At 69.2% G+C, this 103,441-nt stretch carries 100 protein-coding genes and 15 pseudogenes; 52 read left to right on the top strand and 63 right to left on the bottom strand.

Annotated elements, in window-relative coordinates:
* Positions 1–630: 630 nt before the first annotated feature.
* A pseudogene (locus ACZ7L1_RS29615) lies at positions 631–1,071 on the top strand (zinc-binding dehydrogenase); the annotation flags it as partial.
* A gap of 497 nt (positions 1,072–1,568) precedes the next feature.
* A complete protein-coding gene (locus tag ACZ7L1_RS29610; protein ID WP_471441306.1) occupies positions 1,569–1,769 on the top strand; it encodes a hypothetical protein in 201 nt (66 codons plus the stop codon).
* Between the two features lie 42 nt (positions 1,770–1,811).
* On the opposite strand, the gene ACZ7L1_RS29605 is transcribed toward ACZ7L1_RS29610, so the two are convergent.
* From ACZ7L1_RS29605 to ACZ7L1_RS29575, 7 genes are all read right to left on the bottom strand, one after another.
* On the bottom strand, positions 1,812–2,321 hold the full coding sequence (locus tag ACZ7L1_RS29605; RefSeq protein ID WP_471441305.1) for a hypothetical protein: 510 nt from the start codon (positions 2,319–2,321) through the stop codon (positions 1,812–1,814).
* Between the two features lie 35 nt (positions 2,322–2,356).
* Entirely contained in the window at positions 2,357–2,953 is a 597-nt protein-coding gene (locus tag ACZ7L1_RS29600) for a DUF6262 family protein (protein WP_471441303.1), read from the bottom strand.
* Positions 2,943–4,916: a tyrosine-type recombinase/integrase gene (locus tag ACZ7L1_RS29595; protein ID WP_471441301.1), complete on the bottom strand. Its 1,974-nt coding sequence runs from the start codon at positions 4,914–4,916 to the stop codon at positions 2,943–2,945. The genes ACZ7L1_RS29600 and ACZ7L1_RS29595 overlap by 11 nt, the downstream gene beginning before the upstream one ends.
* Before the next feature lie 530 nt (positions 4,917–5,446).
* Positions 5,447–6,472: a tyrosine-type recombinase/integrase gene (locus tag ACZ7L1_RS29590; RefSeq protein WP_471441299.1), complete on the bottom strand. Its 1,026-nt coding sequence runs from the start codon at positions 6,470–6,472 to the stop codon at positions 5,447–5,449.
* A 201-nt stretch (positions 6,473–6,673) separates the two neighbouring features.
* Complete coding sequence (locus ACZ7L1_RS29585) at positions 6,674–6,955, bottom strand: hypothetical protein (protein ID WP_471441297.1); 282 nt, start codon at positions 6,953–6,955, stop codon at positions 6,674–6,676.
* Positions 6,955–7,188, bottom strand: coding sequence for a hypothetical protein (locus tag ACZ7L1_RS29580; RefSeq protein WP_471441295.1), 234 nt, complete (start codon positions 7,186–7,188; stop codon positions 6,955–6,957). Before ACZ7L1_RS29580 ends, ACZ7L1_RS29585 begins: the two co-directional genes overlap by 1 nt.
* Positions 7,189–7,858: 670 nt before the next feature.
* On the bottom strand, positions 7,859–8,602 hold the full coding sequence (locus tag ACZ7L1_RS29575; RefSeq protein ID WP_471441293.1) for an SDR family oxidoreductase: 744 nt from the start codon (positions 8,600–8,602) through the stop codon (positions 7,859–7,861).
* 104 nt (positions 8,603–8,706) lie between these two features.
* On the opposite strand from ACZ7L1_RS29575, the gene ACZ7L1_RS29570 reads away from it, so the two are divergent.
* On the top strand, positions 8,707–9,555 hold the full coding sequence (locus tag ACZ7L1_RS29570; protein ID WP_471441291.1) for a LysR family transcriptional regulator: 849 nt from the start codon (positions 8,707–8,709) through the stop codon (positions 9,553–9,555).
* A gap of 253 nt (positions 9,556–9,808) precedes the next feature.
* On the opposite strand, the gene ACZ7L1_RS29565 is transcribed toward ACZ7L1_RS29570, so the two are convergent.
* From ACZ7L1_RS29565 to ACZ7L1_RS29535, 7 genes are all read right to left on the bottom strand, one after another.
* Entirely contained in the window at positions 9,809–10,762 is a 954-nt protein-coding gene (locus ACZ7L1_RS29565; protein ID WP_471441289.1) for an anti-sigma factor RsbA family regulatory protein, read from the bottom strand.
* Positions 10,759–11,103, bottom strand: coding sequence for an STAS domain-containing protein (locus tag ACZ7L1_RS29560; protein WP_079102860.1), 345 nt, complete (start codon positions 11,101–11,103; stop codon positions 10,759–10,761). Before ACZ7L1_RS29560 ends, ACZ7L1_RS29565 begins: the two co-directional genes overlap by 4 nt.
* Before the next feature lie 143 nt (positions 11,104–11,246).
* The gene (locus ACZ7L1_RS29555) at positions 11,247–14,027 is read right to left on the bottom strand and encodes an AfsR/SARP family transcriptional regulator (protein ID WP_471441287.1); all 2,781 of its coding nucleotides are present in this window, start codon (positions 14,025–14,027) and stop codon (positions 11,247–11,249) included.
* 286 nt (positions 14,028–14,313) lie between these two features.
* On the bottom strand, positions 14,314–15,657 hold the full coding sequence (locus ACZ7L1_RS29550) for an FAD-dependent oxidoreductase (RefSeq protein ID WP_471441285.1): 1,344 nt from the start codon (positions 15,655–15,657) through the stop codon (positions 14,314–14,316).
* 286 nt (positions 15,658–15,943) lie between these two features.
* Positions 15,944–16,336 carry a DUF397 domain-containing protein gene (locus ACZ7L1_RS29545; RefSeq protein ID WP_471441283.1) on the bottom strand — a complete coding sequence of 131 codons (393 nt, stop codon included), beginning with the start codon at positions 16,334–16,336 and terminating at the stop codon, positions 15,944–15,946.
* Positions 16,320–17,498 (bottom strand): helix-turn-helix domain-containing protein, encoded by a 1,179-nt coding sequence (locus ACZ7L1_RS29540; protein WP_471441281.1) that lies wholly within the window; start codon positions 17,496–17,498, stop codon positions 16,320–16,322. The genes ACZ7L1_RS29545 and ACZ7L1_RS29540 overlap by 17 nt, the downstream gene beginning before the upstream one ends.
* Before the next feature lie 205 nt (positions 17,499–17,703).
* A complete protein-coding gene (locus ACZ7L1_RS29535) occupies positions 17,704–18,312 on the bottom strand; it encodes an ATP-binding protein (protein WP_471441279.1) in 609 nt (202 codons plus the stop codon).
* A 1,159-nt stretch (positions 18,313–19,471) separates the two neighbouring features.
* Here ACZ7L1_RS29535 and ACZ7L1_RS29530 point away from each other — a divergent pair.
* Genes ACZ7L1_RS29530 through ACZ7L1_RS29520 form a run of 3 tightly spaced genes read left to right on the top strand, consistent with a single transcriptional unit; the run spans position 19,472 to position 21,769 of the window.
* Positions 19,472–19,915: a group I truncated hemoglobin gene (locus tag ACZ7L1_RS29530; protein ID WP_471441277.1), complete on the top strand. Its 444-nt coding sequence runs from the start codon at positions 19,472–19,474 to the stop codon at positions 19,913–19,915.
* 22 nt (positions 19,916–19,937) lie between these two features.
* Positions 19,938–21,095 carry a globin domain-containing protein gene (locus ACZ7L1_RS29525; RefSeq protein WP_471441275.1) on the top strand — a complete coding sequence of 386 codons (1,158 nt, stop codon included), beginning with the start codon at positions 19,938–19,940 and terminating at the stop codon, positions 21,093–21,095.
* Positions 21,092–21,769, top strand: a complete 678-nt coding sequence (locus ACZ7L1_RS29520; RefSeq protein ID WP_471441273.1) for a DivIVA domain-containing protein — start codon at positions 21,092–21,094, stop codon at positions 21,767–21,769. The genes ACZ7L1_RS29525 and ACZ7L1_RS29520 overlap by 4 nt, the downstream gene beginning before the upstream one ends.
* A 316-nt stretch (positions 21,770–22,085) precedes the next feature.
* Here ACZ7L1_RS29520 and ACZ7L1_RS29515 read toward each other — a convergent pair whose 3' ends face one another.
* The 4 genes and pseudogenes from ACZ7L1_RS29515 to ACZ7L1_RS29500 all read right to left on the bottom strand — a co-directional run bounded on the left by ACZ7L1_RS29515 (position 22,086) and on the right by ACZ7L1_RS29500 (position 25,409).
* Positions 22,086–22,571, bottom strand: coding sequence for a site-specific integrase (locus ACZ7L1_RS29515; RefSeq protein WP_471441271.1), 486 nt, complete (start codon positions 22,569–22,571; stop codon positions 22,086–22,088).
* On the bottom strand, positions 22,561–23,682 hold the full coding sequence (locus ACZ7L1_RS29510) for a cytochrome P450 (RefSeq protein WP_471441316.1): 1,122 nt from the start codon (positions 23,680–23,682) through the stop codon (positions 22,561–22,563). The genes ACZ7L1_RS29515 and ACZ7L1_RS29510 overlap by 11 nt, the downstream gene beginning before the upstream one ends.
* A gap of 132 nt (positions 23,683–23,814) precedes the next feature.
* A pseudogene (locus ACZ7L1_RS29505) lies at positions 23,815–25,185 on the bottom strand (NAD(P)/FAD-dependent oxidoreductase); the annotation flags it as partial.
* A complete protein-coding gene (locus tag ACZ7L1_RS29500) occupies positions 25,182–25,409 on the bottom strand; it encodes a ferredoxin (RefSeq protein WP_471441270.1) in 228 nt (75 codons plus the stop codon). The pseudogene ACZ7L1_RS29505 and the gene ACZ7L1_RS29500, both read right to left, overlap by 4 nt.
* Positions 25,410–25,989: 580 nt before the next feature.
* Between ACZ7L1_RS29500 and ACZ7L1_RS29495 the strand changes: the two genes are divergently transcribed.
* Positions 25,990–26,547 carry a GNAT family N-acetyltransferase gene (locus ACZ7L1_RS29495; RefSeq protein WP_471441268.1) on the top strand — a complete coding sequence of 186 codons (558 nt, stop codon included), beginning with the start codon at positions 25,990–25,992 and terminating at the stop codon, positions 26,545–26,547.
* A 96-nt stretch (positions 26,548–26,643) separates the two neighbouring features.
* On the opposite strand, the gene ACZ7L1_RS29490 is transcribed toward ACZ7L1_RS29495, so the two are convergent.
* The 5 genes and pseudogenes from ACZ7L1_RS29490 to ACZ7L1_RS29470 form a co-directional block, all read right to left on the bottom strand.
* Positions 26,644–27,945, bottom strand: coding sequence for a cytochrome P450 (locus ACZ7L1_RS29490; protein ID WP_471441266.1), 1,302 nt, complete (start codon positions 27,943–27,945; stop codon positions 26,644–26,646).
* A gap of 509 nt (positions 27,946–28,454) precedes the next feature.
* The gene (locus ACZ7L1_RS29485) at positions 28,455–28,586 is read right to left on the bottom strand and encodes a DUF6529 family protein (RefSeq protein ID WP_471441264.1); all 132 of its coding nucleotides are present in this window, start codon (positions 28,584–28,586) and stop codon (positions 28,455–28,457) included.
* 164 nt (positions 28,587–28,750) lie between these two features.
* A pseudogene (locus ACZ7L1_RS29480) lies at positions 28,751–28,810 on the bottom strand (DUF6529 family protein); the annotation flags it as partial.
* Between the two features lie 129 nt (positions 28,811–28,939).
* Positions 28,940–29,428, bottom strand: coding sequence for a hypothetical protein (locus ACZ7L1_RS29475; protein ID WP_471441262.1), 489 nt, complete (start codon positions 29,426–29,428; stop codon positions 28,940–28,942).
* Between the two features lie 2 nt (positions 29,429–29,430).
* The gene (locus tag ACZ7L1_RS29470) at positions 29,431–29,649 is read right to left on the bottom strand and encodes a hypothetical protein (protein WP_471441260.1); all 219 of its coding nucleotides are present in this window, start codon (positions 29,647–29,649) and stop codon (positions 29,431–29,433) included.
* Between the two features lie 373 nt (positions 29,650–30,022).
* Here ACZ7L1_RS29470 and ACZ7L1_RS29465 point away from each other — a divergent pair, with 373 nt between their 5' ends.
* Positions 30,023–30,658 carry a transposase gene (locus ACZ7L1_RS29465; RefSeq protein WP_471441258.1) on the top strand — a complete coding sequence of 212 codons (636 nt, stop codon included), beginning with the start codon at positions 30,023–30,025 and terminating at the stop codon, positions 30,656–30,658.
* Positions 30,659–30,744: 86 nt separating this feature from the next.
* Positions 30,745–30,840, top strand: a pseudogene (locus ACZ7L1_RS29460) (IS3 family transposase); the annotation flags it as partial.
* Positions 30,841–30,913: 73 nt separating this feature from the next.
* Here the strand turns inward: ACZ7L1_RS29460 and ACZ7L1_RS29455 are convergent.
* Complete coding sequence (locus tag ACZ7L1_RS29455; RefSeq protein WP_471441256.1) at positions 30,914–31,579, bottom strand: nitroreductase; 666 nt, start codon at positions 31,577–31,579, stop codon at positions 30,914–30,916.
* A gap of 250 nt (positions 31,580–31,829) precedes the next feature.
* Between ACZ7L1_RS29455 and ACZ7L1_RS29450 the strand changes: the two genes are divergently transcribed.
* The 4 genes from ACZ7L1_RS29450 to ACZ7L1_RS29435 all read left to right on the top strand — a co-directional run bounded on the left by ACZ7L1_RS29450 (position 31,830) and on the right by ACZ7L1_RS29435 (position 36,067).
* Positions 31,830–32,618: an IS5 family transposase gene (locus ACZ7L1_RS29450; protein ID WP_471441254.1), complete on the top strand. Its 789-nt coding sequence runs from the start codon at positions 31,830–31,832 to the stop codon at positions 32,616–32,618.
* 286 nt (positions 32,619–32,904) lie between these two features.
* On the top strand, positions 32,905–34,584 hold the full coding sequence (locus ACZ7L1_RS29445; protein ID WP_471441252.1) for a chloride channel protein: 1,680 nt from the start codon (positions 32,905–32,907) through the stop codon (positions 34,582–34,584).
* Positions 34,585–34,749: 165 nt separating this feature from the next.
* Entirely contained in the window at positions 34,750–35,091 is a 342-nt protein-coding gene (locus ACZ7L1_RS29440; RefSeq protein ID WP_471441250.1) for an SPW repeat protein, read from the top strand.
* 214 nt (positions 35,092–35,305) lie between these two features.
* Positions 35,306–36,067, top strand: a complete 762-nt coding sequence (locus ACZ7L1_RS29435) for a DUF4142 domain-containing protein (RefSeq protein ID WP_471441248.1) — start codon at positions 35,306–35,308, stop codon at positions 36,065–36,067.
* Positions 36,068–36,533: 466 nt separating this feature from the next.
* On the opposite strand, the gene ACZ7L1_RS29430 is transcribed toward ACZ7L1_RS29435, so the two are convergent.
* Both ACZ7L1_RS29430 and ACZ7L1_RS29425 read right to left on the bottom strand, forming a co-directional pair.
* On the bottom strand, positions 36,534–37,070 hold the full coding sequence (locus ACZ7L1_RS29430; RefSeq protein ID WP_471441246.1) for a MarR family winged helix-turn-helix transcriptional regulator: 537 nt from the start codon (positions 37,068–37,070) through the stop codon (positions 36,534–36,536).
* Positions 37,071–37,828: 758 nt separating this feature from the next.
* Positions 37,829–38,092: a hypothetical protein gene (locus ACZ7L1_RS29425; RefSeq protein ID WP_471441244.1), complete on the bottom strand. Its 264-nt coding sequence runs from the start codon at positions 38,090–38,092 to the stop codon at positions 37,829–37,831.
* Positions 38,093–38,288: 196 nt separating this feature from the next.
* Here ACZ7L1_RS29425 and ACZ7L1_RS29420 point away from each other — a divergent pair, with 196 nt between their 5' ends.
* From ACZ7L1_RS29420 to ACZ7L1_RS29400, 5 genes and pseudogenes are all read left to right on the top strand, one after another.
* Positions 38,289–38,804, top strand: coding sequence for a hypothetical protein (locus ACZ7L1_RS29420; RefSeq protein WP_471441242.1), 516 nt, complete (start codon positions 38,289–38,291; stop codon positions 38,802–38,804).
* Positions 38,805–38,808: 4 nt separating this feature from the next.
* Complete coding sequence (locus ACZ7L1_RS29415; protein ID WP_471441240.1) at positions 38,809–39,837, top strand: COG1361 family protein; 1,029 nt, start codon at positions 38,809–38,811, stop codon at positions 39,835–39,837.
* A 346-nt stretch (positions 39,838–40,183) separates the two neighbouring features.
* Positions 40,184–40,393 carry a hypothetical protein gene (locus ACZ7L1_RS29410; RefSeq protein WP_471441238.1) on the top strand — a complete coding sequence of 70 codons (210 nt, stop codon included), beginning with the start codon at positions 40,184–40,186 and terminating at the stop codon, positions 40,391–40,393.
* Positions 40,320–40,922 carry a hypothetical protein gene (locus ACZ7L1_RS29405; protein WP_471441236.1) on the top strand — a complete coding sequence of 201 codons (603 nt, stop codon included), beginning with the start codon at positions 40,320–40,322 and terminating at the stop codon, positions 40,920–40,922. The genes ACZ7L1_RS29410 and ACZ7L1_RS29405 overlap by 74 nt, the downstream gene beginning before the upstream one ends.
* Before the next feature lie 105 nt (positions 40,923–41,027).
* Positions 41,028–41,186, top strand: a pseudogene (locus ACZ7L1_RS29400) (ISL3 family transposase); the annotation flags it as partial.
* A 290-nt stretch (positions 41,187–41,476) separates the two neighbouring features.
* On the opposite strand, the gene ACZ7L1_RS29395 reads toward ACZ7L1_RS29400, so the two are convergent.
* Entirely contained in the window at positions 41,477–42,469 is a 993-nt protein-coding gene (locus ACZ7L1_RS29395; RefSeq protein ID WP_471441235.1) for a substrate-binding domain-containing protein, read from the bottom strand.
* A gap of 98 nt (positions 42,470–42,567) precedes the next feature.
* Here ACZ7L1_RS29395 and ACZ7L1_RS29390 point away from each other — a divergent pair, with 98 nt between their 5' ends.
* Positions 42,568–43,209, top strand: coding sequence for a TetR/AcrR family transcriptional regulator (locus ACZ7L1_RS29390; RefSeq protein WP_471441233.1), 642 nt, complete (start codon positions 42,568–42,570; stop codon positions 43,207–43,209).
* On the opposite strand, the gene ACZ7L1_RS29385 is transcribed toward ACZ7L1_RS29390, so the two are convergent.
* Positions 43,172–43,492: a hypothetical protein gene (locus ACZ7L1_RS29385; RefSeq protein ID WP_471441231.1), complete on the bottom strand. Its 321-nt coding sequence runs from the start codon at positions 43,490–43,492 to the stop codon at positions 43,172–43,174. The two genes, ACZ7L1_RS29390 and ACZ7L1_RS29385, sit on opposite strands and share 38 nt — an antisense overlap.
* Positions 43,489–44,043 carry a metal ABC transporter permease gene (locus ACZ7L1_RS29380; protein WP_471441229.1) on the bottom strand — a complete coding sequence of 185 codons (555 nt, stop codon included), beginning with the start codon at positions 44,041–44,043 and terminating at the stop codon, positions 43,489–43,491. Before ACZ7L1_RS29380 ends, ACZ7L1_RS29385 begins: the two co-directional genes overlap by 4 nt.
* Positions 44,044–44,427: 384 nt before the next feature.
* Here ACZ7L1_RS29380 and katG point away from each other — a divergent pair, with 384 nt between their 5' ends.
* From katG to ACZ7L1_RS29365, 3 genes and pseudogenes are all read left to right on the top strand, one after another.
* Positions 44,428–46,620: a catalase/peroxidase HPI gene (katG, locus tag ACZ7L1_RS29375; protein WP_471441227.1), complete on the top strand. Its 2,193-nt coding sequence runs from the start codon at positions 44,428–44,430 to the stop codon at positions 46,618–46,620.
* Positions 46,621–46,990: 370 nt separating this feature from the next.
* Entirely contained in the window at positions 46,991–48,193 is a 1,203-nt protein-coding gene (locus ACZ7L1_RS29370; RefSeq protein ID WP_471441225.1) for a cytochrome P450 family protein, read from the top strand.
* A 10-nt stretch (positions 48,194–48,203) separates the two neighbouring features.
* Positions 48,204–48,619 (top strand): annotated as a pseudogene (locus ACZ7L1_RS29365) (inositol monophosphatase family protein); the annotation flags it as partial.
* A gap of 271 nt (positions 48,620–48,890) precedes the next feature.
* On the opposite strand, the pseudogene ACZ7L1_RS29360 reads toward ACZ7L1_RS29365, so the two are convergent.
* Positions 48,891–49,004 (bottom strand): annotated as a pseudogene (locus ACZ7L1_RS29360) (transposase); the annotation flags it as partial.
* Between ACZ7L1_RS29360 and ACZ7L1_RS29355 the strand changes: the two are divergent.
* Positions 48,955–49,131: a hypothetical protein gene (locus ACZ7L1_RS29355; protein WP_471441322.1), complete on the top strand. Its 177-nt coding sequence runs from the start codon at positions 48,955–48,957 to the stop codon at positions 49,129–49,131. The pseudogene ACZ7L1_RS29360 and the gene ACZ7L1_RS29355 overlap by 50 nt on opposite strands.
* Here ACZ7L1_RS29355 and ACZ7L1_RS29350 read toward each other — a convergent pair.
* Together ACZ7L1_RS29350 and ACZ7L1_RS29345 are read right to left on the bottom strand one after the other, a co-directional pair.
* Entirely contained in the window at positions 49,062–49,247 is a 186-nt protein-coding gene (locus ACZ7L1_RS29350) for a hypothetical protein (RefSeq protein WP_471441223.1), read from the bottom strand. The two genes, ACZ7L1_RS29355 and ACZ7L1_RS29350, sit on opposite strands and share 70 nt — an antisense overlap.
* A gap of 224 nt (positions 49,248–49,471) precedes the next feature.
* Positions 49,472–49,879, bottom strand: a complete 408-nt coding sequence (locus tag ACZ7L1_RS29345; RefSeq protein ID WP_471441221.1) for a RidA family protein — start codon at positions 49,877–49,879, stop codon at positions 49,472–49,474.
* Between the two features lie 141 nt (positions 49,880–50,020).
* Between ACZ7L1_RS29345 and ACZ7L1_RS29340 the strand changes: the two genes are divergently transcribed.
* Positions 50,021–50,401 (top strand): winged helix-turn-helix transcriptional regulator, encoded by a 381-nt coding sequence (locus tag ACZ7L1_RS29340; RefSeq protein ID WP_471441219.1) that lies wholly within the window; start codon positions 50,021–50,023, stop codon positions 50,399–50,401.
* Positions 50,394–50,642, top strand: a complete 249-nt coding sequence (locus ACZ7L1_RS29335; protein WP_471441320.1) for a hypothetical protein — start codon at positions 50,394–50,396, stop codon at positions 50,640–50,642. Before ACZ7L1_RS29340 ends, ACZ7L1_RS29335 begins: the two co-directional genes overlap by 8 nt.
* A gap of 34 nt (positions 50,643–50,676) precedes the next feature.
* Here ACZ7L1_RS29335 and ACZ7L1_RS29330 read toward each other — a convergent pair whose 3' ends face one another.
* The 3 genes and pseudogenes from ACZ7L1_RS29330 to ACZ7L1_RS29320 form a co-directional block, all read right to left on the bottom strand.
* On the bottom strand, positions 50,677–51,084 hold the full coding sequence (locus ACZ7L1_RS29330; RefSeq protein WP_471441217.1) for a RidA family protein: 408 nt from the start codon (positions 51,082–51,084) through the stop codon (positions 50,677–50,679).
* A 394-nt stretch (positions 51,085–51,478) separates the two neighbouring features.
* A pseudogene (locus ACZ7L1_RS29325) lies at positions 51,479–51,680 on the bottom strand (lamin tail domain-containing protein); the annotation flags it as partial.
* Positions 51,681–52,071: 391 nt separating this feature from the next.
* The gene (locus tag ACZ7L1_RS29320; protein WP_471441215.1) at positions 52,072–53,175 is read right to left on the bottom strand and encodes a LacI family DNA-binding transcriptional regulator; all 1,104 of its coding nucleotides are present in this window, start codon (positions 53,173–53,175) and stop codon (positions 52,072–52,074) included.
* Between the two features lie 231 nt (positions 53,176–53,406).
* Between ACZ7L1_RS29320 and ACZ7L1_RS29315 the strand changes: the two genes are divergently transcribed.
* The 6 genes from ACZ7L1_RS29315 (at position 53,407) to ACZ7L1_RS29290 (ending at position 59,756) form a co-directional block, all read left to right on the top strand.
* Positions 53,407–54,600 (top strand): ABC transporter ATP-binding protein, encoded by a 1,194-nt coding sequence (locus ACZ7L1_RS29315; protein ID WP_471441213.1) that lies wholly within the window; start codon positions 53,407–53,409, stop codon positions 54,598–54,600.
* Positions 54,601–54,616: 16 nt separating this feature from the next.
* A complete protein-coding gene (locus tag ACZ7L1_RS29310; RefSeq protein ID WP_471441212.1) occupies positions 54,617–55,888 on the top strand; it encodes a polyamine ABC transporter substrate-binding protein in 1,272 nt (423 codons plus the stop codon).
* 44 nt (positions 55,889–55,932) lie between these two features.
* On the top strand, positions 55,933–56,760 hold the full coding sequence (locus ACZ7L1_RS29305; protein ID WP_471441314.1) for an ABC transporter permease: 828 nt from the start codon (positions 55,933–55,935) through the stop codon (positions 56,758–56,760).
* On the top strand, positions 56,757–57,602 hold the full coding sequence (locus ACZ7L1_RS29300; RefSeq protein WP_471441209.1) for an ABC transporter permease: 846 nt from the start codon (positions 56,757–56,759) through the stop codon (positions 57,600–57,602). Before ACZ7L1_RS29305 ends, ACZ7L1_RS29300 begins: the two co-directional genes overlap by 4 nt.
* A 95-nt stretch (positions 57,603–57,697) precedes the next feature.
* On the top strand, positions 57,698–58,699 hold the full coding sequence (locus ACZ7L1_RS29295) for an SIS domain-containing protein (RefSeq protein ID WP_471441207.1): 1,002 nt from the start codon (positions 57,698–57,700) through the stop codon (positions 58,697–58,699).
* 112 nt (positions 58,700–58,811) lie between these two features.
* Positions 58,812–59,756, top strand: a complete 945-nt coding sequence (locus tag ACZ7L1_RS29290; protein ID WP_471441205.1) for a PfkB family carbohydrate kinase — start codon at positions 58,812–58,814, stop codon at positions 59,754–59,756.
* A gap of 85 nt (positions 59,757–59,841) precedes the next feature.
* Here the strand turns inward: ACZ7L1_RS29290 and ACZ7L1_RS29285 are convergent, their stop codons facing one another.
* Positions 59,842–60,768 carry a YihY/virulence factor BrkB family protein gene (locus tag ACZ7L1_RS29285; protein ID WP_471441203.1) on the bottom strand — a complete coding sequence of 309 codons (927 nt, stop codon included), beginning with the start codon at positions 60,766–60,768 and terminating at the stop codon, positions 59,842–59,844.
* 293 nt (positions 60,769–61,061) lie between these two features.
* Here ACZ7L1_RS29285 and ACZ7L1_RS29280 point away from each other — a divergent pair, with 293 nt between their 5' ends.
* Positions 61,062–61,583 carry a patatin-like phospholipase family protein gene (locus tag ACZ7L1_RS29280; protein ID WP_471441201.1) on the top strand — a complete coding sequence of 174 codons (522 nt, stop codon included), beginning with the start codon at positions 61,062–61,064 and terminating at the stop codon, positions 61,581–61,583.
* A gap of 386 nt (positions 61,584–61,969) precedes the next feature.
* Positions 61,970–62,323, top strand: a complete 354-nt coding sequence (locus ACZ7L1_RS29275) for a hypothetical protein (protein ID WP_471441199.1) — start codon at positions 61,970–61,972, stop codon at positions 62,321–62,323.
* Positions 62,324–62,902: 579 nt separating this feature from the next.
* Here ACZ7L1_RS29275 and ACZ7L1_RS29270 read toward each other — a convergent pair.
* Genes ACZ7L1_RS29270 through ACZ7L1_RS29255 form a run of 4 tightly spaced genes read right to left on the bottom strand, consistent with a single transcriptional unit; the run spans position 62,903 to position 67,716 of the window.
* The gene (locus ACZ7L1_RS29270; RefSeq protein WP_471441197.1) at positions 62,903–64,030 is read right to left on the bottom strand and encodes an XdhC family protein; all 1,128 of its coding nucleotides are present in this window, start codon (positions 64,028–64,030) and stop codon (positions 62,903–62,905) included.
* The gene (locus ACZ7L1_RS29265; protein ID WP_471441195.1) at positions 64,023–66,149 is read right to left on the bottom strand and encodes a xanthine dehydrogenase family protein molybdopterin-binding subunit; all 2,127 of its coding nucleotides are present in this window, start codon (positions 66,147–66,149) and stop codon (positions 64,023–64,025) included. Before ACZ7L1_RS29265 ends, ACZ7L1_RS29270 begins: the two co-directional genes overlap by 8 nt.
* Positions 66,146–67,138, bottom strand: a complete 993-nt coding sequence (locus ACZ7L1_RS29260; protein ID WP_471441193.1) for an FAD binding domain-containing protein — start codon at positions 67,136–67,138, stop codon at positions 66,146–66,148. Before ACZ7L1_RS29260 ends, ACZ7L1_RS29265 begins: the two co-directional genes overlap by 4 nt.
* Positions 67,135–67,716 (bottom strand): (2Fe-2S)-binding protein, encoded by a 582-nt coding sequence (locus ACZ7L1_RS29255; RefSeq protein WP_471441191.1) that lies wholly within the window; start codon positions 67,714–67,716, stop codon positions 67,135–67,137. The genes ACZ7L1_RS29260 and ACZ7L1_RS29255 overlap by 4 nt, the downstream gene beginning before the upstream one ends.
* Positions 67,717–67,987: 271 nt before the next feature.
* Between ACZ7L1_RS29255 and ACZ7L1_RS29250 the strand changes: the two genes are divergently transcribed.
* Entirely contained in the window at positions 67,988–68,566 is a 579-nt protein-coding gene (locus tag ACZ7L1_RS29250; protein WP_471441190.1) for a TetR/AcrR family transcriptional regulator, read from the top strand.
* A gap of 134 nt (positions 68,567–68,700) precedes the next feature.
* Positions 68,701–68,967 (top strand): DUF6207 family protein, encoded by a 267-nt coding sequence (locus tag ACZ7L1_RS29245; protein ID WP_471441312.1) that lies wholly within the window; start codon positions 68,701–68,703, stop codon positions 68,965–68,967.
* Positions 68,968–69,170: 203 nt separating this feature from the next.
* Here the strand turns inward: ACZ7L1_RS29245 and ACZ7L1_RS29240 are convergent, their stop codons facing one another.
* The 5 genes and pseudogenes from ACZ7L1_RS29240 to ACZ7L1_RS29220 form a co-directional block, all read right to left on the bottom strand.
* Positions 69,171–70,322, bottom strand: a complete 1,152-nt coding sequence (locus tag ACZ7L1_RS29240) for a hypothetical protein (RefSeq protein ID WP_471441188.1) — start codon at positions 70,320–70,322, stop codon at positions 69,171–69,173.
* Between the two features lie 172 nt (positions 70,323–70,494).
* Positions 70,495–70,602, bottom strand: a pseudogene (locus tag ACZ7L1_RS29235) (ACT domain-containing protein); the annotation flags it as partial.
* A 17-nt stretch (positions 70,603–70,619) separates the two neighbouring features.
* Positions 70,620–70,991, bottom strand: coding sequence for a phage holin family protein (locus ACZ7L1_RS29230; protein WP_471441310.1), 372 nt, complete (start codon positions 70,989–70,991; stop codon positions 70,620–70,622).
* A 157-nt stretch (positions 70,992–71,148) separates the two neighbouring features.
* A complete protein-coding gene (locus tag ACZ7L1_RS29225) occupies positions 71,149–72,198 on the bottom strand; it encodes a YihY/virulence factor BrkB family protein (RefSeq protein ID WP_471441186.1) in 1,050 nt (349 codons plus the stop codon).
* 61 nt (positions 72,199–72,259) lie between these two features.
* Positions 72,260–72,436, bottom strand: a complete 177-nt coding sequence (locus ACZ7L1_RS29220) for a hypothetical protein (RefSeq protein ID WP_471441184.1) — start codon at positions 72,434–72,436, stop codon at positions 72,260–72,262.
* Positions 72,437–73,061: 625 nt separating this feature from the next.
* Here ACZ7L1_RS29220 and ACZ7L1_RS29215 point away from each other — a divergent pair.
* Together ACZ7L1_RS29215 and ACZ7L1_RS29210 are read left to right on the top strand one after the other, a co-directional pair.
* Positions 73,062–74,468: a hypothetical protein gene (locus tag ACZ7L1_RS29215; RefSeq protein WP_471441182.1), complete on the top strand. Its 1,407-nt coding sequence runs from the start codon at positions 73,062–73,064 to the stop codon at positions 74,466–74,468.
* Positions 74,469–74,607: 139 nt separating this feature from the next.
* A pseudogene (locus ACZ7L1_RS29210) lies at positions 74,608–74,712 on the top strand (type B 50S ribosomal protein L31); the annotation flags it as partial.
* 46 nt (positions 74,713–74,758) lie between these two features.
* Here the strand turns inward: ACZ7L1_RS29210 and ACZ7L1_RS29205 are convergent.
* From ACZ7L1_RS29205 to ACZ7L1_RS29175, 7 genes and pseudogenes are all read right to left on the bottom strand, one after another.
* Positions 74,759–75,151 (bottom strand): SCO5389 family protein, encoded by a 393-nt coding sequence (locus tag ACZ7L1_RS29205; protein WP_471441180.1) that lies wholly within the window; start codon positions 75,149–75,151, stop codon positions 74,759–74,761.
* Positions 75,152–75,198: 47 nt separating this feature from the next.
* Complete coding sequence (locus ACZ7L1_RS29200; RefSeq protein ID WP_471441178.1) at positions 75,199–76,158, bottom strand: ATP-binding protein; 960 nt, start codon at positions 76,156–76,158, stop codon at positions 75,199–75,201.
* A gap of 238 nt (positions 76,159–76,396) precedes the next feature.
* On the bottom strand, positions 76,397–77,638 hold the full coding sequence (locus tag ACZ7L1_RS29195) for a PP2C family protein-serine/threonine phosphatase (protein ID WP_471441177.1): 1,242 nt from the start codon (positions 77,636–77,638) through the stop codon (positions 76,397–76,399).
* Between the two features lie 466 nt (positions 77,639–78,104).
* Positions 78,105–78,728 (bottom strand): GNAT family N-acetyltransferase, encoded by a 624-nt coding sequence (locus ACZ7L1_RS29190; protein ID WP_471441308.1) that lies wholly within the window; start codon positions 78,726–78,728, stop codon positions 78,105–78,107.
* Positions 78,729–78,800: 72 nt separating this feature from the next.
* A pseudogene (locus ACZ7L1_RS29185) lies at positions 78,801–79,150 on the bottom strand (helix-turn-helix domain-containing protein); the annotation flags it as partial.
* Positions 79,151–79,418: 268 nt separating this feature from the next.
* Positions 79,419–80,459 (bottom strand): MBL fold metallo-hydrolase, encoded by a 1,041-nt coding sequence (locus tag ACZ7L1_RS29180; protein ID WP_471441175.1) that lies wholly within the window; start codon positions 80,457–80,459, stop codon positions 79,419–79,421.
* 83 nt (positions 80,460–80,542) lie between these two features.
* Complete coding sequence (locus ACZ7L1_RS29175) at positions 80,543–81,466, bottom strand: serine hydrolase (RefSeq protein ID WP_471441173.1); 924 nt, start codon at positions 81,464–81,466, stop codon at positions 80,543–80,545.
* Between the two features lie 101 nt (positions 81,467–81,567).
* Here ACZ7L1_RS29175 and ACZ7L1_RS29170 point away from each other — a divergent pair, with 101 nt between their 5' ends.
* On the top strand, positions 81,568–82,542 hold the full coding sequence (locus tag ACZ7L1_RS29170; protein ID WP_471441171.1) for a LysR family transcriptional regulator: 975 nt from the start codon (positions 81,568–81,570) through the stop codon (positions 82,540–82,542).
* A gap of 688 nt (positions 82,543–83,230) precedes the next feature.
* Complete coding sequence (locus ACZ7L1_RS29165) at positions 83,231–83,485, top strand: hypothetical protein (protein WP_471441318.1); 255 nt, start codon at positions 83,231–83,233, stop codon at positions 83,483–83,485.
* Positions 83,486–83,638: 153 nt separating this feature from the next.
* On the opposite strand, the gene ACZ7L1_RS29160 is transcribed toward ACZ7L1_RS29165, so the two are convergent.
* The 5 genes from ACZ7L1_RS29160 to ACZ7L1_RS29140 form a co-directional block, all read right to left on the bottom strand.
* Complete coding sequence (locus ACZ7L1_RS29160; RefSeq protein ID WP_471441169.1) at positions 83,639–84,229, bottom strand: SUKH-4 family immunity protein; 591 nt, start codon at positions 84,227–84,229, stop codon at positions 83,639–83,641.
* A gap of 46 nt (positions 84,230–84,275) precedes the next feature.
* A complete protein-coding gene (locus tag ACZ7L1_RS29155) occupies positions 84,276–85,067 on the bottom strand; it encodes a nucleic acid/nucleotide deaminase domain-containing protein (protein ID WP_471441167.1) in 792 nt (263 codons plus the stop codon).
* Positions 85,064–85,792, bottom strand: coding sequence for a WXG100-like domain-containing protein (locus ACZ7L1_RS29150; RefSeq protein WP_471441166.1), 729 nt, complete (start codon positions 85,790–85,792; stop codon positions 85,064–85,066). The genes ACZ7L1_RS29155 and ACZ7L1_RS29150 overlap by 4 nt, the downstream gene beginning before the upstream one ends.
* A gap of 304 nt (positions 85,793–86,096) precedes the next feature.
* The gene (locus tag ACZ7L1_RS29145; protein WP_471441164.1) at positions 86,097–87,902 is read right to left on the bottom strand and encodes a WD40 repeat domain-containing protein; all 1,806 of its coding nucleotides are present in this window, start codon (positions 87,900–87,902) and stop codon (positions 86,097–86,099) included.
* The gene (locus ACZ7L1_RS29140; RefSeq protein ID WP_471441163.1) at positions 87,899–88,750 is read right to left on the bottom strand and encodes a nucleic acid/nucleotide deaminase domain-containing protein; all 852 of its coding nucleotides are present in this window, start codon (positions 88,748–88,750) and stop codon (positions 87,899–87,901) included. The genes ACZ7L1_RS29145 and ACZ7L1_RS29140 overlap by 4 nt, the downstream gene beginning before the upstream one ends.
* Before the next feature lie 204 nt (positions 88,751–88,954).
* Here ACZ7L1_RS29140 and ACZ7L1_RS29135 point away from each other — a divergent pair, with 204 nt between their 5' ends.
* From ACZ7L1_RS29135 to ACZ7L1_RS29125, 3 genes and pseudogenes are all read left to right on the top strand, one after another.
* Entirely contained in the window at positions 88,955–89,170 is a 216-nt protein-coding gene (locus ACZ7L1_RS29135; RefSeq protein ID WP_471441161.1) for a hypothetical protein, read from the top strand.
* A complete protein-coding gene (locus tag ACZ7L1_RS29130) occupies positions 89,167–90,603 on the top strand; it encodes a cytochrome P450 family protein (protein WP_471441158.1) in 1,437 nt (478 codons plus the stop codon). The genes ACZ7L1_RS29135 and ACZ7L1_RS29130 overlap by 4 nt, the downstream gene beginning before the upstream one ends.
* Positions 90,604–91,159: 556 nt before the next feature.
* A pseudogene (locus ACZ7L1_RS29125) lies at positions 91,160–91,309 on the top strand (IS630 family transposase); the annotation flags it as partial.
* 49 nt (positions 91,310–91,358) lie between these two features.
* On the opposite strand, the gene ACZ7L1_RS29120 reads toward ACZ7L1_RS29125, so the two are convergent.
* Positions 91,359–92,003: a hypothetical protein gene (locus ACZ7L1_RS29120; RefSeq protein WP_471441156.1), complete on the bottom strand. Its 645-nt coding sequence runs from the start codon at positions 92,001–92,003 to the stop codon at positions 91,359–91,361.
* Positions 92,004–92,499: 496 nt separating this feature from the next.
* Between ACZ7L1_RS29120 and ACZ7L1_RS29115 the strand changes: the two are divergent.
* The 5 genes and pseudogenes from ACZ7L1_RS29115 to ACZ7L1_RS29095 all read left to right on the top strand — a co-directional run.
* Positions 92,500–92,638: pseudogene (locus ACZ7L1_RS29115) on the top strand (IS701 family transposase); the annotation flags it as partial.
* Positions 92,639–92,692: 54 nt separating this feature from the next.
* A complete protein-coding gene (locus tag ACZ7L1_RS29110; RefSeq protein WP_471441155.1) occupies positions 92,693–92,881 on the top strand; it encodes a hypothetical protein in 189 nt (62 codons plus the stop codon).
* A gap of 53 nt (positions 92,882–92,934) precedes the next feature.
* Positions 92,935–93,303, top strand: a pseudogene (locus ACZ7L1_RS29105) (transposase); the annotation flags it as partial.
* Positions 93,304–93,946: 643 nt separating this feature from the next.
* Positions 93,947–94,603: a hypothetical protein gene (locus ACZ7L1_RS29100; RefSeq protein WP_471441153.1), complete on the top strand. Its 657-nt coding sequence runs from the start codon at positions 93,947–93,949 to the stop codon at positions 94,601–94,603.
* A gap of 31 nt (positions 94,604–94,634) precedes the next feature.
* Positions 94,635–94,816: pseudogene (locus ACZ7L1_RS29095) on the top strand (ATP-binding protein); the annotation flags it as partial.
* Between the two features lie 12 nt (positions 94,817–94,828).
* On the opposite strand, the gene ACZ7L1_RS29090 reads toward ACZ7L1_RS29095, so the two are convergent.
* A complete protein-coding gene (locus ACZ7L1_RS29090) occupies positions 94,829–95,296 on the bottom strand; it encodes a hypothetical protein (protein WP_471441151.1) in 468 nt (155 codons plus the stop codon).
* A gap of 36 nt (positions 95,297–95,332) precedes the next feature.
* On the opposite strand from ACZ7L1_RS29090, the gene ACZ7L1_RS29085 reads away from it, so the two are divergent.
* Both ACZ7L1_RS29085 and ACZ7L1_RS29080 read left to right on the top strand, forming a co-directional pair.
* Positions 95,333–96,205, top strand: a complete 873-nt coding sequence (locus tag ACZ7L1_RS29085) for a trypsin-like serine protease (RefSeq protein ID WP_471441149.1) — start codon at positions 95,333–95,335, stop codon at positions 96,203–96,205.
* Between the two features lie 626 nt (positions 96,206–96,831).
* On the top strand, positions 96,832–97,068 hold the full coding sequence (locus tag ACZ7L1_RS29080; RefSeq protein ID WP_200419964.1) for a hypothetical protein: 237 nt from the start codon (positions 96,832–96,834) through the stop codon (positions 97,066–97,068).
* Between the two features lie 878 nt (positions 97,069–97,946).
* Here the strand turns inward: ACZ7L1_RS29080 and ACZ7L1_RS29075 are convergent.
* Positions 97,947–98,375: a hypothetical protein gene (locus ACZ7L1_RS29075; protein ID WP_471441147.1), complete on the bottom strand. Its 429-nt coding sequence runs from the start codon at positions 98,373–98,375 to the stop codon at positions 97,947–97,949.
* Positions 98,376–98,514: 139 nt separating this feature from the next.
* Here ACZ7L1_RS29075 and ACZ7L1_RS29070 point away from each other — a divergent pair, with 139 nt between their 5' ends.
* Genes ACZ7L1_RS29070 through sigJ form a run of 3 tightly spaced genes read left to right on the top strand, consistent with a single transcriptional unit; the run spans position 98,515 to position 100,857 of the window.
* Entirely contained in the window at positions 98,515–99,210 is a 696-nt protein-coding gene (locus ACZ7L1_RS29070) for an NAD(P)-dependent oxidoreductase (protein WP_471441144.1), read from the top strand.
* A 37-nt stretch (positions 99,211–99,247) separates the two neighbouring features.
* Entirely contained in the window at positions 99,248–99,922 is a 675-nt protein-coding gene (locus ACZ7L1_RS29065) for a hemerythrin domain-containing protein (RefSeq protein WP_471441142.1), read from the top strand.
* Positions 99,923–99,978: 56 nt separating this feature from the next.
* Positions 99,979–100,857 carry an RNA polymerase sigma factor SigJ gene (gene sigJ, locus ACZ7L1_RS29060; protein ID WP_471441141.1) on the top strand — a complete coding sequence of 293 codons (879 nt, stop codon included), beginning with the start codon at positions 99,979–99,981 and terminating at the stop codon, positions 100,855–100,857.
* A 97-nt stretch (positions 100,858–100,954) separates the two neighbouring features.
* Here the strand turns inward: sigJ and ACZ7L1_RS29055 are convergent, their stop codons facing one another.
* The 3 genes from ACZ7L1_RS29055 to ACZ7L1_RS29045 are packed head-to-tail and all read right to left on the bottom strand — an operon-like array spanning position 100,955 to position 102,879.
* Positions 100,955–101,104, bottom strand: coding sequence for a hypothetical protein (locus ACZ7L1_RS29055; RefSeq protein WP_471441139.1), 150 nt, complete (start codon positions 101,102–101,104; stop codon positions 100,955–100,957).
* Positions 101,105–101,143: 39 nt separating this feature from the next.
* Positions 101,144–101,602: an RrF2 family transcriptional regulator gene (locus ACZ7L1_RS29050; RefSeq protein ID WP_470867241.1), complete on the bottom strand. Its 459-nt coding sequence runs from the start codon at positions 101,600–101,602 to the stop codon at positions 101,144–101,146.
* A gap of 53 nt (positions 101,603–101,655) precedes the next feature.
* Positions 101,656–102,879: an acyl-CoA dehydrogenase family protein gene (locus ACZ7L1_RS29045; protein WP_471441137.1), complete on the bottom strand. Its 1,224-nt coding sequence runs from the start codon at positions 102,877–102,879 to the stop codon at positions 101,656–101,658.
* Positions 102,880–103,441: the final 562 nt, after the last annotated feature.

Here is a 103,441-nt window from a genome sequence, read left to right as displayed (position 1 = left end):
ATGATCCCAAACAGGTCTGTCAACGAGTCACGAAGGGCCATCCAGTCCCGACAGGTTACAGAGCGTGAGAGCTCCACAGAAGTTGGACCAGAACCGAAACCCGTGAACAGAACCAGGGGATGGTCCCTCCGGTGGCTCGGCCACAGTCAGGTTTGCGGAGTGCTCCCCGCACCCGCGGGGATGGTCCCCCGGTGTACTGGCGGGCGCCGACCGTGGCGGTGTGCTCCCCGCACCTGCGGGGATGGCCTCGCGGATAACGACTACACCGCTCTGGGCGGACTGCTCCCTGCGCTTGTGGGGATGGTCCCAGCTCGGGCTGATTCTCGAAGACGGCATAGCCGAAGCGTCGGTTGCGAACGAAGAGCAGGTTCCGGCGGAGTGCGCCGCAGACGTCCAATCCACCATGCAGGGATCGAAGTCCAGATGGAATCTGCCCCCGCCACGCACGCACACCTCCGGGCACGCCAGCACGAACTGTTGGCTGAGCTGGAGAGGGTGCAGCAGCAGCTGGGCCAGCTGGAGACGAAGGTGGTCGTGTCGCAGTGGTGGCCGGCGCCCAGTGGTCCGATGGGGCGAGGCAGGTTCACCCAGCTGTCCAGCGCGGTGAAGAACGGCGTGCCGCCGCCCACCACCGAACTGGACCGGATCGATCCCGCGGTGGCCTCCCACGCCGTCGCCCTCGACTCGGGCGACACGGCCGCCGCGATCCGCGCCCACGCACCCGACGGCGTGGACCGGATCATCGAGGTCGCCCTGTCCGACAACGCCGACCTGGACGACGCCGTCGCTGCGAACGGCGCGGTCATCGCCGCGTACGCCACCCGCTCCGACCGCACCGAGATCCCGTTCTGGACCCGGCTGTTCAACAACGTCACCCTGCACCTGCTCGGCAGCGACGACTTCCCCGCCGAGGCCAAACGCCAGGCCGCCCGCGACCTCACCGCCGCGGCGGCCGTTGGCGCCCTCACCGTCGATGTCGGCGCCCGCTTCCGGCTCGCCGGCATCGCCCAGGCCCACGACCGCATCGAGGCCGGCGGCCGCGGCCGCGTCCTGATCGACATCCCCCAGTAGAGAAACTGTGGGTCTGCGTGGTCGACCCCTCGGGCAGGCCCTCGGAGTGGGCGGGGCACAGGAACGCGAGCCAGGCCACGCCGGCCGCGTCGCCCACGGCCGGACCCTTCCGGAGCGCCGACGCCTTCTCGGTGCGCTCCAAGACAGTGCGCAGCGCGCTGAGCTGCCGGTGGCCAGAGAGCTACTGAACGACGGACGGCACGCGGGCTCCTTCGCGGGTTAGACCTCGATGTACGCGACGACCACGACGGTTATCTCGGGTCTATGTGGCCTCGTTGCAGCTCAGGGCTTCGCTGTTGTGTGAGGGACGTTAGCGACGGTCCCGCTTCAAATAGGGTGACGGGGTGTCTCAGAGTCCTGATCAGCCGCTTCTGCCGTCTCGTCATCAAGTTGGCAACCTTCGTGACTTCCTCCATGGAAGGACGTACTCGGCTGCCTCAGTCACCATCCGGCTCGACGGTGCACCGTCTCATGCTGCGGGCTCGCCTCTGGATGACGTGAGCAGAGTCTCGAATGCCCTGTATGAGGTTGTCGACGGTCTTGCCAGGCGGGTGCTGGACGCGGTTTTTTCCGGGCAGTCGAACGCTGAGGCGCGTGACGCATGGGTCGCGCTCTTGCTGATCGCCCAGAACTGGCGGGACTCACCTGATCTGCCGGCAGACCTGAAGACGATGGTTGATGAGGCCCTTCCACTCTGATGGGCGGCAACGGGTGGATCGTCACCAGCCGAACTCCTCAGGTCACGGCTCCTGGTGTCCAGCTGCGCGGAGTCTGGCAGCGGCTTCAGCGGGTGTGTCGTAGTAGCCGGGTCGAGCCAGGAGGACCGAGCTGAAGTAATAGCCCTGTTCTTCGTCGGGTTCGTCGTCCGCTTCGAAGGGGCGCCAGAAGCTGAGAAGAAGGTCTGGCGCGATGAAGGAGGCCGGGTCGTCCTCCGCCTCGATGATCGTGGCGAGCCCGCGCAGCAGGGTGACCACCTCGGCAGCGGGCAGACCGAAGACGTCGATGCCGCGGAACCGGACGATGTCCTGGCCGCTGGCGGGTCGACCCAGCTCGATTGCTTCGAGCTCGCCGCGCGAGCAGTGAATGCTGACCATCAGGCCGCTTGGCCGGAAGACGAACCTGCCCAACTGGTCTGATTCCGAGATCGCTGAGGGATCGCGGAACGAGGCGAGTGCCTGGTCTGCCGCCTCGCGGGGCATGCCGATGACCAGGGCGCCGAGACCGGTGGGCGGCGTGAGTTCGAATTCCATGCACGAATGATTCCAGAACCGATGATCGGCGGGATTCAGGGCTCTGATGGCAACCGATTCTCGTTGCGGATCATGCGGCGAAGGCTTGTGCGTGCGGCTGCCAGGTCGTCCTCAAGCTCGGCGACTCTCTGCTGGAGTCCCGTGTTCTGAGTGGTGGCCTGCCGTTCCGCCGTGGACAGTCGGAGGTTCTCCTCCGTGAGTTCATTGACGCGCTCGACCAGGTCGTGGTTGCCGAGCTGCTCAACCTGCTGCCCAAGGTGAACGCGAGCTTGTTGCCGCAGCTGCCCGTTCTCGGTTCTGAGCCGTTTGATCTCTTGTCGGGCGAGAAGCAGGTCGGTGCGCTCGCTGGCGAGGGAGACTTTCCGTCCGCTCTGCTGGTCCTGGTGGCCTTGGGCGGCCTGTCGGGCCCGGGCCTGATCGATGCGTTCGCGCAGGCCAGGGGCATAGACGAGCCAACTGGAGACGCCAGCTTCGCGGGCGACCGCGGCGAAGGTGATCCGGCGGTTGTCGCGGAGCATGTCCTGGACGGCCTTGAGGACGCGTCCGCGTTTGTCGGCACTGTCCCGTTGACGTGCGGCTTTGAGGACCTCAGCGGGCGTCCTGGACGGCTTTGCGGACGTCTCAGCAGGCATCCGGGGCCTCCTTGCGGATCACGGTCAGCGGCAGCAGCTTGTGGTCCCGGGTCGCGCGGACCTTCCGCAGGACCGCGCTGGCCTCCTCGATCTCCTCGCGCTCGTCCGTGGGGAGCTTGCTGAGCCGGTCGCGCATGGTGTCGGCGACGGTCGTGAAGGCGGTGATCTGGTCGGTGAGGTTGCGGACGACGAAGTCGTCGGCGTCCATGGCCTTGGCGGTCTCGCGGTCGGCCCGCAGGTCGTTGACGTGCTCCTCGATCGCGGGCAGGTAGGACGGGTCGGGGCGATAGAAGCCGCAGCCGGCGCACTGGAAGCGGATCGCACAGGCTTTGCCGCCGGCCTTGACGTTGCTGGGCTCGCGGCAGTTGCCGAACGGGACGGCGACCGACTGGGCTTCGTAGTCGGTGGTGCTGGTGAACGGTGCCGGCCGTCCGGAACGGTCGATGGTGTGCCGCCGCATGGTCGTGATCGCTTCTCGTTTCCGCTTCAGGGACACCTGGTAGTACGACATCGTGGTGACGATCGACCGGTGGTCCATGAGCTCTTTGAGCACGTCAACGGGGACACCGGCGTCGGCGTGACGCTGGGCATAGGCATGCCGGAACGCGTAGGGGAAGATCAATGTGCGATCGAACGGCAGCCTGTTGCCCTGATCGTCCAGTTCGTCACTCAGCAGCACCGGGATGGCCGCGACCCAGTCCCGCATCGCGCTGGCCAGGCTGGACCCCATGTGCGCGATCCCGCTGCGGCCGGTGATCGACGGGAACAGGTACTTCCGGCTGCGGGAGGGAACCTCCAGCTCGCGTCGACGGGTCTGCCAGGTCCTGATCACCGCGGCGGTCTCGCGGGTGATCGGCAGCTTGCGTCCGTAGCGGCGCTTCTTGACGTTGTCCCAGATAAGGGTGTCTTCGACCCCGCGGGTCTCCAAGCACTTCAGCCGCAGGCTGGCGATCTCGACGGGACGGCGGCCGGTATCACGCAGGATCAGGTAGGCCGTCTGCATCATCAGCTCGACGTCGGCCGGCTCCATCTCGCCGTAGGGGAAGCCAGCTCCCATCAGGGCAAGGTGGGCATCGAGCTGGGCGATGACGGGCTCAGGGACGGCCCGGCCGGCAGCGTCCTCGCTCGTCTCCTCGGGCGGCAGGACCAGTGTCTTGTCCCGGTCGAAGCTGCCGGGCATGCCGGTCAGCATGTCCGTCTTGCGGCCGAAGTCGACGATCTCCATGAAGCTGCCGAACGACTGCTGGCGATGGCTCCGGCTGGCGAGTTCGTCATCGGTGGTGCGGCGGATGCGGCTCATCGCGGTGAAGACCGCCTGCATGTCGGCGAACCGCAGTTTCGTGTAGTCCTGGCCCCCGCCGGGCCGGGCATGCAGTGCATCGGAAGCAACGACGCAAGCAGCGAACACCCGTTTGAACTTGCCACTGTCCAAGCTGACCGTGGTGGCCCATGTCTTGATCACTTCCCGGAGCCACGGCTGACGGATGGCGGAAGCGTCGACCTGCCCCGGGCGGTTGCGGCGCCCGCCCAGCGCCGGGGACCGCAGATTCATCCAGCCCAGGTCCCAGGTGTCGGTATCGGTGGGCGTCAGACCGCGGAACGACAGTGAGGCCCGGCGCAGACCGCGGACGGTCTCCCGGATCAAGGCCACGAGGTTGTGGTGCTTGGCGGCCCCCTCGATGAAGGACGCGACGTCCACCGTCAGCAGGGTCGGGACCCCCTCCAGCCGACGAGTCAGATGGCGGGTGGCCATCGGCTCGATGATGCCGCCGCGGGCATCCCGTTGCTGCAGTGCATAGAGAAGCTCCCAGCGGACAGGCTCCTCCAGGTCCCGCAGGGTGAACTGGTGGGTGAGCAGACGGGTGGCCGCTTGCCGGGCCCATTGCTCAGGGTCGCGGGACGCGCCCGCTCTCTTCTCACGGTCCCACCGCTGAACGTGCGGACCGCAGAGCCCGGCGACCACCCGCTGGTTGAAGCAGCCCCGGACGATGCAGGTCGGCCTTGCTTCCAGCGGCTCCGCAGTGGTGACAGCCAGCCATTCCTCGACGGTGGCCTCCGGATCCGGGCGCCGGCGCCAACGCGAGTAGTGGGTGCGGCAGAGCCTGGCGCTGTAGGCCGGCCGTTCGCATCTGCCGGAGGGACCTTCCAGAGCGCATGGCTCCCGCTCGGCCCCCCATTTCGTGCGGATCCGTCGGGGCCGCCGGTAGGTGGCGACAAACTCTTCCCGGCTCAGCGTGCTCGTCCTGTGAGCATCCAGGCAGTGTCGGCAGAGCAGGTTGCGCGAGGGCATCACGGTCCAGCACGAGGTAGTGGCGCACTTCGAGGCCGAGGTGCGCGGGTTGTCCACGTCGCCGTCGAAGAACCATGCCTGCTGTGACCATTCACCCGGCCGCCAGAGAGGATCAACCTGTTCTTGCAGCCAGCTCGTCCAGGCCGCCAGGTCGAGGGGAACGACGTCGGAGAGCGGCTCCGCTGTGATTGGGGCGGGACTGGTCACGAGCGCCTCCCCGCTGCCACCAGCTCGACTGCCGCCCGCTTGTCCGCGTCACTGGCGTGCAGGTAGGGCGTCAGCGAGGACCGGGAGACGTGCCCCATCAGGTCTTGGACCACGTCCTCGTCGACGCCGGCGCGGACCCAGGCCGTGGCTGCCCCGTGCCGCAGCATGTGCGGACGTGCGGTGAGCTGGGTCTTCTTCGCCAGCCGGTCGAAGAGCTCCTTCGCCGTGCCGTAGCGCATCGGTCGCCCGAGCGGGGCGTGGAAGAGGTTCACGAAGACCATGTCGCAGCCGGCCGCCTCGGGGACCTCGTCCCGTTCGAGTTGGTAGTCCGCATAGAGCCCGGCGAGATCCTCGGTGACCGGGATGGCCCTGGCGAAGCGGGACTTGGCCAAGGCTCCGTTGGCGTTGTTCGCCCGCCGCCGGACGTGGATGTGCGGGCCCTCGACCCGGCATCCGAGCATCCGTGAGTCGCTGAGCAGGTGCATGTCCTGACGGCGTAGTCCCAGGGCCTCGCTGATCCGCTCTCCCGTGCAGCCGAGCAGGGCGATCAGGAACCGGTCGCGGGCCCGCGTGGCGACCTGGAACAGCTGGTCAGCCTCCTCCGGGGGCAGATACTCCACGGCCTCTTCGGACGGCTCCGGCAGCTTGAGGATCTTCGTCCTCACGGTGCGGAACTGGCCGTCCTCGCCCGCTTCTTTGCCCGGCGGAAGCCAGCTCAGGTACTTCGTTTCCGACAGCCGGCCCACAAGCTCCGCGTCCACCCACTCGTTGCGCGAGCAGAACCGCAAGAACTCGCAGACCCCGGTCATCACCGCGTTCGCGGACTTCTCCATCCGGAAGCGTGGCGGGGACGACAGCCGCGGGCTGCGTGGCGGTAGCGGCTCGTCCACCAGCCAACGCAGGAACCGGGCCAGGTCGAGCAGCGTGATCTGTTTCCAGTCGAGGCCGCGTTCGGAGCACCAGGTCAGCAACAGGGCGGAACGGATGCCGTACGCCTTCTCGGTGTTGAACGACCGACCCATGTCCCGCAACGAAGCCAAAAACAGGCAGGACTCATGGTGAAGCCGGTACGACTCATCGACCACGACCCACAGCGGGCGGCCGTCGACTGGGGACTCGGCGCATGCAGCACGGAACTTCATGACACCGATGACTGACCGTCAAGACGTGCCTCACAACCAGCAGATATCTCACAGTCACACGGACTGGTGAGCCCATGTGCCTCACACAACAAGGGCCAGATCAGGACCGCAGATAACGACGGTGCGCAGCACGGTGACGAAGTACAGGACCCGGACGGCTTCGACTTCGTCGGTGTACTGGCGCAGCTGGGGGCCGGCGGTGTCGCCGGGGATCGGCTCGCCGACCTCCGGGTCGACGGAGATGACGACCAGGGCGCGGTCCAGGGCGTGGATCTCCGCCTCGCTGGTGATGTTCTCCAGCTGCTTGGCGGCGGAGTCGGAGAAGGCGACACGGGCGCGGCGCGGGCCCTGGTGCGGGGCCATCAGGCGACGGCCGGGCGCTGGCCGGCGAGCCGGGCGAGGTGGGCCTCGCGCAGCTCCTCCCACGGCGTGCAGTCCTCCACCGAGGGCAGGCCGTTGGCCGCGATGTCCTCCAGGACGGCGGCGAACTGGTCGGCTCTCTCCCGGGTCTGGGCGGCGTAGGCGCGGACCGCGTCGGCGGCCGCGGGCTCCAGCTGCTGCCGGGCGTGGTCGGCGGTTGCCGGCTGTTCGCTCATCGAGGGCTCCAGAAGGCAGAACTGGCATCTCCCTCAACGGTATCGGCCGCACCGGGTGCTGGGGACCACTCCGGACGAACCGGCCCGTGCGAGCGGGTGGGCCCCAGCGACCCAGGTGGACCCAGCCACGGGCCCCGTTCGTGTCCACACCAGAGAAAACACCGGTATCGGGACCCAAGGACCCAGGTTCTGCGCTGGGTCCACCGTGGCCGGCCCACTGGCGATGACACAGATCAGCTGATCAGCGACACAGACAGGCGTGTCCACCTGGGGGAACAGCCAGTTGATGACACAGGTGACCCGTCTCAACGAAGTTTGACCGTGGTTTCTCACCGGTGGGTGTGGCCGGGAGTCAGCAGTGTCAGAGCGGGGGTTCGGTGGAGAAGGTGCCAGTCCAGACGGGTTCAGCCGGTTCAGGCCTCGGCTCTTGAAGAACTCGCACGGCGTCCTTGATGCAGCTGAGGTCGACGAGGCGCCGGGCGAGGAGGGAGCTTTTGGTGTCACCTGGAAGGCAGGCAACTTGTCACAGACGCCCGGTGCCTTTCGATCCCTCACCTCGTGGTCCGCCGGCGGCTCGGGCTCGGCGGCCGTACCGACATGACGTGACATGACGGCGGTCACGAGGACGCGCATGCGCAATCCTCCCGGGGTGGCGCGAACCGGAAGCGCGTCACCAGGGCACCTCCCCCTCGTCGTCGAAGAAGCGGCCCGTCGGCCCGTCGGCCGATACGGTGGCCAGCCGGATCGCGGCGGCTGCGCCTTGCTGGGGGGTGCGCACTCCCCGGAAGCCGTTGAGGTCGGTCGCCGTGTAGCCGGGGCAGACGGCGTTGATCAGGATGTGGGTGTCGGCCAGTTCCTTGGCGTACTGCACGGTGACGGCGTTGAGGAACGTCTTCGACGGAGCGTAGGCGATGGCGATGGGGCCCGTCTCGGCGCCAGGCGTGGTCTGGAGTGTGAGGGAGCCGACGCTGCTGGAGACGTTCACGATCCGCGGCGACGGCGAGCGGCGCAGCAGCGGGAGCAGGGCGTTGGTGACGCGGATGACGCCGATCACGTTGGTCTCCACGGCCGCCCGTACCCGGTTCACGTCGACCGTGGTGGGCTCCTGCGGTCCGCCGCCGGTGATCCCCGCATTGTTGACGAGCGCGTCAAGCCGCCCGGCCCGCTCCTCCATCAGCCGAGCCGCCGCTGTCACGCTCGCGTCGTCGGTCACATCCAGCGGCACGCCGAACGCGTCGGCTCCGGCCGCGCGCAGCTTGTTCACAGCGGTCTCGCGCCGTTCCTCGTTCCGCGCGCCGATTCCGACGGACCAGCCGAGGGCGCCGAGCCCGGCGGCGATCTCGTACCCGATGCCCTTGTTGGCCCCGGTCACCAGCGCGACCTTGTGGTGGTTCACGGTGTTCGTCTCACTCATGACATCGATACTTCTCCCCCGCCGGGCAGGGCGTCCAAGACCGACTGGGTGGACGGCGATACCGCCCGGGTATCGCTCCTGGCCGTCCCGGTTAGGCTGGCGGGATGGAGACACGTGAGCTGCGGTACTTCGTCGCGGTCGCCGAAGAACTGCACTTCGGCCGGGCCGCGCAGCGGCTCGGCATCGCCCAACCCCCGCTGTCGCGGGCGATCGGCGGGCTCGAACGGCGCCTGGGCACCCTCCTGCTGGAGCGCGGCAGCCGAGGTGTCGCCCTGACCGGCGCAGGGGCGGTGCTGCTGCGGGAGGCGCGGGCGGCGTTGGACGCCGTCGAGGCCGCCGAACGGCGCACCCGCCGGGCCGCCCTCGCCGCGACCGGCCGCCCCGCCGTGGTCCTGGCCGCGAAGGCGGGCGCCTCCGGCGAACTGCTGGCGAAACTACTCGACGCCTACGCCGCCGAGCCCGGCGCCGTCGCCGTGGACGTCGTGCTGTGCGGACCGGGCGAGCAGGCACGGTTGCTGCACGACGGCCGGGCCGATGTAGCCCTGCTGCATCGGCCATTCGACGACACGGCCGGCTTCGACACCGAGGACCTGCACTCCGAGGGTCAGGTCGCGATCCTCCCGGCGGGCCACCCTCTCAGCGCCCGCCCCCACGTGCGGCTCGCCGAGGTCACCGACCTTCCCGACCTGCCCCTGCCCCGCTGGCCTCGCTCTGACGGCACCTTCCCGGACGGCCCCGGACCGCAGGTGCGCGACCACACGCAACTCACTCAGCTCATCGCCCTCGGCCGCGCCTGCGCGGTCGTGCCGGAGTCGGGCCGCACCGGCCTGCGCGAGGACCTCACCGCCGTACCGGTCCCCGACGCCCCCCACGTCACCACTGTCATCGCCTGGCCTCCACACAGCCGCTCAACGGCGGTCGCGGGGCTGGTCCGCGCCGCCACTGCCCTGTGACCGACGGCGGTGAACGCCGGGACACCGTGCTGGGTTTCGGGGACAGCGTCCGGTCTGCCATCAGCTCCCGACACATCGTGCGGTACAAGGTGACTGGCCTGCACCGGCGTTGCCGGAACCACAGCCAGGCTCCGACGCGAAGACAACAAGCCTGCCTTGGTGACACCTAGGCCAGCCACAACAGGCCGCCTGGAGCAGATCGGGCGCCGATGAGTGGGAGCGCTTTGCCCTCACAGAGCCACCGGAGGCGCCTCTACTTCCTGCAGATCCGCAGGCGTACGGCGGTGCCCTTGGGCCCGGTCCGCACCTGAACGGTGTCGCAGAGCATGCCGACCCCCCAGATGCCGAACCCCGACTTCAGGGCGGACTCCGGTGGCACCCAGCTGAGGAACTCCTCGGGCTGCCAGTGGCCGGAGTCGGTGATCTCGCATACGAGGCCGTTGTCGGGCCATACGCGCAGGGACACCGGCGCCCGGCCGTGACGCAGGGCGTTGGTCGCCACCTCGGTGACGCCGACGAGGACGTTGTACAGCCCGTCTCCCGCCACTCCGCAGTTCTTCGCCTGTTCAGCGACGAAGGCCCGTACCGCGTGCAGGTCGTCCGGACGGACCTCCATCGAGGCGGCGGAGTGCGGGGAGGACGGCAGCGGCCGGTTGTCGACGTCGGCGACGAAGTCCCGGGGGTCCCGGTAGTCCGGGTTCTGCCGCAGCCGGGCGCCCTCGTGGATGTTGGGATGGGTCTGGCGCACCAGGGAGATGACCTCGGGGGCCAGAACCGAGGTGTTGTAGCAGCAGTAGCTCCGGAAATCCGCGTCGGCGAAGCCCATGTTGAAGATCGAGTCGTACCGGACCCACTCCATCGCGTCCGGGTACTGCGACCAGTCGGCCGACGCGACGACCCACGCCGGGCGCGAGCCGAGCGTCCTGGCGACGGCCATCATGCCGGCCATGGCCCGCACGGGAGTGCTGTAGAAGTCCGACGGATCGATGAACTGCACCGCCACGGCGTCCCGGCCGAGCGAGTCGCGCAGCACCTCGGCCTCCTGCCGGGGGGTGACCGCGAACGTCGGGTCGCCGGCCTCGATGCCCTCGCGCAGGTGGGGGATGGCGCCCGCGAGGAACTCCTCCTCGTCGCCGTACAGAAGAGCGTAGTGCTGGACTCCCTGACCGGCCTCCACAGGCTGATCCGCGGGTGCCTCGGCGGTCATGACATCTCCTTCCGCCCCTGGACGAGTCCGGGCAGACGCTCCCAACTGACTGTCTGGATCAGGTTTTCCATCTGTGGCGACAGGTTGTCCAGGACGAGCCGGACCCCGTTGCCGCAGCGCTCCACCAGGCACGTCAGCAGCCGCAGGGCGCCGAGGTCGATGAAGCGCAGCCCGCCGAGGTCGAGCCGTACATCGCCGCCTTCGGCCGCCAGCGGGGACAGCGCCTCGATGACCTCCCGGTGCCGCGTCGCGTCGAGCTCCCCCTCCAGGCGCAGGCCGGGAGGATCGGCGGTCGGCGTGATCCGGAGCATTCGCTCGTCGGGGTGGGCAATGACTTCCATGAGGCCTACCAGGTTCTGGGTGGGTGAACTCTTGGAGTGGATCGAGGGCCCGACCGTAGAGGAAGCGGAGGCTTCCCGGAAGGCCCCGGAGCAAAGTACCCGGCGGGGTATTCCGCCGAGCCTATAAGCCCATTGATGCACCGTCACCTCATGCTTCCCTCCGCGGCTTGTGGCCCGACCCGCAGTGTCAGGCAGGCAGGGAAGAACGCGCTCCAGGTGTATCCGCGCCAGCGCACGTACGCGGCGACGTTTCCGTCCGCGAGGATGGTGGCGCGTCTCATATGCTCCTGCGCCTCCTGGATCCTGCCTTCGTCGAAGAGGATGAAGCTGATCTCGTTGAGGGCGAGGCTCTCCAGGGCCCGCTCGCCGGTCTCTCGCGCGTGCCGCAGGCTCTCCCGCAGGCAGGACAGGGCGTCCTCGGTCCGGCCCAGCCCAAGGTACGCCCGCCCGAGATTGCCCAGGCCGGTCATCTGGGCCATGAGGTCGCCGGCTTCCCGTGCCAGGGCGAGGTGCCGGTGCTGCACGCCGACGGCCTCCTCGTAGAGCTCGCGTTCGGCCAGCGCGTCCGCGAGGTTGCCAAGGGCCCGCAGCTCGCCGTCCCGGTCGCCGATCTCGCGCCAGAGCGTGAGCGCCGACTCCAGGCACTGCCGCATCTCGTCGTACCGCCGGTGCAGCCAGTACACCGCGGACAGGTGGTCCAGCCCCCACGCCTCGCTCTCCCGGTCGCCGAGGCGGCGGGCGGTGGACACGACGACTTCGGCCAGGGTGTGCAGCTCCCGGGCGCGGGCGTGCGGGTAGAGGTACCAGTGCAGCGGCCGCGCCAGCCGCATCGCGAGCCGGGCCGTGGGGTCGGTCTGGCCGGCGGCGTGCGTGACGGCGGCCATCAGGTTCGCGCGCTCGACGTCCAGCCACGCCTCGGCCTCGCGGCGGTTCCTGATCGGCGTCGTCGGCAGCGCGCCGTGGGCGGACGGGTCCTTGGCGGGGCGGTGCGGAGGCCGCGGCGGCACGTCGAGGAAGGCCACCGCCCGCTCGGCCGTGGCGAGGTAGAAGCGCAGCACGCGTTCGAGGGCCCGTTCGCGCTCGGAGGCCGACTCCTCCGCGTACACCTGCTCACGTGCGAAGAGGCGGATCAGGTCGTGCATCTGGTAGCGGCCCGGGGCGAGGCTGTGCAGCAGATGCGCGTCGACCAGCCGCTCCAGCGCGTCCTCGGCCCCCCAGCTGTCGACGCCGAGCAGCGCGGCCGCAGCCTGCAGGCCCATGTTCGAACCGGGCAGCACCCCGAAGAAGCGGAAGGCGCGTGCGGCGGCCCGGTCCGTGGGGTTCTCGCTGTGGCAGATGCCGTCGTAGCTGGCGTGGAAGCTGGCGCGCACCGACAGATCGCCCACCCGGATCTCGTCGAGGCGGTTCTGAGCGTCGGTCAGCCGTTCGACGAAGGTGCTCAGGGGCCAGCTGGGGCGGGCTGCCATGCGGGCGCCGACGATGCGCAGGGCGAGCGGGAGGCGGCCGCACATCTGCACGATCGCGTCGGTCGCCTCGGGTTCCGCGGCCACCCGCTCCTTGCCGACGAGCCGCTCCAGCAGAGCGGTCGCCTGGTCGTGGAACATGACGCCGAGATGGAGATGGGTGGCGCCTTCCAGGGAGGTCAGGATCTCGCGGCTGGTGATCAGCACCGCGCAGCCGGGACCGGCGGGGAGCAGCGGCCGGACCTGCTCGACGCCGGCCGCGTTGTCGAGCACCACCAGCAGCCGCCGGTCGGCCACCAGCGAGCGGAACGTGGCAGCGGCCTCCTCCGTGTTGGAGGGAATGGCCACCTCCGGAACGCCGAGCGTCGCGAGGAACCGGCCGAGCACCTCACCGGGTTCGAGGGGCGTCAGCCCGGCGGTGGCCCCGTGCAGGTCGACGTAGAACTGGCCGTCCGGGAAGCGTTCGGCGAGCTGGTGGGCGGTGTGGATGGCCAGAGCCGACTTGCCCACCCCGCCGGCACCGTCGATCACGGCCATCGCCACCCGGCCCTCGTCGCCGTCCTGCAGCAGCTGGTGCAGCACCGAGCTCTCGCCCGCGCGGCCGACGAAGGTGGTGCTGAGGTGGGGAAGCTCCCTGGGCACCACAACGGGCCTGCGCTCGGCGGCCCTCGCGGGTTCGGCGGGCGGCCGGGCCTCGAGCAGCAGCGACGCGTCGGCCCGCAGGATCTGCTGGTGCAGCTGTTGCAGGGGCGGGCCCGGCTCGATTCCCAGTTCCTCGGCCAGCTGGTGCCGCAGGTCCTGGTAGGCGGCCAGCGCGTCGGCCTGCCGGCCCGCCCGGTACAGGGCCAACATGAGCTGGCCCCGCAGCCCCTCGCGCAGCGGGTGCTCGGCCACCAGTGCGTCGAGTTCGTCGAGGACGGCCTCGTGGCGGCCCAGCCTCAGCCGGGCCTCGATGCGCGACTCCCGCGCCTGCGTGCGGTACCCCGCAAGGCGCATCGCCTCGGCCTCCAGGGCGGGCGTCGGCGGTACGTCGGCGAAGGGGGCGTCGCGCCACAGTCCCAGGGCCTCTTCGAGCCGCTCGGCGGCGGTCTCGGGCGCACCGCCGTCGAGCTCCCGCCCGCCCTGCTCGATCAGCTCCACGAACCGGTGGGCGTCGACCTCGCCCGGTGCCACGACGAGCCGGTAGCCGTGGGCCCGGTACCCCTGCGCGTGGGTCACCAGCAGTCGGCCCGACTCATCCCCAAGCGCCCGCCGCACCCGCGACACATAGCCCTGCAGGAGCTTGCCGACGCTCTGCGGAGGGTCGGCGCCCCAGAGTTCCGCGACCAGCCGGTCGGTGGGGACCACCTGGTTGGCGTCACACAGCAGCACCGCCAGCAGCATCCGCCACTTCGCCGGGGCGAGGGGGATCTCGTCGCTGCCGCGCCACAGCCCGAGAGGACCGAGGACCTGATACCGCATGCCACGCTCCGTCAGTCGTCACCCGTGCAAGGCAGGCCTGACGCAAGCCGGTTCCGGAGCCGGACACGTGCGGAAGCCGGGGAACCGGCCACGGACAGCCACCATATGACCTCCAGCGGTACCTCGAAAGCGCCGAGCGCGGGGTTCGAACATCCTGGGCGCAATCTCCGCGGGCGGCAAGGAACTTGCCGACTCGCGTGCGACCGGCGGGATCCGTTCCCTTTTGTTCCCTCCGCGCTCCGAGCGCGGCGCCGGTGCGCCGCGCTTCAGGGCCGGAGAGCGTACGTCACCCGCGGGCCGGCGACCGGCGGGCGGCCAGCAGGCTGCGGACGACCGTGGCGGGCCGCAGGGCCGCGCTCGGCGGAGCCAGCAGGTGCTGCATGTCGAGGACGACGCGGTGCGCGTCCACCGAGACGTGGCTGGCCAGCAGCACCTGGCGGACATAGCGGTTCACCAGGTCGGTGCCCGGCGGCCGGCGGCCCACCGTCTCCGGGTACATGAAATCGCCGCCCGTCGCCACCTGCCACGGGCCGGCGATCACCTTGGCCGCCGCACGGTAGTAGGCGCGGGCCATCCTTGAGGACGTGGTGCCGAACCGGTCCAGGCAGCAGCCGAGTTCCACCGCTTCCAGGGCGGCGACGCTCATGCCCTGCCCGTACACCGGATTGAAACTGCACAGGGCGTCACCGATCGCCACATAGCCCGAGGGAGGCCGCCGCAGCCGCTCGAAGAGACGCCGCCGGGCCTGCGGATAGGTGAACCGTCGCGCGTCCTCCTCACCCACCGGCTCGGCGCGGGCGACCAGTTCTCCGACATGGGGGGTCGGCAGCTCGGCGGCGAACTTCGCGAACCCCTGCGGATCGACGGGCGCGTGGGTCCCATGCCAGCCGGCCAGGGTGACCATCCACCGGTCGCCCTCGACGGGGAAGACGGCGGCCGCCCGCTTGTCGTGCGGGGGAACGCCGGCTATCAGGTAGAGCAGTACGTCGTCGAGCAACCGGTCGTCGGCACCGCGCCGCAGCAGGCGGGTGGCGTATCCGACGTCCACCTTGACGGTGGCCACCTCGGGGGTCGAACAGCCCAGGGCGTGCAGCCACCGGTCGGACCGCGTACCGCTCTGTCCCGTCGCGTCCACCACCAGATCCGCGGCGAGGACCTCGCCCCCGTCCAGTTCGACCCCGGTCACCCTGCCGGCGGACCCGGTCAGCCCGCACACCGCGAGGAGGTCGCGGACCTCCACGGTGGGCAACGCGGACACGCGGGCCCGTACCGCGTGCTCCAGGAAGGCGCGGCTGAGGCTGATCCCCTGCAGTCCGGTGGCACAGCGGATCCGATGGCCCCCCATCTGGTGGAAGAGCAGGTCCGACCCGGGATCGAAGGGCACCGCCCCGCCCGCGACGAGCTCGTCGGTGAGACCGGGAAACAGCTCTTCGAGCGTGCTCTGCCCGCTGACCAGCAACGCGTGCGCATGGCCACTCTGCGGCACGCCTCGCCGGTCTCGCGCGTCCCCGGGCAGAGCGTCCCGGTCCACGACGGTCACCCGGGTGAACCGGTCGGCCAGCGCACGCGCCGCGACAAGTCCTGCCATCGACCCGCCGATGACCACCGCCTGTGCACCGACCGAACCCATGGTCGGACCTCCCTTCGAGGGAACCACCGGCCTCAGCCAGTGGGAGAATCGAATCCTTGGCGTGCCCGGCGCCGCGACGAAGACGCACCGGGCCGCGGCGCGGAGGGCGGCCGGGTCCCGCGCCGGGTCCCGCGCCGGGATCCGGCGCCGGCGGCTCGAGGGCGCGCCGTACATCCACGTGCGTGCGTGGGTCGCCTCACGGAGCCTCCACAACCCCGGTGAAAGTGGTGCCGCGACAGTTCACGGCACCGGGGCAGTCTAGAAGTGCGGGGTGGCATGGGCCACTTCACGGAACGCCGACCTGTGCCGCCAGCCAGTACGAGCGGCCCAGGGGAACGACTTCCCAGTGCCCGTCAGGCGCATGGCGGGGGCACGGACGTGGGGTGGCGGCCCCGGACGAAACGTCCTGCCGCTTCAGGAGGAGCCGCGGCGCAGCCGTTCGGGTGCGTCCGGCGGTGGACGGTGCCACCGGACGGGTAAGTGCCCAACCCCCGCCGTCTCCCAGGGCCGTAAGAAATGCCTGCCACTGTTCCCGACCGAACCCGAACGCCGGGCCATCGGGGTCCTTGCTGTCCCGGACGTAGACGGCGTGTCCGGCATCGGCGACCTCCACACAGTTCCCTCCGTTTCCCATGCTGTAGCTGCTCTTGCGCCAGTGCAGTTCAGTCGGGTCCACCATCGATTTCCTTTCGCAGCCGACTTATGAGGGTGCGCGAGTCCTGGGGGGACAGCGCGTTGGCCTGGATGAGGTTGAAGGCGAGCTGATGCTGCCGGAGTTGATGGGCGTCGTTGGTCACCTGGCCGCCGATGAACGACTCCCCGTAGAGGACGTCCGGGCCCTCCCGGAAGCCCATGATGCGGAACGGGGTCATGCCCCCGGGGTGCTCGCGCACGCTGAACGGGATGACCTGAAGGTGCACCTTGGGCAGCTCGGCCAGGGTCACCAGGTGTCCGAGCTGCTCGCTCATGGTCCGGCTCCCGCCGACGCGCCGACGGAGCACCGCCTCGTCGAGGGTGATCATGATCTGCGGTGGGTCGCGTCTCTCCAAAATGCGCTGCCGGTCCAAACGGGCGGTCACGTACTGCTCGATCTGCAGCGCCGGGGCCACCGGATGGGCGGTGGTGAAGACGGCCCGGGCGTAGGCCTCGGTCTGCAGCAGACCGGGAATGGCGACAGTCTCGAATTCCTGGACGAAACTCGCCTGCTGCTCCAACTCGATGACCTGCCAGAACCAGTCCGGATAGGCGGACTTGACGAGGGAGGGCCACAGAGCTGCCAAGGCGCCGTCCGCGCCGAGCAGCCGGTCGGCCTCGACGGCGAAGCCGCGGGAGGGCATCCCCTTGGCGTTCTCCACCCGCTCGAGCTCCGCCTCGGCGCACCGCAACCGCTCGGCGACCTCCCGGCGGGCGAGTCCGGCCGCCAACCGATACCGCTGCACCGTGCCCCCGAAGCGGGCCAGTGCGGAGGGCAAGTTCTCACCGCGAGACTGCGTCGGGCCGGCCTCCGGCGCCCTCACCGGTACCAGTCCCCGGCCGGCCGGTGGTTGCCAGGCCACCGTCCCGTCCGGCCCGAGCGCGGCCCGAGCGATCGGCGTAGGCAGCCAGGACGACTTCGGCTGCCGCAGCGCCGCCGGAACGCGGCTGAGCAGCCCCCAGGAATGCACGCCCGGGCGGGCCGCGGCGGACAGGGCCGCCTCGATACAGGCCCGTGCGCTCTGCTCCGTCGCACACGTACCGCACGGACCCTGCTGGTGTCTGCTGTCGCAGACCTGGTGCACCTCCCACGCGTACAGGTGGCTGTGTTCCAGCGCGGATGAACTCCGGCCCATGCTTCCGGTCACGCCGTTCACTGGTCCTCCCTCAGGAACTGCGGCCTACCCGACCACCGGTACCGGCTCAGGCCGATGCCGGGTGTTCGGAGGTGTATTCGTCTTCTGCTGTTCGCGTCTTGTCGTTCGCTCTTCCGCCGTGTGCGTCGCAGGTCGCCGCCCGGGGTACGGCGATCGGTACGGAGCCGCGACGCGGCCCCCGGCCGGCCCACGCAGGTCATCGAGGCGGCGTCCCGCCGCTCCCGTCGATGGCGACGGTGCACCAGGTGGTCTTACGGCCACGGCGGTCCCGGCGCGCACCCCAGGCGGACGCGATCGCCTGCACGAGGAACATCCCTCGGCCCTGCTCCTCCTGGGGACCCGCCTGGTGGACGACGGGCTGTGCCGCGGACCCGTCGGTGACCTCCACCAACAGGCGGTCACCGATCTGCATCAGGTCCAGGGTGATCCAAGTGTCGGGTGCGTACTTGATCGCGTTCGCGAGCAACTCGCTGACGAGTAACCGGCCGTCGTCGACGACTCCGGACGGGCACCCCCAGGAGAGGAGGGCCTCGCCCACCGCCGCGCGCGCCTTGCCGACCTCGGACGCCGCCGACCGGAGGTGGAGGTGCACATGCCGGCCGAAGCCGAGGTTGCAGTCGGAGCACACGAAGCTGTGGAAGCCGGTCGTCCCTGCCTCGGCCCCGGTGTCGATCGGCATCCGGAAGTCCGCCGCCTCGCGGTCGTCACGGGGGTACGGCGTGGCCGACCGCTGCCGAGGCACCTGCCCGCCGTGCGACTGTTCATGAGGTACCGCACGGTGATGCGGATCATGAAGATAGGTCATGACACGCCCCTCTGCCGCAATGGGCGGGCGTGGGGGCCGCTGCCGCTCGGGATCTGGGGGCAATGGTGCGATCGGCGCTTCGGCGCCCTGGCACGGCGTCGACGCGGAGCGCGCTGACCGGGGGCCCGCCGTCGTCGACACCCGGTATCCCGGGCGAGGGACGTTCGCTCCCTGCGTTTCCAGACATCGATGCCCTCCCGACAGCCGTTCACCGAGGCAGCGGCTCCACCGCGGCTTGTCCGAGCTTCACCCTGCACGACCGGGGGAGAGCGGCGGTATATCGGCGGTATCCGTCCGGTCGCGGGCAGCGCGTCCGTCGTCCGAACCGAGTGGCGCGCCGTCAATCGCGGCGGCCCGAGGAGACGAGCTCCAGGACGATAAATGCACCGCGCACGATCTATCGGCATGAAGGGAGGCGCAGACCGGTTCCTCCGGTCCGCGAGCACGAAAAGACGAAACCGACATGGAATCGGAGACGGATTCCTCTATTCCTGGTTGCCCCCCACACCGATCCGCGGTTCGCCGCTGCCGTCGATACGCGCCGACTCCCTTGGCAAAGGCCCTCGGTCAACTCGTCCCGAACGGTGGGGACATCACCGTATCTTCGAGATCGCCCGCGAGCCCGGAGCCACCACAGGCTGACGCCGCCTCGGCGTCGCTCACGCAGCACTTGTTGGATGCGCCACACCGACCAGTGGCGATCAAGTCAAACTTGCCGTCGACGTCCTGAATCCCCTCCGGGCGCCGACTCCAACTCCCGCTGGCTGCAGCCGTGTTACCGCAACAGAGCCCAACCGGCCGGCACCGATCGAATCACGCCGCCGCATGGGATGAGACCGTGGTTCCAGGCTTGCGACCCACCGTCAACTTACGACAGGATCACGGCCGTCCGCTTCCGGCTGAATGGGGTCACAGCCCTGCCTCGGTGCACGCACCACCGGGTTTGCCTCGGGCATACACACCGGGGTGCCGGCTCGGTGACGCCCTGACCGACATCGTCGCCTGCGGCGGGCGCGGCGGTGTATGAGGCACGTGGCTGGAGATCCCGGCTGTGGCCGGACCCGCCACACGGGGAACGGGGGCGCGCATACCCGGGGATGAGGCACACCGACGTGCCGCCATCTGACGACCACAGATGAGAAAGGCCCAAGTGACAGACATGACGCTGGACGAAGCCGCCGCGACGCACGCGAAGGAGCCGGCCGCCGACCAGCCGGGAAGCCCCGTGTTCTACCAGCAGATCGGCGGCGCGCAGGCCGTCAGAAAGGTCGTCGACGATCTCTATCTCCACGCGTTGAAGGACGAGCAACTGTCCCCGTACTTCGACGGCGTCGACCTGCCCACGCTCAAGCGCCACATGGTGCTGATGCTGACCAAGGTCCTCGGCGGCCCGGACAACTACGCCGGGCGAGGTCTGGCCGAGGCGCACCAGGGCCTGGACATCATCGGGGAACACTACGAGCGGGTGGGCCACGTCCTGCTCGGGGTGCTGTGGGAGAACCGCGTCGGGGTGGACGTGCTGATGCACGTCTCCGGCGTGCTGACCGCGGTCAAGGAGCAGATCGTCCGAGAGCCCGGCGCCGAGCTGGTGCGGAGAGCCTGACATTGTGGTTGACGCTCGCCGTTTGCAGGAGAGCTGGAACGTGGTCGCCGGTTACGGCGACCAGGTGCCGCTGTTCTTCTACTCGACGCTGTTCTTCACCCATCCCGAGACCCGGGACATGTTCCCGATCGGCATGGCAGGTCAGCGCGACAAGCTGTTCGGGGCGCTGGGCACCATCGTGTCCCGCGTCGACCAGGTGGACGACCTGGTGCCGTTCCTGGAGCAACTCGGCCGGGACCACCGTAAGTTCGGCGTCCAGGCCGACCATTACCCCGCGGTCGGGTCCGCCCTGCTGGGGACGCTGGCCCACTTCCTCGGCCCGCAGTGGACGGACCAACTGGCCGCCGACTGGCAGGCGGCGTACGAGTTGGTCGCCAAGGTCATGCGCCAGGCCGCCGAGGAGGCCACCAACAGCAGCCCGCCCTGGTGGGACGCCGAGGTGATCGGGCACGAACGGCGAACGCTGGATGTGGCCGTGCTCACCGTCAAGCCCAACTACCGCCTGGACTACCTGCCCGGTCAGAGCGTGGCGGTCGAGACCCACCTGCGTCCCGGGCTGTGGCGCTACTACAGTCCGGCCAACGCCCCCCGCCCGGACGGCACCCTCGACCTCCACGTCCGCATGGTGCCGGGCGGGCCGGTCTCCTCGTCGCTGGTGCACGGCGTCCAGATCGGGGACGTGCTGAGGTTCGGCGCCCCGGTCGGCAACCGGCTGACGCTGGACCCGGACGGCGACCGGCCGCTGCTGCTGCTCGCCGGCGGCACCGGGCTGGCGCCGCTGAAGGCCCTTGTCGAGCAGGTCGCCGGGCAGCGGGCCGGGCGACCGGAACGCCGGGTGACACTCGTCGTCGGCGCACACACTGACCACGACCTGTACGACTGGCCGGCGCTGGAGGCCCTCGCCAAGGCCAACCACCGCTGGCTGAACGTGATCCCGGCCGTCTCCGAGGTCTCCCTGCGGCCCCAGGAGAACGGCACCGCGGTGGAGGTGGCGCTGCGCCTCGGCCGCTTCACAGACCACGAGGTGTACGTCTGCGGCTCGGACACCATGGTGCGCGACTCGGTGCAGCGCCTCGCGCAGACCGGTACGCCCGTCGAGCGCATCCGGTTCGAGTCGTTCACCGGCCTGGGCGGCGAGCAGTACGGCGTCGCGTCTCACGGGGAGGACATGGAGTCATGAGCACGCCCTACAACCAACCCCAGCGTCGGCTGACGCCCGAACAGATCCGCACCAAGCAGTTCACCCGCACCCCGATCGGCCGGCGCGGCCTCAGCGAGGAGGAGGTCGGGCGCTTCATGCTGAGGGTCGCCGACGAGTTGACGGCGCTCCATCAGGACCTGGCCGGGCTGTGGGCCGAGAACGACCGCCTGCGCAACTTCTACCGCGAGCACGGCGAGCGGGCGGAGGGCCAGGCCGGTCAGACCGGCATGGCCGTACCTCAGCGGCAGCCGACCGTGGAGGCCGTCAACCTGCTCTCCCGCGCCCAGCAGCAGGCGGACTCGGTGATCGCCCAGGCCCGTGAATACGCCCGGCAGGTCGCCGACCAGGCCCGTAGGCAGTACCACGACGTGCTGCGCGAGGCGCAGCGCCGGGCCCAGGAGGAGGCGGAGCGCGCCGTACTCGAGTACCGCGCCCGCTCCGGCACCCACTACACCGCCGAGTTCGAGGAACTGGAGCGCCGCCTGGCGTGGGCGCGTGCCTTCCTCGACGCCATCCAGTCCGTGGAGTCACAACTCAAGACCGCCCGCGAGGCTTTGGCGTACGAGGTGGAGAAGCTCGCCGACGCCGGCAGGCCCACGCGCGTCCGCCGGCCACCGGCCGGAGCTGGACGTACGGTCCCTCCTGCCCCATGACGTAGCCCAGTTTGTTGGTCTGAGTGTCGAGGACCAGATCACCTACCCGCTGCTGTTCCTCTGTCATCACCGGCGGTCCTCTCGCCGCAGTGCGCCGGCCAGGCGCACGGTCACATCAGCACGGACGTGGCCGAGCTCGATCAGTTTGAGGTCAGGCGACGCGGGGTCGACCCGCAGGGAGGGGAAGACGATCCCGGCATCGTCCAGGGCCGCCCGCAGCGACTGGGGTCCCTGTAGGAGCGGATCGAAAAACCGGCGTCGATGTCACATCTTTTGACGGCCCGTCTGCTCCGATATGGCTTCTGGACGACAAGCGTCAGTTTCGGCGCCGCGCAGCGGGGTCCTGGCTGGCGACGTGCCGGGCGACGGTGTCCACGCCCGGCCGTGCGTACCGCTCCAGGGAGCGGACGGAGGCGTGGCGGGAGCGGGCCAGGAGCATGGGTGTGCTGGTGCCGGACTCGGCGTCGTGGGTGAGCGCGGTGTGTCGCCAGCGGTGCAGCGTGAAGCCGTGGAGATCGTCCCACTGTTCGGGGTGGGCGAGGGGGTTGGCCAGCAGTCGGGTGCTCTCTTCGAAGATCTCCTCGGCCCGCCGGTAGGACAGCCGGGCCCGTCCCGTGGCTGGGCAGACGTCCCTCGTCAGGGTGCCGGCGCTGGCGCGGCGCTCGGTGAGGAACAGTGGTCCCTCGGTCCGGCCGGCGATCAGGCGGGGCAGTAGCGAGTTGCTGTCGAATGCAGAACTGGCTGACCGGGCCGTCCGCGGCGCGACCTTGCAACTGCCCTCGGCCGCCGTGTCAACCGTCACCCTGCTCGATGTCCAGATGGATCGGACCCCGGAGAACGGGGCTGGGCCGGTACGGCGGCGGGTCGGCGACCAGCCTGGGGCGGTCGAGCCGGCGTACCAACTCAGTCAGCGCGATCTGGGTTTCCCGCCGGGCCAACGGGCCGCCGAAACACAGGTGGATGCCGCTGCCGAACCCCAGGTGCTGGTTGTCATGCCGATCCGGGTCGAAGCGGTCCGGATCGTGGAAGCGTTTCGGGTCGCGGCTGCCTGAGGCCAGCATGAGCATGATCTGCGAGCCCTGGGGGATGACGGTGTCGGCGACGGTGATGTCGCTGTACGCCACCCGGCACGGAATGATGTGCACGGGGGGCTCGTAGCGCAGCAGTTCCTCGACCAGCGGCACGGCGAGGTCCGGTTCGTCGCGCAGTCGCTGCAGTACCTGCGGGTGGCGCAGCAGCGTCAGCATGCCGTTGGTGATGAGGTTGACGGTGGTCTCGTGGCCGGCGATGAGCAGCAGTCTGGCGGTGGCGACGATGTCGGCGTCGGTCATCCGGCCGTCGGGCCCGTCGTCGTTGGCCAGCCGACCCAACAGACCGTCGCCCGGCCGGCCGTGGCGCTGTTCCACCAGTTCGCCGAGGCGCTGGCGCAAGTCCTTGCGGGCCTTTACGCCCTTGTCCAGTTTCTCCTTCGGGTCGGTCTCGGGGTTGTAGTCGACCGAGTTCATGATGTCGTTCACCCAGCGGTGGAACCTCGGTTCGTCCTCGCGTGGCACGCCGAGCAAGTGACAGGTCACGGTTACCGGGAGCGGGAAGGCGAAATCGTCGACGACGTCGATTTGCTCCTTGCCCGCGAAGTCGTCGATCAGGCTGCCGACGGTGGCGGTCAGGTCGCTTTCCATGCCGGTCACCAGCCCCGGGGTGTGCGGGGGGCCGAAGTGGCGCATCGCCATGCGCCGCAGGCGATCGTGCTCGGGCGGGTCCATGTGGATGAACGACGACGTGGCCCCTCCCTCGACCGGGGGTATCGGATGCGACAGATTGCGTAGGTCGGAGCTCAGGTGCGGGTCATTCAGCGTGTCCGCGATCTCACGATAGGTACTGATGACGTAGCTGCCGTCCTCCTGCCGAGCCACCGGCGTCTCACGCAACTCGGCATACAGCGGGTACGGGTCGGCCCGGGCGGAGTAGTCGAAGATCCGTTGCAGTGTGCCAGGTGTCTCGGTCGTGGTCGTCCGGCCTTCCGCCTGCCGATGCCGGTGCACGGCCGTGATGCGGCGCTCACCCGGGTCATGGCCGGTGACGACCGCGGTGGCGCCCTGAGCGAGCAGGGTGGGGCCGGGGAGGTCGACGGGAACCGGTTTCATGGCGGCCGGCTGGTCCGGCGTGGGGCAGCGGGGCGGGAAAGGTGCGGCCGTCTCGATCAATCGACGGTAGTGGTTGAGCCACTTGGCGTTGTTGAAGCTCACGGCGGCCGTGACGCGGCCCCGGTAGCCGTATGCGGTGACGAAGCGGTGGTCGTCCAGCGATCCCTGGGTGACGGCCACCTCGTCGGCGAAGGTCGGCACGCCGACGGACTTGATGTTGACGCCGAACTGGATCGACCAGAACAAGGGGACGGACACGTGGGGCCGACGGTCCTCCGGGGCGCTGACCATGTTGTGTGCCGCGACCTCCGCCTGCTCGACGGCGTTGGCCCAGTGCTCCATCGAGATGAGCCGGTTTTCGTAGATGGGATTCGGGCAACGTGCCACGTCCCCCGCGGCGAAGACGTCGTCGGTGACGCGGCCATTGATGTCGAGGGCGCGGCAGCCCGTGTCGCAGGTGATTCCCCATACGCCCGCCGTCAGTCCCGACTCCCGCAGCCACTCGGTGTTGCGGACGCTCCCGAGTGCCACCACCGCCACATCGGCGTCGACCGTACTGCCGTCGTCGAAGTGAGCACGGCGAAACCGTCCCTGCGCGTCGCCCTCCAGCCGGGCGACCTTGACACCGCACCGTAGGTCGACACCGTGAGCGCGCTGCATGTTGGCCGCAACCTCGCCGATCATGGCGCCGAGCGCCCCGACCAGCGGGGCCGGCGCGAGTTCGGCGACGGTCACCGGGATGTCCCGCTCGCGGCAGACGGAGGCGATCTCGGAGCCGGTGAATCCCGCACCGATGACCAGCACACGGGAGGGCCCGGCGGCGAGGGCCCGCTGCAGGCTCTCGGCATGCTCGCGTGTACGTACGACGAACACTCCGTCCAGGGCCGCCTCGGACTCGACGAACCACGGCCGGGCCCGTACCCCGGTGGAGATCAGCACCCGGTCGAAGGGAATCTCGCGTCCGTCGGCGAGACGCACGTGGTTCGTCGCGAGGTCCAGCCCGCTGGCGGGCACCCCCAGCAGCCACTCCGCCTCGATGGCACGACGGCGAGGCAGAGTGGTGCCCCCGGCCGGCACCCACCCGGTCAGTACTTGCTTGGACAGGGGAGGCCGGTCGTAGGGCTCGCCCAACTCGTCACCGATCATGGTCAACGATCCGGTGAAACCCTCGTCGCGCAAGGCCTCCGCGGCCCGCAGCCCCGCCAGCGAAGCCCCGACGACCACGATGCGGCCATCGCGTTTGAACGCACGCAGGCTGTCGGCACTCGTCATGACGGCGACGCCTCCGCCGGTGCGTGCCGTGCCTCCAGCTGGTCGACCAGGATTGCCTGGACCGGGCAGGCCGCCGCGGCGCGTAGCACCTGGTCGCGCCAGGCGTCATCGGGGTTCGGGTCGTACATGAGCGCTTCCTCACCGTGCATCCGGAACGCCTCCGGAGCCAGGAAAGCGCACTGCGCGTACCCCGCACATCGGGAGAGATCAACGACAACTTTCACCCCGGCCTCCACAGGGAGTGGGAGCTGCAGACCCTCAGCCGGCACCCGGCGCGCAGGGAGGATCCGGCCGCTGCCCACCCCTGCGAAGTGCCGGGGGGTGCACGTCGCTCGTCGGGTCCCCAATGGAAAGAATTGATCATCGCGGCTCAGGCGATCGGCGCCTGACCAGGGACGTATCCCTGGTGCGGCTGCACATTTCGGCCACGCAAGCGGCGCTCTTTTGGATTGCCGTTTCGACGCAAACCGTGTGGCACGGTGCGCCGGAAACCGTCACAAAATCAGCGTAACAGCGGCACCGATAGCGGCGAGTCCGATAACCCGGGAGATGAACGCCACGGGTGCCGCCATGAGCTGCCCCGACCTCCCGCCCCATGACAGCTCTACCTCAGTTCAGTCGAAGAGCAGTAGCGGAGCAGCACCGGCATCACCCTCTCTGAACGCAGTCGGACTTGCGCCCGCTGCGGGACCCCGCTCCCCCCCCACGAGGACGACGATCAGCAGTGAGACGGAGCACGGCGGGCAACGCCTGCATCGGCGTGCCTGTCGGCCTCGTGCGCACAGCAGCGTGATCAAATAGGGCATGGCATCGTCCTGGACCGGTAATCGGGTACGCCTGCGCGCTGTCGAGCCCGACGACTGGACGGCGTTCGCGCGTTTCGCCGACGAGGACGGGACGCGAGGGGGCCGGCTGGACCTGCCGAGGTCTGCCGAGAGCTACCGTGCCTGGGCGAAGGAGCAGGCCGTTGCCGAGTGCCATGACGACCGCTTCCGGTTGGCGGTCGAAGCGACGGCCACGGGAGAGCTGGTCGGTACAGTCGGCTCACATCGCACCGGCCCTCGCTCAGGTTGGTTCGAGTTCGATATCACCATCAGCGCCGGCCACCGGCGCAAGGGCTACGCGACCGAAGCCGTGGTGCTGCTGCTGCGCTTCATGTTCGCCGAGCGGCGCTATCACAAGTGCCTGGCGGCGGTTTTGGCCCACAACGAGGCATCGCTGGCACTTTTTCGTGGGCTCGGCTTCACCGAGGAGGGGCGCTTGCGGGAACACGTTTTCTTCGCCGGCCGGCATCACGACCTTGTCATGATGGGCATGCTCGTCAACGAGTTCGACCGGCGACGCTCGATGAGCGAGCCATGAGCCGGTGATCCGAGCGCGTGTGGAACGGCGCTCGGATTTGATCGACGTTCGTTGTTCGCGGGTGGAGGCGGCCTGCCACCGGAAGTAGGACTGCCCTCAGCCGCGCAAGGTGGCACGCAGGTGCAGGCCGGCGGTTGCGAGACCTTCGAAGGTGGTGACCCGGTAGCCGGGTTCCGCGCCGGGCGGCTCGCTCAAGTGGTAGCGGCGGGCGGTCTGCGCGGTCATGAGCGTGAGCATGGCCATGGCCAGAGAGGCTCCCTCGCAGCCGTGCGGCCCGGTGCCGAAGCCGAGGAAGACCCCGGGCTTCGCCGGCGAGCCCGAATCGTCGAGCCAGCGTTCGGGCCGGAACCGGTCCGGTTCGGGGTGTTCCCGTGCGTCGCGGTGGGCGGTGTAGGGGCAGACGAGAACGGTGGATCCGGCGTCGATGGTGTAGTCGGCAAGCTGAGTCTGTCGCGGGGCGCGCCGGGTGAGCAGCCAGCTCGGGGGGTGCAGTCGGAGCACTTCGCGTACCAGCGCCTGGGTGTACTGCAGGTTGTCGACGTGGGTGCTGGTCGTCGTGGCCGGGTCGGCGGGCAGCATGGCGGCTTCGGCCGCGACGCGGTCCGCGGCCTCGGTGTATCGGGCCAGGTGGAGCAGGATCCATCCGGCTGCCCGGGAGGGTGTCTCGAAGGTGGCGACGGTGATTCCGGGGAGGGTGTCGAGGATGACTTCTTCCGACAGCTTGCCGTAGCGGGGGGAAGGCCGGAGCATCTGTCCCAGCACGTCGTCACCGAGCCGGCCCGATGAACGGCGTCGGCGGACGATGGGCCGCACGGCGTTCGTGAAGGCGACTTGCCGCCGTGTGCGGAACCGCCGTGCCGGTGTGGGGACCCAGCGCGGCCACACCCAGTGCGAGGGGCGTACGAGCACCTCCCGGGCCACGAAGAGCTGCCAGGCGAAGGGCAGCAGGGCGGGAGCGTCTTCGGAGAAGAGGTAGCGCACGCCGATCTCTGCCAGGACGGGCCGGACCAGGGGCAGAATCTCGACGTCCCGGCCCGTGGGCCACTGGTCGGCAAAGCGAGCGGTCCCGGACGCGATCTCACCGATCCGGGCCGCAACCGCCTGCGGGCGCAGTCCGCGCATACGGGCGGCGCGAGCGTGCGCCCCCTCCTCGGGCGTCGGCGCTCCGCCGGCCCGCTTCAACGGCGGGAAGAGAGGCGAGGACGGCTTGGGGAAGTCCTGCGCGCGGTGCAGGACCTCTTCACACACCCCGGCCGTAGCGGCTACGTAGACACCCCGCTCCAGCTGCCAGACGTCCCCGCACTCGTCAGCGCCACGGCGCGCTAGTGCCAGCCGGTTGCGGCTCCAGGCCGCGAAGCTGCCTCCGGGCAACCGCGGCGGCTCATTCACTCGGCCCATGGGATCGCCCCTGACTTCTCGTACCAGTCAGGCCGATATCGTCGGCAGCGCGGCCAGGAGCCGGCGGGAGCCCGGGGGCGCCCGCCGAACGTGTGGTCACACCCTGTCGTCGCCGGTGTGCGTACCCCAGTCGTGGGCGCCGTACGCACCGTAGTTGCGGGTGAAGGACAACTTGGCGAGCAGCTTGGCGATCATGAGGCACTCCTCTCGCTTGCCTTCAGCACCATGTGCCATACGTCCAATTTTCGCACAGAGCACCCGGATACAAGGCGCGTGCTTGCGGGCCGGGGCCCGCAGCCGGCCAACGTCGCCCCGGTGCCGGTCAGTGCCGCACCTGGCCGCGAGGTGTGGCGGCGCCGGGCACCTCAGACCGGCGGCACCAACGCCCCGAAGGAACGGAACGGCTTTCGCGTGAACCGGTCACCTCGCACCGCGGGAAGGCGGCGGGTTGGCGAGCTGTGACCACTGCCGATAGTGGCCGACGACGGCACCGATCCGGCGCCGTCCCCCTACAGGCCGGGCGCCCGGAAGCCGTTTAGGTACCACAACGCCGCCGAGTACCAGGCCAGGGCGATCACCGTGACGAGCGCGCCACCGGCGAGCGGAAGCGCCTGGCCCGGCCAGCGGCGATGGCGCACCACGACGACCTTGGCGACGAAGGCCCCCTGGAAAACAGCCGGCGAGCGAGTGCAGCGCCCTGCGGGGCCCGGTCAGGCTGACGCCGTAGGCGATGATGCACTGCTGGGCAAATCGGGACGGAGAACAGGAAAGCAAATATACCGATCAGGCGGTGCGCGGTGCCCACCGGGTGCGGCGCAGCGCGCAGGCCGGGCAGCCGGCCGTACATCCACAGCGCCAGAAGCAACTGGATCAGAGCCAGGCCCAACAGGGCGCTGCCCGGCTGGGCCTGAGCAGGGGCACGGCGTGGCCGTGCGCCCCGAAGAAGCTGCGCCGGTACTCCGGGGTGTGCGGCGAGGCGAGGCGTGGCATGTGATCAGCCGCCCCCGCCGTCGGCCATGCCGCCCCGAGGAGCGCCGGCCCGAGTGGACGCAGAGCGCGGCGGGCCGGTGATCAGAAAGCCCACGAGCGAGGTCACAGCGGCGACGGCCTCGGCGATCGCGCTGCCGGTCCTCTTCGGCCCCCAGAACGGCTCGTACATGTTCGGCAGCGGACCGAGAGCGCCCACGTTCACGTACCCATAGAGCAGCACGGCACCCAGCGCGGAGACGGACACCAGGAACGCGAACACCCACACCGGCCGTCGGCGACCGAGCAGCAGGACCAGCAGCGCGGCCAGCGACGCCACGGCGGCTTCGAGGCGGAACAACGTTCCCTGGGTGACCTGCCGTCCGACCTGGTCATACGGAGCGGCGAGGCTGGCGTGCACGTAGGCGTCCACAGCCAGTGCGGCCGCAGTCACCACTTGGAGCAGCACGCGGATGACCGTATGGCGGCGCGGGCGGCCGCCGGGTCCGGAAGCCATCGCTACTGCCCGGTCGCGGTCGCGGCGGCGCTGCCGGGGGCCGGTGACGCCGGGCCGTTCCCGCCGACCCGGAGGTGGGTGTCCATGCTGAGTTCCCGGTGGTTGTCGATGGAGCACCACAGTTCGTAGCTGACGGCCTGGAGGGTGGCGGTGAGCCCCGCCTGGCGGAACTTCACTCCGTCGCGGGCGGGGCGCTGAGATCCGAAGCAGTGCACGGCCATGTTTGGCGGGCCTCCCTTCCGCGACAAGACTGGCCCACGTTCCCGGCCGCGCCAACGCCGACACCCTCCGCGGGCGGGTCATCACCCGATCGGGCCGCCGCGCGACCACCATCAGCAGTGAAAGGTCCGCAGCCCGAACCGCGGCCAGTGACCGGCTGCCCCGCGCAGGCGGAAGTCGAATCCGAAGCGGCACGGTGATGTGAAGCCGTTGTCGTACCGATCTTGTTGGCGCCAGTTCGAGTGCGGTGACTCGGTCGCGTGATCTTCGGCTCCCGTGTGCATGGGGGGAGGGCCTCCTGTGCAGCTCGGGATTGTCGAAGTCCCAAAAGACCTGGTCAGGAGACGCTGTGTCGCAGCCAGGCATCCCTCGGACATGAGCGACGCCGAGTGGGCGGTCGTGCGGGAGGCGATGCCGGTTCCCGCGTGGATGAACGGCAGGGGCGGTCAGCCGGAGGGCCACTGCCACCGGCAGATGCTGAATGCTGTGCGCTACCTGGTCGCGGGCGGCATCACATGGCGGGCGATGCCAGGCGACTTTCCCGTCTGGGGCCGCGTCTACGCGTTCGCGCGGCGCTGGGGCGCGCAGGGGCTGGCCGAGCTGCACGGCCGGCTCCGGGGTCTGGTGCGTGAGGACGCCGGCCGCGATCCGGAGCCGACCATAGCCATCGTCGACTCGCAGTCGGTCCGGGCGGCCGCCACGGTCCCGGCGTCCTTGCGCGGCTACGACGCGGGCAGGAAGGTGCCCGGGCGCAAGCGGCACATGGTGACGGACTGCCGGGGTCTGCTCCTGGTCGTCATGGTGACCACCGCGAGCGTCCACGACAGCAACGCGGCCGTGGACCTGCTGGAACGCGTCCGGGCCCGCTTACAAGAAGATCACCCTGGTGTGGGCCGACGGCGGTTACGTGGGCCGCCTAGGCCGGGCCGACGTCTGGACCTGCACACTGTCGACTGGCCCAACATGACCATCCCAGGCTCTCTCTGCCGCCCCCCGGTCCCATCCAACTGAACCGTTCCGGGTTCGGTAGAGGGCGCTGATCCTTGGAAGGATGCGTCCATGCCTGCCCAGCGGAAGTACCCACCGGAGCTGATCCGCCTGCGGCCCGGTCGGTGCGCGACGCTGAGCTGACCGCCGAGATCCGGCGGATCCACCAGGCCAACTACGGGGTGTACGGGGCGCGCAAAGTCTGGCACCGGGCTTTGACCCCTGATCTTGGACACACGAGACGCTAGGGCCTGTCCTGTCGATCTCGGCCGTCAGCGGTCACACGCCGATGAAGCTCACCGTTTCCGTCATGTCCGCCCGTCCTGTTCGCAGCCTTGGTACGCCCTCCTTCTCAAATCCCACTGAGACGCCGCAGAACAGTACGAGCTCGTCGTCGGCTCCGACTGTTCGGCTGACGGTCTTGCGGTACATAGTCCACATCACCTGGGGGCAGCTGTGCAGCCCTTCCGCCCTCAGCAGCAGCATGACCGTCTGCAAGTACATCCCCGTGTCACCCCACTGTCCGGGCCCCATTGTCCGGTCGAGGTAGCAGAACAGGACGACCGGCGCCCCGAACGCCTCCGAGTTCAGTGCGGCGATCTTCTTGGGCCGGTCAGGGTCGTCGCGCTCGATCCCCAGAGCTTCGTACCGTTGGGTGGCCGCGGCGGAGAAGCGGTCCAGATACGGCGAGGTCAGTTCGTCCGGGTACATCGGATACTCCCGCTCGTCACCCGGATCGCCTGCCAGTGCCCGGGCGGTTGTGCGCCTCTTCAGTTCGGCCAAGGGTTCGCCGGTCACGACGTACACATGCCACGGCTGGAGGTTCCCACTGGACGGAGCCCGCGTCGCTGCGGTCAGCACTCGTTCGAGCACCTCCTTGGGTACCGGCTCATCGCTGAACGCCCGCACGGCCCGGCGACTGTCCACGGCCTCATACACGTCCACGTCTTCGCGTCCTCCCATTCAACCGGTTCCTCCACCGTATTCAGCGGTCAGTACCGGGCATCGCCGGGGACTGGACCACGTCCCGGCGATCAATCCTGTCGTTGGTAGGGCTGTGGGAGACAGAGGTGACTTGACGGATGCTCAGTGGGAGCGGCTGGAGCCGCTTCTACCGGTGAGCAACGGGCGTTGCGGCAGGTGGCGGGACCACCGCCAGGTCGTGAACGGGGTTCTCTAACGGATACGCACGGGCGTGCAGTGGCGTGATCTGCCTGAGCGGTACGGACCATGGAAGACGGTGCACGAGCGGCACCGCCGCTGGTCGGCGGACGGAACGTGGGAGATGCTCCTCCAGCGGATCCAGGCCGAGGCGGACGCGGCCGGCGAAATGGACTGGGAATCTCGGTCGACTCGACAGCCGTGCGCGCGCACCACCACGCCGCCGGCGCCCGGCAGGCTCCGCCGCCCGCCGTCAAAAGGGGCTCGCCTGGGTGGTCAAAGCCGCTCGGATCCGGGTGGAACTGATCGACCAGCTGGCGGAGGTGGCGCGGGAGGTGAGGCGCTCGGCCGCTCACGCGGCGGGTTCACCACCGAGATCCACCTGAGTGCGGACGGGCGCTGCCGGGTGCTCTCGCTGGTCATCACCGCCGGGCAGTGCGCCGACTGCACCCAGTTCGAGCCGGTCATGGACAAGATCCGCGTGCCGAGGCTGGCCACCGGCAGGCCTCGTAGGAAGCCGGACAGCGTCAGCGCCGACAAGGGCTACAGCAACCGCCAAACCCGCCGCTACCTGCGCAGACGAGGAATCCGGCACATCATCCCGAACAAGGCCGACCAGGCTGCCAACCGGGTCCGGCGCGGCAGCGCCGGCGGTCGGCCGCCCGGTTTCGATAAGGGCCGCTACAAGAAGCGCAACACCGTCGAACGGGCGATCAACAAGTTGAAGGCCTTCCGCGCGGTTGCGACCAGGTTCGACAAGCGCGGCTACGTCTACCCCGGCACCGTCACCGCAGCAGCAGTCGTCATCTGGCTCCGCTCGTGATCGCCAGGACACTGCCTGGCGTGCCGGAGAAGCAGAACCCTTCCGGCATGTACGGCCGATACACCGCGGCCGAGCCCGCTGATCCAGGGTGGGGCGTGCGCGTCCTGCGGTTGGCACAGCCGCCATCGGTTTTGCATAATGCAAAACTAAGGAAGGGGAACTGATGCGTGTCATTGAGTCGGCCAAGGACAGGAAGCGAACGACACACAACACGAGAGCCACTACGACAAGCGACCTCACCTCGGCGCCGGCGCTCACGGCTCTGAGGTCAGCTCCCTGGGTTCTGATGGCGCTCTCGGTCGTCGTTGGTGCCGGAGCCGGGGCCGGCTCGGTCGTCTTCCGCTGGTGCATCAAGACCTTCACGCACCTCTTCTCCGGACACGCCGACTATGCGGCAGCTCCGGGCACGAGCAATCCGCACGTGTCGTGGCTCGGTCCGTACTTCGTGCTCCTCGCCCCGGTGGCCGGTGGCCTGCTGTACGGGCCGCTGGTGAATCGGTTCGCCAAGGAGGCGCGTGGCCACGGCGTGCCCGAGGTGATGCTGGCCGTGGCGCAGCGCGGGGGCCGGATCAGCCCGAAGGTCGCCGTGGTGAAGACGCTCGCCTCCGCCCTGTGCATCGGCTCCGGCGGCTCCGTGGGGCGCGAAGGCCCGATCGTGCAGATCGGCTCCGCGCTCGGCTCGACCCTCGGCCGCATGTCCAACGCGGCCGAGGGACGCTTGAAGCTCCTGGTCGCCTGCGGTGCGGCGGGCGGCATCGCCGCGACGTTCAACGCCCCGCTGGCCGGCGTCTTCTTCGCCATGGAGCTGATCCTGGGCACCTTCAGCGCGGAGGCGTTCGGCGCGACGGTGCTGGCCAGCGTGACCGCGAGCGTGATCGGCCGCGCCGCCTTCGGCGACGCGGTCTTCCTGCACCTGCCGGACTTCCACGTCGACCACCTCGCCCAGTACGGACTGTTCGCCATGCTCGGCGTCGCCGCCGCCGTGGTGGGAGTCGGCTTCTCCCGGATCCTGTACCTGATCGAGGACGCCTGCGACTGGGCCTGGCGCGGCCCCGAGTGGCTGCGCCCGGCGGCCGGCGGCCTCGCGCTCGGCCTGGTACTGCTCGCGCTGCCCGAGATGTACGGCGTCGGCTACCCGGTGCTGCAGAAGGCGACCGAGGGCGGGTACGCGGTCGGCTTCCTGCTGCTCCTGCTGGCGGGCAAGATGCTGGCGACCAGCCTGACCATCGGCATCGGCGGCTCGGGCGGGGTATTCGCCCCCAGCCTGTTCATCGGAGCCATGCTCGGCTCGGCATACGGGGCGACCGCCCATCACCTGCTGCCCCAGTCGGCGGGTCCGGTCGGCGCGTACGCACTGATCGGCATGGGCGCCGTCTTCGCCGGCGCGGCCCGGGCGCCGATCACCGCCGTGGTCATCCTCTTTGAGCTCACCGGTGAGTACTCGATCATCCTGCCGCTGATGATGGCGATTGTGCTGGCCACCGCGACCAGCCGCCTGCTGACGGGCGACACCATCTACACACTGAAGCTGCGCCGCCGGGGCATCGACCTCGAAGGCCCGGCCCGGGGCGCCCGCATCGGCGGCCAGCCCGTCAGCGCCGTCATGGAACCCCTACCCTCGCCCCTGCCCGCCTCCACCAGGCTCGCGGACGCGGCCGACCTGCTGAGCCTCTCCGGCCACGGGGCACTACCAGTGACGGACGACTCCGGACAGTACATCGGTGTCGTCACCGCACAGGCAGTGGCGGAGGCCCTCGCCGAACAGCCGGACGCCGCGCCCACGCTCGTCGGACAGCTCGCCGAGCCGCCCGCAGCGGTCGCAGCGGACCACCCCCTTGGACTGGCCCTGGACGCACTCTTGTCGACAAGCGGCACCGGCGTACCTGTCCTGGACCCCCAACTTGGAAAGCCGGTGGGCTGGCTCAGCCCCCAAAGCGCCCTCCGAGCGGTGCACACCGCTACCTAGAGACTCCGTGGCAGAGATCCATGAAAGGGACATCGCGCCCCATCCGTTGCATAATGAAAGACATCCGAGAGAACAGCGCCCGCTATGCCATACCAACGTCGATCGACCGAACTCGAAGATCGCCCCGCTGCGACCAAAACGCGGGCTGGCCAAGGGCGGGCAGCAGTGAGCGTCTGGGGACTCGGTGTCGAGTGGCTCGCGCTACCGACTGGCATCTACACGGCGATCTCGCCGTGGGTGGTCCACTTCTCGGGAACCAACCCATACCTCACGGTCGACAATCTGATTGTCGGGCTCACCGTCGTTGCCATCGGACTACCCCTCACGCAGCAGCGGCCGCTGCGACTGTCTTGGACGTTGGCGCCCATTGGAATCTGGCTCATCGTTTCACCGTCGGTCGTGACGGCTGCCAATGGCGTATCCCCCGGGATCGTATGGAGCAATAGCCTGACAGGCGGCATCGCATGCATGCTCGTCATGGACATGCTCCGACAGCCGCAGGCATGACGCGTCTCCGAAATACGGTGCGCACTCGGTGAAGTCATTCGGGGCCAGCCACCCGCAGCCCTTCGGCACCGCACCAGCGTGGATGGGCGGGCATTGGGCGACGCCCATCCCGTAGCATCATGCAATTTTTACCTAAGGCAAAGGTTCGGGGGGCCCAGTACTGCGTACCTCCTGGCGTTCGCTCCATCCACGCGTTCACACCGGGAGGTCAACCGTGCCCTTTTCCCGCACCACCATCGGAACCGTAGTCGTGGGCGGCGCGCTGAGCCTGACCCTCGCCGCTCTGATCTACCCGAGCATGCTCGGGGTCCAGAACGTGTCCACCAACGCCTCGCGCGTGATCGCCAACACCCCCTACGGGCCGCTCACGGAGGCCGACCGCAACTTCGTCGTCTTCGTGCGGTCCGCCGGCCTGTGGGAGTACCCCTCCGGGCAGCTGGCTCTCAGGAAGGGGACGACCCCGGCCGTACGCACCGCCGGCCAGCACCTGGTCATCGGGCACGCCGCGCTCGACGCGGCCTGCCGCAAGATCGCCCCCCAACTGGGCGTCACCCTGCCCAACCAGCCCACTCCTCAGCAGCAGGGCTTCCTGAACACGCTGACGTCGGACACCGGCAAGCAGTTCGACACCGACCTGGCCAACATCCTGCGCGTGACCCACGGCTCGATCTTCTCCACCATCGCCAAGATCCGCGCCACCACCGAGAACACACTCGTGCGCCAGCTGGCCGACCAGGCCAACGACGTGGTTCTGGACCACATCACGCAGATGGAGAAAACCGGGCTGGTCAACTTCGACCAGGTCAACTTCCAGGAGACCGTCCCGCCGAAGCTCCCCTCCAGCCAGGTCACGCCACCCGTGCCCCAGCCGGGGGAGCCGGTCGTGGTCCTCACGCCGCCTCCGGGCGTACCGACGGACGGAGTACCGACGGGCCCGTCCGTCAACGCCCCCACGGCCTCCCCGAGTGCGGGATGACAGCCTCCGAGTCACCCGCCTCAGCCCGCCCGTCGGCCGATCAGCGACGGGCGGCACCGTCCCGCCCGAACGCCATCCGGGCATCGGAAGGGCCGGAAGGCCGATAGGAACTAACGACGGCGGCCGTACTCGAGACGATCAGGGCATGCCCCCACCGGGGGCCTGGTCGCACAACAGCCCCCGGCCCGTGGCCTGCTTTCAGGCTGCGCGGAGACGCCCACCCCGTCGGCTCGTGGACGGCTAGCACGTCTGCCGACCGGGACGTCCGCCGGCAGCCCCCACCAGACCTCGAGCGGGAAGCCGTCGTGGTTCGCACCGAACACACGTAGCGGTCACGTCCGCCAGCCTCGCCCCGCCGTCACCGCCACGGACTCCACCCGTCTTCGCCCCGCCAGCACCAGCCCCCAGGAGCCTGCGGAGCCCGCCACGCCAGGCATATAGTCAGCACCGTGAGGCCATCGAGGGCTCACGTCTTGTTCGCCACCGCGCCGTCCACCACCCAGCCCAGCGGGTGAAGTTCCAGATCGTCTGCCGTGGGCGCTGGGGGTTCCGCACCTGCCTCGTTGAACGAGTTGAGGGCCTCGACCAGCGCCAGCCGCTCCGTCGGGCGGAGCCGTTCGACGATCGCCGCGATCTCGGCGCGCCGCCGGGCGGTGACGTCCTCGACGATGCGCCGTCCCTCCTCGGTGAGCTGCAGCAGGGTCTCGCGCCGGTTGTCGGGGTTGGCTCGCCGGTGCGCGAGTCCGGCCGCGATGAGCCGGTCGACCATGCGCATCGCTGTGGAAGGCGCCACCTGGAGCAGGTCAGCAAGGGCAACGAGCTTGGTGGCCCCGCGGGTGGACAGCACCACCAGCATCCGGAACTGCGGCACAGTCACCCGCTCCTCGACCTCGGCGAGGGAGCGGGCGGAGACCGCCACCAGCAGTCGAGAAGCTGTCAGCACCGCCCGTGTCACCGCGTCGACGTCGTCCATGGCCCCTGCGGGGTTCTTGCGTTCCGGCATACGTCCTTTCTACCGCGTCGCCTTCCCGCCCTGCTCACGCGATGGGAACAGATTTTCCCTCAGTGTGAGCGCAGTAGCGTCATCGCGTCCTCGTGCGGCTGTCCGGCGCCATGCCGAAAGAACAAAGGGCAAAGGGTGCGCCCTGCGAGTACGGGGCCTGGAGCAGCAACGCGCACTCATCGAGGCGATAGACGGTGCCACCGGGCCGCGCTGCATGCCAGATGGTGCGGCGAGTAGACCACCCTCTACCCGTCACCGCTGATATGCGCTTCGCGACCGCGGAGCAGTAGGGGGGCCGTCTGCAACGCCCCGCAGTCCGCCGCAAGGGACGCGATCAGCAGTGCAGGGCCAGCGGTGACGCGTTCACCGATCGGCTCCCGCTGCGCCTCGACGCCCTGGGCGACGGCCAGTCACGATCTCCAGTCCATGCTGCCCCACTCGGGTCCGGCGGCCTTCTGCGCGGCATTTGGGGTCGGGCGGCGCAACACCCCGGCTGACCTCCCGCAGTCCAGCCCCAGGCAACCAGTTTCCCGGCCCGAGCTGCGCCTGCGCCAACGGAGTGCTTCCGATCAGGGTGTATCGCAGAGGGCCCGACTGGTGCCCCACAGGACGAGACACCGCGCACTCGTCGCCCTGTGAGCCTGCTTCGTCCGGCAGCGGGCTCACAGCCACAGCCGACGGCAATGCGCCACGGAACGAGCTGGGAATCAACGCCGGCGAGGTCCGGAAGGTGGCCGCTGCCCATCCGGTGCTCTGCATCATGGGCGGCGACCTGGCGTTCCGACAGCACCGGGGTGGGCTCCCGATTCGAACAGCGACCGGCGCAACAGCATCGAGTCGATCGCCAGGCTTCCCGGTGTTCCCTCGGCACCCTCGTGGGCGCCGGCGACCTCCTGGGCGACGAGCTGCGGGGCGTTGGTGATCCACTGGAAGTCGAGGGCGAGGCCGTTGACCGCGTCGAGGATCATGTTGAGCTGGTCGCGGGTCAGTTCGCGATGCCGTTCGCTGCTGTCCTTCGTCATCGCGGCCTGGCGATCTGAGGGTGCCGGCGAGGCGAGCTGCGCTTCGCTCCGGCTGAAATGTGGTCATTCGTGTGGTGGAGTGCGACGCGCGTCGACTTGTGTGAAGAGGCTGCGCCCGATTGTCTGCGTCACGTCAGCCAGCATGTCCGCCGTCAGCCGGGATGTCCGCTGGCGGGCGGCTACTTGGGGAGTTGTCGTGCGTGCTCGAAGCCTGTCTGTCGCGGCCGCAGCCGCTGCTCTCGTCCTGGTGCAGCCGGGCCTCGCCGTCGCGGCGGACGACCCCGCCACCACACTCACGTACACCGTCACGTCCGGCGCATTGACGCTGTCGGTACCGGCCAGCGCCAACCTCGGCTCGGGATCGCCCGGCACCCAGATTAGCGCGCCGATCGGTCCCGCGACCGTCACCGACGATCGCGCCCTGCTCTCGGCCTCCTGGACGGTAACCGCATCGGAGACGGACTTCACGACCAGTGGGTCGACGATCCCCGCCGGCAGCGCTGCCTACGATCCCGGGTCGATTACGACGACCGGTACCATTACCGCCACCGGAACGCCCGTGACGCTGAGCCACACCGCGACGCCGGTAGTCGCCGGGACCAGCGGTGTCGGAGACAACACCGCGACCTGGAACCCGACAGTCACTGTCCACGTGCCCGCCAGCGCCGTCGGCGGGGCCTACACCGGAACGCTGACGCAGTCCGTTGCCTGACGGAATGAAGGATGTGCGCCGGTACTGGGTTCTGCTGCCGGTGCTGGCCTTCGTACAGGCGGCCGGGGTGATGCCGGCAGCGGGGCACGGGGCGCCCGGGGTGTCCTCCCCTCAGGGCCCGGCTGCGGGCAGGGTCATCGGTATCAAGCTGCTCGACGCTCCGGAAAGCCGCCGTGCCGATCCCAGGGCGCATGCCTACATCGTCGACCATGTCGCGCCCGGCTCGACCATCGAGCGGCGGGTGGAGGTCACCAATGAGTCGTCCACACCGATGCACGTCGACGTCTACGCTGCGGCGGCCACCATCGCGAAGGGTAAGTTCACCTTCGCGGCGGAGCGCACCCCCAACGAGCTGACCGGCTGGACGTCGCTCGATACGGCGGACCTTGAGCTGGCGGCCTCCGAAACGGCGCGGGTACGCACCACCATCCGGGTACCCAGGGACGCCGCCGCGGGGGAGCGGTACGGCGTCATCTGGGCGCAGACGGGCACCCCCACGGACCGCTCGCACAATGTGACGATGCTGGGCCGGGTGGGCGTCCGTATGTACATCGACGTCGGTCCCGGTGGTGAGCCACCCTCGGACTTCAAGATCGAGCGGCTCTATCCGACCCGAGCCCGCGACGGGCGGGGGGAAGTTCGCGCCCGGATCCACAACACGGGGGGCCGTGCCCTGGACATCAGCGGGGCGCTCTCCCTCTTCGACCGGCCGGTCGGACTGCGCGCTGGACCGTTCTCGGCCAAGACGGGCACCACACTGGCTCCGGGCGACCTTGCGGAGGCGGTCGTCCCGCTGGACGCACGGCTGCCGGACGGCCCGTGGACCGCGGCGCTCACACTCAAGAGCGGCCTGGTCGAGCACACCACGCGCGCCACCGTCACCTTCCCGACGACTCCCGGTAGCGCCGGAGCGGTCGCCGCGTCGGCCGCCCGGCAACGGCACTTTTCGACCCCTATGGTCGCCGGACTCTCAGCCCTCGTCCTCACCGCTCTGTGCCTTCCGCTCTCCAAGTTCCTCCGGCGCCGCCGGTGACCACTCCGACCGAGCCCCGCCCCCGCAGCCGGCTGATCTGCTCCGTGGGCAACGCATGACGGTCGCCATCGGGCGCGTCACCGCTCCTTTAAGCCGCGGCGCCATCCTCGCTGGCGCTCCGACCTCGGCGCACCACACCCCACCAGCAGTGTTTGTCGAGTCTCGTGTACTCGCCGCGATCACCGTCGTGTCGTATTCGCAGCCCACTCGCGCAAGCGTAAAGTGATCGTTATGTCGTGATGAGTAACTGCGGCTTGTTGTCGACGGTTTGGAAGCGAAGATGTCGGTGTCCAGGCATGGGAGAGGGCGGGCTGGAGCAAGCCGCGGCACGGGAGCTGTGGGCGGCATGTTTCGACTGTGGCTGAGGGTGCGGTCCCGCAAGACGGGGGCGGTCGTGACAGGCGGGCTGGCCGTCCTGGCGATCGTCCTGGCCACAGCCTGGACCGCCACGGTTCAGCGCGCCTACGTCGCCCAAGCCAACGATGGGACGGTGCCGGTGGACGACACCTTCGCTACCACCGGCCACACCGCACCCAGTAGCACCGCCACCCACTGACCCCACCGGCACCGACAGCACCGATGACACCGGCAGTACCGGCCTCACCTTCACGGTCATCCCAGTTAGCCATCCCTCCCTGACCATCACCAAGCGTCACGCGGACACCTTCACCCGGGGCGAGAACGGCGTTTACACCATCACTGTGGGTAACGCCACCACGGCCGGCCCGACCAATGGCACCACCGTCACCGTCCACGACATCCTCCCCGCAGGTCTTCGGGCCGACAGGATCACCGGCAGGGGATGGCATTGCACGCTGGCCACGCTCACCTGTACCCGCAGCGACGTCTTGCCTGCGGGACACAGCTACCCGCCCGTCACCCTGAAGGTCGACGTCTCCTGCAACGCCCGTACACGGGTCACCAACACCGCTACCGTCACTGAAGGCGGTGACACCACCACCCACACCGCCACCGACATCACCACGATCAAGCCCCACGAGCAGGTCGGGCACGACGGGCACGACGGCGACGGGCACGACCGCCACGACGGGCGTCATGACCACTGCGATCGCCACGATCACTGAGACCTTGGGCTTGATCATCTAGGCGGCCCGCTCCTACTGGCTGTTCCTGGCTGCCTCTGCCCTGAAATCGAACGCCGACAGGGCTGAGTGCTGTCCGAAGTGCTGAACGCATCCAGCCTGGCAGCCTGGCTCGCCCAGCGACCCGGCATCGAGGTCATCTGCCGGGGCCGAGCGCCGTTCTTCGCAGAAGGCGCCGCAGCCGGAGCACCGCAGGCGGTCCAGGTCGCGGACAGGTGGCATCTCTGGCACAACCTGAGCGACTCGAGCAGTTGGAGAACCGGCTTCAGCGGCGCGGTGCCGGGGCGGCCCGGGCCGCTGGCGAGTGGCCGGCCCACTTCGTCGCATTCGATCTGCTGCGGCTGTCCAGGACCGACACGACCGGATGGCCGTATCGGCGGCGCAGGGCCGCGCTCGAGTCCGTGTTCGCCGCGCGCCGGCTGTCGGCCCCGTGGGTGCTGTGCCCCTCGACCACCGACCCGGACACCGTGCGCGAGTGCGGCGGGGCCCGCGTCAAACTCGGGCCGTCTTCTCGCCGAGTTGGGCACATGGGCCGCTCAGGTGTCGAGGAACTCGGGGACGAAAATGTCGTGGCTGGTCAGCAGGCGCTTGGAGAGGCCCTGCTGGTGGTGGTAGCGCAGAAAGGTGTCGACGGCCTTGCGGTTCGCGCCCAGCCCATAGGGCCACCAGTCATCGCCGAGCAGGCTGCGGTTGCGTTCGAACAGGCTGCTGAACCAGGGGGTTATCAGGCTCATGTGCTGCTTCGAGGCGTCCTTGAGGTATGTGCGTTCGGCCAGGTCCTTGGCCTCGACAAAGGCGCGGTAGACCGAGCGCAGTTCCTCGGTGCGGTGCACCAGGTCCTTGCGGACCGCGATGAGGTGCATCGGGGGGAAGATCCCGGTGCGCCGGTAGTAGTCCCGCTCGACCTTCTCGTAGTCGGGGAAGAGCCGGGCGATCTTCGTCGATCCCTGCAGCAGGGCCTGGGGCACGTCGACCGAGATGAGTGCGTCGATCTCTCCGGCCTCGAGCATGGCACCCAGGGTCTGGCCGTCGGCGGCGTGCCGCACCTGCACGCCGTCCGGCACCGGCTGCGGCAGCCAGTCGAACGCGGGGATGGGATGGTCGGTGCCGCCGATGACCCAGCGGCACTGGTCGACGGCCACGCCGTACTCGTCCGACAGGATGCCCTTGGGCCAGACCCCGGCGTCGTGTCCGAAGAGCGCGAACTCGCCGAGTGTCTTGCCGGCGAGGTCCTGCGGCTTCTCGATCCCTGCCTCGGTGTTCACAAAGATGGCCGAGTGCCGGAAGTTGCGGTTCGGGAAGATCGGCAGCGCCATGAATGGCGCGTCGTCCAGGTCGAAGGTGCGCAGGAAGTAGGTCAGGCCGAGTTCCGCTATGTCGTAGCGGCCTTCGAGCATGTGGCGGAAGAGGTCCGAGACCAGTGGCTCCGTCTCAAGGGTGGCGTCCACCCCGTCGATCTTCACGCGGCCGTCGAAGAGCGCCTCGGTGTGCTCGTACCGGTAGGTGCCGATGGTCAGCTGGATGCTCATCAAGATCCTCGCTTCCGTAAACGACCATTCATTTTACGATGGACCCGATAGAGTTCGACGTCAAGGTGAACGAGCATTTACTTTGATGGAGGTCGGCCATGCCGCGCATCACGCCCGAGCGTCGGGAAGCCAAGCGTGCGCAGATCGTGGCGGCGGCGCGCCGGTGTTTCGCGCGGGACGGCTTCCACCAGACCTCGATGCCGGACATCGCCGCCGCGGCCGGTGTTTCCGCGGGTGCCCCCTACCGCTACTTCGCGAGCAAAGAGGAGATCATCCTGGCCATCGCTGCGGACGCCTTCCGGCTGATTTTCCAGCCGATGGAGCGGGTGGCCGTGGTCGCTGACGCCCCTTCCCTGGGCGACCTCGTCTCCGCATCCCTTGAGGCACTGAGTGCCGAGACCGTCACTGATGCCGCAGGGCAGGTGGTGCCGGTTGAGGAACTGCTGCGGTGCGTCGTGCAGACCTGGTCGGAGCTGCTGCGCAATGAGGCCGTGCACGCCCGCGCCTTCGAGGGCTTCGAAAGGGTCCGTCGCAGCATCGCCGACGCCCTGCGCCGCGGACAGGCGGCCAGCGCTGTTCCAACCGTGGAGCCGGAGAACGGCGCACGGATAGTGATTGGTCTGCTGCACGGATTTCTGCTCCAGCGTGTGGCCTTCGGTCTGACCGACACGGCCGGATACGACGACGCCGTCCGGGGGCTGCTCAACGGACCCGAGCGCCCAGATGCGACTCCGCGGTGAGCGGAGGGCGCCACGCCCGTGAAGGCTGCACCCACCGCTCCATGACGGCGTTCATCCTCGGCATCCGGACACCGCTTGGCACAACCTGGATGCCCGCGTGCTTGAGGACGTCATCGAACAGGGCGGGGAACTTACCGTCCCGGTCCCGAACCAGGAACCGGGCCCGGCAGCCCGCGTCCTCCAGGTCCATGACGAGGTTCTTCGCCGCCTGCGCCACCCAGGCCGCTGCCGGGTGCGCGGCGGCGCCGAGGATGCGGATCCGTCGGCTGACGTGCTCGATCACCGCCAGCACCTGCAGACGCGCACCGGAATCGACTTCCGCACAACCGCGGCGTGAGCATCCAACGTCAAAGCTCCGCGAAGGCCGCCCACCGCCTCACCACCTCGGCGGATAAGGATTTCGGCAAGGACAGCGCTGCCGGCGGAGATGCCGAAGATGGAGCCGAACAGCACACTCACCCCGGCGGTGCCGTTCGTGGTGCCGCGCGAGGCGGTGTAGAGCGTGATGAAGAAGGCGCCCAGGCCCAGGATCCAGGAGAAGACGCTGCCGATGACCACGTCGTCGGGTCGCGCCTTGCGGCCGAGGGTGCCGAAAAGCAGCGCCATGCCGATCGTGGCGGCGAACAGTCCCAGGCGAAGGTCGGCGCCGAAGGCGAGAGCGGCCATCGCGCCGGTGAAGGCGACATGGCTGAGCGCGTCGCCGGTGAAGACCTGGGCCCGTACCACCAGGAAGTAAACGACCAGTCCGCAGGCCGCGGCAATGGCGGTACCGGCGAGGAAGGCGTGTTGGAAGAACGGGTGGGACAGCGGGGAGGCAGCGAGTAGGACGGTCATGCGACCACCTCCGGCGGCACCGCCGCCGGGCCTGGGCGCCTACCGGTGGGGGCGAGCGCACCTTTGCCTTTGATACGGCCGCCACCAGCCACGTCCCCTCCGGCGAGTCGGAGGCTGTCGTTTCGATTCGCCTTGCGCCGGAAATCGGCACGAGATCAGAAAGGCCGCTCCTTCTCTCCCGTCTATCCTGCGGAGTGCTCTGCGTGTTTCATAGAGGTGTGGTCTGAGATGCGCGACCATACGGACGCGGCACAGCGCATCTCCCAGCCGGTGGGCGCCACGGAGCGCTGATTGTGTGGGTCGACGTGCCCGGCTACAGCAAAGCCAATGACGTCAAGAGCGGCAGTCGGCAGAAGGAACACCGAGGCAGGAAGAAGGACAGGCATGTCCGGCAGTGAAAGCGAGAATCCGACAATCCCTTCGCCGACGCCCACACCGACTCGGCGGCCCAGGACGAACCAGGACTGGTGGCCGAATCAGCTCGACCTCCAGGTTCTCCACCAGCACTCGCCCCGATCCAACCCGATGGACGAGGACTACGAATACGCGAAGGAGTTCGCGACCCTCGACGTCGACGCGCTGAAGCGTGACGTCTTCGAGGTGATGACGACATCCCAGGACTGGTGGCCCGCCGACTACGGTCACTACGGGCCGCTCTTCATCCGGATGAGCTGGCATGCCGCGGGAACGTACCGCATCGCGGACGGCCGCGGCGGTGGCGGCAGCGGCGCACAGCGCTTCGCCCCGCTCAACAGCTGGCCGGACAACGCGAGCCTGGACAAGGCGCGCCGTCTGCTCTGGCCGGTCAAACAGAAGTACGGCCGGAAGATCTCGTGGGCCGATCTTCTCGTATTCGCCGGAAACTGTGCCATGGAATCCATGGGATTCAAGACGTTCGGCTTCGGTTTCGGGCGGGAGGACATCTGGGAACCCGAGGAGATCTTCTGGGGGCCCGAGGACACATGGCTCGGAGACGAACGCTACAGCGGCGACAGGGAACTCACCGGTCCTTTCGCCGCCGTACAGATGGGACTGATCTACGTCAATCCGGAGGGGCCCAACGGAAACCCGGACCCGATGGCCGCCGCCCGGGACATTCGGGAGACGTTCGCGCGCATGGCGATGAACGACGAGGAGACGGTCGCACTCATCGTCGGAGGCCACACCTTCGGCAAGTGTCATGGCGCGGTCGACGCCAGTTATATCGGCCCGGAACCCGAGGCTGCGCCCATCGAGCAGCAGGGCCTCGGCTGGCGGAACACGTACGGCAGCGGCACGGGCCCCCATGCGCTCACCAGTGGTCTGGAGGGCGCATGGACCACCGAGCCGACCAAGTGGGACAACGGATACCTGGACAACCTTTACGGGTACGAGTGGGAGCTGACGAGCAGCCCCGCCGGCGCCCACCAGTGGACTCCCTCGGATCCCGCGGTTCGGGACACCGTACGCGACGCCCATGATCCGTCCAAGCGGCATGCCCCCATGATGCTGACGACGGATCTCGCGCTGAAGGTGGACCCGGTCTACGGCCCGATCACGAAGAGGTTTCACGAGAACCCGGACGAACTGGCGGTGGCGTTCGCCAAGGCCTGGTACAAACTGCTCCACCGCGACATGGGGCCGCTGTCGCGTTACCTCGGCCCGTGGATTCCCGAGCCGCAGCTGTGGCAGGACCCCGTTCCCGCAGTTGATCACGAACTGGTCGGGGACGAGGACATCGCTGCCCTCAAGAGCCGGATCCTCGCCTCGGGCCTTTCCCTCTCCCAGCTGGTCACCACCGCCTGGGCGTCGGCGGCGAGCTTCCGCGGCACCGACAAGCGCGGCGGGGCGAACGGGGCACGGATCCGGCTCGCGCCGCAGAAGGACTGGGAGCTCAACGACGTCCCCGAGGTCACCGAGGTATTGCGCACGCTCGAGCGGATCCAGCAGGACTTCAACCTCTCCCAGACCGGCGGAACGCGGGTCTCCCTCGCCGACCTGATCGTCCTCGGCGGGTGCGCGGCCGTCGAGGAGGCCGCGAGGAACTCCGGGTACGACGTCACGGTTCCGTTCGCACCGGGGCGTACGGACGCCTCGCAGGAGCAGACCGACGCGGCGTCGTTCGCCGTGCTGGAGCCCAAGGCGGATGCCTTCCGCAACTACCTTCCGGCGGGCGAGAAGCTGTCGCCGGAGACCCTGATGCTGGACCGCGCCAACCTGCTGACGCTGACCGCTCCCGAAATGACGGTGCTGATCGGCGGCATGCGGGCCATGAACACCGGCTTCAAGGGGTCGCCGCACGGTGTCTTCACCCACCGGCCGGGAATCCTGACCAACGATTTCTTCGTCAGCCTGCTCGACATGGGCACGGAGTGGAAGGCGTCGGCTACGGACGAGAACGTGTTCGAAGGTCGGGATCGCGCCACCGGCGAGGTCAAGTGGACCGCCACCGCCGTCGACCTGATCTTCGGTGCGCACTCCCAGCTCCGAGCCGTCTCGGAGGTCTACGCGTCCCAGGACGCGGGAGAGAAGTTTGTACGCGACTTCGTGGCAGCGTGGAACAAGGTGATGAATCTCGACCGGTTCGACCTCGCCTGAGCCCGACGTCTGGGCGACAGCCAGCTCGAGACCGAGTCCGGCGGTCCCGTCCGACGTGTGCCGACGGCCGCGTGTCCAGGCGGTGGAAGGGTTCACGCATCACATCCACCTCCGCCTGGCCGAAACGACGGCCGATGCTGCGGACCATCCGTGGAGCACTTCGCCGTCCGGCGCCGCCGGGGCCGCCACTTGCGGATGGCCTCCAGCTCGGCTTCGTCCGAGACGCCCTGCCAGTCGTGCCGCGGCGTGTATGGGGCCTCGGCCGACCACGGGGCGCCGGTTTTCCCCGGCCCGGTTCGGCTGAATGATTCCTTCGCCGAAGCGCCGCCCATTGCTAGCGTCGGAGCGAGCCGGGAGACGGGGGCAGGCGATGGCGGCAGCCGAGGTGATCGATCTGGTGGCGATGGGCGAGGACTTCGTCCGCGATCCGTATCCGGTTTACGCAGCGCTGCGGGAGCGCGGCCCCGTGCACAAGGTGCGGATTCCGGAGGGCGCGGAGGCCTGGCTTGTCGTCGGGTACGAGGCCGGGCGGGCCGCGCTGGTGGATCCGCGGTTGTCCAAGCAGTGGGAGAACGCCTCGCCGTCCTTTCCGATCCCCAGTCCGTCCGCGGGGCCCCACATGCTCAACTCCGATCCACCGGACCATGAACGGCTGCGCAAGCTGGTCGTCCGTGAGTTCACTCCCCGCCGGATCGAGCAACTGTCGCAGCGGGTGCGGCAGATCACCGACGAGTTGCTCGACGCGATGGTGGCGCTTCCAGAAGGGCGGGCCGATCTCGTCGAGGCACTCTCCTTCCCGCTCCCGATCTCGGTCATCTGCGAGCTGCTCGGTGTGCCGATGCTCGACCGGGCGGCGTTCCGTGCCTGGACCGGCACGATCCTCACCGATCCCGACCCGGCGGCGCGGCTGGCGGCGACGGATGAGGTCGCCGGGTATCTCACCGACTTGCTGGAGCGCAAGCGCCAGGCCCCAGGCCAGGACCTCATGAGCGCCCTGATCCGCACCACCGACGAGGACGGTGACCGGCTGTCCGCGGACGAACTGCGCGGAACCGCCTGGCTGCTGCTGGTCGCCGGGCACGAGACCACGGTCAATTTGATCTCCAACGGCGTATTGGCCCTGCTGAACCATCCCGACCAACTCGCCGCACTGCGCGAGGACATGACGCTCATCGACAACGCGGTGGAGGAGATGCTGCGCTACGACGGGCCGGTGGAGACACCGACGTTCAGGTTCACCACCGAGCCGGTCGAGATCGGCACTACCGTGATCCCCGGCGGTGGTGAGCTGGTCCTCGTGGCCCTTGCCGACGCCAACCGTGACCCGGCACGCTTCCCCGACCCCGCGCGCTTCGACATCCGGCGACCCGCAGGCGGTCATGTCGCCTTCGGTCACGGCATCCACTACTGCCTCGGCGCGCCGCTCGCCCGCATGGAGGCTCGCATCGCGATCCGTGCCCTGCTGGAGCGCTGCCCCGACCTCACACTCGACGCCCACCCGGCCGCCCTGACCTGGCGCCCCGGCATGCTCATCCGCGGCCCGCGTCAGCTGCCGGTGCGGTGGAAGTCCTGACCTTGCGCTCGCGGTGCTCGGCGAGGAAGGCGGGCAACAGGGTGCCGCCGATGGTGTGCGCCAGTGGTTGGTGGATCCCCTGTGCGGCACCCTGAACTTCGCCGTCGGCACGATGCTGGTCGCTGTCAACGTGGCGTTGCGCGATGGTGCGGCGGTGACCGACCCGTTCAGCGGCTAGGTCTTCTTCATCGACGGGGAGACCGCCTGGGTGCGGTAAGACGGGGCCGACGACGCGCTACTGACGCCCGCTTCCCGCTTCCCACTTCCCACTTGGCGGACGTCAACGTGGATCCGCCGTTCCCCAATGCGCCCGGATTCCGGGGCGCGGACCTGCTGGCCCACACTGAGTTCGTCGAACGTTTCCGGCCGCGCGTCTTGTCCACGACGCTGGCGCTGGCCGGGTGCCAACGCTCTCGCCGCTTGGCTGGGCAACGGCTGCCCTTCTTCGCCTGGTCGCGCGCATGGCCGCGGCCACCGGCCGCTCCGCCGAGCCTCGATGAAGGGGTGCACCGTCACCGGTTCTCCTTCGCGAAGAAAGCCGTGGCCCGCTTGAGGAGCTCCACGTCCTCGCGCAGGCGGCGGTTCTCCCGCCGCAGCTGGCCAGTTCCTCGCGTTCGCTGCTGATCAGGCCGTCACGCTCGCCGGCATCGACCTCGGCCTGCCGAACCCAATCGCGCACCGCCGTCTCGGTCAGATCGAAGTCCTTGGCGACCTGACCGACCGAGCGGTCACCGCGTCGGCACAGCTCGACGATCTCGGTCTTGAACTCCGGCGTGAACGAGCGGCGAGGACGCGGCTTCTTCTCCCCCATGCTCTCCATGATGGACATCATCCTTCTGGAGCCGAAGCCCCTGATCTTCGATGTCCGTCAAAGCGGATCAAGCCCACCCGACGCCTTGTCCTCCGGCGCGGACACCAGCCGCAGCCACGCTGGTTGACCGTCGGCGGTGCGGGCCGGGGCACCCAGGGTGCGCCCAGCCCACCCCCAGAACTCCCCGCCCGGCTCGACTCGTACGTCCAGGGCCTTCGCGGCGTGGGGGTGGTGGGCGCGCATGCTGCGTTCGGTGTCCGGGTCAGGGGGAGGCGAGTACACCAGTGATCTCCCGCACCTGGGCGGCGGTCAGGGGGGTGGGCGACGGCGTCGGCCGCCTTGCTCCAGTGTGGCGCACCGGAGGCGGCGATGAGGACGTCCGTCTCTCGAGTAATTGTCAAATCCTGTGGATGCGACTGAACGCTGTAGTTGGCTACTTCCGTGCTCAGCGGGCGCAAAGCATCTGTTCAGTCGAGGATCGCGGTGGCTTCGATCTCGACCAGGTGGTCGGGGATGTCCAGTGCCGCGACGCCTATCAGCGTGGTCGGCGGGACCGGGGTGACTCCCAGCTTTGCGGCCGCCCGGGAGATGCCCTCCAGGAGCGGGGGCATCTTGTCGGGGGTCCAGTCGACGACGTAGAAGGTCAGTTTCGCAACGTCGCCGAAAGAGCCGCCGGCCTCGGCCAGGGCGGTGCCGATGTTGAGGTAGCACTGCTCGACCTGAGCGGCGAGGTCGCCTTTGCCGATCGTGCCCCCCTCGGTGTCCCAGGCGACCTGCCCGGCGATGAAGACCAGCTTCGACCCGGATGCGATCGACACCTGCCGGTAGACATCGATCTTGGGCAATCCGCTGGGGTTCACCAGTGTGATAGCCATGCTGTCTGTCTCCTTGTCATGAGTGCCCGCGGGCTCGCGTCCACGCGATCAGGGCACTTCGCTCTCTTGTGGTTACTCAGAAACCGTAGGAGAGTGAACGCTGACGTGGAAGAACGCACTTTTCAGTGACTGGGGAACCTGATGGTGACCAAGCAGTTCAGGGGCTCACCCGAGGAAGCGGACCTCAGGCGCGCGGATTCCTTGGCGCGGGAGATCTTCTCCGACGTCGCCAACAAGTGGGCGTTCCTGATCATCGAGACCCTCGGTGAGCGCACCCTGCGCTTCAGCGAACTGCGGAATGAGATCGAGGGCATCAGCCACAAGATGCTCACCCAGAACCTGCGCATGCTGGAGCGCAACGGTCTGGTCGAGCGCACCGTGCACCCCACGGTGCCACCCCGGGTCGAGTACGCCCTCACCGAACCGGGCCAGGGCCTGCGCGCAACCGTCGATGGAATGTGCGACTGGACCCACACCTACCTCGGTCACATCGAGACCGCCCGCCGCCGCTTCGATGCCTGACGCCTGCAGCGCGCGCCTGCAAAGCGTGGTCGCGGTCCTCTGCGTTGCAGATGTCCTGGATGGCCTGCTTCGCGCCCGGCTGTGCGGACTTCGGCATGGCGTCCATGACATTGGCTGTTTTGTGGAGCTTGACCATCGCGGCGTCGAAGCTGACCTGGAGTCCTCCGACCTCGCCGAGCCAGCCGTTTCCGCGGGCCTCGGTGATGCGCTCGCGAAGATTGGATCTATCGAGCAGCAGTGACGTCACTTATCGATGAGTTTGGGAGGCGCCCTGTTCAATCGAGTACGGCGGCCACGGCCTCGATCTCGACCAGCTGGTCCTTATAGCCGAGCACAGTGACGCCCATCAAAGTGCTGGGGACATCATGGTCAGCGAACGAGTCCCGGACTACCTCCCAGGCAGCCACCAAATCCTCCCGCCGGGCCGATGCCACGAGAACCCTCGTACTGATGACGTCCTGGAGGGAGGCGCCAGCGGCAGTGAGAGCAGTCTGCATGTTCTCGACGGCTTTCAATGCCTGGCCCGCGTAGTCTCCGATCGCCGCCGTGGAGCCGTCGTCATTCAGTGGACACGCCCCGGCAAGGAAGATCAGGCGGGACTCGGCGGGCGCCGTGGCCGCACAGGCGTACTCGGCGACGTCGGACAACGAAGCGGAGCGGATCAGAGTGACGGCACGAGCCACGGTCGTCGGGTCCTTTCCCATCGGGTGTTGAGCGCATTCATCCTGCCAACGGCGCGTTGGCGCCGCCTTCCCTTTTCTCGCCGCCCTGCGGCAACGCCGTCATTTCTGGTCGACACTCGTGAAGCAGGTGATCACCAGCTGACTCGGGAACCCGTCGATAAGCGCTGTTCCTAGAGATCAACGAAGCCAACTCGTAGATGCTCGGCACCGGCGGCACGCGGGTTCGGTCTCAGACGTTGCCGCGCATGTTCGACGTCTGGTCAATGACGCGGGCGGCAGCCCGTGGAGGGGCGGGGTGACAGCGACACCGGCCGTCACCCGCCTCTGCTGCACTCCCAGTGGTGAGCGCACCCGGTTGCCGATCTCAGCGACAACCGGCCGCGCCCTTCGCCGGTCAGCGGTGGCGGTAGCCACCCCAGGAGACGGAGTCGACGAACTGGTGGTGGTTGTTGCGCAGGGTGGCGGTGTCGGAGATGTTGTTCCAGACATAGGCGCGGCGGTCCTGGTAGACGTCGTGGCGGGAGTTGCGGCCGAGCGCCGGTGGGGACGCGGACGGTGGACCGGCCGTCCAGGCGGTAGTGGTGGAAGGTGTAGGTGACCGCTGCGGCCGCCACCGCGGCGATCGCCGTGCCAAACAGGAATTCGATTCGTGGTGCGGCAGGCGACGTTCGCCCCGTCGCGACGCCCGGCACGCTCCCGCAAGTCCTTCGAGCAGGGGCCCCACTCGCCGCACCGCCGGAACCCGAGCACATCCAGTACAAGGACTTCCGGCCGACAGCCGAGGCGGTGTCCCGGTGGACGGCGACGTCCGGAGTCGTCCCTGAAGGTAGTCGCCCCTGAAGGGGTTCGTGCCGACGACCACGATCGGCCAACCGGCAGGCCGACCAAACCCGTTCAAAGAGCCGCGCGCACCGGGCGTCCCCGCGGCGTGACGCCGGCCGCGGGAGAGCGGGCCGATCGGCGGACGCGGCGGGCGCCGTCGTCGTTCTACGGGTGGTTCGCCGGGGCGCGGAGGCGTCGTACGTGGGTGGGGGCGGCGCCGGTCGACTCGCGGTCGATGTAGGTGGTGTGCAGGGTGTGCCGGCGGGGGCGGGCTGTGGCTCCGTTGATGCGGCGGATCAGGATGTCCGCGGCCAGTCCGCCCAGTTCCTGCACGGGCTGGCTGACCACGCTCAGCCGCGGCCGGACGAGGGTGGTCCACTCCGCGTCGTCGAAGCCGATGACCGAGACGTCGCCGGGGATGTGGGCGTCGAGGTCGAGCAGGGCGTCCAGGGTGCCGAGCGTGGCCACGTTGTCGGTGGTGAACAGCGCGGTGGGGCGGTCGTCGGAGGTCATCAGTTCCAGTACGGCCGAGCGTGCCCAGGCCCGCTCGTAGCCGGTGTGCCGGATCAGTTCCGCGGAGCGCGGGATGCCGGCCGCGCGCAGGGCCTGGCGGTAGCCGGCGACGCGTTCCGTGGTCGTCCAGATGTCCGCGCCTGGCGCGAGCCGCGCGCCGTCGTCGCCGGGCATGGCCGAGGTGATCACCGCGATACGGGTGTGTCCGGCGTCGGTGAACCGGGTCACCGCCGCCTTGACCGCTCCCCGGTTGTCGACGACCACGGTGTCCAGTGCGGCTCCGGTGAGGACACGGTCGAGGAGCACCACCGGGATGCCGGCGGAGACGGCCCGGGCGAGGTGTTCGTCGTCGGTGGCGGCCGGTGCCACCACGAGTCCGTCCACGCGGCGCTCGATGAACAGCTGGACCGCGGCCTTCTCCTTCTCGCTGTCCTCGTCGCTGTTGGCGAGGATGGCTTGCAGTCCCGCCTTGGCCGCGACGTCGGCGATGCCGCGCACCGCGCGGGCGAAGTAGGCGTTCTCCACGTCGGCGACGACCACTCCGAGGGTGTCGGTGCGGCCGCTGATCATGCTGCGGGCCACGGCGTTGGTGCTGTAGCCGAGCTCGGCGGCGGCGGCCAGCACCCGTTCCCGGGTGGCCGCGCTCGCCGATCCGTACCCACCGAGGACGCGTGCGGCCGTCGCCTGTCCCACACCGGCGTGCCGGGCGACGTCCGGGATGGTCACGCGTCGCCGCGGCTGCGCTTCTGGGGGCATGTCCGGCTCTCTCCATGTCGGCCCGGCGAACACCGGGGGAACGGGGCGGTGGAATTCAGCGCCATTCAACCATTGACGCGAGGCGCCGGGCCGTGGGTAAGGTACGACCGCGTTGGTAACGTTATCAATTCTCGCTGAACGCATCCGCCCGCCGCCTTCCGGACGGCCGTCCCCGCGCCCCGCCCGACGGCCGCCCGCTTCTCCCCCATCCGAACTCCGGAGGTCTCCGCGATGGCAACCGACACTCTCTCGCCACCACCGGCCACCGCAGGCCCGGCCATCACCCTCGTCGACGTCGTCAAGGACTTCGGCGGCGTGAGCGACACAGCGGCGGTACGAGGGGTGAACCTCACCATCGGCGAGGGAGAGTTCTTCTCCCTGCTCGGGCCGTCCGGCTGCGGCAAGACCACCACCCTGCGGATGATCGCCGGGTTCGAGGAGCCGAGCAGCGGGCAGATCCTGCTGCACGGCCGGGACATGGTCGGTGTCGCGGCCAACAAGCGGGACATCAATATGGTGTTCCAGTCCTATGCGCTCTTCCCGCACCTGAGCGTCGCCGACAACGTGGCGTTCGGGCTGCGCCGCCGACGTGTGCCCAAGGACGAGATCCACGACCGGGTCGACCGCATCCTGAACACCGTCGAACTCGCCGACAAGGCCGACCGGCGCCCCCGGCAGCTCTCCGGCGGCCAGCAGCAGCGCGTGGCCCTGGCGCGGGCTCTGGTCAACCGCCCGCGCGCCCTGCTCCTGGACGAACCGCTGGGCGCGCTCGACCTGAAGCTGCGCCAGTCCATGCAGCTGGAGCTCAAGCGGATCCAGCGCGAGGTGGGCATCACCTTCATCTACGTCACCCACGACCAGGCCGAGGCGCTGACCATGTCGGACCGGATCGCGGTGATGAACGGCGGGCTGATCGAGCAGGTCGCTCCCCCGCAGGAGGTCTACGAGCGGCCCGCCACCGCGTTCGTCGCCGGCTTCATCGGCACCTCGAACCTGATCAGCGGGCGTCTGACCAGCACCGGACCCGAGGGCGGGGTGATCGACCTGGACGACGGACAGCGCATCACCGTCCCGGTGTCCGCCGCGCCCGGCGCCGGAGCGGACGTCCGGCTCACGGTACGGCCGGAGAAGATCACCATGACCACCGGCCCGACAGGCGCCGCCAGCCGCATCCGCGGGACCGTGCGCGAGGTGGTCTACCTGGGCACCTCCACCAGTTACACGGTGGCCACGAGCACCGGCGCGGAGATGACCGTCTTCCAGCCCAACGACGGCACGGCGTCCGTCGTACCGGCCCGCGGCGACACCGTCTGGCTGTCCTGGGCGACCGCCCACTCCTACCCCCTGGGCGCCCCGCCCACCGTACCGGCCACGTCCGCCGCCGGCCGGATCGCCCCCGACTCCGGTTCTCTCACCCCGAGCTGACGACAGGTCCACCACCATGCCCCTGCAGCCCACACCTCCCGCGCCCTGGCTGCGCGGACTGACCGAGCGCCGCTGCTCCCGGCGCGGTCTGCTGCGCGCCGCACTCGGCGCCGCCGCCCTGGCCCCGCTCGCCGCGTGCAGCGTGCCGGGCGCCCGCAAGCCCGTGCCCCGCACGCCCGCCGAGATCGCCGCCGCCGTCAGCGACTTCTGGACCGGCCGGAAGAAGAAGGACCGGCTCAGCTTCGCCAACTACACCCAGTACATCGACACCGACCCCGCCGACCAGAGCCGGCACCCCACCCTGGCGGCGTTCACCCACGCGACCGGCATCAAGGTCACCTACGAGGAGGTGATCGACGACAGCGCCTCCTGGTTCGGCAAGATCCAGCCGGAGTTCGCCTCCGGACAGGGCATCGGCTACGACCTGATGGTGGTCGGCGGCGACAGCTACCTGACCAAGTACATCGAACTGGGCTACCTCGCCCCACTCGACCACAGCCGCCTGCCCCACTTCGCCAGGTACGGCGGGGCCGCGTTCAAGAACTCCTCCTTCGACCGCGGCAACGTCTACACCGTGCCCTGGCAGTCCGGCATGACCGGCATCGGTTACGACCCGGCCAAGGTGGGCCGGAGGATCACCAGCTGGCAGGACCTGCTCGACCCGAAGCTCAGCGGCAAGATCGGCATGTGGAACGACGCGGTGCAGATGGGCAACGTCGCCCTGCTCGCCATCGGCGTCGACCCGGAGAAGTCCACCCACGCCGACTGGCGCAAGGCCGCCGCCTGGCTGCGCAAGCAGCGCGACGCCGGCCTCGTGCGCTCCTACAGCACCACCACCTACCAGTCCTCCCTCCAACGCGGTGACCTGTACGCCTCGCTGGTGTACTCCGGTGACATCTTCCAGGCCAACCAGAGCGGTTCACGGCTGGAGTTCGTCATCCCCGACGAGGGCGGACTGCTGTGGACCGACAACCTCTGCATCCCCTCGACGGCCGCCCACCCCGTCGACGCCCTGACCTACATGGACTACGTCTACCGGCCCGACGTCGCCGCGAGGATCAGCGAGACGGTGCAGTTCGTCAGCCCCGTCCCCGATGCCCGGTCGGTCATCGCCCGCGACGCGGCCGCCGCCACCGGCAAGCGCCGGACCCTGCTCGACTCCCTGAGCAGCAGCCCCCTGGTCTTCCCGACCAAGGCCGACGAATCCAAGCTGCGCCACCTGCGGGTGCTCGACGAAGCGGAGGAGAAGCAGTGGAACGCGCTGTTCGAACCGATCTACCAGTCCTGACCCCCCGCCGACGCCGCCCCGGCGCGGGGCTGGCCCCGTATCTGATGGTGCTGCCCGGCTGGCTGTGGCTGGCCGCCTTCTTCATCACCCCCGTGATCGTCATGGTGTCGCTGTCCCTGCAGACCGGCGACTTCATCGACGGCTTCCGCCAGACCTTCCACTTCCGCACCTACGCCGCCGTGGTGGAGACCTACCACGTGCAGCTGGTCCGCTCCCTCCTCTACGGCGCAGCGGCCACCGTCGGCTGCGCCGTCGTGGGCTACCCGGTGGCCTACTGGATCGCCTTCCGGGCCGGCCGGCACAAGTCGGTGTTCCTCTTCCTGCTTCTGCTGCCCTTCTTCGTCTCCTTCGTCATCCGCACCCAGTCCTGGAACGTGGTGCTCGCCGACAACGGCGTCCTGCTCGGCCCGCTCAAGCACCTCGGGCTGCTGCCCGCCGGCTTCCACGTCCTGGCCACCCCGTACGCGGTGATCGGCGGACTGACCTACAACTTCCTCCCTTTCATGGTGCTGCCCGTGTACGTGGCCCTGGAGCGGATGGACGCCAAGGTGATCGAGGCCTCCACCGACCTGTACGCCTCCCGGGCGCAGACCTTCTGGCGCGTGGTGCTGCCGCTGTCCCTGCCCGGCGTGTTCGCGGGCGTGCTGCTCACCTTCGTGCCCGCCTCCGCCGACTACGTCAACGCCGGCATCCTCGGCGGCCCCTCGACCACCATGATCGGGAACATCATCCAGACCGAGTACTTCACCAACCTCGACTACCCGGCCGCCGCCGCCCTGTCCTTCGTGCTCATGGGCGTCCTGCTGCTGGCCGTGTTCGCCTACGCCCGCGCCCTGGGCACCGAGGACGTGCTGGAGGCGGCCGCGCGATGACCACGGAAACCGTCACCCCCGCCCAGGACGCGGCCGCGGCGCCCCAACCCCACTCCGACAGGAGCCCTCGCCGCCGCCCCACGCTCACCGTCTACACCTGGCTGGTGCTGGCCTGGCTGCTGCTGCCGATCGCCGTCATGGTCCTGTTCGGCTTCAACGACACCCACAGCAAGGTGAACTTCACCTGGCAGGGCTTCACCCTCACCTGGTACCGCCACCTGTTCGCCATCCCCAACCTGACCTCGGCGCTGGTCAACAGCCTCACCGTCGCGCTGGTCGTCACGGTCGTCGCCACCCTGCTGGGCACCCCGATCGGGCTGGCCCTGGGCCGCCACCGCTTCCGCGGCCGCGGCTCCGTCGACCTGCTGCTGTTCGCCGCCATCGCCGCCCCCGAAATAGCCCTGGGCGCAGCCCTCTTGTCGCTGTTCATCGTCCTCGGCGTGCCCCGTGGATACTGGACCATCCTCCTCGCCCACGTGGCGTTCTGTATCCCGTACGTGGCCATCACCGTACGGGCCCGCATGGCGGGGCACGACCCGACGCTGGAGGAGGCGGCCCGGGACCTGGGGGCCGGGCCGTGGACGGCGTTCCGGCTGGTCACCCTGCCGATGCTGCTGCCTGGTGTGGCTTCGGGCGCCCTGCTGTGCTTCGCCCTGTCCATCGACGACTACGTCGTCACCAGCTTCAACGCCGGCCGGACGGTCACCTTCCCGCTGTGGGTGTACGGCGCCAGCCGTACCGGTGTTCCCCCGCAGGTCAACGTCATGGGAACACTGATCTTCGTCGGCGGCCTGATCCTCGCCGGCGCGAACGCCCTGTTCTCCCGGCGCCGCGCGGCCTGACCCCGCACCCCCGCCTCCCGCGCACCCGCGCCCCTCAGCACACCGGCCCGCCGCGGCCGGTGCGGACACCGCCCCCTCCAAAGGAAACCATCACCGTGCTCTCTTTCAACGAAGCCGAGTTCGTCGCCCAGACCGAAAGCCTCCTGGCGCTGCGCCCCCGGATCGAGGAGGTCGTCGACCGTCTCGTGGACGAGGGCTACGACAACGTCCTCCTCGTGGGCGCCGGCGGCACCTACGCCCAGATGTGGCCCTACGAGCACCTGGCCCGGCGCACCTCGGTGCTACCGGTGCGGGCGGCCGTCGCCGCAGAGCTGGTCGTCTCCGGCGACGCCCGCCTGGGCGAGCGCACTGCCGCCGTCTTCACCTCGGTCTCCGGCACCACCGAGGACAGCATCAAGGCCATCGACTACTGCAAGGAACGGGGCGCTCACACGATCGGCTTCACCGGCCACCCCGACTCCCCCGTCGCCCGGCGAGTCGACACCGCGCTGGTCTCCGCACCCAAGGCCTGGCCGTTCGACGTCCAGATGCTGCTGTTCATGGGCCGACTGCTGTCCAGGCGCAACGAGTTCGAGGGCTATGACCGCCTCGCCGACGAACTCGCAGGCCTGCCCCGCATCCTGGTTGAGGTCGCCCGCCGGGCCGAGCCCGCGGCGTCCGACTTCGCCGAGGCCCACAAGGAGACCGACTACCACTTCCTCATCGGCGGCGGGAACCTCTGGGGATTCACCTACCTGTACTCCATGTGCATCCTCGAGGAGATGCAGTGGCTGCGCACCTCCCGGGTGCACAGCGCCGAGTTCTTCCACGGCTCGCTGGAACTGCTGGAGGAGGACACCAGCGTGATCGTCTTCCAGGGCGAGGACGAGACCCGCGCGCTCACCGACCGGGCCGAGGCGTTCGCCCGCCGCGTCTCCAAGGACGTCACCGTCTTCGACACCCGCGACCACCCCTTGGACGGCATCAGCCCCGAGTTCCGCGGTCTGCTGGCACCGTTGGTCATGGACACCGTGATGGACCGAGTCAGCAAGCACCTGGCGCGGGTGCGCGACCATTCCCTGGACCTGCGCCGCTACTACCGCGTCATGGACTACTGACCGCCCACCGTCCCACCGCCGTCCATCCGCCCCGACATGCCGGTGCCCGGGCACCGGCACGCCCCGAGCGGGCGCCGCGCACCCGTGCGGCGCCCGCGCTTCTGGAGACTTGATGAACATCCTCGGTTTCGGCGACAACGTCGTGGACCGTTTCGTGGACCGCGGCATCGACTACCCGGGCGGCAACTGCGTCAACGTCGCCGTCTACGCCCGCCGTCTCGGTCTCGACACCGCCTATCTGGGGGTATTCGGAGACGACGACCTTGGCACCTTCCTCCGTACGGCGGTCGCCGCCGAAGGCGTCGCGGTGGAGCGCAGCGTGGTACGCCATGGCGAGTCCGGCGTCTCCACCCTCCATGTCCAAGGCGGCGACCGGGTGTTCCTCGGCTACAACGGCGGGGGCGTCACCGTACGGGAACCGCTGGTCCTGGACGAGGCCCTGCTGGCGTACGCGGCGTCGTTCTCGCTCGTGCACTCCAGCGTGTACTCGCACGCCGAGAGCGAACTGCCCAAGCTCGCCGGGGCCGGCCCGCTGGTCAGCTTCGACCTCTCCGACGACGACGAGTTCCGCACCCCCGCCTACCTCGACCACGTCTGCCCGCACCTGGACCTGGCCCTGCTGTCCTGCTCGGGCCTGGACGAGGCCGCCACCCAGCGGTTGCTGGAGGACGTGGTGGCGCGCGGGGCACGCATGGTCCTGGCCACGCGCGGCCTGGCGGGGGCCATCGTGTACGACGGCCGAAGCGCGGTGACGGCGCCGGCGTTCGCGGCGGACGCACGGTCCATGGCCGACACCATGGGCTGCGGCGACGCGTTCCTCGCCGGTTTCGCGGTGTCCCTGCTGCGGGACGGCTGGTCCCGCAGCGCACCGCCGTCCCGTCCCGCTGTGGAACGCGCCCTGCGGCACGGCGCGCAGTCGGCCCACGACCAGTGCTTCGTCGAGGCCGCCTTCGGCCACGGCCGGCCTACCGCGTCACTCAGGCCCGCGGCCCCTGAGACACCTGTCCGCGCACCGCTCGACCGCACCGGCGCACCCGCCGCGGAATGGCAGCCGTAGCCCGTCGCATCAGCGAACATGACGGTCTCGCAGACCATGCACGCCGATCCCGCCGAGGCGAGCGCCGCTCCGCCGGACACTCCCTTCAGGGGTTGCGCACGGGCGCGCGGTCGGCCTGCTTGGCCAGTTCGACGTTGAACTGGGCACCTGCGAGGAGGGCGAGGTTGGACAGCCACAGCCAGACGAGGAAGACCACCACCCCTGCCAGGGAGCCGTACAGGCGGTGGTACGTGCTCGCGTGGGAGGCGTAGACAGTGAAACCGAAGGAGGCCGACAGCAGCAGCACGATCGCCAGGCCGCCCCCCGGAGCCATTCTGCGCAGCGGACGCGAGGCCGCGGGGCCGGAGCGGTAGAGCACCAGGACCAGGGTGACGGCCACCGCCGCCAGCACCGGCCAGCGCAACGTGTCCCATGCGGCCTGGGGGACCGTGCCCATGTCCAGTGCCCGGCCCAGACGGCGCGCCAGACTGCCGCTCAGCAGCAGCGAGAGCGTAGTGCTCAGCAACAGGGCGATCAGCACCACTGCCGTGATGACGATGCGCGGGGCGGTCCGCCACACCGGCCGGTGCGCGCTGACGTGGTGCATGGCGTGCAGGGCCCGGCGAAAGACGCTCAGATAGCTGGAGGCCGACCACAGGGCTCCCGCCGCGCCGAAGAAGAGGACCAGCCAGGCCGCGGAGGACTGGTCGCCCATCTGCAGCAGGGCACCGCGCATCAGGCCCCTGGATTCGGCGGGGACCATCCGGGTGACCCGGTCGATCACTTCGGGCTTCGCCGTGGGCATGGTGAGCCCCAGCACCGACAGGAGCACCAGCAGTACGGGAAACAGCGCCAGGACCGCGTAGTAGGTAAGAGCGGCCGCCCAGTCCGTCACGTCGTCGTTCCAGATGGCCACAGGCGTCCGGCGTAACGCGGCCCACCACTGAGCTTTCCTGCGGCGACCCCCGCGCACCGCGTCCACGCGCGCACGTCCGGCGGTCTCCGGGACGGCGGTCTCGTCCGACCTGCTCATGGACCCCGTCCTTCCCGACCCGTGATGAGGCGTGCGCAGCCCGTTTACCCGCCCTGCCCTCAGTGATGTGCCGCCTTTCGGGTGACCTGGACGAAGCGCGTCCTGCCGGGGCCGCCGCCACGCCGACCCCGCTCCTCGGCCTTCCTCGGCATGCGGCACCGCGGCACGCACACCGGCCGGCCACGGCGGGCATCGCTTACCGTGCCGGAGCCGCCGGGTGCTCACGGCCGCCGTCGCGGTCCGTGGGGGAGCCTGCAGTGGCTGGCGGCGCCGTGCCGGGGCACCCTTCGGCCATGGAGGACAGTCGGCCCACCCGTCCACCGACCCGCGCCTTCGTCCTGGGCGGCGGCGGTGCACTCGGCGCCTACGAGGTCGGCATGCTCAAGGCGCTGTTCGCCGCCGCCGTGCACCCGGACCTCGTCGTCGGCACCTCCGTCGGCGCGATCAACGGCGCGGCCGTCGCGGCCGACCCGTCAAGGGCGTCGGTGGCCCGGCTCGCGGACCTGTGGACCGGTCTGGGACGGGCCGGCGTGTTCTCCGGATCGCTGCTCGGGCGGCTGAGCACCGCCGTGCGCAGCGGCACCCACCTGTACCACCCGGCGCCGCCGCGCGACCTGCTCTGCTCGCACCTTTCGGTGACTCCCCTGGGCCCACTCCTACAGCGCATCCGGAATGGAGGCCCTTACACCCCTGGGGCGCCGACCGCCAGACAGCGCTCCGAGCTGGGAGGGCGGGGCAGGCCCTGCACGGGGGAACCGGACCTGCCCCAGCACGTCGGCGCCTGCAAGGCCTCCCCCGGAGGATGGGCGCCATGACCCCGCGCGGGGTCCCTTCCAACAGCGCACCGCAGGTCAGGAGTGCCACCGGGGGGGGACGGGAATGCTTGCGAGACCGGCAACTGTGTGAAGGAATGACCTGAACTTCTTCAAATCTGGTCATGAAATACGCGAATACTGGCGGCCGAGGGCTGCGGCGGCACCCGAATCACACTCCTCCGTTCAGTCCGGAAAACTGCCCAGACATACGAACATGCAGGCAATTGCCTGTATAGGCAGCCATTTTAGGGGCATCCCAGCCGTCGGTGTAACGCTGCAGTGCATGCGGAACGCAGAACTAGGGAGAACCGGGGTACCGACCGGCTGAATCTGGGTGCCCTGGCGCGAGCGCGCAGACACGGCACTACGTCAGATCGGAAATCCCTGTGAGAAATATCGACCCGGCTCCCGGATACCAGGCGTACAACGAGCCGCCGGGTCCGGACGGCTCTCTGCGCCGCCAGGCCACCACCCGGCGTACGGCCATCACCATCTGCACGATCGCCGACATCGCGGCGGGCCTGTTGGGACTGTGGATCGTGTTGTTCCTGCTCGACGCGAACCGCGGGAATGTCTTCGTCACATTCGTGCGGGGCACGGCAGGCTGGCTTTCCTGGTGGTCACAGGACATTTTCACGATGGACACCGAGTGGCTACGCGTTGTCCTCAACTACGGCCTTCCGGCCGTCATCTATTTGCTAATCGGCCACGGGATCGCTGCTCGACTCAACCGAGCCTGACAGCGGACCGGCCTCTTTATTGATCGCCATGAAAGTGGGCCGACCATGACACACAGCTCCACTGGAAACGATCGCTTGCCGATCTATGAGGACCTGATACGCGAGCGAGGTGACGTCGTTGCCGAAGCTCAACGCGCCGCGGAACACACGCGCCACCAGGCAGCGCAATTGCTGCCCGGACGGGACGCGGGTCGGCAAGCCCGTCATTGGGGTGGCAGCACCGGAGCCGCTGCGGCTGGTCAGCAGGGGCGGCGCGGGTTGGCGCCGTAGCGGTGGCCTCGGTGCCCTGACCAGTTCGGACGTCATATTCGGCACCCGCACCGACCCCGAGACGCCCGCCGTCGTCCTCTGCGGCGCCGGCGCCAACACCGATCCCAGCGACCTGTCTCACCGATCCGGCGCCACTACCCGATGGCCATCGCGGAGCTTCCGCGCATCCACGCCGGACAGATCTCTGACGGTCGGGCGCAGGCCGGGCTTCGGCCGAAGCAGCACCGGCCGGCTGCCGAGCCCCTTGGCCGGAAGACCGGGATGCGGTGACGCAGGAGGGCGGGCCCATGCCATGGGCCCGCCTTCCCCTTACGCGACACGTGGTCCGTCGTGGTGGATCGTCGTCTTGGAATCAGTCAGGGGGACGCCCGTCCCTCCGCGCCGGGTCGCGACGATCTCCGCCGCGATGGACAGCGCGGTCTCCTCGGGCGTACGGGCGCCGAGGTCCAGGCCGATCGGCGACCTCAGCCGGGCCAGTTCATGATCGCTCAGGCCGGCTTCACGCAGCCGCCGGGTGCGGTCCTCATGGGTGCGGCGTGAGCCCATCGCGCCGACGAACGCGACCGGCATCCGCAGGGCCGACTCCAGCAGGGGGACGTCGAACTTGGCGTCGTGGGTGAGCACGCACAGGGCCGTGCGTCCGTCCGTCGCAGTGCGCCGCAGGTAGCGGTCCGGCCAGTCGACGACGATGTCGTCGGCCTCGGGGAAGCGGGCCCGGGTGGCGAAGACGGGGCGGGCGTCGCACACGGTCACGTGGTAGCCGAGGAACTTGCCCGCGCGCACGAGCGCCGCGGCGAAGTCGATCGCGCCGAAGACGATCATGCGGGGCGGCGGTACGTTCGCCTCGACGAGCAGCGTGAGACCGCCGGGGCAGCGCGAACCGTCCTCGGAGAGACCGACCGTGCCGGTGCGCCCGGTGTCCAGCATGGCCCGGGCCTCGGCCGCCGCCGTCCGGTCCAGCTCCGGGTGACCACCGAGCCCGCCTTCGTGCGTTCCGTCCGGGCGTACGAGCAGGGCCGCACCGAGGAGGCCGGCCGGGCCCCGGGCGACTCGGACGACGGCGACCGGCTCGCCCCGGACGGCGGCCGACAACGCCTGCCGGAACACCGCCGCGGCGGGCGCGTCCACGCGGACCGGCGTGATCATCACGTCGATGACCCCGCCGCAGGTCAGCCCGACGGCGAAGGCGTCCTCGTCGCTGTAGCCGAACCGCTCGAGGACGGTTTCGCCGTCCTCGAGCGCCTGGACGCACAGGTCGTACACCGCTCCTTCCACGCAGCCGCCGGAGACCGAGCCGATGACCGCGCCGGCGCTGTCGACCGCCAGGGCGGCCCCGGGACCCCGGGGAGCGCTGCCGCCGACGGCCACGACGGTGGCGACGGCGAAGTCCCGTCCCTCCTCCATCCAGCCGTTCAGCTCGGAGGCGATGTCAAGCATTCCGGCCCGCCATGAGGACGCGGTCAGGCCGGATGGGCAGGTTCCGGTGGCGGGTCCCCGTCGCGTGCCAGACCGCGTTGGCGACCGCCGCCGCGGCACCCACAATGCCGACCTCGCCGATGCCCTTGATCCCGACCGGGTCGTCGGGGTCCGGGTCGTCGATCCAGTCCGCCTCGATGTGCGGCACGTCGGCGTTGACGGCGACGTGGTAGCCCGCGAGGTCGGCGGCGTAGTGGCCACCCGAGGCCCGGTCCCGGACCGCCTCCTCGTGCAGGGCCATGGAGATGCCCCAGACCATTCCTCCGAGGAACTGGTTACGGGCCGTCAGCGGGTTGATGATCCGGCCCGCCGCGAAGATTCCGAGCATGCGGCGCACGCGCACCTCGCCGGTGGCGGGGTCCACAGCGACCTCGGCGAACTGCGCTCCGAAGGAGTGCCGTTCCTTCTGCGCGAGGGCCGCGAGGGCCTCGGTGGTGTCCGACCGTACGGTGATGCCCTCCGGGGGGATGTGGGCGCCCGGCACGAGCCGCTCCCGCAGTTCCCCGGCGGCGGCCGTGACGGCCCAGGACCAGGACCGGGTGCCCATGGAACCGCCGGCGATCCCAGCCGGCCCGAAATCGCTGTCCCCGATGCATACGTGGACGCGGTCCGGTTCCGTCCCCAGCGCGTCGGCGGCGACCAGGGTGAGCGCGGTCCTGGCGCCCGTTCCGATGTCCGCCGCGTTGATCCGTACGGTGAAGGTTCCGTCGGCCTCGGCCGTCACGGCCGCCGTGGACGGCATGGCTCCAGCGGGGAAGGACGCCGCCGCCGTGCCGGTCCCGAGCAGCCAGCGCCCGTTGCGGCGCAGGCCGGGGCGCGGGTCCCGGTCCGCCCAGCCGAACCTGCGGGCGCCCTCCCGGAAACAGGCGAGCAGATTGCGGCTGCTGAACGGCAGCCCGGAGACGGGACCCCGCTCGGGCTCGTTGCGCATCCGCAGCGTGATGGGGTCGATCCCGCACTTCTCGGCGAGTTCGTCGAGCGCCGACTCCACGGCGAACGACCCCGGTGCCTCACCCGGCGCGCGCATGAACGTCGGCGTCGGCAGGTCGAGCCGCACGACCCGGTTGGCTGTGTGGTGGGCGTCGGCGTCGTACATCACCCTGGCCACGCCGGCACACGGCTCGACGAACTGGTGCACGGTCGACGTGAGGCTCAAGGAACGGTGCTCCAGCGCGCGCAGCCGCCCGTCGGCGTCGGCGCCGAGCCTGATCCGCTGCGTCGTGGGGCTCCGGTAGCCGGTGAGGGAGAACATCTGCCGGCGTGTCATGACGACCCGGACCGGACGCTGGAGGACGGTCGCGGCCATCACGGCGGCCACCTGGTGTGCGCGGACGCCCTTGCTGCCGAAACCGCCGCCGACGTGTTCCGACCGTACTCGCACCGACTCCGGGTCGAGCGAGAACAGGTTCGCCAACTCGGACGCGACCCAGGTGGTGCCCTGGTTGGAGTCGACCACCTCGAGCCGGCCGCCGTCCCAGCGGGCCGCCGCCGCGTGCGGCTCCATCATGCCGTGGTGCTCTTCGGGCGTGGTGTATTCCTCGTCCACGACGACGGCGGACGCGGCGAGTTCGGCGTCCAGGTCACCCTTTTCCGCCACCCCCGGCATATGGCCGTCCACCGCGTAGGCGTCCGGGCGGTCCGCGGAGAACGCGATGTCGTGCGGCTCCTGCTCGTAGTGCACCACGAGCGCCTCGGCGGCCTCCCTCGCCTGCTCGGAGGTCTCGGCGACGACCAGACCGACCGGCCAGCCGAGGTACGGTACCCGGTCGTGCTGGAAGACGGCCACGGTTGGGTCCGGGGCTCCCAGCAGGCCGACGTAGTCGGTGTCGAGGCGCGGGGCGTTGTGATGGTGCAGCACGGTGAGAACGCCCGGCATCGCGAGAAGGGGCTCGGTCTCGATCGACCGGATGCGGCCGCGGGCGACGGTGGACAGCACGAGCCAGCCGTGGGCGAGGCCCGCGAAGGGGATCTCTCCGGCGTAGCGGGCCGCGCCGGTGACCTTCTCGCGACCCTCCACACGGGTGTGCGCGGTGCCGACGGAGCCCTTCGCCGCCGTGGTGCGGGATGTCGCGGTGGTCATCGGGCGGTCTCCTCGGCGAGTTCGGACAGGACGGCCACGACGAGGTTGCGCATCAGCGTGACCTTGTATCCGTTGTGGGGCAGCGGCTTCGCCGCCGCCAGTTCGGCGTCCGCGGCGGCGGCGAACGTCTCGGGACCGGCCGGCGCCCCGGTCAGTACCCGCTCGGCCGTCCGGGCCCGCCAGGGCCGCGACGCGACGGCCCCGAAGGCGAGGCGCACGTCGTGCACGGCGCCCTCCCGCACGTCCAGCGCGGCGGCGATCGATCCGATCGCAAAGGCGTACGAAGCCCGTTCACGTACCTTCCGGTAACGCGAGCGCGCAGCGACCGGGGAGGGCGGCAGGGTGACGCCGGTGATCAGCGCGCCCGGGGGCAGGGCCGTCTCCAGGTGCGGGGTGCCGCCGACAGGCAGGTAGAACTCGGCGAGTGGCAACTCGCCGGTCCCGTCGGCCGTTTCGTACGTCACGAGGGCGTCGAATGCGGTCAGGGCCACGGCCATGTCCGAGGGGTGTACGGCCACGCAGCGGTCGGAGGCGCCCAGGATCGCGTGGTTGCGATGCTCACCTTCGATGGCGGGGCAACCGCTGCCGGGCACACGCTTGTTGCAGGGTTTGGTGACGTCGGTGAAGTAGCCGCAGCGGGTGCGCTGCAGCAGGTTCCCACCGACCGTGGCCATGTTGCGCAGTTGCCCGGAGGCGCCCGCCAGCACCGCCTGTGCGAGCGCCGGGTAGCGGCGCCGGATCTCGGGGTGGGCGGCCAAGTCCCCGTTGGTGACGGTGGCCCCGACTCGCAGACCGCCGTCGGACGTCGTCTCGATCTCGTCGAGCGGAAGTTCACGGATGTCGATGAGCCGGGCGGGTCGCTCGACACCGGTCTTCATGAGGTCGACGAGGTTGGTGCCGCCACCGAGGAAGCGTGTGTCCGGATCGGCGCCGCGCAGAGCGACGGCGCCGGCGACGTCGGACGCCCGCTGATAGCCGAACTCCCTCATGCCACGGCCTCCTTCGCACCCGCTGCGGGGTTCACGCGTCCCTCGCCCGTCCGGGATTCCGCCGCGCGGGCCACCGCCTCGACGATCGAGACGTACGCGCCGCAGCGGCACAGATTGCCGCTCATCCGCTCCCGGATCTCGTCGGCGGTCAGGGCCGGTGGCCCCGCTTCGGGACGGACGTCTTCGGTGACGGCACTGGGCCAGCCCGCCGCGTGTTCCTCGATCGCCCCGATCGCCGAACAGATCTGTCCGGGAGTGCAGTAGCCGCACTGGAAACCGTCCAGATCGAGGAACGCCTGCTGAACGGGGTGCAACCGCTCACCGTCGGCCACGCCTTCGATGGTGGTGATCTCGCGGCCCTCGGCCGCGACGGCCAGTTGCAGGCAGGCGACGGCCCGGCGCCCGTCGAGCAGAACGGTGCAGGCGCCGCATTGCCCCTGGTCACAGCCCTTCTTGGTGCCGGTGAGATCGAGACGCTCGCGCAGCGCGTCGAGCAGGGTGGTGCGGTGGTCGACGGGCAGTGTGTACTTCTCGCCGTTGATCTTCAGGGTGATGACACTGGACGTCGATAAGGCCATGGGGTGCTTCTTTCGCGTTTCCAGGACAGACGGGAGAGGGTCGGCAGTCGGAGTGCCGGGCGCGCGCAAAGTGCATCGTGCGGGCGTGCACCATGAAGTCGAAGCAAGCGTGCGGCTTCTCGGACCGAGCAGTGGCAGTTGGCGACTGCCGCAGTGTCGCGTCCACAGCTATGGTGAACGTAAGCGGACAGGTGTCCACTACAGGAAACCTAACGGACAGCTGTCCGCTTAGCAAGGGCCAGGTTCGGTCACGAACCATCGAGGAGGACGAGTGCCGCAACAGAAGGACTCACCCCGGCGCTCGGACGCACAACGCAACCGCGAGCGCATCCTGCAAGTCGCTCTCGCCGAACTGTCGCACTGCGCGGACACCCCGCTGAGCGCGATCGCCAAGAAGGCCGGCGTCGGACAGGGCACGTTCTATCGCAACTTCCCCAATCGCGAGTCACTCGTCCTCGAAATCTACCGCCATGAAATGCAGCAGGTCGCGGACTGCGCGGACCACCTTCTCGCGACCCGGGCACCCGATGAGGCCTTGCGCGCCTGGATGGACCGGCTCTCCGAGTTCGCCATGGCCAAAGCCGGACTGGCCGACGCGATCCGGCAGGTGACCGGCACACCGGGCGGCCCGGCGAAGCCGTCCCCCACGCCAGTGGCCTCCGCGGCGGAACGCCTGCTCCGCGCCAACGAGGAAGCCGGCACCATCCGGCCCGGAGTCACCGCGGACGACTTCCTCCTCGCCATCACAGGTCTGTGGCAGCTCGATCCGCACGACGACTGGCAATCACGCGCCACCCGGCTCTTCGACCTGGTCATGGACGGCCTGCGTACAGGAGCGCCCAACACGTGAGTGCCGCGCCGCCGACGGCGGACGAATCACCCTCTCTTTTGGCATGCCCATACCCACGTGATCGGATCTATGGCTGAACAGTCTGACGAGACCGCGTTCGCGGTCCAGGAGTTGCTCGCCGTTCGCGCCGGCGGATCGCGTCGGCGGACCGTACGACCCGGGAGCCCGGCGAGCCGGGCGTGTGGCTGCGCTGCTTCCTGGACCTGCGCCAGGAACTCGCCTTGGAGCACCAGGAGGAGGGGCGATCTTGCCCCGGTGACCGGCTGACTCAGCCGTGGACGCCGTCAGCGGCAGCGTGGTCGGGGTCCCCTTCGCCTCGACCGCGGGTCGGACCAAGGCCGGTCCGTCCCGCGGCGGTCACCCGGGCAGCCGATGGCCCGGGTGGAAGGCATCGTGCGTGACGTGGACGCTGCCGGAGCCGATGCTGGCCACCCCCGTGTCTGATCCGGCTCTGCTACCGGGGTGGGCCAGCGAGCCCCAGTGAGACGGGTTCAGGGCCCTGCTCTCCGTGGACGCGAGCCGGGTGGTGGTGCGTTCGAGGCGCGGAACCGAGACGGCGGCCTCGTTTCCGGTGCGGCGGTCGGCGGACGTCGGGCGGTGGCCGCTACGCCGTGGTGTGGCGGCGCCTGCGGACGACGTACACACCGAGCGCGGTGAGGACCAGCAGGCCGCCGGACGCGCCGAGCCAGCCGGTGCCGCGGCCCGCGGTGACGCTGCGCTTGGCGACCGGACGGCCAGTGACGATCAGCTGGCCGGTCCTCTTCACCCGGCCGTGGTGCGCGACCACGGTGACCGGGTACGTGCCGGGCGTGACACCGATGCGAACGGTGGCCATGGCGTAGTAGCGCGGGTCGTCGCCGTCCGCCGCCTTGGTGTCGTCGCGCCTGAGGTTGACCGGTTGGGTGAACGCCGGGGAGGCGGCGGAGAGTCGGTTCTCCTCGCCGGGGTCCGGGTACGTGTCCTTCCACAGCACGTAGACCCTTCCTCCGGCGCGGACCCGAAAGCCGTGCTCGCGGGCGGTGTCGAGGTCGAACGTCGGGGAGAAGGCCGGACCGCGGGCCTTGCCCAGGTAGTCGCTGTCACCGGGCCGTGCCGCCCGTACCGTGAGGGACTTCTCGGCGACCCGGCGGCCATCCGGTCCGTACAGGTCGAAGGCGTACGTACCGTCCTTCACGTCCGGGCGGAGGTACGGCCGGCCGGTGAACAGGCGGGGGGTGTAGTGGTCGTACTGGTTGTCGTGGACGAGCCGGACCGGATCGGCCAGTGCGGTGGAACGCACGGTGAAATCGGTACCATTCTCTCCCGGGTACAGGTCGTCGAACTCCGTGCCGATCTGCTCCCCCGGCCGGGCGGCTGTGCCGTGGAGAGACTGCACCTCGAACGACGGACGCTGGGACGGCAGGACCCGTATCTTGTTCTGGGCCACGGCACGGTCACCGATCTTCGCGACGAGCGGATACACACCCGGCTTGTCGGACATGGCCAGCGTGGCCGCCGCGTCGAAGCGACCGTCGTCGTCGGACCACTTCAAGGCGACCGGGCCGGAGAACGCCGACGAGATGGCGGTCACGGCCTTCGATCCCCGCGGCACCCCCTCCAGGGACAGATCCACGAGTTGCCCGGGGCGGGCCCAGTCGCTGCCGAACATCTCCACGTCGAGCTTCGGACCGGAAGCGGCGAACGCGGTCCCCGTAGAGACACAGCCACTCAGCAGGATCCCCGACACCAGCGCGGCCACTCGCCTGGCCCATCCCATCGCGCTCCCCTACTCGTCGTGACGGCTCCCGCTGCCCGTCGGGGCCCGTCGCACATGCAGACGTTAGAAACGGGACAGTTGGTTGTCCGCCGGACACAGCAGGCGCACAGTCCGTGGCCCGCCTCTGTGAGGCGGGCCACGACGGATACGGCGAACCGGGCGGTCGGTCCGACAGGTTGACCGCGCAGGCCGAGGTGACACCGATCTCCTCGGCGATCTCGGCCAGCACCGGCTGTGGAATGGAGTCGTCCACGGTCAGTGCGACCAGTGCGTCGCCGCCCTCGTGAGGCGGCTGGGTCATCGGTGTGCGCTCTCCTTGATCTCGGCCACGTCGGCCTTCACGTTCTCGTCCGTCTGCTCGGGCGTGGGCGGCGCGGCCTGGTCGACCTGCTTCTTTCCACTCATGGCCAGCACCGCGGCGATCACACCCAGCACCGCGGTGACGATCAGCCCGGCTGCCCACACCGGAAGCGCCACCGCCAGTGCGGCGATCACGGTGGCGACCAGCCCCTGCGCCATCAGGAAGCCGACCACGCCGGCGCCGCCGAACAGGCCACCGCCCTTGCCGTAGTGCTGGCCCTTCTCCTTCATCTCCGCCTGCGCCAGGCGCAGTTCTCCGCGCACCAACTCGGTCAGCTGCTGCGAGGCCCGCTGCACCGGTTCGCCCACCGGCTCCTGGCCCAAGCGGTCCGCGCTGGGGCGGGACCCGGCATGGTGCGGCTGCGCGCTCGACACGGCGGTCGCCTCCCGTCCCTCTTAAGTTCCTGCAGGCCGGACTGCGTCATCGCGGCCGCGGCGCCGCATCCCAAGATCATCGGCTAGCTGGTCAGCCCTCACCCAGCCGACGTCGGTCGTCCTCGTCCCACTTCCGAGTGTCGCGAGGCTGGGTGTACGGCTCGGTGTCCGGTGGCAGGCCACCCGCGATGGCCCGCTGGCGTACGGTCTCGGCGTCGAATTCCAGACCCAGCAGGACGGCCAGGTTGGTGATCCACAGCCAGACGAGGAAGACGATGACGCCGGCCATGGTGCCGTAGGTCTTGTTGTAGGAGGCGAAGTTCGCCACGTAGAACGCGAACCCGGCTGAGGCGATCATCCAGATCACCAGGGCGAGGAAACTGCCCGGGGTGATCCAGCGGAAGCCCTTCACCTTCGCGTTCGGGCTCGCCCAGTACAGAATCGCGATCATGATCGTGACCAGGAGCACGAGGACGGGCCATTTCGCGATCGACCACATGGTCAACGCAGTGTCGCCGATCCCCAGCGCGGCTCCGGCGTGGCGGGCCAGGCCGCCGGTGAACACGACGATGAGCGCACTGACCACCGCCAGCACCATCAGCACGACCGTCACGCCCAACCGCACGGGCAGGATCTTCCAGACCGGGCGGCCCTCGGGCATGTCATACACGGCGTTCGCCGCGCGAATGAACGCGGCCACGTAGCCGGAGGCGGACCACACCGCCAGTGCGATGCCGACAATGGCCATGAGGGAGCCGACGCCGGCGTTGCTCTGCAGCTGCTCCACGGCCTGGGTGATGATGTCCCGGGCTGAGCCGGGAGCGAGCTTCTTGATGTTGGCCAGCACTGCGTCGGTCGCGGACCTGCCGGTGATGCCCAGCAGTGACACGAGTACCAGCAGCGCCGGGAACAGGGACAGCACCCCGTAGTACGTCAGGGCTGCCGCGCGGTCGGTGAGCTCGTCGTCCCTGAACTCGTGCAGGGCGCCCTTGAGCACGCCGCCCCAGGCCCGCTTGGGCAGCTTGGCCGGTGTGTCCGGTGCCCGGCGCTCCACCTCGGGCCCGGGCCCGGCTTCCTCGGGTGCCGGCGCCTCGTCGCTGTCGTGGTGTGCTTTCCGCCCTGGAAGATGCAGCCTCGCCATGCCCGTCGGGTAACCCCTCACGACCCCGCCTATGCCACCAGGGCGCCCCATGCGCGCAGCGTCAGGCGTTCAGGGCGTCACGGAGGGTGGGGTAGCAGCCGATGATCTCGTCGAGGCCGACGAGCTGCAGCGTGCGCAGCACGGACTCGGCCGGGCCGGCCAGGCGCAGCCAGCCGCCGGCGCCGTCGGCGGTCCCTTTGGTCTCCCTCGAACCGGCGGCCACAGTGCCGTCAACCACTCGGCGAAGCGTGGTCGGCTTCCTGCGGTGACGCTCGCTGAACGTCCTGGTTGACTGGGCAGCCGCTAGAGCGGGGCACCGAACCATCAATCCTCGCCACGGTGAGGGCAGCGGCCAGTTCCCGAATGGCCGTCATACAGGCAGCGCCATAAGGCTGAGCCGCACCCGGACACGGTGCCGGTCACCCCGGCGCCGGGCGGACCAGATGGATAACTGGGTTCCATGCAATCAGATGAGTCGCCCGCCCTCATGTTGCGGCCTCGAAACGTGCCCGGCGTGCCCGGGCCGCGGGGAGGTCACGACAACCCCCACGGACAGGTGGGGATTGCCCCGGACGAGGCCGTCACCAGGCGGCCGAACGGGTCGACTCACCGACCCATTCGGAGGATTGATGCACGTACTCCGTGCCTTGCATTCGATCGTTGCCGTCGCCTCAGCAGGAGCGGCGCTGGTGGCCTCCCCGGCGTGGTCCGCCACGCCCACGGCCGCAGCCGCACACAAGCCGGCCGTCCACGCGCACGCCTCTTGGTCTCCTGACTCCGGCCCCGCAGTTCACCATGACACCTCGCCACCGTTGCGTGATCTGTGGCAGAGACCCAGACCGCTGCGGTCCGTCCCCCGCGACATGCCCCCCAGAAAGGTGCCGCACCCGTCCCTCACCAAGACCGCCGGCCACGATCGGGTGGTGCAGAACCACAACGGCAGCCGGGGCCGGATCCGGCTGGGCGTCAGCTTCGAGGGCATCCGGGAGGGCGGGGGCGTCCCACCTGACCCCAACGCCTCGGTAGGCTCCCGCCAGATCATGGAGATCACCAACTTCGAACTCGCGGTGTACTCCAAGTCCGGTGCCACGCTCCTGGGGCCGCTGACGACCCAGACCCTGTTCAGCGGGTTCGGCGGACCGTGCGAGAACGCTCCGACCACCTCCCTGGGGGACCCCGAAGTCCGCTGGGACTCCCTGGCCCACCGCTGGGTCATCAACCAGTTCGCCAGCGACCCCGTGACCAACACGAATCGACTGTGCGTGGGCGTCTCCCGCACCGCGGACGCCACCGGCGAGTACTACCGCTACGACTTCGGGTACCAAAACCTCCCCGACCACCCGAAGTTCGCGGTGTGGCCGGACGCCTACTACGTGATCGCCACCGCCAACCCCGCCGGGACGCTCTTCGAGGCGTGCGCCTGGGACCGGCACAGGATGCTGCGCGGAGCCGACGCCGACCAGCAGTGCTACACCGTCCCGGCATCCACCATCCCGATCGGCTCGGACCTCGACGGCACGACCCCACCCCTGCGGGGCGAGCCCAACCTGCTGATCAACCTCGGCCCCACCGGCGACAGCCTGCAGTACTGGCGGTTCCACGTCGACTGGGCCGACCGGGCCCGCACCACTCTCACGGGCCCGGAGGAGCTGCGGGTGGCCCACTACACCCCGGCCTGCGAGAGTACCGACCCCCACCAGTGCGTCCCCCAGGCCGACACCACCCAGAAACTGGACTCGCTCTCCTACTCCCCCATGTACCGGTTCGCCTACCGCAACTTCGGCGACCACGAGTCCCTGGTCTTCAACCACGCGGTCGACGCCCCCGGCGGCGTGGGCGTGCGCTGGTACGAACTCGGGCTGCGCCACGGCCGACCGGTCGTCCGCCAGCAGAGCACCTACGCGCCGGGGCCCACGTACCGGTGGATGGGCTCCGCTGCCCAGGACAAGGAGGGCGACATCGCCCTGGGATACTCGCACTCGTCCTCCCAGGACCGCCCCTCGATCCGCGTCACCGGACGCCTGGCGCACGACCCGCGGAACCTGATGACATTCCACGAAACCACCGTGTGGACCGGCGCGGGCTCCCAGACCGGGAGCAACCGCTGGGGTGACTACACCTCCATGGCGATCGACCCGGTGGACGACTGTACCTTCTGGTACACAAATCAGTACCAACCGGCCGACGGCACCGGAAACTGGAACACCCGCATCGCTTCCTTCCAGCTCTCCGACTGCCGCGCCCACAGCCGCCGGCACGGCCACGGGTGACACCCCCGGCGGGCGGCGCACCGCCGTCCGCCCCGGACCCGCCCGGTCGAGAAAACAGACCTCATCCGCAGCATGTCCGCTGCTCCGCTCCCCGGCCCGTGGCGTCTGTTGATCACTTCCGTGAGGAGCGCTGAGCGCCGTGGAGCCCGGAATCCCCCCGGCCCACGGCCCGGTCGTCTTCCGCGACCGGGCCGCCGACTTCGCCTCCCTGACCCGGTCGACGGCCACGAGCGACAGGACCGTCGTGCCGAACGCCGGTTTGAGCAGCCGTGGTCGCGACCGGCAGTGGTTCAGCAGTCGCGGAACTCCGGCGACTGGTTGAGGATCTGCGCGCGCAGGGAGGTGAAGCGGGTGTGGGTCTCGCCGCCGCGCGCCTCGGGGCGGAAGGCCGCGACACGGTGGCAGTTCTGGAAGGCGAGGGCGATGCCGAAGTGCCGTTCCAGGCTGCCCCGGATCGCGTCACCGGACAGGGCGCGCAGTAGCTGGCCGCGCTCCTTCTCGGACGGCGGCGGGGTCTGGTTGTCGGCGAACTCCGCAGTGGTGGAGCGCAGTTCGTCCGCCAGGCGGGCGATGAGGTCGTAGGCGTACGGCAGGGACGTGCGGACCGTTTCCACGAAGTCCTGCTCCCGCACCTGGCCGTTCTCGGCTTCGGCGAGCATCAGCGGGGAGACGTCGAGTGACATGAAGGGCTGTCCTGTTCTCTGGTTCTGTTCTTGAGGCGGTTGGGGGGTCAGGCGACGGCGGTCAGTGCTGCGGGACCGTGCTGGAAGTCCGGGTCGACCTGGGCGGCGAGGTCCCGGCCGGTGGCCTCGTTGGCCCAGGCGGCGGCGTTGCGCAGGTGGAACTCCACCGCGTGCTTCTGGAACGCGGTCCAGTCCTTGGGGCGGGAGTCCACGGCCGCGCGCAGCCGGTCCAGGGTGCGGGCGTTGTGCGGCTCCAGCTCGCCGTCGCCGCGACCCTGTTCCTGGGCGCGGACGTAGGAGGACTGCTCGCAGTGGGCGAGCAGGTCGTCACCGACGTGTTCCTTGAGGAAGAGCAGGTCGTCCTCGCCGGTGACCTTGTTGCCGACCACGGCGACCGGGATGTCGAACTCGGCCGCATGGTCCCGGTACTGGCGGTACACGGAGAGACTCTTGCGGGTCGGTTCGACGACCAGGAAGGTCATGTCGAAGCGGGTGAACAGGCCGGAGGCGAAGGCGTCGGCGCCGGCGGTCATGTCGATGACGACGTACTCGCCGGGGCCGTCCACGAGGTGGTTGAGGTACAGCTCGACCGCACCGAGCTTGGAGTGGTAGCAGGCCACTCCGAGGTCGCTCTCGTCGAAGGCGCCGGTGACCATGAGCGGGACGCCGCCGACCTCCTGGACGTGGTGGCCGTGGATCTCGTCGTCACCCAGCAGGCGCAGCAGGCGGGAACCGCGGCCGGGCGGGGTCGTCTTGACCATGGCCTCGTGAGACAGGATCCGCGGGTTGCTCCCCCGCAGGTAGTCCTTGATCTCGCCGACCCGCGCGCTGAGCGGCGGCGCGGCGAAGCCCTCGTCCTCGTCGAGACCGAGGGCGTACGCCAGATGCTGGTTGATGTCGCCGTCGATCGCGACGACCGGCGCGCCCGAACGCGCCAGGTGGCGGGAGAAGAGGGCCGACAGGGTCGTCTTGCCGCTCCCGCCCTTGCCTACGAAGGCAACGCGCATGGCCGACCACTCTTGTTGAAAATGGATGTCATAAGCATATGCTGGTGCTGCGGCGGGGCGGTGTCAAATCACTCGCGTCCCAACTCGCCGACTGATCAGGTGGGTTGGGACACCGTGGCGCAAACAGGGGAACGCTTTGACCCATACGGAGGAAACACGGAGATGACCGATACCGCAGGCGGCCGTCAGGGCCGCCCTTTCACCCTCTCAAGGCGGCGCCCCGGCCAGGTCGGTCGGGTCATTTCAGGCGGACGACGACCATGGCGATGTCGTCGCCTGCGCCGCTGGTGAGGTGGAGGCGGGCGAGGAGGGCGTCGGCAAGGTGTTCCGCGCCGAACTCGGTGCAGGTGGCGAGCGTGGAGGTCAGGCGGTTGAGGCCGACGTCGATGTCCTCACCGCGGCGTTCGATCAGGCCGTCGGTGTAGAGGATGAGGGTGTCGCCGGTGGCGAAGGTCGCGCTGGCCTGGGGGCGGGGGACGTGTTCGGTGCGGGCGCCCAGCGGTGGGTCGGTGGCCTGGTCGAGCAGCTCACAAGAGCCGTCCGGGTGCAGCAGGACGGGCGGGGGGTGGCCGGCGCTGCTGTAGATGAGCAGACGGCTGTGACAGTCGACCAGCACCTGGACGGCGGTGGCGGCCAGTGCTCCCTCGACCGAGCGGGCATACAGCCCCAGGACCTCCAGGGCCTGGGCAGGGCCGTGGACGGTGCGCGTCGCGGCGCTCAGCGCGCTGCGGAGCATGCCCATGACGGTGGCTGCCGCAAGCCCGTGGCCGACGACGTCGCCGACCGCGACAGTGAAGCGGCCCTGGGGCAGGTCGACCGTGTCGTACCAGTCGCCGCACACGTTCAGGGCTCCGACCGCGGGCAGGTAGCGCACGGCGACGTCCGGGTGCCTGACCAGGTCCGGGACGTGGAGCATGGCCTCTTGCAGGGCGACGGCGATGCGCCGTTCACGGGCGTGGGCCTGCCGCAGTTCCTCGTTCAGCCGCTGCAGCTGCCGCGCCCGGGCGTACAGCTCGGCTTCCATGGCCGCTTCCCGGCCGGGGCTGACCGACGGCAGGTGCGCGGTGCGACGGGCGCGGACGACATCGGTCATGTCCTCCGACCGGTGGATAATCCAGACGACTTTTCCGTCCACCCCCAGGACGGGCACGTTGATCGCGGACCACCAGCGCTCCTTGAACACCTCCGGGCTGCCGGCGGCCGGGATGTCGTACTTCTGCAACGCCATGTGATCGGTCTGCCCGGAGGTCAGAACCCGGTGCAGTGATGCTTTCAGCGTCGCCACCCCGTCGGCTTCCGGATCGGCGGGGTTGTCGGGGAAGGCGTCGAAGAGGTACTGCCCGAGCAGTTCGGCCGGGCTGCGTCCGGTCACCTCGCAGAAGGCCGGGTTGGCGTCGGCGATCACCAGGTCCGCGCCGAGCACCAGGCACGGGCTCGGAAGGGCGGCGAACACCGCCACGTAGTCGATCTCCGGTATCACACACGTTCCCTGCGAGTCGCTCCTTACTCCAATGTACGAAGTGCCCAGCTCCCGCGCCCGCCGAGCTCGCTCATGGGCATCAGGTGGCGGCCGCACCACCCTCATCCGGCGCACACCCTGATCGGAGCACGTCTCGCTGTGCGGGTGTGTGATGACGGACAGTGAACGACGGATTCACGGCCGCCGTGACACCTTGGTCCGGCTCCACACTGTGGACTGATCCTACGTCCATTACAGCAGGACGGCGGCGTACGGGCCGCCGTCGGCGATGGGGGTCCACCTGCTCGAGCGGAGCCGAGAGCTTGGGGGAGGTTCTGGTGGCCGGCCGCCGGAAGTCGATGTTGCTGAACGCCTTCACCACTCGCGCGCCGGCCAGGTTCCGCTGCACCAGCTCGGAGCCCGGCCCGCCGGCAAGGCCCTGGAGCCGGCAGCCCCGGTCGACTCGGGGGAGGGCCGACCGGGGCGGTCAGGGAGCGGGAGCAGGGGGCGTTCGCCTGTCGGCGAGTGGCGGTACCCGCAGTGAGAGGTCGCGCGTCCGTACGTGGAGGTGACCGGCAAGGGGGTAGGCCGGCGGTGCCGCGGGGAGGAACCTGGTCAGGGCGTACCGGCTCTTCTGCGCGACGCGGCATGACGCTGCGTTGTCCACTTGATGCAGGAGTTCGAGGCGCGTCAGTTCCTCACCGGGGAAGGCGCTGAAGGCCCAGTCCGTCAACGCCTGCAGTGCTCGGGGCGCCACTCCCCGGCCGCGCGCATGCGCCGCGGTCCAGTAGCCGACCTCGGCGGACGAAGCGCCCGGTGCGACGATCTTGAGGACCACGTGGCCCGCCAACCGTCCATCGCCCCCTGCGGTTTGGGATTCGATGACGGCAAATGCGAAGCGGTCTCCCCTCTCCCACCCCCGTTGCTGGTCCTGAATCCACCGTCCCGCGCTCGCCTCGTCGTTCACGGCTGAGCTCGTCCATCGACGCAGCGCGGCATCCCGATACAGCTCGACCAGGTCGGCAGCGTCAGGCGGGCTCCAGGAACGAAGTATGAGAGCGGGGGTTGACGGTGTGGCGTCTGCCTTCAGTCGTGCAACGATCTCGTCCATCGGCCGAGAGTATGTGGTCGCTGTGGCTTTCAGGGCTACGTGTGACTGTGCGGCTTGCGTCATCGGGCTGCCCTCGTCGATCAGGCGTCGGCGTTCGGCTGCGGACAGCGTGGCCAACTGGTGCATGCGTTCCATCTCCTCAGGGGTGGGCGCGCGTTCGGCGGCGGCCCTCAGCACCGCCCGTCGCAGGCGCAGGATGCCGATCTGCACGTCCAGTGCTCCACGGCGACTTCACTGAGTGCGAGTTCCTGGTCCACGACCCGCCGGATCATGTCGAGGCCGACTCCCAGTTCTCGCAGCGTCCGCACCAGGGCCAGACGAGCGGCAGCCTCAGGGGCGTAGCGCCGGTAACCGGCGTGGGTGAGGACGGCAGGCGCCACGATGCCGCGGTCCGAGCAGAACCGGATCGTCTTGACTGTCAGCCCGGTGAGGGGATGCCGCCGTCCATGAGTTCACCTTCCTGTCTCCCCCAGCAGGAGACTCAAGTCTGCGCCGCACGTCTCCCGCTCCCCTCCTGCTCGCTTTCTGCTTCCGTAACGGGCGAACACTCACGGCCTTGCCCCACGGTGGCGCCATGGGCAGGTCATTGGGCCAGCATCACGAAGCCACGGGTGTCGTCGTCTCGACTCGCCGGCCGACTGAGGGGCGTGGCGTCATGGAGACTGCTCGCGTGGACGCCCTACCGCGGTCCTATTCGCCTGCGGGGCGCATATCGCCGTCGTACACCGTGCGATAGTCGGGGACGACGACTCGTGTTGCCGGGGACGCCTTCGCGACCTGGGCGAGGAACGTGTCCAGATCCATCGACGGGTCTCGTACGGGGGAACCACTCAGTGGTCTTTCGAAGTTGTCCCAGTGGACCGGGACGGCCACGCGGGGGTGGTCCAGCGCACGCAGCAGTCGCTGGACATAGCGGTGGGTGGCTGTGCTGGAGGGCACGGCGATCATTGCCAGGTCGGGACGCAGGCCCCGAACCGCCCGCTCGCAGAAGTCGCTGGCCCCCATGAGGAACGCCGACAAGCCGCTGTTCCCGGCCGTCAACTGGAAGGCCAGTGTGTCGCCCTCCGGCAGGTCCGAGATGGTGCTCAGGGCCGTCGCGGGTGGGGCGTTCAGCGTGCCTGGGGCGAAGTAGGCGTACTTCTTGTTGCGGCTGTGCAGGCTCGGTACGACCTCGACGGTGATCCCGTCGAAGTCCAGCACCTCGCCGCCTTTCACCACGGAGATCTGCGCCGCGTCCACCCCCAGGGCGACCAGCAGGTGGTAGGTGGTCTCGGTGCCGACCACGCGGGCGCCGGTGGTCTTGGCGATATGCGGTACGTCGGCGAGGTGGTCCCAGTGGGAGTGACTGACCAGGACGAGTTCGGGGCGGCCGATGTGCGCGTCCACGATCTCCGGACGGGTCTGCAGAGGTGTCCGAGGATCGAAGGTGCCGTCGTACAGACCCGTGGTGAAGCGGGTGAGGTACGGATCGAAAAGAACGGTCCGGTCGCCGACGTCGATGCGCCAGCCGGCGGTGCCGAGCCACCGGAGGGATGCCGAACCCGCGGCTTGGCCGCGGTTCCCGGCCGTGGTGGTGGCGGCCGTGGCTGTGGCCGCCCTTGCCGTGGCGGCCGTGGCCGGGATCAGCGGGGAGGCCGCGCCGAGCGCGGCGCCGCGCAGGACCGTGCGTCGGTCGAGTCCGCGGTCTGAGGGCACGACGGCTCTGCGCGTGTCATGTGTCTCCTGGGGCATGGCGTCAGGAGATCAGGGCGTGAACTCCCGCGTCCAACACCGGAAACCGACCCTGGTGATACGCGAACGCATATGTGTCCTGGTCACGGGCCGCTCCCGCGGAGGAAGCCGACCGCGATTCCGGCGGCCTTGCCTATCGCGGCGTCCACGGTGGCGCGGGAGGCGGTCAGGTCGCGGGTGTGGGCGAAGACGGCGATCGCGTAGCACTCGCCGTCGGGGTAGCGGGCGACGCCCGCCTCCATGTGAAGCCCCGGCAGTGTTCCGCTCTTGGCCGCGACCTCGACGTCGTCCGGGAGACCCGTCACCAGCCGGTGGCGGAAGACCTGACGGCCCATCCAGTCACGTACGAGCGCGCAGGCTTCCGGCGGCCCGGCGGCATCGCTCCAGATGAGCTCGAGCAGTCGTGTGACCTCGCGGGGTGTGCTCGCCGTCGTGCGCCGGGGGTCCAGTACGGCCAGCCGCCTCTTCCGCTCGTCCGGCAGGGCCGGGTAGCGGACGGCGAATTCTCGCTCGTCGCGCGCCCCGACCTCCGCGAACATCGATTCCAGCAGCTCTCGCGGTCCGCCGACGATCCGGGTCCGGTTGAGGCCGAGTTCCTTCACGAGCAGTCGTACGGTGTCCAGGCCGACGTGCGCAAGCAACAGGTCGGCCGCCGAGTTGTCGCTGACGGACATCGTGAAGTGGGCCAGGTCGCGCAGCGACAGCTCCACGTCGTCCAGGCAGCCGGCGGTTCCCCAGCCGCCGAGCCGGTCGGCCGCGGTCACCCGCACCCGCATGCGCGGGTCGAGCTGGCCGGCGACGACCTGCCGGGCGAACTCCAGCACCAGCAGCACCTTGAAGATCGAGGCGATCACGACGGGGGCATCGGCGCCCACGGCGACTTCGCGGACGCCCGGCTCCGCACCGGCCTCCCCGGAAACCTCCGTGCTCATGCGAACGGGGACCGCGTGCAGTCGCCCTTCGGCGCTCGCACCGGCGAAGACCCGTCGGATCCGTTCCTCGATCACCGCTTTCCCCCTTGCCACCGATGCGCCCCGACCACCGGATCGGTCCGGTCCCGGCCCACTGATCCATCCCCCTCACGGCGGCGTCACGTACGATCCTTGACGTGGATCTCTTGCGCCACCTACGTCTTTTCGTCACCGTAGCCGAGGAGCTGCACTTCAGCCGGGCAGCCGAGCGGCTGGGCATGGCGCAACCGCCGCTGAGCCAGGCGATTCGCAGGCTGGAAACAGACCTTGGTACGGAGCTGTTCAACCGCTCACAGCGCGGAGTCAGGTTGAGCACCGCCGGAGCGGCGCTGCTGGAGGAGGCCCACGAACTCCTCGCCCGGGAAGAGAGGCTGCGCATCCTCGCCCGCCGCGCCGCCGACGGCGACCTGGGCACACTTCGCGCGGGCGTACCGCCCGACACGACTGCCGCCGTGCTGTCCGCGTTGCTCTGCGCCTGCGCGGAGCAAGCTCCGGGGCTGTCCGTCGATCTTCAGGAGGTCCCGACCGAGGAGCAAGTACGACTGCTCTCCTCCGGTGGGCTGGATGTGGGACTCGTGCACCATCCGGTCGACGCCACCGAACTGCAGCTCGGCCCCGACGTCTCACTGGATCTGGGTGTCGTCCTGCCCCGCACCTCGCCGCTGGCCCGGCTGCCGGAAGTGGCGCTGGGCGAGCTGTCCGGCCACGACCTGGTGCTCTTCCCGCGGTCACACGCGCCCGGCTGGTATGACCGGATCCTCGACGTGTGCCGCGCGGAAGGCTTCGTTCCCGGCCGCCTACGACACGCGTCCAACCCCGAGTTCCTGCTTGCCCTCGTGACGGCCGGTCACGGCATCGCCTTCGACCAGGGATCGATGGCCCGCAAGGAACCGCGTGTGGCCTGGCGTCCACTGGCCGACCGCCCGCTCACCCTGCGCATCAGCGGCGCCTGGCCCGCCGGCCGTGCAGCCCACCCGGCCGCCCGCCGCTTCGCGGAACTCGCGGGCGCCGTCCTGGCCCGCGACCACCTTGCAGCCTCGCGGCGGGAGAGCCCTCCTCGTCCGCCGGACGATTCCGCTCCTCCCTGGTCGGTGGTCTACGGCGTCCGATAGATCGTCTTTCCTGAATGGACCAACGTCGTCGGTGTCAACCAAACCCCGGTCTTCACCGACCAGCCCCAGTCGATCTGGACAAGGACCCGCTACGGTAACGCCGGCACGAGACCACCGGTCGAGGCCAACAGCTTCCAGGGGTACGGCCACGAGTTGCCCAAACCCGGCATGGCACTGCTGGCCCTGAAGTTCATAGGCCTGGCACCCTAGGTCGATAGGTGCTTGTCACCAGGCGTGGGCTCAAACCATTCGCTGGACGTGGCCGGAACCAACCGGACCGACGGCATTCTTGAACTCGGCGGCCCGGTGCCGGCAGTGCAGCGAACCGATCACCTTGCCGCTGGCCACTTCCAGGGCCGCGAACAGGGTGGTGGCCTACGTGCCGGACCATCTCGGCGGGGACCGCGTGTTGATCGTGCACGAGACGGGGTTTCTGAAGAAGGGTCTGCGTTCGGCCGGCGTGCAACGGCCGGCGGTCCCCTCTCGCCGCACTGCAGCCCGCCCCGGCCTGACCGACGCGGCGCACACCGATCACGCTCCCCCACGGCTGTTGCGTGAGGGAGCGTCGTCGTCTCCGGGAGTCCTGGCCCTGCCCTTCAGGGGCGTACCGGATCCGCCGAGCATGGCGTTCAGCCTGCTGATCTCCGAGGTATGCCCGTCGCCGGAGGTGTCGTACAGGGTTGGGCGGATGAGCGGGAAGCACCACGGTGAGGTCACGCCCTATGAGCCCACGCCTGAGGAGATGCGCGGGATGCGTCAGTTCGTGGACACGGGCATGACCCGTGAGGTCTCGGGATCCAAGACCGCCCCCGCCAACGTCTCCCGGCTCGCCGTCGACGGTATGGCCTACTGCTCCTACGAGATCCTCGCGGACGACATCAGCCGCCAGGTCCAGGCCGGACTGGCCGGAGGCGTCACGGCGCTCTGCCCAGAAATGCCCTGAGGGTCAGTTGGCCAGGGACCTGCGGCACACGTCGATCACGCGGGAGTTCTCTCGCCGCCTCTCGCTCACCGGCGCCGTCCCTCCCCAGCCCCACACTCGTGCAGACCACGACCCATTCGTCCTCGCCGAGCGCCGGGTCGCCGACAGGGGTGCTCAAAGGAAGTGGTGCTCGGGGTCCACGATGTACGTGAGGATCCCGTGCCAGCGGGAATCGGGGTTCTCCAGGGCGGCGGGATCCACAGACATCATCGCTTCGCGGACTCGGACCTGTGCGGCCTCGGGGTCGTAAGGCACCTCAATCTCGCTTTCCCACTGCGCGTCGAAGTGCGGGCGTTCCAGTTGGAGGATGTACAGGAAGTGCACGAAAGACCGGAGCGAGCTGTTCCACAGGTAGATCTCGGAATCGTCGGGCAGACAGTAGACCGTGCCGGTGTCCGGATCGAAGGCGAGATCGTCATAGGGGATCATACCCAAACCGATCCACTTGTCCGCTCCCGCCGGGACGACGGAGTAACGGTCAACAAGTTTTCCTTCCCAGTCCTCGACGCGCTCAAACCGCTCTGCGAGCTCGGCATCCATGTCGAACCAGGGATTGTCCCAGACCGGGATTCCCAGGGTTCCCAGGGTTTCCCTGGCGTCGGCGTCACCGACAGCAGTCAGCCCTTCTTCCGGCACAACAATCAATTCAGCCGGATCGAACACGGTCTCCAGCATCTCGCGAGTGAGGGCGGAGGGACGACTCATGCTCTTTTCCTGTCAGTTGTGGATCACGTTCGGAAATGCAAGGATATCATCGATTGGCCTGCAGTTCGGGGAGATAAAATTTCATCTCGTCGTTCCCGGCACCGAAACTGTGCGTGACCGCGGTGTTTGGTAATCTCTCAGCCATCCAGGCGCTGCAGTTCACCCCGTTGACGCATGGCGCCCGTTCTGTATAGAGGTGGGTTATTCTGCCTTCATCTCCCTGCCTGAGGAACGGTATTCCGATCATGCGTTCCGAATGCCGGTACCCATTGCTGCGCGCGACGAGGACGAAGTCGTTCTTGCCATTCGCGCCGGCCACTCTGGCCGCCGCGTAGTTGTTGCTCTGAAATTCTCCCTTCCTGTCCAGCCCGCCGTAGCTTTGGTCTGCGTGGCGGGCCAGCTGTGTTGCCACAGAGAGATCAGTACTCCCCGCCGTCACCTGTTGCGACGACACCTGCGGCCGCGGGATTTCCTTGCCTTCCTTATCCGATTTGAGCTTGGCGTTCTGTTCACCTTGCCTTGGGCGCCCAATGTTGGCTTCGTCGAGCCCAAGACGGTCTTTGTCTTCTTCCGTAAGAGCGGAATGACTGCCATCGGGGTGCAGTCGGCGTATACTTCCATCGTCGGCCATATGGTAGACCGGCGTCTCGCCCTTGGCGATCTTCTGAATTTCTGCGGCATGCTTGGCATCCGCCTCAAGATAGTTGTGCGAGACTTTCTTGAGGCGTGCATGTGTATCGTGATAGAGGGCTTTGATGGCCTTACCGGCGTCCTCACCGAGCGCCTTGCCCAGTTTCTTTGCGCCGTCCTCCAGCGCCGCCGTGATCTTGTTGGTCATTCGAAGGACATCCCGGCGGCCCGAACCCTGAACTCCTCCGCGTGCGAGGCGACGGTGCCGGCGTGGGCCTTCATCAACTCCGCACGGGTCCGGAGATGCTCCGGATGAACGGAGAAGCCGGTCCCTGCCTCCCCAGCATCGGCCGACACACCGAGAGCGGACTCGGTGGCCTTGAACATCAGGCCGCTCGCCGCCTGCCCGACCACCTCGATCAGCGGGTTGACGGCGGCTTCGATGACCTCGCCGACGATGTACTGCTCCAACTGTTGCTCAAGGTAGTCAACGGCCTTTTCCGCCGCCTCCACGATCAGCGCCTCGGCGGCCTCGGCGAGTCCGAGCGTGGCGACAGCGGCTGCCTGATCGGCCACGAAGGATGCAGCCAGGGCGACGAGTTCTGCAATGGCGGCCTCCTTCATGCCCACGATGACGTCGGCAGCCATGTCCAGCGCGGTCGCGACGGCGTGGCAGGCGGTCAGCAGCTCGGACATGTGACTGTTCGACATCTGCCCCCACTTGGCGAGCAGTGCGTCGTATGAGGGCCCCTGGTACACGTCAGCCATCTTCTTGATGGTGGCCGTGGAGTCCTGGTGTGTCTCGTCCACCTTCCGGGCGAAGTCACGTATGTGCTCAGCGAACTCCCGAACCTTGTCCTCGTTCACGTTCGGCCAGTTGACGCCGATGAACTGGAGCAACGAGACGACTTCTTCAGGTAGTTCAAGGGCCAAGGTTCCTGCTCCCCCGTCAAGTCGACCACAACTCAACCAGGTTCGCGCGGATCTGCTCGTTCGATGCCACGGCAGGGCAAAAGTTCGACAATGAAACGCACTAACGCCGTATCAGACCGAGAGGGGCGCCGGCGTGTCTACGGCGGGTCAGCACGTCGTCGTCCGCGACTGCGAAAGAGCTTCCGAGTGGCCACGTTGCCTGCAACATCTCCTGCCCTCGCCGGACGCAGTGCTCAGGCGTCCTCCAAGAGCGGCTCATACACACCGCCATGCCGGCCGGCATCCCTGTGGAACGGGCTTGCCCTCACTCATCACTCCACAGCCGCGCGGCGTTGAGACCAAGTGCGTAGGAGCCTTCGCTGCCCCCGATCGTGAGGCAGAGCCGGGAATCGGCCAGGGCAGGACGGTCCGGGGCAGTCGGCGCAGTGGTGCAGACGAGGGAGGAACACGGAAGAAGCAGCGGGACGGTACGAACCCTGCCGGAAGGGAGATGCCACAGGTGGAGTGAGGCGTCATTCCAGGCGACGGCGAGGAGAGGGCCGACGGAAGTCTGCTGGGTGGTGATGGCGGTGGCGAGGGCGGGCCGCTGCTCGAGGGGACGGGGCATGGGGTCCGCGAAGGTTTTCCAGAGTCGGACGGTGCCGTCCATGGCCGTGCTCATCACCAGCGTTTCCCCTTGGCCGGGAAGGGCCAGGCACGTGACGGCAGTGACGGGAGCGGAGTGCAGGACACGTGAGAGGGGGGCGGGCTCAGAAGCCTCCAGGTCCCATACGTGGACACTCCCCTGCTCGTCACCGATCACGACGAACCTGCCGCAAGGGCTGTGTCCGAGGGCACTGGGCCGGAGATCCCGATGTCCGAGACCTGCCTGGCCGTGGTGGGTCGCGATGAGGCCGAGGACGCTTCCCGGCTCTTCGCCGGCGTGGTGAAGAGCGCCAGTGTCACTGAGTAGAAGTACGCCGTGCCCAGCGTGAGCAGCCATACCGTCGAGGCGGGGCATTCCGGCTGCGGTCTGCGGGGTGGGGACGCCGTGCCTGCCGGTAGCAGCCTCCACCTCGAAGATGCTTCCCAAAGGATCAGCGGCCAGGATCGTTCCCGGCTTGCCGGGCATGGCCGCCAGGGCACTCACGGCCATGTCCTGTCGTGCCCAGACAGCCGCGTAAGCGTGGTCTGCGAGGAGGGGCTGCAGGTAGCGGGCGAGGAGGGGGCTGGGCCCCAGGGCGGCCGTGTGGAGTATGGCCGCCCGCTCGGAGGTCTGGTACTCGACGTCCGAGAGGTGGGGCGCGGCCAGCCTCCATGTCTGCCGAAGGCCTCGCGGGGCGGGGATCCGCTCATCGGTCAGACAGGCGGCGATGGAAACGGTCGACCCGTGGAGCAGGAATCCGGGATCGCCGACGAGCGCCGCTATGGCGGGCCCAGGGTCGGGCGCGGTCAGTGCCCAGTCCAGGGCATGTTCACGGACGGTGCCGGAAGCCTTGTCCCACCGCACGCGTCCCTCGGGAGTGCGTGGAAGTGGAGAGTCGTCCTCCGTGGTCGGAGCCTCGCCGGAGTTCGTGAACGGCTTGTCTCCGACGTCGATAGTCGTGACGAGCCCGGCTGGCAGGCCGTCGAGTAAGCCGGTGTCGCCGACTTCGACGACGGCGCGGGTCTGCGGCAGATCCAGAAGAGGGGCGAGGAGATCACGGACCAGGGTCGCTGGGTCGGCCGCCGGGCGGTCGGCTGGACCACGGCCGGATCGGTGCAGATCCACCACCAACACCAACAGCGGCCTTCGGTCCACAGCCAGACACTCCAGCAGCCGCTCGGCCGAGAGCGGCCCGTAGCCGAGTTGGCGCCCGAGGTCCCACGCGACGGCATCCGTGAAGAGTCCCTCGGCCAGGACCGTCGCGTGGACCGTGGTCGATGGATGACTCGCGGAGCCGGCGAGGAACCAGGCGAGCAACTGGCTTTTCCCGCTGCCCCGTGCCCCGCGGACCAGGCAGAGCTTGGACTTGTCCGGCGCAGCGCAGGCCGCCCACTCGAGCAGGGTCGAAGCGTCGGTGGCGGCGACCCCGTCTAGTGGCGGCCATTGCGCGATGTCCGGACCCGCGGACGCCGAGGAGAGGCTCACTGTTCCGCCGCCGTGTCGTCGTTCACCGCAGTGCCGACGTTCTCGCGCAGCAGGCGGATACCCTCCGCGCGGGAGTCGGCCGTCTCCCCGTAGGGGAAGGTGTGCGTCATCGATTCCACGTGCGGGAAGACCTCGGCCAGCCACATGGAGCAATAGTGGCCCGGCATGAAGCAGGGCTGCAGGTCGGTGTGGATGCGCAGGACCTGCTCCGCACGGACGCCGGCGGCCTGCAGCCTGTCCCACAACCGCTCTTCGGGATGGGCGGCGATCGCGCCGGCCTGGGTGACGATCCGCTTGCCGTGCTCGGCGTCGACATACTCGAAGGCCGCGTAATTCTCTGCGCTCGCGGTGTCGCGGATGTCGTCCAGGACCCGGGGCCACCAGTCCTCCCGGTCGCCGAAAGCCGACGGGTCGCAGGCCTGCAGGCGTTCCCGAAGGGTCTCGAATGCCGAGGCAGCCACGGCAGGTTGGTCGGTGGTGACGATGACGCGCAGGGCGTCAGCCAGTTCCAGGAGACACGAGGCGAAGGCCTCGGGAGAGGAGCTCACGAACCGCCGCTCCTCGTCGTAGTCCAACAGCACCGCCCATACGGCGCCACGCGGGTCGGCACACAGTTCGAAACCGCCGTCGCTGCCCAGCCTCGCCCAGGAAGCGCACTCTTCGCGGGCGACACGGCGCCCGGATGCGGCGGCGTACGCGCCCAGCGCCACCGGGTCGCGGTCGAGAGTGGTGAAATACGGGCCGACCTTACGCGGTACCGAGATCCCGGCGAGGCGGGGCACGGGGGACTCACCGGACTCGTGGTCGCCGGCCGGACCGAAAGTCCGGAATGTGGGTTCGTCGATCACCAGAGGTGCTCCTTGGGCTCCGTTCCAGGCTGCGGTGTTGCGCGCTGCGGACTTGTCGGTGTGACCGTCAGTATTGCTCCAATTCGTGGTCCTCATCGAACCAGAGGGTCGGGAGTGACTCAACGCGGCGTTGTCGACAGGGCTCGTGATCGCCTACGCCCGACATCTTCTCCGTTGTCCCCGGCCATCCCCAGCAGCGGCTTCATGCCTTCAAGGCGCCCCCAGAACCTGTTCGCCGCCCAGAGCGTCGTGCACGTGTTCCAGCGAGGCGTCCTGCCCCATCCCACAGCCGATGCCTGCAACGTCGTTTCGGCCAAGCTCACCGCTGGGCTCCTCGGCGGATTCGACACACAGGTCGCCAAGGTGGCCGACGCTGACACCGTCGCCCACAAGTGGCTTTCTGCCAACGCACCTCCGTGAAGCTCGATCCGCATCCCGGCCAACCGGCCTCAGGCGGGATCGCCACCGCGTCGACCACACAGCACAATCGCACTGCAGCGTCCGGCGCCTGTCGGCGGACCCGCCCGTCCATGCCGGCCGCTGCTGCCGGCCCGGTCGCAGACCGAGACCATCGGCAAAACCACTGCACACCGACGAGAGGCGGGCAGTTGCCAACCGACGATCACCACCCGTACGTTCTCGACCCGGCAGGTCACGACATACGCGCGGAGGGCGCCCAACTCCGCGCCCGTGGCCCCGTCACGAAAGTGATCCTTCCCGGTGACGTCCCGGCGTGGTCGGTCACCAGTCAGGCCCTCCTCGAGCAACTCCTGACCGATCCGCGGGTATCGAAGGATCCCCGTCAGCACTGGCCGCGATTCATCGCCGGGGAGATCACCCCCGAGTGGCCGCTGTACGCCTGGGTCTCTGTCACCAACATGTTCACCGCCTATGGCAGCGACCACCGAAGGCTCCGAAGACTGGTGACGCCGGCTTTCACCGCCCGCAGAACGGCCCAGCTGCGCCCTCGGGTCGAGCGCATAGTGGCGAGTGTGCTGGACGATCTGCCTGGCACCGCGATCGACGGTGTGGTGGACCTGCGGCAGCACTTCGCATACGTGATCCCGGCGCAGGTGATCACGGAGCTCATGGGTGTCCCTGAAGGCTCCATGGCGGTCGGTATCCGCGCCTGCATCGACAACATCTTCAACACGGGACTCGGTCCAGAGGATGCTGCCGCCAACTATCGCACCACCTACCACCTGCTCAACGACCTGATCGACTACCGCAGGAGGCAACCGGGGGACGATCTGACGAGTCACCTGATCTCCTCTGGCGATACCAACGAGTCACTGACCGAGGCAGAAGTCGTCGACACGCTCCTGCTGATCATCGCAGCCGGCCACGAGACAACCGTGAACCTGCTCGACAACGCCGTCTACGCGCTGCTGACCGCGCCGGACCAGCGCGACCTGGTCCGCGCGGGCAAAGTCACCTGGGCCGATGTCATCGAGGAAAGCCTGCGTGTCGACGCCCCCGTGGCCCACCTGCCCCTGCGCTACGCCGTCGAGGACATCAGCATCGCGGGCACGACCATCCCGAAGGGGGACGCCATCCTGGCGTCCTACGCGGCCGCCGGCCAGGACCCCGAGCGCCACGGCCCGTCAGCAGGTGCCTTCGACGCAACTCGGGACGTCAAGGATCATCTTGCCTTCGGCTACGGCGTTCACTACTGCCTGGGCGCGCCGCTCGCCCGCATGGAGGCAGCCACTGCGCTCCCGGCGCTGTTCGAACGCTTCCCGTCCCTCGCACTGGTCCACTCCCCCGCGCGTCTCAAGCCGGTTCCTTCCTTCATCTCCAACGGACACCGGAGTCTGCCTGTGACCCTGGCTCCTCGTGGAGCGGGAACGTAGAGGACGGCTTACCGCCCCTGCGGGCCTGACCGGCGGACGACTGCCGGGGCGGTTTCGTTTGGGACAGGGGCGTCCGGAAGGTACTCGGGGATCCGTTCTCGGTGGCGCGGACGGAACGAGGGATGAGTCCGACGACGTCGCCGCAGGGCGACTGCGCAGAGGGCCAGAGGCCTGACCACCTGTCAGGGCGACGATCATGATGCCTAGGTGGTCTGGCGGATCGTGGAGGACTCGAACTGCTCCCTCCCCGGCCGCCGGGACGCCCCCCGTTACCGTCGTCATCGGCTCCGCAACGGGGCCTCCGGCCTTCGGGCCCGGCATGACTTCCCCCTCCTGTTGTTGATGATCCGGGGGGTGGTGTCACCGGGCCCGGAGGCATCGACGGACCGCTGATGAGGGGCTTGAGCACCGGCTTCACCCAGGCCGGAAGAGCTCTCCGTAACGTGGATGTGGCAGCTCGATGCCCAGGCAAGGCCGGACGAAAGCGTGATGGAGGGGCCTGCACGTGATCGACACCGGCGACATCGACGTCTTCCTCGGCCTGGACGTAGGCAGGCAGACCAAGGCCCTGCACGCCTACCTGCGCTGGCGCAACGCCAACGCCCGCCATCACGACGTCCTGGCCGCCGAGCGCAAGGAACGCGCCCGCATCCGAAGCGAGAAAGGCATCCGTTGGGGTGGCCGACCGATCTCAGCAGCAGCCTGACCAGCCAACCCCCGACCGAACCTCTCCTTTACGGCGGAGACGCCTGAGCCTACCCCCGGGGTGTGCCGTCCCAGCGCCATGTGGTGAGACGAGGTTGTCCGGGTAGTTCAGCGCGTCCGGTGGCCCACAAGAGGGTGAGCCAGGGTTCCGTCGCCGACGGTGCGTCCGGAAACAGCCGAGCGAGCACCCGCGCGCACAGATCGGCCGGCGGGCTCCATGCGAGACCGAGCCCTTGTGCCAGGTCGTGCGTGTGCACCAGGGTCTCCACGATCCCCATCGCGGCGAAGCCTTCGGGGTCCGAGACGCCGAAGGCGTGGTGGGCGCGGGTCTGCGGAGGCGTCGTGCGCACCATTGCGACCAGCAGCGCGCCGCTCGCTTCCAGGACCTGCAGCAGGCCGACGGGCCCCGCCTTGCGGTTCGCGTGAATGGCGTTCGCTGGGCCGCCGGGCCGTCGGCTCTCCCATACGAAGGGCACCTCGCCATCCAAGGGCGGTGCTTTGGGGCCCAGTTGCGCAGCGTAGGCGAAGAGGTCGTCGCTGAGGTGCTCGACGGTTTCCCAGCAGTCCCATTCCAGCGAACCGGCCTTGCCTTCCCACGCGGCTGGAGGCGCCTCGCGAAGGACTGCCACAGCGAGTTGCACGGCAAGGTCGAGGTCGTCCGCGGTGACGGGGGCAATATCGGCTGATCTGGACATGGCAGGACTGTACCTGGCCCGGAAGGAGCGACCCCTCCTTTTTGATCACCGCCCAGCAACCCGGCAAAGGTTCGCGGTCACAGCACCAGGTGATGCGGCGGCGGGACCGCGTCTTCTCCAGCCTCACACCGGTCCGGGATATGTCAACCGACGGCGGCCCCCACCGACCGGCGGAGAGTCTCGGGGCTGGATGTCTTGATCAAGGCCCGGAGGTGTCCGAGCAGGACATCGGCCGGGCTGGTGAGTCCGTGACTGTCCAGACCAGCGGACAGCAGCAGGGTTTCCGCTCGGTCGAGGTGTCGACCCGCCGAGCGTGGTGACGGCGACCGGAGCGCTGGGTGGTGGAGTGACCTACCATCACGATCAACCAGGCAGCTGCCACAGCCCGGGCCCCCTGGACGGGCACCGACTCCAACAGTGACGCCGACGCTGCTGCCGCCAGCACATCCTGCCCATCGGAGTCCAAGACTCATCGCGATCCGCCGTTCTTACGACTGTCCGGATCTGGTGGGAGAACGGCTTCGGCCACTGGGTACTGGCCCGCCGTATTCTCACCGACTACGTCTGCTACGGCCCGGTCGGCACCGACTGAAGGCCTGGCCCGGGTGGCTGGAACCCGGTGGCAGGTCGAGGAGCAACGATCTTTGACCAACCCTGACCGCCTCCGTCGGGGTTGCCCGGAGGCGCTGGTGGAGACCGTCGCCGCGCCCGGGATCGAAACGCTGATCGACCAGGCCGAACAGGGCTTGACCGCCGAAGATCCGCGGACCGGCCTGTCCGACTTCCTCAATGCCTCGATCGAGGCCCGGCCCACTGACGTGGCCCTCGCCCGGTGTTCGCCGCCCCCGGTGAGGCTCTGTCCCGCACCAGCGAGCTAATACTGCAACGGTGCTTGCCGTGACTGCTGACCAGGTCGGTCGTTGGTGTGGTTATGGGTGGGGACCTTGCTGATGTCAGGTTGTGGGCGAGTGAACTGAACACGCTGCACGAGCGGTTCGTGCACCGGTTCAACAGATCGGAGCCGCGGGAGTCGGCACTGGCCTACATGCGGGGATTAATCGCTCCGTTGCAGCGCAAGAACGGCTGGGCCCTGGCCGAGGAGGCCGGTCACGCAGGTCCGGACCGTATCCACCGGATGCTGAACCGGATCGACTGGGACGCCGATGAGGTCCTCGATGACGTGCGTCAGTATGTCGTCGACAACCTGGGTGACCGGGACGCGGTCCTGATCGTGGACGACACCGGCTTCCCGGCTGCCGGCAGATCTGCTCAGAGGCTTGCGTTGCGCGGCCGTAGGGAACTGTGGGAGGAACTGGCTCACACCGGCTGGCTCGAGATACCGGATCTCAGGCCGGCCCACTTCAAAGTGCGGCTGCTGAATGCCGCGGTCGTGGATCAGGTTCCAGGTCGCAGCGCACACCGCCGTGCCGCGCACTGGGCACTGCGTCCCGCGCCGCTGCTCATGCCGCCCACCGCACCGCATGCCCTGCGCTGACCGCGTTCGTGGTCGCGTTACACACCTCCACCCAGGTCCACTGCAGCACCGACATTGACGTCCTCGCCCGCCTGTCCGGACACTCTCCTCACCAGGCCGCGGAACTGCTGGACCGGCTGACAAACAGCCGCGCTCCGGCCGCCTGGCGTCACACCCAAGACACCGACGAAGTCCTGTGGCAACTCCCCACCAGCAGGCCCGAAGTCATCCCGCTGCACGCCCCAGGCAACCCCATTAATTGGAACCATGAAGCTCAGGTTGAGAAATAGTCGTCACTCAAGAAGAGCAACAGGCTCCACCCATCCGTACTATCTCTATGCCGGGCCACGCGCAGCAGTCATCTGCGCTGCCGCTCGGATCCCAGCGTGAGAACGCAGGTGCGCGGCTTTCTGCGCCTGCACCACAGGTGCTGCATGCACGGCCAAGAAACCCAGAGAAAGGTCGACCCATGTCGATCACGACTTCCGGCACTGAACTGACATCGCAGTACGCCGCACAGGTAACCAGCGACCTCGAACGCAACGCCAAGGAGCAGGAACGTATCAATGCGGAGATCACCGCGCTGCAGGAGCAGCTGGCCGCGCTGCAGCATGACCACTCCGTGCTGATGCAGGTGCAGCAGGTCCTTGGGCTTTCGCCGGCGCCGGTTCAGCCCACAGCCGGTTCGGACGGTGCCGCGGTGCCTGCTCCGCGCAAGAAGGCCGCTGCTGAGCCCGGCGCGGGCAAACGGACGCGCGCGAAGAAGGCAGCCGGCCCACAGAGCGCCACGACCAGCAACAAGCCGGCGCAGGCGGCCGAAAACTCCAGCAACAAGGCCGCAGCCGCGAAGGCGGCCCAGCCCACGCTGGTCGAACTCGTCCGCAGCCACCTCACCGAGCAGAGCGAACCGCGCTCCGCGGCCGAAGTCGCCACCGCGCTCGGCCAGGCGCATCCCGAGCGAGGCATCAAGGCCACCGTCGTGCGTACCACCCTCGAAGGACTCGTCGCCAAGAACCAGGCCCAGCGGACCAAGCAGGGCAGCTCCGTCTTCTACACCGCCCCCGGTGCGGCCGAGCAGACGACCACGCCCGTCCAGGGCCAGGCAGAAGCCGGCCAGGCCGAGTAGGCCATCGGGCAGCACGCTGCCGCTGCGGCGGCAGCAGCTGACCGAGACCGCTGCCCAATACGGTTCGTCGACCTGCTCTGCATCGACGAACTCGGCTACATGGAAGTCGACCGTCGTGGCGCCGAACTCCTCTTCCAGGTCCTGACCGAACGCGAGGAGAAGAACAGCGTCGTCATCGCCTCCAACGAGTCCTTCAGCGGTTGGACCAAGACCTTAAGAAATGCTCTATCGAACAGGACCGCACTCATCGATGATCACGGTCGGCTCTGACAGGAAGACATCCCTGTCCACGGGGCCGTAAGCGATGTTGAACGTGTCGAGCCAGTACGACCAGCCGCGGATTCCCAGGACACTGGTGAACCGGTAGTTCAACTGCCATCGGACCCACTGCCCGGGAAGCAGCCGAACTGCCGGCGGCCTGCGCGGCCGAGGCGGCAACGCGAAAAGTGGTTCCACACGAGCGAGCGCCCGAAGCCGATCACCTTCATCCCGCAGGCTGACGCCGATCACGGCTGCCCCCTGCTCGTCCTCGCCCACCTGCGGTGCGGGCACGCCTACGCCCGGCTCGCCGCGACCAGATCGCGTGCCGGGCTGACCACCCACAGCCCCTACAGAGGGAAAACCCTGGAAGGGCGGGCGTGCTCTTGTCGCGGCCGCCCCCAGGCGCTTCACTGGCGCTGCTCCACCCCCCACAGGAGAACACCCGTCCCATCGGTAGAAGGGTTTCTCTTGACCGTCCTACGCGCGTCCGCCGTCACCGCCGCAGCCTGTGCCGCCGTGCTAGCCACCGCCATGCCGTCCTCGGCCATCAACTCCTACAACGCGACACCCGCACCCGAGCGCACCGAGGTCGGCGCGCTGGTCGCGACCTGGGACAACGACGGCGACCCCACGACACCCGACCGGGTCGACTGGGTCTGCTCCGGAACCATGATCGACGCGGACACGTTCCTGACCGCCGCGCACTGCACCACCGACTGGCCCGACAACGTGAAGTTCTACGTGTCCCTGGACCAGGACGTGCAGGCCGGCCTCGACGCCGCCGCGAAGAAGTACCCCGACGATCCGGCCGCGCAGGCGGGCGCCATCGCCGTCCAGGGCACCGCCCACAGCCATCCCGACTACCCCGGGCCCGCGTCCGACCCGCACGACATCTCGGTGATCGAGCTGCCGGCGAACAAGGTCAAGGCCCGCTGGACCTTCACTCCAGCCACGCTGCCCACCGCCAACCAGCTCGGCGCGCTCGGCCCGCAGGCGCTGAACTCCACCGACTGGTTCGTCGCCGGATACGGCACCCAGGAGGCCCAGCGCGGCCCCGGCGGTCAGACCCACCCCGGCGGCGGTGTCCGGATGAAGGCGCCTGTCACCTTCGACGCCCTCAACGACGCGTGGGTCCGCCTGGCGATGACCGCACCCCAGGGCAACGGCGGCGCCTGCTACGGCGACTCCGGCGGCCCGAACTTCGCCGTGATCGGCGGCCGGAACGTGCTTGCGGCCACCACGATCACCGGCGACGGCCCGTGCTACGCGACGAACGTGTCGTACCGCCTGGACACCCCGGGCGCCCGCGCCTTCCTGGCGCCGTTCGTGAAGCTGCCGTAGCGCCCGCCAGGCACAGCCCGCCACCTCCGCAGCGCTTTTACCGCTGCCGGGCCCGCCACCGACTGCGGCTCGGACGAGCCATCGGCGGCGGGCCCGTCCGGCGACCGGACCGGAACCCTTCCGGCGGTGCGCTGACCCGGTCACCCGACTGGTGGCCCACCTCTCCCCCCAGCCGGCGGGGAAGCGTCGTCGCGCATTGTCAGCGCTGGCGGCGAAAAACACTGCGAAGTGTGCCGGCCTCCGCAAGAAATCCTCACAAGGCGTCACTTGACCCCGCGGTCCCCGGGCCGACGGAACGCGATCCGATCAGCCGCGGCGACGCTGCCGACACCGGCGGCCGCAGCTCCGACCGCCGCGGCGGCGGCCGCACCTCTACCTGGCTTTCAAGAGCGCGAACGGTTCGTGGTCACCCACTCAAAAGTCGGAGGCAGTTCTGGCTGGACGGGCACAGGCCCGGGCTGCCCGCGTACCGCCGCGCCCGGCCGAGTGATTCCTGTGCACCGCTCGGGCGCAGGCCAACGTGCCGCCCAAGGACAGCCGGCGTCTCTTCACTACCGTCAGGGACGCTGTTGGTCGCAGGTACCGGCAGCGGTCCCATCCGGGAAGCTGTGAGGAGTTGAGCGTCCATGGCCGTGTGTGACGTCTGCGGCAACGACTACGAGATGTCTTTCGAAGTGCACGCCAAGGGAGGAGCCGTCCACACCTTCGACAGCCTCGAGTGCGCCGCCCAGCGGATGGCGCCGATCTGCGAAAACTGCCAATGCCGCATCCTCGGTCACGGCCTCCAGGCCGACGGGCAGTTCTTCTGCTGCGCGCACTGCGCCCGTCAGCAGGGCAAAGCGGAACTCGTGGACCACGCCTGACCCGCTTCGACTGGGCTGACGCCCCTGACAGCCACCTGAACTGCTCAAGGCCGCGACCAGACACACATCCGCGAAGCAGTGGCACCTGGACAGTCGCACACACACGACACGGCACGCCCGCCCCTGCACACGCAACAGCCGTTCATGGCGCGCCAAAGGCAACGCAACGGAAGGCCGGCGATGACGCGCAGGTCGTACACTGACCGCTCCCGGGCGCCGCGTGCCACCAGCTGAGAGCCCTTGCCGTGCCTGGGCCGCGGCCCGAACCCGGGGTGCTTCGCAGGGGGCGGGACGACCGTCGCCCACCAGGGGCGTGCCGCCGAGTTCCCAGTGCCACAGCACCTCGCCAGCCGCCTGTGCCCCTCGGCTTGACACCGGCGGAAGGTGTCGTAGCGGAGCCCGATCGGGCAGGTCGCCCTCCTTCGAGCCGCCGCTGCCCACCCGGAGCGCTCCGGCGGACAGCCGAGGCGATCATCGCGGCGGGAGGGCGGGAGGCGGCTGCGGGATTTCGCTCCCCACCCCCGCAGTCAGGCGCTCTGCAGGGCCGCGAGGACTTCCTTCGCCGTGGTCGCACTGGACTGCGGGTTCTGCCCAGTGATCAGGTTGCCGTCGACAACGACGGTGTCCGACCACGGTGCGCCCGCCCGGGTCTTCGACGATCCAGCGGCGGGGCAGGATGACGAATCCGGAAACTACCTCTCACACCAAGGCCGTGCTTGCGAGAAGCCGGCGCCCCGCGCGCTAGGAGGTCTTTGCACGACCACGCTTTGCGACGCGATCGATCGCAGGTTGAGGCCGCCCATCGCCAGGATCGACGCGAGCCCTCATGCGACCGTGGCAAGGCCGACTGCCACCTGACGAGCGGCCCCCGGTGTGCCCTACTGGTGAAGGGGCGGTGTTCCAATCCGGCGCTGTTCCGGCTCCTGCGCAAACGGGTATTGCTCGCTGCGGCTGCCGGCGTCCGCTTCGAGCGCGGTCAGATCATCGAGCGCCAAGGTTCGTTGCTGCTTGACCGACTCGCCCTCAAGCCGGCGAACGTTCAAACCGGCAAGCAGGGTGCCTTCAACTGATGGTCCCGTATCGGCGATTGCTTGGCGCCAGAGCCGGAGGTGGCATGATCCGGTCATGAGCCTTACCGTGCGGCAGCTCGCCCTGGCGAGGTCGCTCATGATGATCGGCGGTAGTCCCCCGGCCATGCCGAACAGGGGCCGTGTTGCGGGCGGCGATGGTGGGCAGGCCAGTTCGCGCGCCACCTGTGGGCTGCGTCGTCGCCGGATGTGTCGCCGCCCCTTCTGCTCGAGGTCCATGGCGCTGACCCGCCCGTTCTGATCCTGTGATCGGCGCTGCGCTGAGGTCGGCTGTCACGTTCGAGCCGTGCGATCCGACTTCTTGTATGAGTGGGCACGGAGCGGCCGTGCTGGACCAGGACAGGACGGGGAACCGGACATGCGGATCGTCATCTTCGGCGCGAACGGCGACACCGGCCGCCTGCTCGCCGAGCAGGCAATCGAGGCCGGCCACGAGGTGGTTGCGGTGACGCGTAATCCCCACAGCTTCCCCATTGCGGCCGCGCGCTTGACGGTTGTCCGTGCGGACGTGCACGACCGGGCAGCGACTGCGCGGGCTGTCGAGGGCAGTGAGGTGGTGCTCTCCACGCTGGGGGTGCCATTCAGCCGGAAGCCGATCACGGTCTACAGCGATGGGATCGCGTCCATCGCCGATGCCATGGCGTCCCACGCGGTCAAGCGGTTGGTGGCGGTGAGCTCGGCCGGTACCGAGCCGACTCGGCACGCCGACGGCGGGTTCGTGCTGAACCGGGTGATGCAGCCCCTGGTCACCCGGACGATCGGCAAGACGACGTACGCCGACATGCGCCGCATGGAGGCCTTCTTGCGCCAGTCCGACCTGGACTGGACGGTCATGCGTCCCGGCGGCTTGTTCGACGCCGAGCAGCCCAGCGACTATGAGCTGGCCGAGAACCGCTCCGATCGGGTGTTCACCAGCCGTGCAGACCTGGCCGCATCGATGCTGGCCCTGGCCGCCAGCCGGGAGTGGATCGGCAAGTGCGTCACGGTCAACACCACCAAGGGCACTCCCACCGTGCTGCAGATGATCCGCCGCGAAGCTTTCGGCAGCCACTGACCATGACCGGCACAGACACCATCGACAGGAGACACCGATGAGGAACCACGGCCCCGAAGCCGCCGAGACCAGCACCGCGGCGTGGGAACGTCGCGCCGCCCGGGCCGGCGCGGTCGATTTCACGATGATGTACGTCGCGCACGACGCCTTCAACCGCGACCTGGCCCGGCTGCTGAACGCCGTCGCGGCCGGACGCGGCCACTCCCCCGCGGCCGTCGCGACCTGGCAGATGTTCAGCAAGCAGTTGCAGACGCACCACACTGCGGAGGACACCACGCTGTGGCCGCAACTGCGGTCAACGGTCACCGATCCCGACGAGCAGCGCATCCTGGACGACATGGAAGCCGAGCATGCCTCACTCCACCCACGCATCGAGCAGATCGACGCCGCCATCACCGATCAGAACACCAAGGCGCTCGAACAAGAACTGTCGATCCTGGCCAAGGGCTTGTCGGCGCACATGATCCACGAGGAGTCCCAGGCGCTGCCGCTGCTCGAGCGCCGGCTGGGCAAGGCCGGCTGGGACGCCTTCGGGAAGGAGATCCGCGACCAGCAGGGCGGGATCAAGGGCGCAGCGGAGTACCTTCCGTGGGTGCTGGACGGCGCCACCAAGCAGCTGAAGACCCAGGTCCTCAAGCTACTGCCCGCGCCCGCACGCGTCGTCTACCGCAGGGTATGGGAACCGAGGTACCGCAAGGCCGTGCGGCTGTGACGGACGAAACTGCCCACGACGCGACAGGTCCACAGGGAAGCCAGGAACAGACGGACATGGACGACATGGCTTGGTTCGCCGAGCAGTTCGAGACCCACCGCCCACGACTGCAGGCGGTGGCCTACCGGATGCTGGGCTCGCTCACCGAGGCCGACGACGCCCTCCAGGAGGCGTGGATCCGCACCACCCGCTCGGAGAGCAGCGGCATCAACAACATCAGCTCTTGGCTGGTGACCCTGGTCGGCCGGGTGTGCATCGACATGCTCCGTGGCCGTCAGGCCCGACGCGAGGACCTGGTCGGCACCTGGCTGCCCGAACCTGTCGTCAGCACCGGCGAGACCCACGATCCCGAACAAGCCGGCCTGCTCGCCGACTCCGTCGGCCTCGCGCTTCTCGTCGTGCTCGACAGCCTCGAACCAGCCGAACGACTCGCATTCGTCCTGCACGACATGTTCGGCGTCCCGTTCGACGAGATCGCCCCGATCGTGGACCGAACCCCCGTCGCCGCGCGCCAGCTCGCCAGCCGAGCCCGCCGTCGGCTGCGCGGAACGACCACGGTGCCGGACGCCGACCTGCCTACCCAACGGCGCGTCGTCGGCGCGTTCCTCGCTGCCTCCCGCGCCGGTGACTTCGAAGCCCTGGTCACCCTGCTCGCCCCCGACGTCGTCTTCCGCATCGACACTGGACCCCGCGCTTGGCCCACCCCCAACCTCCTCACCGGCGCCCGCGATGTCGCCGAGCACGCCACCACGTTCGGACCGCGGTTCGCGACCCTGTGCAAGCCGGCGCTGGTCAACGGCGCCGCCGGCATCATCGCCACCGGCCGCGCCGGCGTCCTCGCCGTTGTCGGCATCACTGTCATCGACGAGCGCATCGCCGAGATCGACCTCATCCTCGACCCCGACAAGCTCTCCGGCCTCACCATCGGCGGCTGAGTCATGCTTCACGCCCATGGCTACGGTTCGCACCACTCCGTTCGCCATGCCGCTGTCACCCATCCGGACTGTTCGTGGCAGAAATGCGCCGACTGCACTACAGCGGCGCCCCCGCCGCGGGATCGCCAGCCACCGTAAGAAGGACCATCCTGAGCAGCATCTCCCGCACCCAGGCGATCCGCACCCTCGACGGCGCCTGGGTGCCGGAGCCGACCGCGTCCAAGCCGCTCGCCGCGGTCCCGTCCATCGCCAACGGCCTCGTCGCGTTTCGATCACCGGACGTCGGTCAGGGATTCGTCCAGGCCTCGGGGTCCTCCGCGAGGCTCAGCACCTCGTCGGGCAGTTTGGCCGCGGCCACGTGGGCCAGGGTGACCTCGCCGAGTATCTTGCGGACGTTGGCGCGTACGGCGATCCACAGCGGCAGCAGCGACTCCGCGGGACCGCAGTAGGAGAGCTCGGGCGGGCGCACTCCCCGCACCGAGACCAGGGGGCCGTCCGCCATGCGGATGACGTCGGCGATGGCGATCGACTCCGCCGGACGGGCCAGCCGGTAGCCGCCCTTGCCGCCGCGCTGGCTGACCACAAGACCGCCCCGGCGCAGGTCGCCGAGGATGCCCTCCAGGAATTTGTGCGGGATGCCCTGGGCCGCGGCAATCGCCTCGGCCTTGAGTGAGGCCTCGCCCCCTGCTGCGGCCAACTCCAGTGCCGCCCGCACCGCATAGTCCGCCCGCGCCGAGATCCGCATGCCGCGATTATCCATCACTGTCGTGTCGGCCCCCGCACCGGTCGCCCTCCCGGTCAGGCTGGAAGGGCGAAGGGTGGGTGCGCGCCGTTGAGGAAGTAGTCGCCCACCTCGCGCAGTCTGTGGGCGACCGGCTCCCGCAGGGTGTGTGTCCGGGCGTTGCGCCAGAAGCGGTCGAAGCCGTGCCGCGCGGAGGCGGCGTCGGCGCCGATGACGTCCAGGGCACGGGTGGTGATCTCCTGCGCAGCCCGGGAGGCGGCGGACTCGGCCACGCTCGCGAGGACGGCGATCTCCGCGCACTCCTCGTCGTCGAGATCCTCGCCCTGTACGAGGCCGCGCACCAGGGCATCCACCGCCTGCTCGGCGAGGGCGGACGCGGCACGTGCGATGACGGTGAGCTCGCCGTACACGGTCAGCGCGTACGGATCGTGCGACGGGCTGTCCGGCCAGGGCTGAGGCGAGAACGGCTGCCAGGGGGACCTCATGCCCCTTCCGCACTCGCGAACCTCGGCCAGCAGGCCCTCTGCCACGCCCAGACAGAATTGGACGGAGACCAGACGCGCGGTCGGCGCGGCCAGAGAGGCGAAGGGCGACAGGACGCCCTCGTCCGGCGAGAGGGAGCCGAGCACATCGTCGGCCGCGACCGGCACGGAATCGAACTCCACGCCGCCACCGGCCGCCAGCCGCTGGCCGAAGGCGTCCCCGCTGCTGCCGCTCACGACGCCCGAGCGGGCGGGGTCGACCAGGACGGCCAACGGCTCACCTGTGCCGTACTTGGCGGCTCGAACCACCAGCCGGTCGGCGATCCCGACTCCGGTGGCATACCTCTGGTAGCCGTCGAGCAGATAGCCGCCCGACGTGGGGGTGAGGATGAGCGGTGGTTCATGTGAGGCGATACCGCCTCCCCAGAACCACTGCCCCGCCGTCGACTCCCCCTCGATGCTGGCGGCACGGGTGCGGTCGGCGAAGAACCGGGCGCTGCAGGACAGGAAGTAGTGGTTGCCCAGCAGGTGGCCGATGGCCCCGTCGGCCGCGGCGACGGTCCGGATGACCGCGTAGGCCGTGCGCCAGTCCCCGCCGCCGCCCCCGAGTTCGGCCGGGGCCGGCAGTGTCAGCAGTCCCGATTCACGCAACCCCGCCACCTCGTCGAGCGGTGCCTTGCCGGCCTGTTCGCGCTCGACGGCGTCCGTGGCCAGGTCGTCGGCCAACTCACGGGCTATGTGCAGCCAGTCGACCTGCCCGGCCCCCGCGTCGGTCGCCTCACCCGCCGTCACCGTCATGCCCTCACCCGCTTCATGTGACTGCGACTGCGACCGTCGCTACAGCTCAGTGCTGTGGTCATGGCGTCTTCCTTCAGGGGATCGAGGACGACGCGGTGCCCGGCGAGGCGGCGTGGGAGTACAGCGGTGCGCAGTGACGCGTCGGCTTCATCATCCTCACTCTCCTCTTCGACCACCGTCAACACTTTCCTAGTAATTCGATAGGAAAACTAGGAAAGCCCGGGGTCTTCCGGCTGATTCGCGCTCCCGGATGGCGAGTTCGCGATGGCGGGCGGCCAGGTGGTCGTCCCTGACCCGGGGGCTGCCGACCGCGCCGTGGAGGCGTTCGCGGAGCGTGGCGCCGCCGGACGGAGCCGGGATCCTGCCGCGGCTGCGCCGGGACGACGAGGTCGAGGAAGTCGGCGAAGGTGCCGTAGGTGGCGGCGTAGGCGAATTGAAGCCGTCGAACCTCGGCGTCGTCGGCGATCACCTAGGCGCTGTTTCTCGGATCATGAGCGGAGCCAGATGATGAGTGCTGCGAGGGTGACGGTGCCGAGGTAGATGTAGGCCCGTTTCTCGTAGC

It is taken from the genome of Streptomyces sp. NPDC107546 (assembly GCF_055639175.1).
The sequence above is the reverse complement of the archived record's forward strand: the minus strand, read 5'-3'. Positions and strand labels throughout refer to the sequence as shown.

Coding starts and splice junctions, on each gene's coding strand:
- ACZ7L1_RS29350 (WP_471441223.1), bottom strand. CDS start 49,247: ATGCGCGCCCACCACCCCCACGCCGCGAAGGCCCTGGACGTACGAGTC.
- ACZ7L1_RS29470 (WP_471441260.1), bottom strand. CDS start 29,649: ATGGCCGTGCACTGCTTCGGATCTCAGCGCCCCGCCCGCGACGGAGTG.
- ACZ7L1_RS29270 (WP_471441197.1), bottom strand. CDS start 64,030: ATGCTTGACATCGCCTCCGAGCTGAACGGCTGGATGGAGGAGGGACGG.
- ACZ7L1_RS29490 (WP_471441266.1), bottom strand. CDS start 27,945: ATGGGCCGAGTGAATGAGCCGCCGCGGTTGCCCGGAGGCAGCTTCGCG.
- ACZ7L1_RS29380 (WP_471441229.1), bottom strand. CDS start 44,043: ATGACCGTCCTACTCGCTGCCTCCCCGCTGTCCCACCCGTTCTTCCAA.
- ACZ7L1_RS29550 (WP_471441285.1), bottom strand. CDS start 15,657: ATGGGTTCGGTCGGTGCACAGGCGGTGGTCATCGGCGGGTCGATGGCA.
- ACZ7L1_RS29560 (WP_079102860.1), bottom strand. CDS start 11,103: ATGGAAGTCATTGCCCACCCCGACGAGCGAATGCTCCGGATCACGCCG.
- ACZ7L1_RS29300 (WP_471441209.1), top strand. CDS start 56,757: ATGACCACGGAAACCGTCACCCCCGCCCAGGACGCGGCCGCGGCGCCC.
- ACZ7L1_RS29155 (WP_471441167.1), bottom strand. CDS start 85,067: ATGACCAACAAGATCACGGCGGCGCTGGAGGACGGCGCAAAGAAACTG.
- ACZ7L1_RS29605 (WP_471441305.1), bottom strand. CDS start 2,321: ATGGAATTCGAACTCACGCCGCCCACCGGTCTCGGCGCCCTGGTCATC.
- sigJ (WP_471441141.1), top strand. CDS start 99,979: ATGGACGACATGGCTTGGTTCGCCGAGCAGTTCGAGACCCACCGCCCA.
- ACZ7L1_RS29415 (WP_471441240.1), top strand. CDS start 38,809: ATGAAGGATGTGCGCCGGTACTGGGTTCTGCTGCCGGTGCTGGCCTTC.
- ACZ7L1_RS29530 (WP_471441277.1), top strand. CDS start 19,472: ATGACGCTGGACGAAGCCGCCGCGACGCACGCGAAGGAGCCGGCCGCC.
- ACZ7L1_RS29190 (WP_471441308.1), bottom strand. CDS start 78,728: ATGGACGAGATCGTTGCACGACTGAAGGCAGACGCCACACCGTCAACC.
- ACZ7L1_RS29430 (WP_471441246.1), bottom strand. CDS start 37,070: ATGCCGGAACGCAAGAACCCCGCAGGGGCCATGGACGACGTCGACGCG.
- ACZ7L1_RS29290 (WP_471441205.1), top strand. CDS start 58,812: ATGAACATCCTCGGTTTCGGCGACAACGTCGTGGACCGTTTCGTGGAC.
- ACZ7L1_RS29475 (WP_471441262.1), bottom strand. CDS start 29,428: ATGGCTTCCGGACCCGGCGGCCGCCCGCGCCGCCATACGGTCATCCGC.
- ACZ7L1_RS29590 (WP_471441299.1), bottom strand. CDS start 6,472: ATGGGTCGGTCGTTCAACACCGAGAAGGCGTACGGCATCCGTTCCGCC.
- ACZ7L1_RS29050 (WP_470867241.1), bottom strand. CDS start 101,602: ATGCGGATCTCGGCGCGGGCGGACTATGCGGTGCGGGCGGCACTGGAG.
- ACZ7L1_RS29585 (WP_471441297.1), bottom strand. CDS start 6,955: ATGGCCCCGCACCAGGGCCCGCGCCGCGCCCGTGTCGCCTTCTCCGAC.
- ACZ7L1_RS29280 (WP_471441201.1), top strand. CDS start 61,062: ATGGAGGACAGTCGGCCCACCCGTCCACCGACCCGCGCCTTCGTCCTG.
- ACZ7L1_RS29305 (WP_471441314.1), top strand. CDS start 55,933: ATGGTGCTGCCCGGCTGGCTGTGGCTGGCCGCCTTCTTCATCACCCCC.
- ACZ7L1_RS29285 (WP_471441203.1), bottom strand. CDS start 60,768: ATGAGCAGGTCGGACGAGACCGCCGTCCCGGAGACCGCCGGACGTGCG.
- ACZ7L1_RS29465 (WP_471441258.1), top strand. CDS start 30,023: ATGAGCGACGCCGAGTGGGCGGTCGTGCGGGAGGCGATGCCGGTTCCC.
- ACZ7L1_RS29575 (WP_471441293.1), bottom strand. CDS start 8,602: ATGAGTGAGACGAACACCGTGAACCACCACAAGGTCGCGCTGGTGACC.
- ACZ7L1_RS29075 (WP_471441147.1), bottom strand. CDS start 98,375: ATGGACCTCGAGCAGAAGGGGCGGCGACACATCCGGCGACGACGCAGC.
- ACZ7L1_RS29520 (WP_471441273.1), top strand. CDS start 21,092: ATGAGCACGCCCTACAACCAACCCCAGCGTCGGCTGACGCCCGAACAG.
- ACZ7L1_RS29135 (WP_471441161.1), top strand. CDS start 88,955: ATGCCTTCAAGGCGCCCCCAGAACCTGTTCGCCGCCCAGAGCGTCGTG.
- ACZ7L1_RS29340 (WP_471441219.1), top strand. CDS start 50,021: ATGGTGACCAAGCAGTTCAGGGGCTCACCCGAGGAAGCGGACCTCAGG.
- katG (WP_471441227.1), top strand. CDS start 44,428: ATGTCCGGCAGTGAAAGCGAGAATCCGACAATCCCTTCGCCGACGCCC.
- ACZ7L1_RS29310 (WP_471441212.1), top strand. CDS start 54,617: ATGCCCCTGCAGCCCACACCTCCCGCGCCCTGGCTGCGCGGACTGACC.
- ACZ7L1_RS29065 (WP_471441142.1), top strand. CDS start 99,248: ATGAGGAACCACGGCCCCGAAGCCGCCGAGACCAGCACCGCGGCGTGG.
- ACZ7L1_RS29265 (WP_471441195.1), bottom strand. CDS start 66,149: ATGACCACCGCGACATCCCGCACCACGGCGGCGAAGGGCTCCGTCGGC.
- ACZ7L1_RS29445 (WP_471441252.1), top strand. CDS start 32,905: ATGGCGCTCTCGGTCGTCGTTGGTGCCGGAGCCGGGGCCGGCTCGGTC.
- ACZ7L1_RS29160 (WP_471441169.1), bottom strand. CDS start 84,229: ATGAGTCGTCCCTCCGCCCTCACTCGCGAGATGCTGGAGACCGTGTTC.
- ACZ7L1_RS29045 (WP_471441137.1), bottom strand. CDS start 102,879: ATGACGGTGACGGCGGGTGAGGCGACCGACGCGGGGGCCGGGCAGGTC.
- ACZ7L1_RS29410 (WP_471441238.1), top strand. CDS start 40,184: ATGTTTCGACTGTGGCTGAGGGTGCGGTCCCGCAAGACGGGGGCGGTC.
- ACZ7L1_RS29535 (WP_471441279.1), bottom strand. CDS start 18,312: ATGACCTATCTTCATGATCCGCATCACCGTGCGGTACCTCATGAACAG.
- ACZ7L1_RS29100 (WP_471441153.1), top strand. CDS start 93,947: ATGTCGATCACGACTTCCGGCACTGAACTGACATCGCAGTACGCCGCA.
- ACZ7L1_RS29425 (WP_471441244.1), bottom strand. CDS start 38,092: ATGACGAAGGACAGCAGCGAACGGCATCGCGAACTGACCCGCGACCAG.
- ACZ7L1_RS29055 (WP_471441139.1), bottom strand. CDS start 101,104: ATGGACGGGACCGCGGCGAGCGGCTTGGACGCGGTCGGCTCCGGCACC.
- ACZ7L1_RS29545 (WP_471441283.1), bottom strand. CDS start 16,336: ATGGTGGACCCGACTGAACTGCACTGGCGCAAGAGCAGCTACAGCATG.
- ACZ7L1_RS29335 (WP_471441320.1), top strand. CDS start 50,394: ATGCCTGACGCCTGCAGCGCGCGCCTGCAAAGCGTGGTCGCGGTCCTC.
- ACZ7L1_RS29570 (WP_471441291.1), top strand. CDS start 8,707: ATGGAGACACGTGAGCTGCGGTACTTCGTCGCGGTCGCCGAAGAACTG.
- ACZ7L1_RS29580 (WP_471441295.1), bottom strand. CDS start 7,188: ATGAGCGAACAGCCGGCAACCGCCGACCACGCCCGGCAGCAGCTGGAG.
- ACZ7L1_RS29405 (WP_471441236.1), top strand. CDS start 40,320: ATGGGACGGTGCCGGTGGACGACACCTTCGCTACCACCGGCCACACCG.
- ACZ7L1_RS29080 (WP_200419964.1), top strand. CDS start 96,832: ATGGCCGTGTGTGACGTCTGCGGCAACGACTACGAGATGTCTTTCGAA.
- ACZ7L1_RS29345 (WP_471441221.1), bottom strand. CDS start 49,879: ATGGCTATCACACTGGTGAACCCCAGCGGATTGCCCAAGATCGATGTC.
- ACZ7L1_RS29600 (WP_471441303.1), bottom strand. CDS start 2,953: ATGCCTGCTGAGACGTCCGCAAAGCCGTCCAGGACGCCCGCTGAGGTC.
- ACZ7L1_RS29070 (WP_471441144.1), top strand. CDS start 98,515: ATGCGGATCGTCATCTTCGGCGCGAACGGCGACACCGGCCGCCTGCTC.
- ACZ7L1_RS29320 (WP_471441215.1), bottom strand. CDS start 53,175: ATGCCCCCAGAAGCGCAGCCGCGGCGACGCGTGACCATCCCGGACGTC.
- ACZ7L1_RS29555 (WP_471441287.1), bottom strand. CDS start 14,027: ATGCGGTATCAGGTCCTCGGTCCTCTCGGGCTGTGGCGCGGCAGCGAC.
- ACZ7L1_RS29255 (WP_471441191.1), bottom strand. CDS start 67,716: ATGGCCTTATCGACGTCCAGTGTCATCACCCTGAAGATCAACGGCGAG.
- ACZ7L1_RS29565 (WP_471441289.1), bottom strand. CDS start 10,762: ATGACCGCCGAGGCACCCGCGGATCAGCCTGTGGAGGCCGGTCAGGGA.
- ACZ7L1_RS29200 (WP_471441178.1), bottom strand. CDS start 76,158: ATGCGCGTTGCCTTCGTAGGCAAGGGCGGGAGCGGCAAGACGACCCTG.
- ACZ7L1_RS29390 (WP_471441233.1), top strand. CDS start 42,568: ATGCCGCGCATCACGCCCGAGCGTCGGGAAGCCAAGCGTGCGCAGATC.
- ACZ7L1_RS29315 (WP_471441213.1), top strand. CDS start 53,407: ATGGCAACCGACACTCTCTCGCCACCACCGGCCACCGCAGGCCCGGCC.
- ACZ7L1_RS29370 (WP_471441225.1), top strand. CDS start 46,991: ATGGCGGCAGCCGAGGTGATCGATCTGGTGGCGATGGGCGAGGACTTC.
- ACZ7L1_RS29205 (WP_471441180.1), bottom strand. CDS start 75,151: ATGTCACTCGACGTCTCCCCGCTGATGCTCGCCGAAGCCGAGAACGGC.
- ACZ7L1_RS29495 (WP_471441268.1), top strand. CDS start 25,990: ATGGCATCGTCCTGGACCGGTAATCGGGTACGCCTGCGCGCTGTCGAG.
- ACZ7L1_RS29215 (WP_471441182.1), top strand. CDS start 73,062: ATGCCCCCCAGAAAGGTGCCGCACCCGTCCCTCACCAAGACCGCCGGC.
- ACZ7L1_RS29260 (WP_471441193.1), bottom strand. CDS start 67,138: ATGAGGGAGTTCGGCTATCAGCGGGCGTCCGACGTCGCCGGCGCCGTC.
- ACZ7L1_RS29180 (WP_471441175.1), bottom strand. CDS start 80,459: ATGCCCCAGGAGACACATGACACGCGCAGAGCCGTCGTGCCCTCAGAC.
- ACZ7L1_RS29165 (WP_471441318.1), top strand. CDS start 83,231: ATGAGCGGGAAGCACCACGGTGAGGTCACGCCCTATGAGCCCACGCCT.
- ACZ7L1_RS29225 (WP_471441186.1), bottom strand. CDS start 72,198: ATGGCGAGGCTGCATCTTCCAGGGCGGAAAGCACACCACGACAGCGAC.
- ACZ7L1_RS29395 (WP_471441235.1), bottom strand. CDS start 42,469: ATGAGCATCCAGCTGACCATCGGCACCTACCGGTACGAGCACACCGAG.
- ACZ7L1_RS29120 (WP_471441156.1), bottom strand. CDS start 92,003: ATGTCCAGATCAGCCGATATTGCCCCCGTCACCGCGGACGACCTCGAC.
- ACZ7L1_RS29240 (WP_471441188.1), bottom strand. CDS start 70,322: ATGGGATGGGCCAGGCGAGTGGCCGCGCTGGTGTCGGGGATCCTGCTG.